The organism is Moorella sp. E306M (genome assembly GCF_006538385.1).
Taxonomy (GTDB): Bacteria; Bacillota; DSM-521; order Neomoorellales; family Neomoorellaceae; genus Neomoorella.
Window position 1 is genome coordinate 1,525,564 of sequence record NZ_BJKO01000001.1, and the last position, 115,343, is coordinate 1,640,906.

Annotated in this window: 115 protein-coding genes, 2 pseudogenes and 2 riboswitches (1 of these 119 running past the window's edge); of the genes and pseudogenes, 91 read left to right on the forward strand and 26 right to left on the reverse strand. The window is 55.9% G+C overall.

What is annotated here, in order from left to right; all coding sequences use genetic code 11:
- Positions 1-232 precede the first annotated feature (232 nt).
- The 15 genes from fbp to cimA all read left to right on the forward strand — a co-directional run bounded on the left by fbp (position 233) and on the right by cimA (position 20,489).
- Positions 233-1,372 carry a fructose-1,6-bisphosphate aldolase/phosphatase gene (fbp, locus tag FLZ89_RS08065; RefSeq protein ID WP_141263077.1) on the forward strand — a complete coding sequence of 380 codons (1,140 nt, stop codon included), beginning with the start codon at positions 233-235 and terminating at the stop codon, positions 1,370-1,372.
- Between the two features lie 257 nt (positions 1,373-1,629).
- Complete coding sequence (locus FLZ89_RS08070; protein ID WP_141263074.1) at positions 1,630-3,129, forward strand: aminotransferase class I/II-fold pyridoxal phosphate-dependent enzyme; 1,500 nt, start codon at positions 1,630-1,632, stop codon at positions 3,127-3,129.
- 446 nt (positions 3,130-3,575) lie between these two features.
- Positions 3,576-4,727: an HD-GYP domain-containing protein gene (locus tag FLZ89_RS08075; RefSeq protein ID WP_172613506.1), complete on the forward strand. Its 1,152-nt coding sequence runs from the start codon at positions 3,576-3,578 to the stop codon at positions 4,725-4,727.
- 23 nt (positions 4,728-4,750) lie between these two features.
- Positions 4,751-4,969: an FmdB family zinc ribbon protein gene (locus FLZ89_RS08080; protein WP_141263071.1), complete on the forward strand. Its 219-nt coding sequence runs from the start codon at positions 4,751-4,753 to the stop codon at positions 4,967-4,969.
- A gap of 497 nt (positions 4,970-5,466) precedes the next feature.
- Positions 5,467-7,140 carry an L-lactate permease gene (locus FLZ89_RS08085; RefSeq protein ID WP_141304752.1) on the forward strand — a complete coding sequence of 558 codons (1,674 nt, stop codon included), beginning with the start codon at positions 5,467-5,469 and terminating at the stop codon, positions 7,138-7,140.
- Positions 7,141-7,408: 268 nt separating this feature from the next.
- A complete protein-coding gene (gene ilvE, locus FLZ89_RS08090; protein ID WP_141263065.1) occupies positions 7,409-8,287 on the forward strand; it encodes a branched-chain-amino-acid transaminase in 879 nt (292 codons plus the stop codon).
- A 20-nt stretch (positions 8,288-8,307) separates the two neighbouring features.
- Positions 8,308-9,966: a dihydroxy-acid dehydratase gene (ilvD, locus tag FLZ89_RS08095; RefSeq protein ID WP_141263062.1), complete on the forward strand. Its 1,659-nt coding sequence runs from the start codon at positions 8,308-8,310 to the stop codon at positions 9,964-9,966.
- Positions 9,967-10,095: 129 nt separating this feature from the next.
- Positions 10,096-11,778, forward strand: a complete 1,683-nt coding sequence (gene ilvB / locus FLZ89_RS08100; RefSeq protein ID WP_172613507.1) for a biosynthetic-type acetolactate synthase large subunit — start codon at positions 10,096-10,098, stop codon at positions 11,776-11,778.
- The gene (gene ilvN / locus FLZ89_RS08105) at positions 11,778-12,296 is read left to right on the forward strand and encodes an acetolactate synthase small subunit (protein ID WP_141263060.1); all 519 of its coding nucleotides are present in this window, start codon (positions 11,778-11,780) and stop codon (positions 12,294-12,296) included. The genes ilvB (FLZ89_RS08100) and ilvN overlap by 1 nt, the downstream gene beginning before the upstream one ends.
- Complete coding sequence (ilvB, locus tag FLZ89_RS08110) at positions 12,280-13,962, forward strand: biosynthetic-type acetolactate synthase large subunit (RefSeq protein WP_141263057.1); 1,683 nt, start codon at positions 12,280-12,282, stop codon at positions 13,960-13,962. The genes ilvN and ilvB (FLZ89_RS08110) overlap by 17 nt, the downstream gene beginning before the upstream one ends.
- Before the next feature lie 25 nt (positions 13,963-13,987).
- Complete coding sequence (locus tag FLZ89_RS08115) at positions 13,988-15,535, forward strand: 2-isopropylmalate synthase (protein ID WP_141263054.1); 1,548 nt, start codon at positions 13,988-13,990, stop codon at positions 15,533-15,535.
- 389 nt (positions 15,536-15,924) lie between these two features.
- On the forward strand, positions 15,925-17,187 hold the full coding sequence (gene leuC / locus FLZ89_RS08120) for a 3-isopropylmalate dehydratase large subunit (RefSeq protein ID WP_141263051.1): 1,263 nt from the start codon (positions 15,925-15,927) through the stop codon (positions 17,185-17,187).
- A 142-nt stretch (positions 17,188-17,329) separates the two neighbouring features.
- Positions 17,330-17,830, forward strand: a complete 501-nt coding sequence (locus FLZ89_RS08125) for a 3-isopropylmalate dehydratase small subunit (RefSeq protein WP_141263049.1) — start codon at positions 17,330-17,332, stop codon at positions 17,828-17,830.
- Positions 17,823-18,896 (forward strand): 3-isopropylmalate dehydrogenase, encoded by a 1,074-nt coding sequence (gene leuB, locus FLZ89_RS08130; protein ID WP_141263047.1) that lies wholly within the window; start codon positions 17,823-17,825, stop codon positions 18,894-18,896. Before FLZ89_RS08125 ends, leuB begins: the two co-directional genes overlap by 8 nt.
- Positions 18,897-18,899: 3 nt before the next feature.
- A complete protein-coding gene (gene cimA, locus FLZ89_RS08135) occupies positions 18,900-20,489 on the forward strand; it encodes a citramalate synthase (protein WP_141263044.1) in 1,590 nt (529 codons plus the stop codon).
- A gap of 13 nt (positions 20,490-20,502) precedes the next feature.
- On the opposite strand, the gene FLZ89_RS08140 is transcribed toward cimA, so the two are convergent.
- Both FLZ89_RS08140 and FLZ89_RS08145 read right to left on the reverse strand, forming a co-directional pair.
- The gene (locus FLZ89_RS08140) at positions 20,503-21,231 is read right to left on the reverse strand and encodes a DUF881 domain-containing protein (protein WP_141263041.1); all 729 of its coding nucleotides are present in this window, start codon (positions 21,229-21,231) and stop codon (positions 20,503-20,505) included.
- The gene (locus tag FLZ89_RS08145) at positions 21,231-21,965 is read right to left on the reverse strand and encodes a DUF881 domain-containing protein (protein WP_141263038.1); all 735 of its coding nucleotides are present in this window, start codon (positions 21,963-21,965) and stop codon (positions 21,231-21,233) included. The genes FLZ89_RS08140 and FLZ89_RS08145 overlap by 1 nt, the downstream gene beginning before the upstream one ends.
- A 156-nt stretch (positions 21,966-22,121) precedes the next feature.
- Between FLZ89_RS08145 and cdaA the strand changes: the two genes are divergently transcribed.
- From cdaA to glmS, 5 genes are all read left to right on the forward strand, one after another.
- Positions 22,122-22,955 carry a diadenylate cyclase CdaA gene (gene cdaA / locus FLZ89_RS08150; RefSeq protein ID WP_141263035.1) on the forward strand — a complete coding sequence of 278 codons (834 nt, stop codon included), beginning with the start codon at positions 22,122-22,124 and terminating at the stop codon, positions 22,953-22,955.
- A gap of 2 nt (positions 22,956-22,957) precedes the next feature.
- Complete coding sequence (locus FLZ89_RS08155) at positions 22,958-23,893, forward strand: CdaR family protein (RefSeq protein ID WP_141304753.1); 936 nt, start codon at positions 22,958-22,960, stop codon at positions 23,891-23,893.
- Between the two features lie 57 nt (positions 23,894-23,950).
- Positions 23,951-25,285, forward strand: coding sequence for a phosphoglucosamine mutase (glmM, locus tag FLZ89_RS08160; RefSeq protein WP_141304754.1), 1,335 nt, complete (start codon positions 23,951-23,953; stop codon positions 25,283-25,285).
- Between the two features lie 93 nt (positions 25,286-25,378).
- Positions 25,379-25,711, forward strand: a complete 333-nt coding sequence (locus tag FLZ89_RS08165) for a hypothetical protein (protein ID WP_141304755.1) — start codon at positions 25,379-25,381, stop codon at positions 25,709-25,711.
- Positions 25,712-25,737: 26 nt separating this feature from the next.
- On the forward strand, positions 25,738-27,558 hold the full coding sequence (glmS, locus tag FLZ89_RS08170; protein ID WP_141304756.1) for a glutamine--fructose-6-phosphate transaminase (isomerizing): 1,821 nt from the start codon (positions 25,738-25,740) through the stop codon (positions 27,556-27,558).
- A 71-nt stretch (positions 27,559-27,629) separates the two neighbouring features.
- Here glmS and hepT read toward each other — a convergent pair whose 3' ends face one another.
- From hepT to FLZ89_RS16565, 6 genes and pseudogenes are all read right to left on the reverse strand, one after another.
- Positions 27,630-28,052 carry a type VII toxin-antitoxin system HepT family RNase toxin gene (gene hepT / locus FLZ89_RS08175; protein WP_141304757.1) on the reverse strand — a complete coding sequence of 141 codons (423 nt, stop codon included), beginning with the start codon at positions 28,050-28,052 and terminating at the stop codon, positions 27,630-27,632.
- Positions 28,049-28,498, reverse strand: coding sequence for a type VII toxin-antitoxin system MntA family adenylyltransferase antitoxin (gene mntA, locus FLZ89_RS08180; RefSeq protein ID WP_141304758.1), 450 nt, complete (start codon positions 28,496-28,498; stop codon positions 28,049-28,051). The genes hepT and mntA overlap by 4 nt, the downstream gene beginning before the upstream one ends.
- A gap of 55 nt (positions 28,499-28,553) precedes the next feature.
- Entirely contained in the window at positions 28,554-29,222 is a 669-nt protein-coding gene (locus FLZ89_RS08185) for a Uma2 family endonuclease (RefSeq protein WP_141304759.1), read from the reverse strand.
- 9 nt (positions 29,223-29,231) lie between these two features.
- Positions 29,232-29,684 carry a type II toxin-antitoxin system VapC family toxin gene (locus FLZ89_RS08190; RefSeq protein WP_141304760.1) on the reverse strand — a complete coding sequence of 151 codons (453 nt, stop codon included), beginning with the start codon at positions 29,682-29,684 and terminating at the stop codon, positions 29,232-29,234.
- Positions 29,681-29,950 (reverse strand): type II toxin-antitoxin system Phd/YefM family antitoxin, encoded by a 270-nt coding sequence (locus tag FLZ89_RS08195; protein WP_141263013.1) that lies wholly within the window; start codon positions 29,948-29,950, stop codon positions 29,681-29,683. The genes FLZ89_RS08190 and FLZ89_RS08195 overlap by 4 nt, the downstream gene beginning before the upstream one ends.
- 118 nt (positions 29,951-30,068) lie before the next feature.
- Positions 30,069-30,182, reverse strand: a pseudogene (locus tag FLZ89_RS16565) (IS3 family transposase); the annotation flags it as partial.
- Positions 30,183-30,424: 242 nt separating this feature from the next.
- On the opposite strand from FLZ89_RS16565, the gene FLZ89_RS08200 reads away from it, so the two are divergent.
- On the forward strand, positions 30,425-30,979 hold the full coding sequence (locus FLZ89_RS08200) for a hypothetical protein (RefSeq protein WP_141304761.1): 555 nt from the start codon (positions 30,425-30,427) through the stop codon (positions 30,977-30,979).
- Between the two features lie 111 nt (positions 30,980-31,090).
- Here the strand turns inward: FLZ89_RS08200 and FLZ89_RS15675 are convergent, their stop codons facing one another.
- The 4 genes from FLZ89_RS15675 to FLZ89_RS08215 all read right to left on the reverse strand — a co-directional run bounded on the left by FLZ89_RS15675 (position 31,091) and on the right by FLZ89_RS08215 (position 34,425).
- Positions 31,091-31,231 (reverse strand): hypothetical protein, encoded by a 141-nt coding sequence (locus FLZ89_RS15675; RefSeq protein ID WP_172613509.1) that lies wholly within the window; start codon positions 31,229-31,231, stop codon positions 31,091-31,093.
- A gap of 232 nt (positions 31,232-31,463) precedes the next feature.
- Positions 31,464-32,264 carry an ExeA family protein gene (locus tag FLZ89_RS08205; RefSeq protein WP_141264859.1) on the reverse strand — a complete coding sequence of 267 codons (801 nt, stop codon included), beginning with the start codon at positions 32,262-32,264 and terminating at the stop codon, positions 31,464-31,466.
- On the reverse strand, positions 32,264-33,652 hold the full coding sequence (locus FLZ89_RS08210; protein ID WP_141264860.1) for a DDE-type integrase/transposase/recombinase: 1,389 nt from the start codon (positions 33,650-33,652) through the stop codon (positions 32,264-32,266). The genes FLZ89_RS08205 and FLZ89_RS08210 overlap by 1 nt, the downstream gene beginning before the upstream one ends.
- A gap of 170 nt (positions 33,653-33,822) precedes the next feature.
- Positions 33,823-34,425, reverse strand: coding sequence for a DUF6431 domain-containing protein (locus FLZ89_RS08215; RefSeq protein ID WP_141264861.1), 603 nt, complete (start codon positions 34,423-34,425; stop codon positions 33,823-33,825).
- 423 nt (positions 34,426-34,848) lie between these two features.
- Between FLZ89_RS08215 and FLZ89_RS08220 the strand changes: the two genes are divergently transcribed.
- From FLZ89_RS08220 to FLZ89_RS08315, 20 genes are all read left to right on the forward strand, one after another.
- Positions 34,849-35,130, forward strand: coding sequence for a DEAD/DEAH box helicase (locus FLZ89_RS08220; protein WP_141304762.1), 282 nt, complete (start codon positions 34,849-34,851; stop codon positions 35,128-35,130).
- Positions 35,084-36,373, forward strand: coding sequence for a hypothetical protein (locus FLZ89_RS08225; protein ID WP_141304763.1), 1,290 nt, complete (start codon positions 35,084-35,086; stop codon positions 36,371-36,373). Before FLZ89_RS08220 ends, FLZ89_RS08225 begins: the two co-directional genes overlap by 47 nt.
- Positions 36,374-36,527: 154 nt before the next feature.
- Positions 36,528-37,688, forward strand: a complete 1,161-nt coding sequence (truD, locus tag FLZ89_RS08230; protein WP_141304764.1) for a tRNA pseudouridine(13) synthase TruD — start codon at positions 36,528-36,530, stop codon at positions 37,686-37,688.
- A gap of 45 nt (positions 37,689-37,733) precedes the next feature.
- Positions 37,734-38,495 (forward strand): pseudouridine synthase, encoded by a 762-nt coding sequence (locus FLZ89_RS08235; protein WP_141304765.1) that lies wholly within the window; start codon positions 37,734-37,736, stop codon positions 38,493-38,495.
- Between the two features lie 142 nt (positions 38,496-38,637).
- On the forward strand, positions 38,638-39,123 hold the full coding sequence (locus tag FLZ89_RS08240) for a flavin reductase family protein (protein ID WP_141304766.1): 486 nt from the start codon (positions 38,638-38,640) through the stop codon (positions 39,121-39,123).
- Positions 39,124-39,134: 11 nt separating this feature from the next.
- On the forward strand, positions 39,135-39,335 hold the full coding sequence (locus tag FLZ89_RS16155) for a DUF6485 family protein (protein ID WP_141304767.1): 201 nt from the start codon (positions 39,135-39,137) through the stop codon (positions 39,333-39,335).
- Between the two features lie 260 nt (positions 39,336-39,595).
- Positions 39,596-40,807: a DUF401 family protein gene (locus FLZ89_RS08250; RefSeq protein ID WP_141304768.1), complete on the forward strand. Its 1,212-nt coding sequence runs from the start codon at positions 39,596-39,598 to the stop codon at positions 40,805-40,807.
- 92 nt (positions 40,808-40,899) lie between these two features.
- Complete coding sequence (locus FLZ89_RS08255; RefSeq protein WP_172613510.1) at positions 40,900-41,157, forward strand: YkoF family thiamine/hydroxymethylpyrimidine-binding protein; 258 nt, start codon at positions 40,900-40,902, stop codon at positions 41,155-41,157.
- A 161-nt stretch (positions 41,158-41,318) separates the two neighbouring features.
- Complete coding sequence (locus FLZ89_RS08260) at positions 41,319-41,663, forward strand: ArsR/SmtB family transcription factor (RefSeq protein WP_172613511.1); 345 nt, start codon at positions 41,319-41,321, stop codon at positions 41,661-41,663.
- A gap of 192 nt (positions 41,664-41,855) precedes the next feature.
- Positions 41,856-42,203 carry an ArsR/SmtB family transcription factor gene (locus FLZ89_RS08265; protein WP_141304769.1) on the forward strand — a complete coding sequence of 116 codons (348 nt, stop codon included), beginning with the start codon at positions 41,856-41,858 and terminating at the stop codon, positions 42,201-42,203.
- Between the two features lie 11 nt (positions 42,204-42,214).
- Complete coding sequence (locus tag FLZ89_RS08270; RefSeq protein ID WP_141304770.1) at positions 42,215-44,308, forward strand: heavy metal translocating P-type ATPase; 2,094 nt, start codon at positions 42,215-42,217, stop codon at positions 44,306-44,308.
- Between the two features lie 136 nt (positions 44,309-44,444).
- Entirely contained in the window at positions 44,445-45,395 is a 951-nt protein-coding gene (phnD, locus tag FLZ89_RS08275; protein WP_141304771.1) for a phosphate/phosphite/phosphonate ABC transporter substrate-binding protein, read from the forward strand.
- Entirely contained in the window at positions 45,392-46,813 is a 1,422-nt protein-coding gene (locus tag FLZ89_RS08280) for a HAMP domain-containing sensor histidine kinase (protein ID WP_141304772.1), read from the forward strand. Before phnD ends, FLZ89_RS08280 begins: the two co-directional genes overlap by 4 nt.
- Before the next feature lie 19 nt (positions 46,814-46,832).
- The gene (locus tag FLZ89_RS08285) at positions 46,833-47,513 is read left to right on the forward strand and encodes a response regulator transcription factor (RefSeq protein WP_141304773.1); all 681 of its coding nucleotides are present in this window, start codon (positions 46,833-46,835) and stop codon (positions 47,511-47,513) included.
- 164 nt (positions 47,514-47,677) lie between these two features.
- Entirely contained in the window at positions 47,678-48,586 is a 909-nt protein-coding gene (locus FLZ89_RS08290) for a 4Fe-4S dicluster domain-containing protein (RefSeq protein ID WP_141304774.1), read from the forward strand.
- A gap of 14 nt (positions 48,587-48,600) precedes the next feature.
- Entirely contained in the window at positions 48,601-49,824 is a 1,224-nt protein-coding gene (gene nrfD, locus FLZ89_RS08295) for an NrfD/PsrC family molybdoenzyme membrane anchor subunit (protein ID WP_172613513.1), read from the forward strand.
- A gap of 14 nt (positions 49,825-49,838) precedes the next feature.
- Positions 49,839-52,994: a molybdopterin-dependent oxidoreductase gene (locus FLZ89_RS08300; RefSeq protein WP_141304776.1), complete on the forward strand. Its 3,156-nt coding sequence runs from the start codon at positions 49,839-49,841 to the stop codon at positions 52,992-52,994.
- A 148-nt stretch (positions 52,995-53,142) separates the two neighbouring features.
- Positions 53,143-54,312 carry a permease gene (locus tag FLZ89_RS08305; RefSeq protein ID WP_141304777.1) on the forward strand — a complete coding sequence of 390 codons (1,170 nt, stop codon included), beginning with the start codon at positions 53,143-53,145 and terminating at the stop codon, positions 54,310-54,312.
- A 31-nt stretch (positions 54,313-54,343) separates the two neighbouring features.
- Complete coding sequence (locus tag FLZ89_RS08310; protein ID WP_141304778.1) at positions 54,344-54,589, forward strand: thioredoxin family protein; 246 nt, start codon at positions 54,344-54,346, stop codon at positions 54,587-54,589.
- Positions 54,590-54,607: 18 nt separating this feature from the next.
- Positions 54,608-54,979, forward strand: coding sequence for a putative zinc-binding protein (locus FLZ89_RS08315; protein ID WP_216363863.1), 372 nt, complete (start codon positions 54,608-54,610; stop codon positions 54,977-54,979).
- A gap of 40 nt (positions 54,980-55,019) precedes the next feature.
- Here the strand turns inward: FLZ89_RS08315 and FLZ89_RS08320 are convergent, their stop codons facing one another.
- The gene (locus FLZ89_RS08320; RefSeq protein WP_141304780.1) at positions 55,020-56,015 is read right to left on the reverse strand and encodes a DUF2703 domain-containing protein; all 996 of its coding nucleotides are present in this window, start codon (positions 56,013-56,015) and stop codon (positions 55,020-55,022) included.
- Positions 56,016-56,171: 156 nt separating this feature from the next.
- Between FLZ89_RS08320 and FLZ89_RS15680 the strand changes: the two genes are divergently transcribed.
- From FLZ89_RS15680 to FLZ89_RS08345, 6 genes are all read left to right on the forward strand, one after another.
- Positions 56,172-56,342 (forward strand): hypothetical protein, encoded by a 171-nt coding sequence (locus FLZ89_RS15680; protein ID WP_172613514.1) that lies wholly within the window; start codon positions 56,172-56,174, stop codon positions 56,340-56,342.
- A 92-nt stretch (positions 56,343-56,434) separates the two neighbouring features.
- A complete protein-coding gene (gene arsC, locus FLZ89_RS08325) occupies positions 56,435-56,854 on the forward strand; it encodes an arsenate reductase (thioredoxin) (protein ID WP_141304781.1) in 420 nt (139 codons plus the stop codon).
- A 229-nt stretch (positions 56,855-57,083) separates the two neighbouring features.
- Positions 57,084-58,031 (forward strand): cation diffusion facilitator family transporter, encoded by a 948-nt coding sequence (locus FLZ89_RS08330; RefSeq protein ID WP_253256435.1) that lies wholly within the window; start codon positions 57,084-57,086, stop codon positions 58,029-58,031.
- A gap of 187 nt (positions 58,032-58,218) precedes the next feature.
- Positions 58,219-58,557: an ArsR/SmtB family transcription factor gene (locus FLZ89_RS08335; RefSeq protein ID WP_141304782.1), complete on the forward strand. Its 339-nt coding sequence runs from the start codon at positions 58,219-58,221 to the stop codon at positions 58,555-58,557.
- A gap of 92 nt (positions 58,558-58,649) precedes the next feature.
- Positions 58,650-59,801, forward strand: a complete 1,152-nt coding sequence (locus FLZ89_RS08340; protein WP_141304783.1) for an aminotransferase class V-fold PLP-dependent enzyme — start codon at positions 58,650-58,652, stop codon at positions 59,799-59,801.
- A gap of 51 nt (positions 59,802-59,852) precedes the next feature.
- Complete coding sequence (locus tag FLZ89_RS08345; protein WP_141304784.1) at positions 59,853-60,368, forward strand: (Fe-S)-binding protein; 516 nt, start codon at positions 59,853-59,855, stop codon at positions 60,366-60,368.
- A 4-nt stretch (positions 60,369-60,372) separates the two neighbouring features.
- Here FLZ89_RS08345 and FLZ89_RS08350 read toward each other — a convergent pair whose 3' ends face one another.
- Together FLZ89_RS08350 and FLZ89_RS08355 are read right to left on the reverse strand one after the other, a co-directional pair.
- A complete protein-coding gene (locus FLZ89_RS08350) occupies positions 60,373-60,915 on the reverse strand; it encodes a permease (protein ID WP_141304785.1) in 543 nt (180 codons plus the stop codon).
- The gene (locus tag FLZ89_RS08355; RefSeq protein WP_141304786.1) at positions 60,912-61,394 is read right to left on the reverse strand and encodes a permease; all 483 of its coding nucleotides are present in this window, start codon (positions 61,392-61,394) and stop codon (positions 60,912-60,914) included. The genes FLZ89_RS08350 and FLZ89_RS08355 overlap by 4 nt, the downstream gene beginning before the upstream one ends.
- A 163-nt stretch (positions 61,395-61,557) precedes the next feature.
- Here FLZ89_RS08355 and FLZ89_RS08360 point away from each other — a divergent pair, with 163 nt between their 5' ends.
- Complete coding sequence (locus tag FLZ89_RS08360; protein ID WP_141304787.1) at positions 61,558-61,965, forward strand: PadR family transcriptional regulator; 408 nt, start codon at positions 61,558-61,560, stop codon at positions 61,963-61,965.
- Here the strand turns inward: FLZ89_RS08360 and FLZ89_RS08365 are convergent.
- Together FLZ89_RS08365 and FLZ89_RS08370 are read right to left on the reverse strand one after the other, a co-directional pair.
- The gene (locus FLZ89_RS08365; protein WP_141304788.1) at positions 61,962-62,174 is read right to left on the reverse strand and encodes a DUF5320 domain-containing protein; all 213 of its coding nucleotides are present in this window, start codon (positions 62,172-62,174) and stop codon (positions 61,962-61,964) included. The genes FLZ89_RS08360 and FLZ89_RS08365 overlap by 4 nt on opposite strands.
- A 110-nt stretch (positions 62,175-62,284) precedes the next feature.
- Positions 62,285-63,478: an MFS transporter gene (locus tag FLZ89_RS08370; RefSeq protein WP_141304789.1), complete on the reverse strand. Its 1,194-nt coding sequence runs from the start codon at positions 63,476-63,478 to the stop codon at positions 62,285-62,287.
- A 197-nt stretch (positions 63,479-63,675) separates the two neighbouring features.
- Between FLZ89_RS08370 and FLZ89_RS08375 the strand changes: the two genes are divergently transcribed.
- The 3 genes from FLZ89_RS08375 to FLZ89_RS08385 all read left to right on the forward strand — a co-directional run bounded on the left by FLZ89_RS08375 (position 63,676) and on the right by FLZ89_RS08385 (position 65,959).
- On the forward strand, positions 63,676-64,065 hold the full coding sequence (locus tag FLZ89_RS08375; protein WP_141304790.1) for an ArsR/SmtB family transcription factor: 390 nt from the start codon (positions 63,676-63,678) through the stop codon (positions 64,063-64,065).
- A gap of 89 nt (positions 64,066-64,154) precedes the next feature.
- Positions 64,155-65,228, forward strand: a complete 1,074-nt coding sequence (gene arsB, locus FLZ89_RS08380) for an ACR3 family arsenite efflux transporter (RefSeq protein ID WP_141304791.1) — start codon at positions 64,155-64,157, stop codon at positions 65,226-65,228.
- 155 nt (positions 65,229-65,383) lie between these two features.
- Positions 65,384-65,959: a hypothetical protein gene (locus FLZ89_RS08385; protein ID WP_141304792.1), complete on the forward strand. Its 576-nt coding sequence runs from the start codon at positions 65,384-65,386 to the stop codon at positions 65,957-65,959.
- A gap of 102 nt (positions 65,960-66,061) precedes the next feature.
- On the opposite strand, the gene FLZ89_RS08390 is transcribed toward FLZ89_RS08385, so the two are convergent.
- The 3 genes from FLZ89_RS08390 to acs all read right to left on the reverse strand — a co-directional run bounded on the left by FLZ89_RS08390 (position 66,062) and on the right by acs (position 70,349).
- A complete protein-coding gene (locus tag FLZ89_RS08390) occupies positions 66,062-66,823 on the reverse strand; it encodes a LytR/AlgR family response regulator transcription factor (protein ID WP_141304793.1) in 762 nt (253 codons plus the stop codon).
- Entirely contained in the window at positions 66,813-68,168 is a 1,356-nt protein-coding gene (locus FLZ89_RS08395) for a histidine kinase (RefSeq protein ID WP_141304794.1), read from the reverse strand. The genes FLZ89_RS08390 and FLZ89_RS08395 overlap by 11 nt, the downstream gene beginning before the upstream one ends.
- Positions 68,169-68,402: 234 nt before the next feature.
- Positions 68,403-70,349, reverse strand: coding sequence for an acetate--CoA ligase (acs, locus tag FLZ89_RS08400; RefSeq protein WP_141262950.1), 1,947 nt, complete (start codon positions 70,347-70,349; stop codon positions 68,403-68,405).
- Between the two features lie 235 nt (positions 70,350-70,584).
- Between acs and acpS the strand changes: the two genes are divergently transcribed.
- The 35 genes from acpS to FLZ89_RS08575 all read left to right on the forward strand — a co-directional run bounded on the left by acpS (position 70,585) and on the right by FLZ89_RS08575 (position 103,317).
- The gene (acpS, locus tag FLZ89_RS08405) at positions 70,585-70,956 is read left to right on the forward strand and encodes a holo-ACP synthase (RefSeq protein WP_141304795.1); all 372 of its coding nucleotides are present in this window, start codon (positions 70,585-70,587) and stop codon (positions 70,954-70,956) included.
- Positions 70,957-71,297: 341 nt separating this feature from the next.
- The gene (locus tag FLZ89_RS08410) at positions 71,298-72,884 is read left to right on the forward strand and encodes an NAD(P)H-hydrate dehydratase (protein WP_141304796.1); all 1,587 of its coding nucleotides are present in this window, start codon (positions 71,298-71,300) and stop codon (positions 72,882-72,884) included.
- Complete coding sequence (alr, locus tag FLZ89_RS08415; RefSeq protein WP_141262944.1) at positions 72,856-73,977, forward strand: alanine racemase; 1,122 nt, start codon at positions 72,856-72,858, stop codon at positions 73,975-73,977. Before FLZ89_RS08410 ends, alr begins: the two co-directional genes overlap by 29 nt.
- A 172-nt stretch (positions 73,978-74,149) precedes the next feature.
- The gene (locus FLZ89_RS08420; protein ID WP_172613702.1) at positions 74,150-74,407 is read left to right on the forward strand and encodes a CopG family ribbon-helix-helix protein; all 258 of its coding nucleotides are present in this window, start codon (positions 74,150-74,152) and stop codon (positions 74,405-74,407) included.
- A gap of 1 nt (position 74,408) precedes the next feature.
- Positions 74,409-74,759 carry a type II toxin-antitoxin system PemK/MazF family toxin gene (locus FLZ89_RS08425; RefSeq protein ID WP_141262942.1) on the forward strand — a complete coding sequence of 117 codons (351 nt, stop codon included), beginning with the start codon at positions 74,409-74,411 and terminating at the stop codon, positions 74,757-74,759.
- 33 nt (positions 74,760-74,792) lie between these two features.
- Complete coding sequence (locus tag FLZ89_RS08430; RefSeq protein WP_141262941.1) at positions 74,793-75,494, forward strand: gamma-glutamyl-gamma-aminobutyrate hydrolase family protein; 702 nt, start codon at positions 74,793-74,795, stop codon at positions 75,492-75,494.
- Positions 75,495-75,602: 108 nt separating this feature from the next.
- A complete protein-coding gene (locus FLZ89_RS15685) occupies positions 75,603-75,992 on the forward strand; it encodes a response regulator (protein WP_172613515.1) in 390 nt (129 codons plus the stop codon).
- Between the two features lie 69 nt (positions 75,993-76,061).
- Positions 76,062-76,691: a thiamine phosphate synthase gene (gene thiE / locus FLZ89_RS08440; protein ID WP_141304797.1), complete on the forward strand. Its 630-nt coding sequence runs from the start codon at positions 76,062-76,064 to the stop codon at positions 76,689-76,691.
- Between the two features lie 101 nt (positions 76,692-76,792).
- On the forward strand, positions 76,793-77,374 hold the full coding sequence (locus tag FLZ89_RS08445; RefSeq protein WP_141264066.1) for a uracil-DNA glycosylase: 582 nt from the start codon (positions 76,793-76,795) through the stop codon (positions 77,372-77,374).
- A 32-nt stretch (positions 77,375-77,406) separates the two neighbouring features.
- Positions 77,407-77,886 carry a tRNA (adenosine(37)-N6)-threonylcarbamoyltransferase complex ATPase subunit type 1 TsaE gene (tsaE, locus tag FLZ89_RS08450; protein ID WP_253256436.1) on the forward strand — a complete coding sequence of 160 codons (480 nt, stop codon included), beginning with the start codon at positions 77,407-77,409 and terminating at the stop codon, positions 77,884-77,886.
- Positions 77,867-78,574, forward strand: a complete 708-nt coding sequence (tsaB, locus tag FLZ89_RS08455) for a tRNA (adenosine(37)-N6)-threonylcarbamoyltransferase complex dimerization subunit type 1 TsaB (protein WP_141262938.1) — start codon at positions 77,867-77,869, stop codon at positions 78,572-78,574. Before tsaE ends, tsaB begins: the two co-directional genes overlap by 20 nt.
- The gene (rimI, locus tag FLZ89_RS08460) at positions 78,556-79,050 is read left to right on the forward strand and encodes a ribosomal protein S18-alanine N-acetyltransferase (protein WP_253256437.1); all 495 of its coding nucleotides are present in this window, start codon (positions 78,556-78,558) and stop codon (positions 79,048-79,050) included. The genes tsaB and rimI overlap by 19 nt, the downstream gene beginning before the upstream one ends.
- Complete coding sequence (gene tsaD / locus FLZ89_RS08465) at positions 79,007-80,023, forward strand: tRNA (adenosine(37)-N6)-threonylcarbamoyltransferase complex transferase subunit TsaD (RefSeq protein ID WP_373995606.1); 1,017 nt, start codon at positions 79,007-79,009, stop codon at positions 80,021-80,023. The genes rimI and tsaD overlap by 44 nt, the downstream gene beginning before the upstream one ends.
- Positions 80,024-80,371: 348 nt before the next feature.
- Entirely contained in the window at positions 80,372-80,938 is a 567-nt protein-coding gene (locus FLZ89_RS08470) for a 5-formyltetrahydrofolate cyclo-ligase (protein ID WP_172613516.1), read from the forward strand.
- A 56-nt stretch (positions 80,939-80,994) separates the two neighbouring features.
- Entirely contained in the window at positions 80,995-82,548 is a 1,554-nt protein-coding gene (locus FLZ89_RS08475) for a glycoside hydrolase family 26 protein (RefSeq protein ID WP_141262936.1), read from the forward strand.
- 116 nt (positions 82,549-82,664) lie between these two features.
- Positions 82,665-84,593, forward strand: a complete 1,929-nt coding sequence (locus FLZ89_RS08480; protein ID WP_141262935.1) for an FAD-dependent oxidoreductase — start codon at positions 82,665-82,667, stop codon at positions 84,591-84,593.
- Positions 84,594-84,643: 50 nt separating this feature from the next.
- Positions 84,644-84,786, forward strand: a riboswitch (molybdenum cofactor riboswitch).
- Positions 84,787-84,889: 103 nt separating this feature from the next.
- Entirely contained in the window at positions 84,890-85,075 is a 186-nt protein-coding gene (locus FLZ89_RS08485; RefSeq protein ID WP_141262934.1) for a hypothetical protein, read from the forward strand.
- Between the two features lie 13 nt (positions 85,076-85,088).
- Positions 85,089-86,315: a molybdopterin molybdotransferase MoeA gene (locus tag FLZ89_RS08490; RefSeq protein WP_141262933.1), complete on the forward strand. Its 1,227-nt coding sequence runs from the start codon at positions 85,089-85,091 to the stop codon at positions 86,313-86,315.
- Between the two features lie 107 nt (positions 86,316-86,422).
- A complete protein-coding gene (locus tag FLZ89_RS08495) occupies positions 86,423-87,679 on the forward strand; it encodes a molybdenum cofactor synthesis domain-containing protein (protein WP_141262932.1) in 1,257 nt (418 codons plus the stop codon).
- Positions 87,680-87,743: 64 nt separating this feature from the next.
- Positions 87,744-88,715: a GTP 3',8-cyclase MoaA gene (moaA, locus tag FLZ89_RS08500; protein WP_141262931.1), complete on the forward strand. Its 972-nt coding sequence runs from the start codon at positions 87,744-87,746 to the stop codon at positions 88,713-88,715.
- Between the two features lie 160 nt (positions 88,716-88,875).
- Positions 88,876-89,379, forward strand: a complete 504-nt coding sequence (gene moaC, locus FLZ89_RS08505) for a cyclic pyranopterin monophosphate synthase MoaC (protein WP_141262930.1) — start codon at positions 88,876-88,878, stop codon at positions 89,377-89,379.
- The gene (locus FLZ89_RS08510) at positions 89,364-89,801 is read left to right on the forward strand and encodes an MOSC domain-containing protein (RefSeq protein ID WP_141262929.1); all 438 of its coding nucleotides are present in this window, start codon (positions 89,364-89,366) and stop codon (positions 89,799-89,801) included. The genes moaC and FLZ89_RS08510 overlap by 16 nt, the downstream gene beginning before the upstream one ends.
- Positions 89,798-90,286, forward strand: a complete 489-nt coding sequence (locus FLZ89_RS08515) for a MogA/MoaB family molybdenum cofactor biosynthesis protein (RefSeq protein WP_141262928.1) — start codon at positions 89,798-89,800, stop codon at positions 90,284-90,286. The genes FLZ89_RS08510 and FLZ89_RS08515 overlap by 4 nt, the downstream gene beginning before the upstream one ends.
- A 287-nt stretch (positions 90,287-90,573) precedes the next feature.
- The gene (locus FLZ89_RS08520; protein WP_172613517.1) at positions 90,574-91,386 is read left to right on the forward strand and encodes a dihydroorotate dehydrogenase electron transfer subunit; all 813 of its coding nucleotides are present in this window, start codon (positions 90,574-90,576) and stop codon (positions 91,384-91,386) included.
- Positions 91,371-92,306, forward strand: a complete 936-nt coding sequence (locus FLZ89_RS08525) for a dihydroorotate dehydrogenase (protein ID WP_172613518.1) — start codon at positions 91,371-91,373, stop codon at positions 92,304-92,306. The genes FLZ89_RS08520 and FLZ89_RS08525 overlap by 16 nt, the downstream gene beginning before the upstream one ends.
- Before the next feature lie 129 nt (positions 92,307-92,435).
- Positions 92,436-93,011 (forward strand): orotate phosphoribosyltransferase, encoded by a 576-nt coding sequence (gene pyrE, locus FLZ89_RS08530; RefSeq protein WP_141262926.1) that lies wholly within the window; start codon positions 92,436-92,438, stop codon positions 93,009-93,011.
- Between the two features lie 55 nt (positions 93,012-93,066).
- Complete coding sequence (locus FLZ89_RS08535) at positions 93,067-93,909, forward strand: fumarate hydratase (protein ID WP_141262925.1); 843 nt, start codon at positions 93,067-93,069, stop codon at positions 93,907-93,909.
- A gap of 11 nt (positions 93,910-93,920) precedes the next feature.
- The gene (locus tag FLZ89_RS08540; RefSeq protein WP_141262924.1) at positions 93,921-94,481 is read left to right on the forward strand and encodes a Fe-S-containing hydro-lyase; all 561 of its coding nucleotides are present in this window, start codon (positions 93,921-93,923) and stop codon (positions 94,479-94,481) included.
- A 168-nt stretch (positions 94,482-94,649) separates the two neighbouring features.
- On the forward strand, positions 94,650-95,279 hold the full coding sequence (locus FLZ89_RS08545; RefSeq protein ID WP_141262923.1) for a corrinoid protein: 630 nt from the start codon (positions 94,650-94,652) through the stop codon (positions 95,277-95,279).
- A gap of 11 nt (positions 95,280-95,290) precedes the next feature.
- Complete coding sequence (locus tag FLZ89_RS08550) at positions 95,291-96,088, forward strand: methyltetrahydrofolate cobalamin methyltransferase (protein ID WP_141262922.1); 798 nt, start codon at positions 95,291-95,293, stop codon at positions 96,086-96,088.
- Between the two features lie 68 nt (positions 96,089-96,156).
- Positions 96,157-97,974: a histidine kinase gene (locus FLZ89_RS08555; protein ID WP_141262921.1), complete on the forward strand. Its 1,818-nt coding sequence runs from the start codon at positions 96,157-96,159 to the stop codon at positions 97,972-97,974.
- Positions 97,975-97,998: 24 nt separating this feature from the next.
- On the forward strand, positions 97,999-99,651 hold the full coding sequence (locus FLZ89_RS08560) for a response regulator transcription factor (RefSeq protein WP_172613519.1): 1,653 nt from the start codon (positions 97,999-98,001) through the stop codon (positions 99,649-99,651).
- Positions 99,641-101,470, forward strand: coding sequence for an ASKHA domain-containing protein (locus FLZ89_RS08565; RefSeq protein WP_253256546.1), 1,830 nt, complete (start codon positions 99,641-99,643; stop codon positions 101,468-101,470). Before FLZ89_RS08560 ends, FLZ89_RS08565 begins: the two co-directional genes overlap by 11 nt.
- A gap of 19 nt (positions 101,471-101,489) precedes the next feature.
- On the forward strand, positions 101,490-102,512 hold the full coding sequence (locus FLZ89_RS08570; RefSeq protein ID WP_141262918.1) for a uroporphyrinogen decarboxylase family protein: 1,023 nt from the start codon (positions 101,490-101,492) through the stop codon (positions 102,510-102,512).
- Between the two features lie 115 nt (positions 102,513-102,627).
- Positions 102,628-103,317, forward strand: coding sequence for a hypothetical protein (locus FLZ89_RS08575; protein ID WP_141262917.1), 690 nt, complete (start codon positions 102,628-102,630; stop codon positions 103,315-103,317).
- A 20-nt stretch (positions 103,318-103,337) separates the two neighbouring features.
- On the opposite strand, the gene FLZ89_RS08580 is transcribed toward FLZ89_RS08575, so the two are convergent.
- The 3 genes and pseudogenes from FLZ89_RS08580 to FLZ89_RS16440 form a co-directional block, all read right to left on the reverse strand.
- A complete protein-coding gene (locus FLZ89_RS08580) occupies positions 103,338-104,177 on the reverse strand; it encodes an aminotransferase class IV (RefSeq protein WP_141262916.1) in 840 nt (279 codons plus the stop codon).
- Between the two features lie 140 nt (positions 104,178-104,317).
- The gene (gene pabB / locus FLZ89_RS08585; protein WP_141262915.1) at positions 104,318-105,727 is read right to left on the reverse strand and encodes an aminodeoxychorismate synthase component I; all 1,410 of its coding nucleotides are present in this window, start codon (positions 105,725-105,727) and stop codon (positions 104,318-104,320) included.
- A 343-nt stretch (positions 105,728-106,070) separates the two neighbouring features.
- Positions 106,071-106,214 (reverse strand): annotated as a pseudogene (locus FLZ89_RS16440) (J domain-containing protein); the annotation flags it as partial.
- A 219-nt stretch (positions 106,215-106,433) separates the two neighbouring features.
- Between FLZ89_RS16440 and hpt the strand changes: the two are divergent.
- The 4 genes from hpt (at position 106,434) to FLZ89_RS16570 (ending at position 109,126) form a co-directional block, all read left to right on the forward strand.
- Positions 106,434-106,979: a hypoxanthine phosphoribosyltransferase gene (gene hpt, locus FLZ89_RS08595; RefSeq protein WP_141262913.1), complete on the forward strand. Its 546-nt coding sequence runs from the start codon at positions 106,434-106,436 to the stop codon at positions 106,977-106,979.
- 116 nt (positions 106,980-107,095) lie between these two features.
- Entirely contained in the window at positions 107,096-108,646 is a 1,551-nt protein-coding gene (gene guaA / locus FLZ89_RS08600) for a glutamine-hydrolyzing GMP synthase (RefSeq protein WP_141262912.1), read from the forward strand.
- Between the two features lie 70 nt (positions 108,647-108,716).
- Positions 108,717-108,935, forward strand: a complete 219-nt coding sequence (locus FLZ89_RS08605) for a type II toxin-antitoxin system HicB family antitoxin (RefSeq protein WP_141262911.1) — start codon at positions 108,717-108,719, stop codon at positions 108,933-108,935.
- Positions 108,936-108,937: 2 nt separating this feature from the next.
- The gene (locus FLZ89_RS16570; RefSeq protein WP_141262910.1) at positions 108,938-109,126 is read left to right on the forward strand and encodes a type II toxin-antitoxin system HicA family toxin; all 189 of its coding nucleotides are present in this window, start codon (positions 108,938-108,940) and stop codon (positions 109,124-109,126) included.
- A gap of 41 nt (positions 109,127-109,167) precedes the next feature.
- Here FLZ89_RS16570 and FLZ89_RS08615 read toward each other — a convergent pair whose 3' ends face one another.
- Positions 109,168-109,827 (reverse strand): C40 family peptidase, encoded by a 660-nt coding sequence (locus tag FLZ89_RS08615; RefSeq protein ID WP_141262909.1) that lies wholly within the window; start codon positions 109,825-109,827, stop codon positions 109,168-109,170.
- Positions 109,828-109,837: 10 nt separating this feature from the next.
- Positions 109,838-109,968, reverse strand: a riboswitch (cyclic di-AMP (ydaO/yuaA leader).
- Between the two features lie 210 nt (positions 109,969-110,178).
- Here FLZ89_RS08615 and gmk point away from each other — a divergent pair.
- Complete coding sequence (gene gmk / locus FLZ89_RS08620; protein ID WP_141262908.1) at positions 110,179-110,814, forward strand: guanylate kinase; 636 nt, start codon at positions 110,179-110,181, stop codon at positions 110,812-110,814.
- A gap of 3 nt (positions 110,815-110,817) precedes the next feature.
- On the opposite strand, the gene cydD is transcribed toward gmk, so the two are convergent.
- Positions 110,818-114,612, reverse strand: coding sequence for a thiol reductant ABC exporter subunit CydD (cydD, locus tag FLZ89_RS16165; RefSeq protein ID WP_172613520.1), 3,795 nt, complete (start codon positions 114,610-114,612; stop codon positions 110,818-110,820).
- Positions 114,613-114,763: 151 nt separating this feature from the next.
- Positions 114,764-115,343, reverse strand: the 3' portion of a protein-coding gene (cydB, locus tag FLZ89_RS08635) for a cytochrome d ubiquinol oxidase subunit II (RefSeq protein ID WP_141262907.1). The gene runs 425 nt beyond the window's last position; 580 of the gene's 1,005 nt are visible here — the last part of the coding sequence; its start codon lies beyond the right edge, outside the window; the stop codon is at positions 114,764-114,766.

The window sequence follows — 115,343 nt, forward strand, 5'->3', positions numbered from 1 at the left end:
CCAGGGCCTCATGAGCTTAACCGAACGCTATCTCAGTCTTCGTCAAGCTTGGTGAACCGCCGGATGCGGACCCGCATGTCCGGTGGTGTGAGGGGACGGGGGCTAGCCGCCCCCTCCTACTCGATTTGCCAAAAATGTTTACTTCAAAAGATAATTATGCTATTCTATTTCTAGTAAAACTACATATAGTATAACATAAATGCTTTATAACATAAAAAGGGGGACGTGTGCTTTGGGCGAGAAGATTACTTTAAGTGTCATTAAAGCTGATATTGGCGGCTATGTAGGCCATTCCAGCGTCCACCCGCGCCTTTTGGAGACAGCGGAACGTTACCTTGCCGCCAGCAAGCTGTTGATAGATTACCGGGTAACCCATGTAGGGGATGATATTAACCTCATTATGACTCATAAATATGGCGTTGACTGCCCGGAAATTCACCACCTGGCCTGGAATGTTTTTCTGCAATGTACCGAGGTGGCCCGGGAGCTGAAACTTTACGGTGCCGGGCAGGACCTCCTTTCCGACGCTTTCTCCGGCAACGTCAAGGGTATGGGCCCCGGGGTTGCCGAAATGGAATTTGAGGAACGTAAGAGTGAGCCGGTGATTGTCTTTGCTGCCGACAAGACAGAACCCGGCGCCTGGAACTTCCCCCTCTACAAGATGTTTGCCGATCCCTTCAATACCATCGGCCTGGTTATCGACCCCAAGATGCACCAGGGCTTCCGTTTTGAGGTTTACGACCTGATTAAAAATGAACGGGTGGAGTTTTCTTTACCCGAAGAACTCTACGATCTCCTGGTCTTCATTGGCGCGCCGGGGCGCTATTGCATCAAGGCCGTTTATTCTAAAACCACAGGCGAAATCGCCGCCGTGTCCAGTACCCAGCGCCTGAACCTCATGGCCGGGCGTTATGTGGGCAAAGACGACCCGGTGTGCATTGTCCGCTGCCAGAGCGGCCTGCCGGCCGTGGGAGAGGCCCTGGAACCTTTTGCTAATCCTCACCTGGTAGCCGGCTGGATGCGCGGTTCCCATATCGGGCCTCTGATGCCTGTGGGCCTTAATCAGGCAGCGCCGACACGCTTTGACGGTCCGCCGCGGGTGGTAGCCATGGGCTTCCAGCTGGCCGGCGGACGCCTGGTGGGTCCCCAGGATCTCTTCGCCGATGTAGCCTTTGATAAGGCACGCCAGACGGCCAACGAAATTGCCAATTACCTGCGCTCCCTGGGGCCCTTCGAGCCTCACCGCCTGCCCCTGGAGGATATGGAATACACCACCATGCCCGAAGTTATGGCAAAACTTAAGAGCCGCTTTGTTAAAGTGGACAGGGACGCGGACAGGAAAAGGATTGCTGCTGAACTGGGTGCGAAGTAGAAAAGGGGTAGGGGCAACCCGCTGTTCCGGATGCTGGGGAGGCCGTGGCGAAGCAGAAGAGCAGGGGGGACAGAGCCGCGTAGCGATGCCAAAACAAAACCTGCAAAAGCGGGAGTCACCTGGTGGCTCCCTTTATTTTTAGGGGTAACCCGGCATGGCTAAAGCCCATAGAAATATAAAGAAAGATTATGCTTGCATTCCAGCACCTTTTGTGGTGTAATAAATTCTGTTGCAGCGCGTGATAGGGGGCGTTTGCCATGCTGGACCAGACCAGGACACCGGTTTTTACGGCTATCAAGCAGTATATTGAAGAAGGGGTTATTCCCTTTCACGTTCCCGGCCACAAGCAGGGCCGGGCCCTGGCGGAATTAAAAGAGTATGTCGGCGAGCGGATCCTGGCCATGGACCTTACCTGTGTACCCGGGTTGGATAATATCTGCAATCCCCGCGATGTTATCCGGGATGCCGAGGCGTTGACGGCGGATGCCTACGGGGCGGATTATGCTTTTTTCCTGGTAAACGGTACAACCTCCGGTATCCAGGCCATGATCATGTCCGTTTGCCAGCCGGGAGAGAAAATTATTATCCCCCGCAATGCCCACCGCTCAGCCCTGGGCGGCCTTATTTTGAGCGGGGCTCACCCTGTTTATATCGAACCGGAGATTAACGAGGATTACGGTATTTCCATGGGGGTTACGCCGGAGAAGGTGGAAAGGGCGTTAAAGGAACATCCCGACGCCAGGGCGGTTTTTGTCATCAACCCCAATTACTACGGGACAGTACCGCCTTTGAAGGAAATAGTAGAAGTAGCGCATAGATATAACGTACCTGTTCTCGTAGATGAAGCCCACGGCGCCCATTTGCCGTTCCACCCGGCGTTGCCTCTGTCGGCCATGGCGGCGGGGGCGGATCTGGCGGCAGTGAGTGCCCATAAATTAGCTGGTTCTATGACTCAGAGTTCTTTTCTCCTTCTCCAGGGCGAAAGATTGGACGCCAAGCATATTAAGGCCGTACTCAATCTTTGCCAGACCACCAGTCCTTCGTATATTTTACTGGCCTCCTTGGATGTAGCCCGGAAACAAATGGCCCTCCGGGGACGGGAGTTTTTGGAGCGCACCTTAGAAATAAGCTGGTGGATACGCCGGGAACTTTCCCAAATCGAAGGCCTGAACATCATGGGCGAGGAAGTAACCTCCCTGCCCGGCTGTACCGCCCTGGACCCGACCAAAATCACCGTCAATGTCCAGGGGCTGGGCCTTACCGGATATGAGATGGAAGCCATCCTGCGCCGGGAATACAAGATCCAGGTCGAGCTTTCCGATCTCTACAATGTCCTGTTGCTCGTTTCCATTGGTGATGACTGGGAAACAGCCGGCCGCTTGGTTGCTGCCTTCCAGGATATTGCCAGGAAACGCTCTCTAAAAAACGTGGTTCGTTTTTGCCCGCCCCTGCCTGCCATCCCGCGGATGGCCGTGTTGCCCCGGGCGGCCTTCTACAGCCAGACGCGCAGCATAGAGCTGGAGTACGCCGAAGGGGAAATCAGCGCCGAAGCCATTACAGCTTACCCGCCGGGTATTCCCCTGGTCTGTCCGGGGGAGGTTATTACCCGGGAAATTATAGATTATGTCAATCTGCTAAAAAAAGAACATGCCGACCTCCAGGGCCCGGAAGACCCGGAAATGAAATACATCCGCATCCTGAAAGATACGGTGAGCCTTATGGAACACGAGAAGGCCAGCCGCGTCGGGCTGGCTTGAGCGTTGACACCAACCGGCAGGTTTTTTATACTAAAACCGGTGGTAGGATGCGGGAGGATATCATCCTTGTAGCGCCGGTGACAGGTAGCTGAAACAAAAGCGGGGGTGATCGGCAGTGATTTACGGGATAATAATCCTCGGCGGAGCGGTACTGGCTCTGGGCTATTACCTCTACCGCCAGCATAAAGACCCGGGTTATAGCATTTTCCCCCATAATCAGCAAGCTCGATAAAAAGCAACCACCCTGGTAAAGGGTGGTTAATTTTTACCGGGGTAAGCTGCCGGCCGCTGCCAGGTGTTGTTTTCCTGCTTAAGCCAGGACGTCTCCGGTCGATATTACATATTACCGGTTTTTTAGGCAGGCAAAGTATAGCCGCCCTGACAGGAAGGATTTTACTTTATTGGTGTCGAAATATCGGTGCGGTGGGAAAAGGGGAGTGCCGGTATTGCGCAAGCTATCGGTAGATAGTTTAAAACCGGGGATGGTGGTAGCCCGGGCTATTTACAGTGCCGACGGGCAGGTATTACTCAATAAAGGTGTAGTTTTAAAGCCCAGCTACATAATTCGCTTAAAAGAACTGGGTGTGCCGGCGGTATATATTCGTGATGAACTCCTGGGGGACCTGGAAGTAGAAGATATAGTCAGCGAGCAGACCCGCCTGGCGGCCGTTAGGGCTGTGAAGGAACTCTTCGGCAATTACCAGAGCCGGGGAATGGGCCATGTGCCCCTGCTGGTAGATTCGGCCCGCATCCAGCGGATAGTCATCAGCTTGCTTGAGGACCTTTTAGACCGCAAAGAGCTTATGGTTAATCTTACCGATATCCGCGCCCTGGATGATTATACCTTTGCCCATTCGGTTAATGTCTGTATTTTAGCCCTGGTTACTGGTTTAACCCTGCGTTACAGCCGTGAGGACCTGCTGCACCTGGGCGTAGGAGCCCTGCTCCATGATATCGGTAAGACCTGCGTGCCCCTGCATATATTGAATAAACCCGGAAAACTGACCATGGAGGAATATGAACTGGTCTGTCGCCATGCCCGGTGCGGTTTTGATATTCTCCGGATGCAAAAAAGTGTCAGCCTGGTTTCGGCCCGGGTGGCCCTTGAGCACCATGAGCGCTATAACGGCAGCGGCTATCCCCAGGGGTTGAAGGGTGAGGAAATCCATGAATTTGCCAGGATTACCGGCGTGGTGGATGTTTATGATGCCCTGACAGCCGACCGGGTCTACCGCCGCGCCTATCCGCCTCATGAGGCCTACGAAATGCTGGCCGGGTCGGGTAATTTTACCCATGATTTCGAGATAGTAAAAGCCTTTTTGGCCAATGTGGCTGCTTACCCGGTGGGCACCCTGGTGCAACTCAACAGCGGTGATGTCGGTGTAGTTACGGGCACGGCCCGGGGACATTCGCATCGGCCCCGGGTACGTCTTCTTTATCGGCCTTCCGGGGAACCTTACGGCGAACAACTGACCCTTGACCTGGCGGTAGAAATGCACTATTACGTAAGCCAGATCCTGCCGGCGGAAGATTTACCACCCATAACCTGTAAGCCTCAGGTTGCTGAGGGTGACAGGGAGGGTTACCGGGTGTTATAATTATTGGGGAAGGAGATGAAAACATGCCGACATATGATTTTAAATGCAAAGAATGCGGGCACCTGTTCAGTCAGTTTGTAGCCATTAAGGATAAAGATAAGGTTCGCTGTCCGGAGTGCGGCGGCCAGGTAAGCCAGCGGTTTACCGGTTTTTTATATGTCCGCAAAGGTGAACCGGGCGCGGCTATTTCCGGCAGCAGTTGCAGCGGCGGCAGCTGCAGTAGCTGTAGCGGTTGTCATTAAAAAAGCCCCGGTTAGGGGCGACCACCACACCCGGGTTTTTCCCGGGTTATTATCCTTGGTTTAACACTTACCCCCAAAATTTACGGGGTTACTTTTTCTTTAAGATTGCCTTAGGAAGAGCTACCTTTTCTGGATTAGATTTGCAGACTGCGGTTCATAGAAGGGTTGTTTGTATGTGGAGGGATAGTGAATGTTAGTACATAAACAATAGCAAGAAAATTTTTAATCAAAGAGGATTTTATGATTTAATGTTGAATATATTATTACTGGATGGTTTAATTGTCAGACCTGTCGATCATTAAACAGAAACAAGTCAATGGGGGTGAAATAGCGACTAAGAGAGGCTTAAAATGTAGCCATAGGCTAAGAGGCAATTCTGTTACGAAGCGCTAGTTGCATGAAATTTTTTAAAGAAAGGAGAGAGGCAAGAGGCGAAATAATATTGCAGGTAAAACACTAAAAAATACTTGCATTACTCATTACAAGGGGGATTGCGGATGAGCACATATGTTCTAGCTTTTTTAGCCTTTTTACCCATATTAGTCGCAATGTTCCTATTGGTAGGACTTGGATGGGGCGCTCGCCAGGCCATGCCTTTTGGTTATGTTACTGTCTTTATCATTGCCATAACTGTTTGGAAAATGAAATTAATTGACGTTTTGGCCGCAACAATCCAGGGGTTATGGATTGCAGCGACCCTGCTATGGATTATTTTTGGCGCTCTCCTGCTGCTTGCCACCCTGAAACACAGTGGCGCTATCGCCACCATACGGTCTGGCTTCATGAAAATCAGCCCGGACCGTCGTATCCAGGCCATTATTGTTGGTTTCTTATTTGGCAGCTTTATTGAAGGTTCTTCTGGGTTCGGTACCCCGGCAGCTATCGTCGGCCCTCTTCTCCTGGCCTTTGGCTTCCCGGCCTTTGCAGCCGTGATGGTGGGTATGATTACTCAGAGTGTGCCGGTTACCTTCGGCGCCGTGGGTACGCCGGTGCTCCTTGGTGTTAATGCAGGTTTGACCGGTGCCGCGGTGGTTGAGGCTCACGCTAAATCTTTGGGGTTGACCTGGCCCCAGTATATTGCCAGCATCGGGGCACGAGCCGGCACCCTCCATGCTATAATCGGTTTTGTTATGCCTCTTATAATCTGTATGATGCTGACGAGGTTCTTCGGCAAGAACAAGTCCTGGAAAGAAGGTCTTGAGGTTTGGCCCTTTGCCCTTTTTGCCGGCCTTGTCTTTGTTATTCCCTATGTCCTCCTGGCCAATTTTGTTGGCCCTGAATTCCCTTCCATGATTAGCGGTCTGCTGGCTGTTGCCATTACAAGTTTTGCTGCCAGCAGGGGTTTTCTCCAGCCGAAGAAGATTTGGGATTTCCCGCCGGAAAAAGAATGGGAACCCGGCTGGATGGGAACTGTTAGCGGCGACCCCGGAGAATTAAGGGCCAATATGCCTTTACTTAAAGCGTGGGTTCCTTATGTATTGGTCGGTATCTTCCTGCTCCTTACCCGGATGAACCCTGCCATTAAAGGTATATTAACTAAGATTACCATTGATCATAAAAATATCCTGGGAACATCTATCAGCCACAGCTGGCAGTGGGTTTATTCTCCGGGAGCAATAATTGGCCTGGTTGGTGTTATTACCTGGATTATATTCCAGATGAAGGGCGATGAAATAAAAGGAGCGGTAAAGGAATCCGCCTCGCAGCTACTTGGTGCTTCTGCTGCCCTCGTTTTTACCGTTCCTATGGTTCGTGTCTTCATTATGTCTAACCTCAACGCGGCAGGATATGACAGCATGCCTATCGTCATGGCCCGCGCCGTAGCTGATTTAGCCGGAGGCGCCTGGCCGGCCTTTGCTGCCGTTATCGGAGCTATTGGCGCCATGATCGCCGGTTCCAACACCATCAGTAACATGACGTTCTCTTTGTTCCAGTGGTCGGTTGCCGATTTTATCGGGGTTTCCCAGCGCCTGGTGGTCGCTATTCAGGCGGTTGGTGGTGCCGCCGGTAACATGATTTGCGTTCACAACGCTGTTGCCGCCGCCGCTGTCGTGGGCATGATCGGTAAGGAAGGTCTCATCCTCCGTCGTACGTTCTTGCCAACAATCTACTACTTGGTAGCAGTCGGCGTATATGGTATGTTAGCTATATATGTACTGGGACTCCAGTAACCATCGTTAAACGTTAATAAAAAAGTTAGGGGGGCGAAAACCGCCCCTCTTTTATGTGTGCCCGGTATGGGCGTTGAGCTGGCACAACACAGCGAAATCCCAGGCGGACTTGTGTTAGGGCCACTTTCGCGCCATGCGGTATAGGTAATTTTGAAAAATCCTTGACACTTAATTTACGGTTATTTATACTGAAACATAAACATATTTTGCGGCTTTTGTCGCCCGGCCTAAAAATGCCACTGACCGGTAGAAATGAGGAGGAAGAAGCGTGGGGCTCATTATCTATCTTGACGGCCAGTATGTGGATGAAGAAGAGGCAAAGTTGTCTGTTTTTGATCATGGTTTGCTCTATGGCGATGGGGTTTTTGAAGGGATACGCGCCTACCACGGGCGGGTCTTCCGCCTGAAGGCGCACATCGACCGCCTTTATGAGTCCGCACGGTCCATTAACCTCGATCCGGGTCTGACCAGGGAGGAAATGACGCAAGTAGTCCTGGAGACCTGCCGGCGCAATAATTTAAGGGATGCCTATATCCGCCTGGTAGTTACCCGGGGCAAAGGGGATCTGGGACTGGATCCCCGCAAGTGTCCCCGGCCCTCAGTATTTTGTATCGCTGCGGCCATAGAACTTTACCCGGCGGAATTATATGAAAAAGGTCTCGAGATGGTTACCCTGGGTACCCGCCGCAATGCTCCCGACGCCCTGGACCCGCGGATTAAATCCCTGAACTACCTGAATAACATCATCGCCAAAATGGAAGCTACGCGGGCGGGAGCCCCGGAAGGACTGTTTCTCAATAAAGAAGGCTATGTAGCCGAAGCTACAGGCGATAATATTTTTATTGTCAAAAACGGCCAGCTGATTACCCCGCCGCCCTTTGTGGGCTTGCTGGAAGGCATTACCCGTAATGCCGTTATGGAGCTGGCCGCCGGGGCCGGGATACCTGTTTATGAAAAGGTCTTTACCCGTCATGATGTTTATACTGCCGACGAATGCTTCCTCACAGGCACGGCGGCAGAGGTCATTCCGGTTGTCAAGGTAGACGGTCGCGCCATTGGAGATGGCCAGCCGGGCCCCATCACCAGGGATCTCATTGCAAGGTTCAGGGAACTGACAAAAACAGATGGCCCGGAAATCTTTGTTTAGTTAAGGTTAGGGGAGATACTATGCGCAGTGATGCTATGAAAACAGGACTGGCCAGGGCCCCTCACCGGTCGCTTTTGAAGGCCATGGGCCTCACCGACGCTGAAATTGAACGCCCGCTTATAGGTATTGTTAACGCCCATAACGAACTTATTCCCGGTCATATTCACTTAAATACCTTAGCCGAAGCAGTTAAAGCCGGGGTTCGCCTGGCCGGCGGGACGCCCCTGGAATTTCCCACTATTGGCGTCTGCGACGGCTTAGCCATGAACCATGTGGGCATGAAGTATTCCCTGGCCAGCCGGGAACTCATTGCCGACATGATTGAAGTAATGGCCATTGCCCACCCCTTTGACGCCCTGGTATTTATCCCTAACTGCGATAAAATCGTCCCGGGGATGCTCATGGCCGCGGCCCGTTTAAATATCCCATCTATTTTCGTCAGCGGCGGCCCCATGCTGGCCGGTCGCTACCGCGGCAGGGATGTCTCTCTAAGCACCATGTTTGAGGCTGTAGGCGCCGCTCAGGCGGGTAGAATGACGGAAACCGAACTGGCCGAGCTGGAGGAGTGCGCCTGCCCGGGTTGCGGTTCGTGTGCGGGGATGTTTACAGCCAATACCATGAACTGCATGACGGAAGCCTTAGGGATGGCCCTGCCGGGCAACGGTACCATCCCGGCCGTCAGCGCGGCCCGCGTACGGCTGGCGAAGCAGGCCGGAATGCGCATTATGGAATTGCTGGAGGAAAATATTCGACCCAGGGATATCATGACAACAACTGCTTTTCTCAATGCCGTAGCTGTAGATATGGCCCTGGGTGGCTCCACCAACACCTGCCTCCACCTGCCGGCCATTGCCAGGGAAGCAGGTGTGGAACTTGATTTGAGCACCTTCGACGCCATCAGCAGGCGGACGCCTCAGATCTGTAAACTGAGCCCGGCCGGCAGCCAGCATATCCAGGACCTGGATGAGGCCGGCGGCATCCCGGCGGTTATGCACGAGCTTTACCGCCATGGCCTGATTGATGGCAGCGCCCTGACGGTAACCGCTAAAACGGTGGCGGAAAACGTTAGCGGCCGGGAGGTAAGGCGGCGGGAAGTCATCCGGCCCGTCGAGGACCCCTACAGCCCTGAAGGAGGACTGGCCGTCCTGTACGGGAATCTCGCCCCGGAAGGAGCGGTGGTTAAAAAAGGTGCCGTCCTGCCGGAAATGATGCAGCATGAAGGGCCGGCCCGGGTCTTTAACAGCGAGGAAGACGCCTTTGCGGCTATTATGGGGCAAAGGATTAAGCCCGGCGATGTTGTCGTTATTCGCTATGAAGGGCCCAGGGGCGGGCCGGGCATGCAGGAAATGCTCAGCCCCACAGCCGCCCTGGCCGGTATGGGCCTGGATAGCTCCGTGGCTTTGATTACCGACGGTCGCTTCTCCGGTGCCAGCCGGGGCGCCTCCATCGGCCATGTCTCGCCCGAGGCGGCGGCAGGAGGCCTCATTGCCCTGGTGGAAGAAGGCGATATCATTGCCATTGATATTGAGGCCGGCAAGTTAGAATTGAAAGTGCCGGAAGAAGAAATTGCCCGCCGCCGGGCCAGGTGGCAGGCGCCGCCGCCGAAGATCACCAGCGGCTACCTGGCCCGCTATGCCCGGATGGTGGGCTCCGGGGCCAGGGGCGCGGTATTGGAGTAAAGTTCTGGTTGACCGCGAACCTGGAAGGTTTTATTTGGAAACGAGCGTAAAACAAACCCTTCCAAATCAGGAAAAAGTGAAAGAATCTATCTTAAAGCGCAAAGGAGTGCTTCAACCATTGGGGATCGCGTGGAAACAAAAAAATTAACCGGTTCCGAAATCATCATTAAAGCCCTGCAGGCGGAAGGTGTGGATACTGTATTTGGTATTCCGGGAGGAGCGGTTTTACCCCTATATCATGAACTGGCAGTATCCAGCATCCGCCATATTTTAACCCGCCATGAGCAGGCAGCCGCCCATGCCGCCGAAGGTTATGCCCGTGCCACCGGGAAACCCGGTGTTTGTATAGCCACTTCCGGACCGGGGGCTACCAACCTGGTAACGGGGATAGCTAACGCTTATATGGATTCTATTCCCATTATTGCCATCACCGGCCAGGTCGGTGTAGCCATGATCGGCCGGGATTCCTTCCAGGAAGCCGATATTACCGGCATTACCCTGCCCATTACCAAAGCCAACTACCTGGTCAAAAACGTCAGGGATCTGGCGGCAACCATCCATGAGGCCTTCTACGTGGCAACTACCGGCCGGCCCGGCCCGGTCCTCATCGATATTCCCAAAGATGTCACCACCCAGCGGGCGGCCTTTCACTACCCCCCCAGGTTACGCCTGCCCGGCTACCGTAGCCGGGTGGAACCCCATGCCCTGCAGGTGGCCCAGGCTGCTGCTGCCATTCTTGCTGCCGAAAAACCCCTGCTCTTTATCGGAGGCGGGGTGATTACATCCGGGGCCCATGAAGAAGTACGGCAGCTGGCTGAAGAACAGGATATTCCCGTAATCATGAGCATGATGGGCAAGGGGGCCTTCCCGGAAACCCATCCCCTCTTTGCCGGCATGGTCGGGATGCATGGTACGGTCGCTGCCAACTACGCCGTCTGTGAGACGGACCTGATTATCGGTGTCGGTGTCCGTTTTGACGATAGAGTAACGGGGAAAATCGAGGCCTTTGCCCCGCAAGCGAAAATCATTCATATCGATATTGATGCCGCCGAGATCGGCAAAGTTGTCCCGGCCCATATCCCCATCGTCGCCGATGCCAGGCAGGCCCTGCAGGCCTTGCTGGGAAGGCTCACTGAAAAAAGGGAGCACCCGGCCTGGCGCCAAAGAATTCGGCGCTGGCAGGAAGAGCATCCCTTACGCTATGATAAGTGCGGCCTGAAACCCCAGTATGTGATTGAAGAAATCTATCGCCTAACCCGGGGCCGGGCCATCATCAGCACCGACGTAGGCCAGCACCAAATGTGGGCGGTGCAGTATTATCCCGTGGACCGGCCGCGGGCCTTCCTCTCCTCCTGCGGCCTGGGGACCATGGGCTTTGGTGTCCCGGCAGCCATGGGGGCGGCTGTAGCCAGGCCTGATGAAACCGTCGTGGCCATCACCGGTGATGGCAGCTTCCAGATGAATATCCAGGAACTGGCCACCTTAAACCATTATCGTATCCCGGTAAAGATTATCCTTCTCAATAACGGTTATCTGGGAATGGTACGCCAGTGGCAGGAGTTCTTCTTTGAACGGCGCTATGCTTATTCCGAGCTGGCCGGTAACCCGGATTTTGTCAAGGTAGCTGAAGCTTACCGGCTGCCGGCCCGGCGGGTGGCTGCCCGGGAGGAGGTCGTCCCGGCCCTGCAGGAGGCCCTGGAGACAGATGGGCCCTTCCTGGTGGATATCTTAATCGACCCGGAAGAAAACGTCTTCCCCATGGTGCCCCCGGGTGGTACCCTGAACAAGATGGTGACGGGAGGTAGGCAGTAGTGAAACGTACCCTTTCGGTTCTGGTGGAAAATCGCCCCGGGGTTTTAACCCGGGTGGCCGGTCTCTTCAGCCGCCGGGGTTATAATATCGACAGCCTGGCTGTAGGCCGTACGGAGAACCCATCCGTTTCCCGCATGACCATTGTGGTGGATGGCGATGAGCAGATTATCGAGCAGGTCTGCAAGCAGCTCAATAAGCTCATCGATGTCATCAAGCTCAGCGATATAACCGATGATCCCCATGTGGGCCGGGAATTGATGCTCATTAAGGTTAATGCCGAGCCGGCGGTCCGGGGCGAGATTATGCAGATAGTTGACATTTTCCGGGCGCGGATCGTCGATATTGCTCGCAACAGCCTGATTATCGAAGCTACCGGCGATGCCGATAAGATTGATGCCCTGGAAAACTCCTTGCGCCCCTTTGGTATCCGGGAAGTAGTACGTACGGGTAAAATCGCCATGCTGCGGGGGGCGAAAACCAAAGGAATGGAGGCTAGCGGTAATGGGACAGGAGATTAGGGAACGCACCGGAGCTCGGGCCTTAATGGAGGTCCTCCAGGCTGAAGGCGTGGAACTGGTCTTTGGCTATCCTGGCGGTGCCGTCCTGCCCCTGTACCATGAGCTGGCGCAGACTCCCATTCGTCATGTCCTGGTGCGCCAGGAGCAGAATGCCGTCCACGCCGCCAGCGGTTACGCCCGCACCAGCGGCAGGACGGGCGTCTGCTTTGCCACCTCCGGTCCCGGGGCCACCAACCTGGTAACGGGAATTGCTACGGCCTATATGGATTCCGTCCCGGTAGTAATCTTTACCGGCCAGGTGCCCACAAGTATGGTCGGCAGCGATGCCTTCCAGGAAACCGATATTACCGGGATCACTATTCCCATTACCAAGCATAATTACTTGGTCAAGGATGTGGAGGAATTACCCCGCATTGTTAAAGAGGCCTTTTATATCGCCGGTACAGGCCGCCCCGGGCCGGTGCTGGTAGATATCCCTAAAGACGTAGCCCTGGCTCCCTGCCAGGCACCGGTTCCGGAGAAGGTTGAGCTGCGGGGCTATAAACCTACCTACCAGGGTCATCCGGGCCAGCTCCGTTCCCTGGCAAAGCTCCTCCAGGAAGCCGAGCGGCCGCTCCTGTTTGCCGGTGGCGGGGTGGTGGCTTCCGGGGCGGAACGATACCTGCAGGAACTGGCGGAAAAAATCCAGGCACCGGTGGCTACCTCCCTTACCGGCCTGGGGGCCTTTCCTGAAGATAACCCCCTTTCCCTGGGGATGGTCGGCCTGCACGGCAAACCCTATGCCAACCACGCCGTTATGGAATGCGACCTGCTGGTGGGCCTGGGGGTTCGCTTTGACGACCGGGTGACAGGGGCCATAGAAAAATTTGCACCCCAGGCTAAAATAGCCCATGTGGATATTGACCCGGCAGAAATCGGTAAAAACGTGCGGGTAGATCTGCCCCTGGTGGGGGATATCAGCTGTGTCCTGAAGGAACTCCTCCCCCTGGTAGAGACCGCCAGGCACCCGGAGTGGCTGGAGCGCATCAAGAGCTTACGCAATAATTATCCCCTCACCTACGGCCGGGGCGGTGAGGTGCGGCCCCAGTGGGTCATCGAGCGCCTGGGAGAAATGACCCGCGGCCGTGCCATTATTACTACCGACGTCGGCCAGCATCAGATGTGGGCGGCCCTCTTTTACGGCTATACCGAGCCCCGGACCTTTATTTCCTCCTGTGGCCTGGGCACTATGGGTTACGGCCTGCCGGCAGCCATTGGCGCCGCCCTGGCCCGGCCCGACAGGCAGGTGTGGGTCATTACCGGCGACGGCAGTTTCCAGATGGGAATGGCCGAGCTGGGTACGGCCGTGGAGCAGGGATTACCCTTAAAGATTTTGCTTTTCAACAACCAGAGCCTGGCCATGGTGCGCCAGCTCCAGCATTTTTACTACGAGCGCCGGTATACGGCGGTGAAATTTACGGCCAACCCCGATTTCGTCCGCCTGGCAGAGTGCTATGGGGCAACCGGCCTGCGTATTACTAAACAGGAAGAAGTGGTACCGGTGCTGGCGCGGGCAATGCAGGATGGTGGTCTCACCCTTATCGAATGCCTGATCAGCGAAGAGGAAATGGTTTACCCCATGGTCCTGAATGGAGCCGCCCTGAACGAAATGCTCCTGCCGGAATAAACTGGCCAAGGAAGGTTGATGTGACTTGACGGATACCAGCAAAAGGATTTATATCTTTGATACCACCCTGCGCGATGGCGAGCAGTCGCCCGGGGTAAGCCTCAACGTCGAGGAAAAGCTGAAAATCGCCCACCAGCTGGCCCGCCTGGGGGTTGACGTCATTGAAGCCGGCTTCCCTATTGCCTCCCCCGGCGACTTTGAAGCCGTACGGGCCATAGCCCGGGAAGTAGAAGGTCCGGTGATCGCCGGCCTGGCGCGGATCAATGACCGGGACATCGACCGCGCCTGGGAGGCGTTGCAGGAAGCCAGGCGGGCGCGGATTCATGTCTTTATTGCTACTTCCGACATTCATTTGCAATACAAGCTGCGCATGACGCGGGAAGAGGTCCTGGCCGCCGTCCGTAAAGGGGTGGCCCGGGCCAAAAGCTACTGCCAGGACGTGGAGTTTTCCCCGGAAGACGCTTCGAGAAGCGATATCGACTTCCTGTGCCAGGTGCTGGCGGCAGCCATCGAGTCCGGGGCCACCGTCCTCAATATTCCGGACACCGTCGGCTATGCCACCCCGGCCGAGTTCGGCCGCCTTATCGCCGAGATTCGCCGGCGGGTACCGGGGATTGACCGGGTGCAAATCAGCGTCCACTGCCATAACGACCTGGGGCTGGCGGTGGCCAATTCCCTGGCGGCCATTGAGAACGGTGCCCTCCAGGTAGAAGGGGCCATCAACGGCATCGGCGAGCGGGCCGGCAATACGGCCCTGGAAGAGCTGGTCATGGCCCTCTATACCCGCCGCGACTATTACGGCTGCCACACCGGCATTGTTACCGAGGAGATCTACCGCACCAGCAGGTTGGTGAGCAGCCTGACGGGCATGCCCGTCCAGTATAACAAGGCTATCGTGGGCAAGAACGCCTTCGCCCATGAAGCCGGCATCCACCAGGACGGGGTCCTGAAGGAGCGCACCACCTATGAGATTATGAACCCGACCATGATCGGCCTGGTGCAGAACAATATTGTTCTGGGCAAGCACTCCGGCCGCCATGCCCTGCGCAGCCGCCTGGAAGAACTGGGCTTTAAACTCAATGAAGCGGAACTCGACAAAGCCTTTGCCCGCTTCAAGGAACTGGCCGATCGCAAGAAGGAGATTACCGACCGCGACCTGGAAGCCATTGTCGAGCACGAAATCAAACAGATACCCGAAAAATTCGTCCTGGAGCATATCCACATTTCTACGGGTAACCGGGTGGTACCCACGGCCACCATCGGGCTCCGGATGGATCAGGAATTAAAGGAAGAGGCGGCCTGCGGCGAAGGACCGGTGGACGCCGCCTTCAAGGCCATCGACAAGATAACGCGCATTCCTGTTTGCCTTAAATCCTACGCCCTAAATGCCGTTACCGGCGGCAAAGACGCTGTGGGCGAGGTAACCGTCAAGGTTGAGTATGCCGGCCGGGTGTTCATCGGTCGGGGCATCAGCACCGACGTCCTGGAAGCCAGCGCCCGCGCCTACGTGAACGCCATTAATAAGGTCGTCTACGAGATTGGGGAAGAGAACCTGCAGGTTTTGGAAGCATGAAACAGGAAGTTTGAATCGGAGCACAGGAAGGAGCGAACCATGATAGTTCAGGACGGCTCTTGTTTGCAGCTGAGTATTGGGCTGATGGGTACAGGCGGAAGGCGACTTGGTTCGAGGCGTTAGCAAACTCAGCGAAGCCGCAGGGAGGCGGCGGTGAACGGGATGGGGAGCGCAACGTGACTTTAGGAACGAGAAGTATCGTGCTCCGTTATTATTGCTCAAATCGATAAAGCCGGGCCACCCCCGCCGCCGAGCAAGGCTGAGCGCATAGTTTGCTAGCCGAGAACCACCGGAGCCTGCCGCCTGTACCCGCCAGCCAGTAGCAAAGTGTGCGCCAGCAATAACCTTTTTTGAGTAGAACCCTATTTTCGGAGGAAGAAGGGAACGCCATGGGCATGACCATCACCGAAAAGATCCTGGCCGCCCACGCCGGCTTAGAGAAGGTGGAGCCGGGCCAGCTCATCAACGCCAGGATAGACCTGGCCCTGGGGAACGACATCACCGCACCGCTAGCCATCCAGGAGTTCAAGAAACTCGGCCTGAAGCGAGTCTTCGACCCGGAGCGGGTGGTCCTGGTGCCGGACCACTTCACCCCGGCCAAGGACATCAAGTCCGCCGAGCAGGCGAAAATCCTGCGCGATTTCGCCCGGGAGCAGGGGCTTGCCCACTACTTCGAAATCGGCCGCATGGGCATCGAGCACTGCCTGCTGCCCGAGGCGGGGCTGGTCGGCCCCGGGGACCTGGTCATAGGGGCCGACTCTCACACCTGCACCTACGGGGCCCTGGGGGCCTTCGCCACCGGCGTCGGCTCCACGGACCTCGCCGCCGCCATGGCCACCGGCGAGCTGTGGTTTAAAGTACCCGAGACCATTCTCTTCCGCTACCACGGCAAGCTTAAGCCCTGGGTCGGCGGCAAAGACCTCATCCTCTACACCATAGGACAAATCGGCGTCGACGGCGCCCGCTACATGGCCATGGAATTCACCGGCGAAGCCATAGCCGAACTTTCCATGGATGGCCGCTTCACCATGGCCAACATGGCCATCGAAGCCGGGGCCAAGAACGGCATCTTCCCGGTGGACGAAAAGACCATAGCATACATCCAGGGCCGGCTGCAAAGGGAATACCGCATCTACCAGAGCGACCCCGACGCCGGGTATGCCCGGGAAATAGACATCGACGTATGCAGAATCGAGCCCCAGGTAGCCCTGCCCCACCTGCCCGAGAACGCCCGGAGCGTAAGGGAAATAGGAGAGATCAAAATCGACCAGGTAGTCATCGGCAGCTGCACCAACGGCCGCCTGGAGGACCTGCGGGTGGCGGCGCAGATTTTAAAAGGGCAAAAGGTCCACCCGGAAGTAAGGCTCATCGTCATACCCGGCACCCAAAAGATCTACGCGGAAGCCCTGGCCGAAGGGCTCATCAACATCTTTATCGAAGCCGGCGCCGCCGTATCCACGCCCACCTGCGGCCCCTGCCTGGGCGGGCACATGGGGATCCTGGCCAAAGGCGAGCGGGCCCTGGCCACCACCAACCGCAACTTCGTGGGCCGCATGGGCCATCCGGAGAGCGAAGTCTATCTTGCCGGCCCGGCAGTAGCCGCCGCCAGCGCCGTTAAAGGGAGAATCGCCGCTCCCGAGGAGGCTATTTGAGAAGTGAGAAGTGTGAGGTGGGAAGTGGGAAGAGCAAGTGTACAGCTGATGCCGGCCCCCTATTGTCTGCCTATTTTGTGAAGAAGCACATCCCACCTCTAACTTTCCACATCTCACATCTCATTTACGGAGGATGATCCAGATGCTCATAGCAGGCAAGTGCCACACCTTCGGCAACGACATCGACACCGACGCCATCATTCCGGCCCGTTACCTGAATACCTCGGACCCCGAAGAACTCGCCCGCCACTGCATGGAGGACGCCGACCCCACCTTTGCCGGGCGGGTGCAAAAAGGGGAGATTATCGTGGCCGGGAAAAACTTCGGCTGCGGCAGTTCCCGGGAGCACGCGCCGGTGGCCATCAAAGCCGCCGGGGTGGCGGCGGTCATCGCCGCCTCCTTTGCCCGCATCTTCTACCGCAACGCCATCAACATCGGCCTGCCCATCTTTGAGTCCCCGGAGGCAGCGGCGGGGATCAAGGCCGGTGACGAGGTAAAGATTGATGCCGGAAAGGGAGAAATAGTCAACCTCACCAGGGGGGAGACCTATCCGGTGGCCTCATTCCCACCCTTTATGCAGGAACTCATAGCCGCGGGGGGGCTGATGCCCTACGTGGCCAGGAAGGTGAAGGTGCATGTATAAAATCGCCGTTTTGCCCGGTGACGGTATTGGTCCCGAGATTGTCCCGGAGGCGGTAAAGGTCCTGGAGGTTGTCGGCCGCCGCGCAGGGATAGAGTTTCAATTTACCGAGGCCCTGGTAGGGGGAGCGGCCATTGATGCCCGCGGCCAGGCTTTACCGCCGGAAACCCTGGACCTCTGCCGCCAGAGCGATGCCGTGCTCCTGGGGGCGGTGGGCGGTCCTAAATGGGATGCCCTGCCGCCGGAAGAGCGCCCGGAAACGGCCGCCCTCCTGCCATTGCGCAAGGAGCTTGGCCTTTATGCCAACTTAAGGCCGGCCTACCTCTTTGAACCCCTGGCGGAGGCTTCGCCTTTAAAACGGGAAATAGTCACCGGTACCGACCTGATTATTGTCCGGGAGCTTACGGGCGGCCTTTATTTCGGACCGAAAAAGCGGGAAAAAACGGATACAGGCGAGGTAGCCTACGACACTATGCTCTATTCCACGGCGGAAATAGAGCGCATTGCCCGCCTGGCTTTTGCGATAGCCCGTAGCCGTCGCTGCCACTTAACCAGCGTTGACAAGGCCAACGTTCTCACCAGCTCGCGGCTGTGGCGGGACACGGTAGAGAGGCTTAAGGGCGAGTTCCCCGAGGTCACCCTGGAGCACATGTATGTGGACAACTGCGCCATGCAGCTGGTCCGCCGGCCTACCCAATTTGATGTGATTGTGACCGAAAACACCTTCGGCGATATTTTAAGCGACCAGGCTTCCGTCCTGACAGGTTCCATCGGCATGCTGCCCTCGGCCAGCATCGGCGGGACGACCGCCCTTTATGAACCGGTCCACGGCTCGGCCCCGGATATTGCCGGGCAACAAAAGGCCAATCCCCTGGCGACCATCCTCTCGGCGGCCATGATGCTCAAGTACTCCTTCAAGATGGACGGGGCGGCGGCAGCCGTGGAGGCCGCCGTCGGCCGGGTGCTGGCCCAGGGTTACCGTACCGCGGATATCTACGTGCCGGGGACCACCCTGGTGGGCACGGCGGAAATGGGTGCCCTGGTGCGGCGGGAACTGCAAGAGGGATAGCCCATGGCGGAGAAGATCTACGTCTACGACACCACCCTCCGGGACGGCAGCCAGGGTGAGGGCATCAGCCTGTCGGTAGAAGACAAGTTAAAGATTGCCGCCCGCCTGGACCGGCTGGGTGTGGATTATATCGAAGGCGGCTGGCCCTGGGCTAACCCGAAAGATATGGAGTTTTTCTTACGGGCCAGGGAGATTGGATGGCAGCGGGCAAAACTCGCAGCCTTTGGCCGCACCCGGAAGCCCGGCGGGAAAGCTGAGGAAGATGCCAACCTGCTGGCCATCAAGCGGGCCGGGGTGAAGGCGGCCACCATCTTCGGCAAGGCCTGGGACCTTCATGTAACGGCGGCCCTGGAGACGACCCTGGAGGAAAACTTGGCCATGATTGCCGACAGTATCGCCTTCCTGGTGGCGGCGGGTCTGGAAGTAATCTTTGATGCCGAGCATTTTTTTGACGGCTTCAAGGCCAACCCCGATTATGCCCTGGCTACCTTAAAGGCCGCGGCGGCTGCTGGGGCGAGCTGGGTGGTCCTGTGCGATACCAACGGCGGCTGCCTGCCTGGTGATGTCGCCGCCGCTGTAGCCCGGGTACGCCAGGAGCTCCAGGTCCCCCTGGGCATCCATACCCATAACGATGGCGACCTGGCCGTGGCCAATACCCTGGCCGCCGTAACCGCCGGCTGCCGCCAGGTGCAGGGGACCATCAACGGTTTCGGCGAGCGCTGCGGCAATGCCAATTTATGTTCGGTACTGCCCAACCTGGAGCTGAAAATGGGCTACCAGTGCCTGCCCCCCGGGCAATTGAGCTTTCTCACGGAAGTCTCCCGCTATGTCAGCGAGATTGCCAATGTGGTGCCGGCCGGCAACCAGCCCTTTGTCGGCTACAGCGCCTTTGCCCACAAGGGCGGTATCCATGTGAGCGCTGTCTTAAAGGCTTCCCAAACCTACGAGCACATCCGTCCCCAGCTGGTGGGCAACGAGCGGCGCATACTAATGTCGGACCAGGCCGGGGCCAGCAACCTGCGCTGCAAGGCAGAAGAGATGGGACTGGAACTTTCTCCGGAAAAGGAGCAAGCCCTAATAAACGGCATCAAGGAAATGGAACGCCAGGGCTACCAGTTTGAAGGGGCCGACGCTTCCCTGGAATTATTTTTACGGAAAACAACGGGGGAATACCGACAGCCCTTTGAAGTAGAGTATGTCAAGACCCTGGTGGAAAAGCGGCCCGGCCAGGAAGCCATCGCCGAAGCCATCGTAAAACTCAAGGTGGGTGACCAGGTAGTCCATACGGCGGCCGAAGGCAACGGCCCCGTCAATGCCATGGACAACGCCCTGCGCAAGGCCCTGGAGGAAGTTTTCCCGGCCATCGGCCGCATGCGCCTGACGGACTACAAGGTGCGCGTCCTGGATGAGAAGGATGCCACCAGCGCCAGGGTGAGGGTCCTTATCGAGTCCCGGGATGGCAACAGCTCCTGGAATACCGTCGGCGTCTCTACCAACATCATCGAGGCCAGCTGGGAAGCCCTGCTGGACAGCATGGAATACGCCCTCTTAAAGCAGTCCCGGGAGTTAAACAAAAAAGCGGCAGCCACGTAAAAAAGCCAGGCCTTTATTTTGCCTGGCTTTCCTTTGGCGCTTGTTTATCAGGGGGCACGGGCTTAGCATACTGCCAGCGGGGCAGGGAAGTTCCCGGCAGCTGCAGGTCCTGCTCTTTTTTAATGTCAGGGTAAATATTGAACATGTTGTTGAGGGTCTCGATTAACCCGCCGGTGAAGGTTAAACCCTTTTCCAGGGTATGGGGGTCGCCGATGGCTTTGATGACAATGGGGTAGAGGAGCTTCTCACCGTCGACGGTGATGTAAACCCGCGACCCCTCTTCTTTATCGGCAATGGCAGTAAAGGCGCTGATGCGGTGGTCGTTGATGGCGATGGCTTCGGCTCCGGAGGCCCAGAGTTCGTTAACGATGTCCACCAAATCCTCGTAGAGGAGAGGGGCGTCGCCGGTAATGGTAACCGTAATCCCCGGGCCTTTGACAGGAATGATGCCGGTAATTACCTGCAGGCGGGTCAGCTCCTTTTCCAGGGCCGTTTCGGCGTCACTATCCTGGCCGGAACCGGCTTTAAGGGTAAAGAGTTGCTGCTGGAGCTGGGCGATCTCGTCCTGGAGCTGGCTGCGCTTGCTGCTCAAATTTTTCCACATGGCCACCAAATCTTCGGTTTTCTGGGCTTCCAGGGAGCTGGCCAGGAGCCGCTGGGTACGAAACTGGAGCGATAAAAGTAAACCCAGGATTAAGAAGACAACGGTCAGGGAAACAGGCCAGCGTTTTCGTGTCATCATTACTGCTGCCCCCCAGCTTTAACCAGCCGGACGTAGTCCTGGGAGAAACCGCCTTTATACGCGGGCAGGGTCAGGTGCAGGGATTTGGTCACCTTGACCGGGAAGTCGCGGCTCTTCAAGAAGGAGAAGTCCACCGACCTTTGGACGGCCGCCTCCAGGACATCGGGATTGCCAATGGCCTGAACCTCGTAAGGCGGGGCCAGGCGGGTGGAATTCACCAGGATGACGGTGCCGACGCAACGGATGTCCGTGCTGGTGACAACCCGCTGGCCGTTGACGGCAATAGCCTCGGCGCCGGCTGCTTTTATTTCATTGACCAGGTAGAGGACATTTTTATCATGAATTATATAGTCTTCCGGCTTGTAAGTTGTCGGTGAGCTGTTTTTGGCCGCCTGGGCGCCGGCAATATTATCATCCAGGGTAACGATGATCCCCGGCCCAGTTACGGGAGTTAGGCCGGCAGCCAGTTTTAGGGCTTCAATTTCCTGCTGCAGCTGGGCCAGGCGCCCCTTTCCTTGGGAGCGTTCCTTCTGGATGGCTTCAATCTGGCTGCGCAGGGTAGCGATGGTATTTTCCAGGGAGGCGTCTTCTTTTTCCAGGGAATGAATAATATCAATAAGTGCGGGGTCTTGCTGTTCCAGAGCTGCGGTGGCCAGATGGGAACGCCACTGCCAGGCTACCAGGAGCCCGGATAAAAGGCTGATGAGGAGCAAGGAGAGATAAATTTTGCGCACCACGGACTCCTCCTTTAGCGCTATTTTATATGAAGTACCGTCCAGTGGCAACTAGTAAAAACGGGTAACTTGAAAAAAGAAGGGATTCACCTCTTGGTTGTCGAATGAAGTGACCGGACCTCCATATACTAACTAAAGCCGGCGGGAAAATTTGGGGTGAATGATTTGGCGGCCCTGTGGCGCTACTTGTTATCGTTAAACATAATCGAGCTTTTGCGGATAACCCTTGATATCAGTATCGTCGCCTTTGTCATTTATAAATTTATCATGCTCATCAGGGGTACACGGGCCGTTCAGCTTATCAAGGGCCTGGTGGTGCTGGTGGTAGCCTCGGTCATTGCCGAGCGCCTGCATCTGACCACCATTAACTGGCTTTTAAGCCAGTTGCGCCTGGTGATTGTCGTGGCCCTGCCGGTAGTCTTCCAGCCGGAACTACGGCGGGCCCTGGAGCAGCTGGGCCGGGGCAAGTTTTTTGCCCGTCCCTTGACGGCCCTGGGTGCCGAAGATATGGAAAAGCTCATTAATGAACTGGTCAGGGCCGCCCAGGTACTCTCTAAAAACCGTACCGGTGCCTTGGTTGTTATCGAGCGGGAAACAGGTCTCAACGATTATATTGAAACGGGCATCAGGGTAGACGGCGTCGTTTCCGCCGAGCTGTTAATCAATATCTTCGTACCCCTGACGCCCTTCCACGACGGGGCAGCCATTATCCGGGGGGACCGGGTGGTAGCCGCCGGCTGTTTCCTGCCCCTTTCCGAAAGCCCCTATTTAAGCAAGCAGCTGGGGACCAGGCACCGGGCGGCTTTGGGTATCAGCGAAATATCTGATGCCGTGGTACTGGTTGTGTCGGAGGAAACGGGCACCATTTCCGTTGCCGAAGGGGGTAAGCTGACCCGCTTCCTGGACGAAAAAAACCTGAAGGAACTCTTACAGAGTCTATTATTACCGCAGGTTAACCATAATACATCCTTCTGGCCCTGGAGGTCGTAAAAATGCGGGAGCATTTTCGCCAGGATTGGATTTATCGCCTGCTGGCAGTCGCAATGGCCATTATTCTCTGGATATATGTAACCGGTGAGCAGAACCCTACCGGGGAAAAGGTGGTCCGGGTCCCCCTGGAGACAGAAAACTTGCGGGAGGGCCTGGTGGTTGCCGACCGCCCGGCGGAAGTCCAGGTGCGTGTGGAGGGGCGCAAGGCCGCAGTAAGTACCTTGCTGCCCAGGGATGTCCATGCCTATGTTAACCTGCGGGAGGCTAAAGTCGGTGATAATCTGTTACCCGTCCGGGTCGAGGTGCCGGAAGGGATAAATGTAATTCATGTCAACCCTGCCCAGGTGACGATAAAATTAGATAAGATTGAGCAGATGCAGCTGCCGGTGCAGGTGAACCTCCTGGGGACGCCGGCCAGCGGCTACCGGGCGCTAGAACCGGTCATCAAACCTTCCCAGGTGATTGTTTCCGGTTCTGCTGCAACCCTGAAAAGCATTGGCCGGGTCTATGTGGAGGCCAAAATCGACCAGGCCAGCGGCAATTTCCTGGCCCAGCTGCCGGTAAAGCTGGCCGACCGGGAGGGCCACCCCTTGCAGGAATGGTTAACCGTCACCCCGGAAGTGGTAGAAACCTTTATACCCGTAGTTCAGGACATGCCCAGCAAAATCCTGGCGGTGCGTCCCCAGCTGGCAGGGGAGCCGGCCAGTGGCTATGCCATTGACCGGATAATTCTCCAGCCGGAAGTGGTGGAGGTCTTTGCTCCCTATAACCATTTAGCGTCCCTGGATTATATCAATACGGCCCCAATTAATATAGCCGGAGCTACGAAAAATGTTACGGTAGAGACGAACCTGGAAATACCCGCCGGTGTGCAGGTCAGCAGTTTCCCGCGGGTACGAGTGGTAGTCGAAATAAAAAAGGTAAGCGGCACGCCTTGAAAGTAACAATCTAACAACAGGAACATATAATGCAGTACACAGTTTGAAGGTGATATGATGGGTAAGCTATTCGGTACTGACGGAGTCCGCGGGGTGGCCAACACCGGCCTTACCCCGGAGTTAGCCTTTCGCCTGGGACGGGCCGGTGCTGCCGTGCTGGCGGGACAGGAAGGTCGGGCCAGGGTGGTGGTGGGCCGGGACACGCGCATTTCCGGGGATATGCTGGAAGCCGCCCTGGTGGCCGGCATCTGTTCCGTCGGGGGGGATGTGCTGAAGGTAGGCGTAGTTCCAACCCCGGCGGTGGCGTGGCTGACCCGGCACCTGGAAGCCGATGCCGGCGTCGTCATCTCGGCGTCCCACAATCCCGTGGCCGATAATGGTATTAAATTCTTCAGCTCCAGCGGTTACAAGCTGCCCGACCCGGTGGAAGAAGAAATTGAACGGCTGGTACTGGAACCGGAAGATACCCTGCCCCGGCCGGTAGGCGTAGAGCTGGGGCGGGTGCAGGAGCTGGAAGAGGCTGCCGAGCGCTACATCGCCCATGTCTGCAGTACCGCCGGGCGGGGCGTGGGCGGCATGCGGGTGGTGCTGGACTGCGCCTATGGTGCCGCCTGCCGGGTCGCGCCGGCAGTTTTCCAGCGCCTGGGAGCGGAAATTTACCCCTTGCATAATACCCCCGATGGGACTAATATAAACGTCGGGTGCGGTTCTACCCACCCGGAGGTGCTTCAGGCCGAGGTCGTCGCCCGGGGGGCCGATGTGGGCCTGGCCTTTGACGGCGATGCCGACCGGGTGATTGCCGTGGATGAAAAGGGGCAGCTGGTCGATGGCGATGCCATCATGACCATCCTGGCCCTGTACCGCCAGGAGCAGGGAGGCCTGCCCGGCGGCCAGGTAGTGGTGACGGTGATGAGCAACTTCGGCCTCCACCAGGCCCTCACGGCAGCGGGCCTGCGGGTGCACCAGACCCGGGTCGGCGACCGCTATGTCCTGGAAGAGATGCTGCGGACGGGTGCCGTCCTGGGCGGCGAGCAGTCGGGCCACATTATCCTGCTGGAGCACAATACCACCGGCGACGGCCTGCTTACCGGGGTGCAGCTGCTCCAGGTCATGGCCGCCACCGGCCGGCCCCTGTCGCGGCTGGCGGCAGCCATGCCCCACCTGCCCCAGCTGCTGGTCAATGTAACGGTGGCGGATAAAGAGGCCGCCATGGCCAACCCTGCCCTCCTGGCAGCCGTAGCGGCGGCCCGGGAGCAGCTGGCGGGACGGGGCCGGGTCCTGGTCAGACCGTCGGGAACGGAACCCATTATCCGTCTTATGGTAGAAGGCCCGGACAGGGAAGAGCTGGAGGCCATTATGGCCGGCCTGCAGCGAGCTGCCGCCGAGCTGTGAGCCCTGCCAGCTTGCCGCCGCTATTACCCGGCAGCCCCAGGGCACGAACGGACCAGGCTGTTTTAAGCCGGCTTATAACCCCGTTACTACCTGGTGGCGCCGGAGCATAAGGAAATCCGTTATGGGAAAAGGGGGGTGATTCTTACCCGGGCCGCGGGAGGTCCGGGTTATCCAGCAGGTTCAAGGGGAGAGATAAAGGATCAGGACAAAGGCAAGCGCCGGGACCAGCCGGCCCGCCGTTTATGCCTGGGTGAGCCGGGAGGGCCATCCAGGCAGGCGGGTGCCGGAGGGTTGACGAGGTGGGGGTTGATCGAGGCATCGGCGGGTGCCCCCCGGTCCGGTTACGACCGTCAAAGGCGCTACAAAACCCGGGAGCAATCCCGGGGACAAAGGGCGCCGGGTAACCCCTTATCTCTCCCTGGTTAAAAAATAAAGGGAGAGTGAGCATGATAATGTGCGGTATCGTTGGTTATCTGGGCCCGCGCCCGGCAGTCCCCATATTAGTTGAGGGACTGGAAAGGCTGGAATACCGGGGTTATGATTCTGCCGGTATAGCGGTATTGAACGGCGGGGGGGTGGTAGTAGAAAAGAGCGCGGGCAAGCTCCATGTCCTGAAGAGCCGCCTTAATGGCAATCTTGATGGGGCCCGGGTGGGGATCGGCCATACCCGCTGGGCCACCCACGGCCGGCCTTCCGATGTCAACGCCCATCCCCATCTGGACTGCACGGGCAACTTTGCCGTCGTCCACAACGGCATCATCGAGAACTACCAGGAACTGCGGGAAGAGCTTACGGCCGCCGGCCACCGCTTTGTTTCCGAGACGGATACGGAAGTCCTGGCCCACCTGGTGGAACAACTTTATGAAGGCGACCTGCTGCAGGCGGTTCTCAAGATGCTGCCGAGCCTACGCGGCTCCTATGCCCTGGCCGTGGCCAGTGCCTACCACCCCCAGGAGCTGGTCGGGGTACGCCAGGACAGCCCTTTAATTGTGGGCCTGGCTGATGGGGAAACTTATCTGGCTTCAGATATACCGGCCTTGCTGGCTTATACGCGTGATACTTATATTTTAGAAAACGGAGAAATTGTGCATATCAAACCCGAAGGCGCAAAGGTTTTTGATGCTCAAGGCATACCCAAAGCCAAAGAGATATATCACGTAGGTTGGGATTTCCAGGCGGCCGAAAAAGGCGGCTATGCCCATTTCATGCTCAAAGAAATTCACGAGCAGCCCCGGGCATTACGCGATACCCTGAGCGGCCGCCTGCAGCCTGACGGCAGGGTAAAGCTGGAAGGCGTGAATTTAACAGCCGCCATGGCGGCCTCTATCGAAAAGATAGCCGTTATTGCCTGTGGTACCGCCCATTATGCCGGTATGGTCGGCAAGTATCTCATGGAAAAGCTGCTGCGTCTGCCTGTGGAAGATGACATTGCTTCCGAATTTCGTTACCGCGACCCCATTCTTAATGAAAAAACCCTGGGCCTGGTAATCAGCCAGTCCGGCGAAACGGCGGATACCCTGGCCAGCCTGCGGGAGGCTAAAAAAGCAGGGGCGCAGATCCTGGCTATTACCAACGTCGTCGGCAGCTCGGTGGCCAGGGAAGCCGACCACGTCATTTACACCTGGGCGGGACCGGAGATAGCCGTAGCTTCGACCAAGGCTTACCTTACCCAGGTGCTCGCAGAGTATTTATTCACCCTGTACCTGGCAGAAAAGCGGGGTAAAGCACCCTGGGCGGCTGAGCTAGCCAGCCATCTCAAGGTTATGCCGGATTATGTAGCAGAAGTATTAAAGGCCGAAGCGCGGGTGCAAGAACTGGCTGCCCGGGTGGCCTCCCAGGAGCACGTATTTTTCATCGGCCGCGGTATGGACTATGCTGTTTCCCTGGAGGGCGCCTTAAAGCTAAAGGAGATTTCCTATATCCATGCCGAGGCTTATGCTGCGGGAGAGCTGAAACACGGCACCATAGCCCTCATTGAAGAGGGAACGCCGGTCATCGCCCTAGCCACGCAGGCAGAGCTTTTAGAGAAAATGATCAGCAACATCAAGGAAGTCAAGGCCCGGGGTGCCTGGGTCCTGGCCCTGACCCAGGAAGGCAACACAGCTATCGAAAAAGAAGTTGATCAGGTTCTTTACCTGCCAGCCGTACCGTCGCTGCTGGCCCCAATCGTCGCGGTAGTGCCCCTGCAGCTGCTGGCCTACTACGCCGCCGTCGCCCGCGGCTGCGACGTCGATAAACCGCGGAATCTCGCTAAGAGCGTGACGGTGGAATAGAAAAAATTGCGGGCGGGTCCCTGAAGAGGAACCGCCCGCTTTATTATTAGTGTTTCGGGAGAATTAACTGTTTAACTCAGATATCTACGTATAACTACTTCCATAAATGGCCTGAAATCTTCGAGATGGTTTTGAATGATATTCCAGATTTCAGCAGCATTAACTTCGTCATAGAGATGGACTACTCGGTTGCGGAAGCGGGCCATGGCTTTATAGGTATCTTCCATTTCCGGCGGTATCAAGCCGTTGTGCACCGCCAGCTCAACCGTTTCGACGTAGGATTTAGGTAATCCCCACCCTTCCCTGGAGATTAAATGGGCGCAAATGTCCAGCATAGCTTCAATGGTTACCTGCAGCATTCTTGTGGCGGCGGCTTCGTACAGGCTATTTGCTTGGAACTGGCTTATATCCATACCTTGGAACTTTTTTAGCTCCCTCAATTCTTGCCGCATAAACTGCAACTTCTGGCGGATTTTTTCCCTATCAACCGTCACAGGAATTCCTCCCGCAGACCGGCATCAAAGTCCCGGTACAGGCTCTTTAAGTCGGGTTCAAAATCACAATAGCGGCGAATGACCCTTTCCTTGAAATCGGCCAGGAGTATTTTATCTTTAACATACAGGAGGCGCCCTGTTTCTAATACCCGCATTTGCAGGGTCACCGGAACGCGATGCAGGTTCACCAGGTTGATATCGTCGGTCCGTCCAATATGGCAAAATTCGGCCAGCAGCTCCAATTCGCGCTTATAATCCCACGAGGTTTCCGGCATTGGCAGTACCGCCAGATCAACATCCGATAGTGCCGTTTGCCACTTTGTACCGTAGGAGCCATATAAAAACAAGGCCAGGACATCCCCCTGTTGGCCCGCGAAATCCGCCATGCTTTTTAATTGCTTGGGAGAAAGGGTTATTTTTTCTAATTTGCGGCTCAATCTGACCACAATATCACATCCATTTTGCTTTAAGTGAGTTAGCGTCAACGCAAGGCAACGCCACTTATATTAAATCCATTTCCCTAAGGCAGGCTATAACCGCCGGGGGAGGATCCAGGAATAACCATTCAATTTTAAGCCAAAAGCCGGGGATTACCTCTGACCGGTAAATTCCGCTGGCGTCAGGTGCTACGGTGTAGTAACGGCCATTTTTTCCCAGACGGTAAAATTCCGCCTGCTGCCGGTCGGGGTCAATGAGCCAGTACTCCCTGACACCGGCAGCTTCGTATTCCACATACCTTTCGCCCCTGTCCCGGGCTAGACTTTCGGGAGAAGTAATCTCAACGATCAAATCGGGAGCACCGTCCATGTAGGTTTCTTTTAAAAGGTGGATCCTTTCGTTACTGACGTAAAGGAGGTCGGGTTCGCGTCCCCGGCGTAAGGTTTCCGGCAGGCGCACCAGGAAGGGGGCATCCAGAATTCGTCCAGTTTTTTTGTAATATAAGAACTCACGGATAACACTATATAAGAAACCCTTAACGTCCTGGTGCTTTCTCGCTGCTGGCGTCAAAACAACGACCTCCCCGTCCACCCACTCTGCCCAGGTGTCCTCGTCGCACCAGGCCAGGAACTCCTCGAAAGTCATTTTACCTGGCGGTAAGGGATTACCATTATCGCAGGTTAAAGCTGCTTCACGCACCACGGCATCCACCTGTTTCGTGCCCCCTTTCATTTAACTCCCTCAGTTCATACCGCCGCCAGGAAGTTTCTCCGGCAGCAAAGCAAAATTATTGGAGTTCAATGCTTGCCATAACCTTTTATCCCAGCAGGCTACAGTGATATTTTCTTTGACCTGTTGTTTGAGTATTAATGCTGCTGCCAGATGAACAGCATCAAAGCCACGCAATTGATGCTGTTCTGCTAATTCTCCGGCCAGCTCTATCAAGGTGTCTGATACTTCTATGGTGAAGTAATTACGCCAATCATCTTTGAGAGCTTCGACGGCCTGGGCGTATATTTCATCTTCGAGAGCTTTTTCCCGGTGACCCCTAGCCAGAGCGGCCCTTGCTTCGGCATAGGCAATTTTACTGGTAGCTACAAGGAGAGAATTGGTGACAAGTTCTTTTACTTCCGGAGAGCCTTCCTCATAAATATACAGCTTTACCAGAGCACTGGTATCGAGGTAACATATCACCCGCGATCTTCCTCCACGATGCTGGCAATGGAGCGGCCGTTTTTAACCGGTAAATATTTATTCACTCCAAGAGGTTTGCCGCCGGACCATGACGCCAAGCCTTTATCTAACATAGCAGTAATAGCAGCTGGAATTTTGTTTTCAAACGGTACCAGCCTGGCCACCGGACGGCCGCGATCGGTAATAATAAGAGATTCCCCCTGCTTAACTCGTTTTATATAGTGACTTAAGGAGGCTTTCATCTTTCTGATACCGACCTGTTCCATTATTTCCACCTCCATGTAGTTATATTATAACGCCAAAGAGACCACCTTTTCAATATATTGACAGATTACCTGTCATCGGCTGTGATATTGTCACCCTGTAAGCAGACTGAGAAAATGTCACGGAGACGCGTTCATAGCGATTAAGCTCAGAGGCCACTCTTTTTTTAAGCCAGGTAAGCTCGGTAGTCAAACGGCAAACCTCGGCATAAAGGTCCTGGATTTGTTGTTCGTATTGAACCAGACAGGATTGCAGCCCAGACATCCCGTGAGGGTGTGACGTAAATTGGTGCGTATTCGAAAGCCTTTGCCCCTTTAAAACTTGAAGAAAAATTGCGAGAGAGTTTAATGTCGGGTGCATATGTCAATCTGCGGGGGTTAATCCGCGTGGTGCATGAATTTTCCTGTAGTGGTTAAGGTTAAAGAAGAGCCCCAAATGTAATCCAATAATGTCTGGTGGAGTGAGGAGGCAGCAGGATGAGTCAGGGCAGTATCCCGATATTTGAGTTCATATCGACGGCGGCAATAACCATTTTAGCCCTTCTTAACTATTTCTCGGTAAGGGCATCCCGGCAGATGGCCAAGGAGATGAGAGAAGTACGGTTGGCCCAGTTCAAACCCCTTTTACACCCCAGGTTGGAAACAGGAGGTGGAGTCATTGAAGGGGAGGAGGCTTCCGATATGAAGGGAGTTCTCAACCTGGTCGTTGAGAACATTGGTGAAGGCCCTGCCCTGGATGTAGACCTCAAAGTAAGCGGAGCAGTGATGGATTCGTGGCATACTGGCTTTCTGGCAGAGGGAAAGAACCTGTCAAAGAGAATACCCAGGCCCTCTCAACCCCATCATGGAGCAAAGGCGCCCGGGCAACCCGGCATGAACAAAGAGGGGCAAGCACCTGTCTCGGTTACAGTGGAGGCCAGCTACAAGGATCTTTTTGGCAATCCAATAAAAGTAGAGGTAACCTACTCTCTCGTTTATAACACAAAGGACCAGCCCGAAGTCCGATTAGTCCGCACAATTCTCAAGGGGTAGTATCTCCGTGAATAGTAGGATAGCCGTTTGACACCTTTTTGCTATAAACAATTTGTGCAGCTATTTTCCAGGCCGGCGGGAGTTAAAAAGAGCCCCGGCGGGGCTGGGAGGCTATTCTTCCTCTGGGCAGCATCTATCTAAAAGGGCGTCCATAAACTCGATGGAAAGGGCTTCCTCGGGCTCAACGGCTTGCCCGGCTTCAGGGGCACGTTTAAGTTCATTTTCACGGTTAGCTTTTTTGCGATCAGGCATGAGAACACCTCCAGCAGGTAGGATACCATAGTGTAGATTCTCACTTTAATTCGGAAAAGCTTCTCACAATAAATTAGACGAAGATAGCAGCAAAAGAATAAAGTTTCTCAGATTAAACCGGATATAGACAAACATCATTCTAAGATTGCGCCAGCAAAAAGGTTAAATAAAGCCAAAACCGGGCACCACAAATTGGTACCCGGCTTTAGCAAATTCTTACCTTCTTCCGGCTCTAAATCTCCAGTTCCCTTTGTGCCTGGTAGACGATCTCATCATCAATCAGCCTCTGTTTCTTGCCACAGGCACAGATGAGGCAGGTGGTGACCAGGTTGTTAACCAGGCGGGGCAGGCCGCCTGTTATGCCGTAGATAGCCTCCAGGGCGGAGGGGGTAAAAATATCCTCATGAAGGCCGGCAAGTTTTAGCCGGCTCAAAACATAATCCCGCAGTTCCTCCGGCCTAAGGCCCTGGAGGAAATACTTGACCGCCAGGCGCTGCCTTAAAGGAGCGTTAATATTTAAGCTCAGGCGGGAACGGATAAGGTTTTGGCCGGCGAGGATAAGGACAAAGGGGTTCTGGGAGTCCATCTGGAAGTTAAAGAGGAGGCGCAGGTCCTCCAGGATTTTGTTGGCAGCGAGATGGATTTCGTCCAGGACAATAAGGGGAATAATATTGCGGTCGGCATAAAGGCTATTGACAGCCGCCTGGATCTGGTGGAAGATATGGACTTTTTTATGCTTGGGTTCCTCGCCCAGGGCGAGGGCCAGGCCCTGGTAAAACTCCAGCACCGTGACGGTGGAGAGGGCAAAATAACAAGCTTTGTAGTGGGCCGGGTTAAGTTCACTGACAAATTTCCTGAGGGCGGTAGTTTTACCACAGCCGGCCTCGCCGGTAATTAGTCCAATACCCCGGACGTTAAGGAGATACTTCAGGCGGGAGTTAAGTTCCAGGAGGTCCTGGCTTAAGAACAACTGGTCGAAGGGTATTTCTTTGGTGAAGGGATTAAATTTAAGGCCAAAGAACTGGGTAAACATCACCCTTCACCTCCAACGTTCTCTGGGGTGAGGATAGCGGCAAAAGAGACGGAAGGCGCCGGTGCCGGGAGGGGGTTGTCCGCATGAGGGAGATTTACCTTCCCCGGCAACTGAAGGGGTGGGCGGTCCTTGCCGGCCGGGCGGCCGCGCCCTCTTCTTTTCAGGCCGGCATTGGTGGCAAAGTCCACCTGCCTGGCCTCGCCCACCTTTAACCCTTCGCGGTACAAAAGGACGGGCCGGGCGGGGTTTAAAAGCCACTCCGGGTCGTACCGCACCTCAAGGCGCAATCCGGCCAGCTGCGGCTCCGTTTCAAAGAGGACATTCTCCAAAGAGAAGGTAGCATCATGGTTAACCTTGCGCATGACCCGCAGGAGAAAATACTCATCCAAAAGCGCCGGGTCGGGAAAGAGGCGTATCCGCTGAACTTGGGAGAGGAAATAATCCAGGGGGCTAAGGCCCAGGGAGCTATGAATTTTGCGTTGGTAGTCCTCCTCCAGCCACTGCCAGAAGAGGAGGTTTAACTCCTCCAGGGATTTAATTTTCTCCAGGTCCAGCCGGGGCAAGAAACGCGTCCTGACCGTCCGGAAGAAACGCTCAATCTTACCCCGGGCATAAGGGGTGAAGGGTTCGGCATGGAGCAAAGCACAGCCTAAACTGGCACAGACTACGGCCAACTGCCCAGAACGGTAGACCCTGCCGTTATCGGTGTAAATCATCTTCGGCACGCCGCGCTTTAAGATGGCCTCTTTTAAAGTAGAGCGCACCGCCAAATAATTCTGCTCCCAGAAGAACTGGGCATGAAGGATAAGGCGCGAAGCGTCGTCGATAAAAGCAATGAGGTAAGTCTGCCTTTTACCCCGGGCCGTTTTAAGGTAAGGGCCGTACATGATATCCCCCTGCCAGAGCTCATTCACCCACTGGTGGGCAAAGCGCTTGATTTCCTTTCCTTTAGCATTTGTTGCCGGAGAAGACGAAGGAAGCGGGTGCCGGGAGAGGTAGCGGTAAAAGGTGGATAGAGAAACTTTGTCAGGAGTAAACACCCCGTCTTTCACCAGCTCCTCATAGAGCATGATACCACTTAGCCCCGGTTTCTCTGTCCTTTTGGCCTCGATTTTTAGGGCCATCTCTTCCGTTATCCGCCGGCTTTTCCCCCGGTCGGAACGATAACCGGGTTTTAAACCCTCCAGGCCATGGCGGCGGTAGAGATACAACCACCAGGCAAAACTCTTGGGAGAATACCGCTTTATGCCATAATGGGGCATGACAATAGGTTGAGAGGCCAGGTCCTTAAAGTACTCCTGGTGACTTTCCACCTGGCCGTTAAGCACCGGCGCAATCAAAGCAAACTTCTTCAGGGCGATCTCTTCCCGTTCTTGAGAAGAAAGCATAAAGAACCGTAAGCCTCCTTAAAACTAAATGTTAAATTTTAGGAGGCCGTAAGCGCTTACAGCCCGCAGGCGCCCTTGAGTATCATGATACCATTCTCTGATAGCCGGTCCCCAGACAAAAGTTTTGTTGCTGCCATTTTTCACCTCCAGGGGTACCAGAAGAGCTCCGGTTATGCTAAAATATTACGCAAAGGAGCCATAAAAGCGTACCCCCAAGCCTCGTAAAACCTGGTACTGAAGGACTGGATGTGGGCAAATCCAGTGGTAATGAGGCGGAGTACCTTTTGGGCTCCTTCCTTTTTGGCGGGTATTTCCTCCGGCAGCCGAACCCGGGGCATGAATTGGCGTAAGGCTAATTTGATAAATTTCAAATTGGCCAGAAAACGGCGCAGGTAAAACTGTAAGTGTGAGATGTCCCAGTAGAGCTTTGGGTAGCGCCCTTTTAGAAACTTAAGGCAACCTCGCAGGGAGAAATTGAACTCCAGCATAAGCCTGAGGCCGGTAAAAATCAAATCAACACAATACTGAAAATAGGGCAGGCAAAAGGAAGGCAAGTAAGAAATGGTAGAGTGGCAGTATTGGCAGTAGTAACGCCGGATTAAGATGCGGCCGCTGAAATCAGCGGTAATAACGTTGCGGTGAAAGAACCCGTGTTTTCGGGGCGGTATCTTTATCCGGCAATGGGGGCAGCAATCGGGTTCCGGAAAGGGGAAATCTTTACCCTGGCGGCTGTACTCTTCGGGCGACACGGTGGTGTAGAATATCAGCTGCATGGTAAACCCTCCCAGCCAATATTCTACTCTATTCGCCCCCAAGCAGCACGCCTTCCAGAAGATGGACTAAACCCATCTATAGTTTGAATACTGGCGTAAAGTGAAATAGGATTCTCATACTCTCCTGGTATTAACTTTAGATGCAGATTGTTCAATTTGCGACCATGGAATTATTTTGGGATGAATTAATGTGAGGATCTACACCATAGTTTTAATTTTTTATGCTTAAATTGTGCTATCCTTGTTATCCTTAAAATCATCTACAAAAATATATCACTAGAGTTGCATAAAGAAAAATATCAGCTTGTCAAGGGCCATCACCGACACAGGGCCTGCGCCTGACCCTGGGGGAAGTTTTGCAAATCGAGGTGTCCAGATACAAGAAGCACGCCAGCGTATCGAAAACCCTTCGATATTGCCCTGGTGGATGAAGCTCATGCCCTGCGGCGGCATAATCCTGCAGCTGGCTGCGGGGTGCACCCGGACTATGGTAATCTCTATAAAGCTGCCAGGGATTACCTGCGCCCCAGGGCACGCGCCCTGTGGCTGGCCACGGCCACCCCGATGCAGATCCATCCGGTGGAAGTATGCGACCTCCTGGCCCTGACCAATCGGGTGGGCGCCTTTCAGTACGACCCGTCCCTGACACTGCAGTATTATGATATTATGGGCCGTCTGCTGGACGGCCAGGATCGGGCGGATTGACCGCATCGGTCAGAAGCACCGGGATGTTTATGTCCTTAATCTCTGTTATACCGGCAGCGCCGAGGAGATTGTATACGGGCGGCTGCTCTCGCGCCTGGCGCAGGCCAACCTTATCGTCGGCACCCAGCAGGTTTCCCTGCTGCCGGTGGAACCGGAGGATTTTCGCCAGCTGGCCGAGGGCACGCTGACCGAAAAGGAGCTGGAGGCGCGCGCATTCGAGAAGCTTAAGGAACAGCGCCGGCGTACGGAGAGCATGGAGATAAACCCGCAGGAACTTTATGAGATTTACATGCGGCTGGACCGGTTAGCTGAACGGCGGCCGTCGCCGGTAAACCTGGCGGCCATCTGGGAGGCCCTGCAGGGTTCGCCGTACCTGCGCCGCCTGGGGTGTGCCGTCGGGGATGAGGACGGTAAGCCTGTGCTGACCGTAGCCGGGATCGAAGGCGTACCGGAGGGTGCAGTCTTAACCGTTTCCAGGGAGCTTTACGAGCAGGGACTGGCCGGGGACGGCAGGCGCGTTCATTTTGCCTCGTATGGCGATCCGTTTTTTGAGCGCGTTTTAGAACACATGAACAGTTTCGGGCTTCCCCGGTGTGTCCGGCGGCTGGCCGTGCCCGTTCCCGGGATGGATGGCGTTGAAGTGGTGGGCTATGCTGCGGCCTGCCGGGAAGCAGGAGACAGCCGCGTGGTCCGTCTTATCCTATCATGGAGGGATTTAGAAAACCTGCAGCTCGCGGAAGGGGAGACCCTGGGGACGGAGGAGGTTGAACCGCTGCGGGAAAAGCTCGCTCAGTTGGCCCGGAAAGAATTTGAGCACTATCTGGCGGCTGAGAGGATTGAACAGGAAAACATCCGCGCCGCCCGGGCCCAGGAGATCCTCGACTATCTGGTTATCCGGGACCTCCTTGAAGTTAAGGCCCGTCCGTGCGGAGCGGATGCATCTTTTTTTACCGTCCTGCGCGAAGTCGAAGCTCAGAGCGAGACGCGCGAAAAGTTGCTTATTGCCGGTTTGTCGGCGGAAACTTTAAAGCCCATTGCCGAATATCTGCTTTTCGACTGCCGGGTGCCCGTCGTGAGCGGCACGGTTAGCTTTCTGGCGCCGCGCATCCTAATCCGGGCGGCTATAGACGCCGCCAGCCGCCTGGCGGACGGCATGAAGGAGCGCAAGAGCGAGCTCCGACTCGCTACCGTGCTAGCGCGCCTGCGGCGCGAAGCCGAAGCCAGGCGGCGGCAAATACATTAACCAGCTTTATAAATGATATTCACCTGGTGCTTCCAGATACCGGGCCGGGCATGATGGTGCCCCGGCTTTTGTTTTCGAGCCGGCACATTTGCAAAGCGGCAGGGATTGTGGTACATATTTAGGGAGGCGATAAACAGGCATAAGGAGCAAGGCAATGAAATTAAAGGTGATCCCCGAGGATTTCGTGGTCCGGGAGCTGGCCCGCCTGCCTGTCCGGCAAAAGGGTCCTTACCGGCTGTACCTTGTGGAAAAGAAGGGATGGAATACCATTGATCTTTTAATGCGGCTGGCAAAGGCCCATAACCTTCCCTACCGCCTTTTTGCTTACGGGGGATTGAAGGACAGGCACGCCCATACCTTTCAGTACGTCACGGTGAAGCATGCTGCTGATTTAACCACTGCGGAAAAAAATTTTTCCCTGCGGAGCATTGGCTATATGGACCGGCCCATGGGGCCCGACCTCCTGGAGGGAAACGAGTTTGCCATCACCCTCCGCGCCCTCGGCGCGGCAGAGGTATCCCGCATTACCCGCCGGGTTGATGAGGTGCGGGGTTTCGGCTACCCCAATTACTATGACGACCAGCGTTTTGGTAGCATGGACCGCCAGATGGGTTTCATGGCTGAAAGGCTGCTGAAAAGGCACTATAACGGCAGCCTGCAGATTTACCTTACCGGTATTTACCCGGAAGAAAAAAAAGAAGCCAGGGAGCGCAAGCTCTTTTTCCGCGAGCACTGGGGAGACTGGGCGACGTGCCTGACGCGTGCCAAAACCACCATGGAAAATAAAATATTTTCCTTGCTCGCCGGGAAACCGAAGGCCTACATAGAGGCTTTGCAGATGATACCCCGCGAAGAGCTCTCCCTGCTTTTTTCGGCCTACCAGAGTTTTCTTTTTAACGAGTTGGTGAGAAGGATTTTGCAGGATATGGGCCTTGAGCTTACGGCCGTACCTGGCACCGCCGGGGCTTATCTTTTTTACCGGCGCCTGGAAAGGAAAGAATTGGCCTATTTGCGTTCCCTTTCTTTACCCCTGGCTGCCGGCCGCATGGAGTTTCCCGATGCCCGTACGGAACGGCTTTTTGCGGCTATTATGGAGGAAAGGGGCATCAAGGGCAGCAGTTTCAACCTGCGTAAAGTCCGGCAGGCCTTTTTTAAGTCTACGCCCAGGAACGCCGTAGTTTTTCCCGGCGATTTTAGTTTGCAGCCCGCGGAGCCCGATGACCTTTACCCCGGCAGGCAGAAAATGCGCCTCTTTTTCAAGCTGCCGCGGGGGAGCTACGGGACAATGCTTATCAAGAGGCTGACCATGCCATGACGACTGGCATAGCTGGCGTAAGGAAACAGTGGTGAGGCAAGAAAAATGGCGGTAAAAGAGCGGCAGCGCCTGGATAAACTGCTGGCCCACATGGGGTTGGGCACGCGTAAAGAGATAAAGAAGCTGATAAAAGAAAAAAGTGTACAGGTCAACGGCAAACCGGCCGGTGATCCGGGTTTACATGTTATCCCCGGCCGGGATCATATCCTAGTCAACGGTAAACCCCTTGAGTACAGGCGGTACATTTATTTAATGCTGAATAAACCGCAGGGTGTCCTGTCCGCGACGGGAGATAGATTCGCGAAAGTAGTAGTTGACCTGCTCCCTCCCCGGTACCGTGCCTTTCATCCATTTCCTGTCGGGCGGTTGGATAAAGATACCGAAGGACTGCTATTACTTACCAATGACGGCCGGCTGGCCCACCGGCTTCTGTCCCCCAGGAAACATGTACCTAAAACGTATTATGTTGTGGTACACGGGATGGTTACAGGAACAGATGTAGAAGCGTTTCGCCGGGGGGTAATCTTAGATGACGGTTACTGTACCATGCCGGCTGAGTTAAAGATTCTTCGCCAGGAATTGGACTCGGAAGTTGAACTTACCATTTATGAAGGAAAATATCACCAGGTAAAGCGAATGTTTGCTGCGGTAGGCAAGAAAGTGACCTATCTCAAGCGAATTGCCATGGGACCGCTGGTGCTGGACGAACAGTTAAAACCCGGGGAATACCGGGAATTGACGGCAGGAGAGATCGCCGCGCTGCAGGGAATTAACCCGCCGGAGAGCGGTGGGCACCGGCCATGGTAATGTGTTCTTTCGACCCGGGAAAAGTGTCGCCGATGCGGGGGTCAATGTGGCAGTGGGTACAGCAAAGTTGCTTTACAGTATGTTTTCAACTAAAATATAAACGTCAGGAAACTTTTCCTTTGCAGGAAGGAGTTGAAACGTTGTGAGCAGCGATATTACCCGCGCCTTGAGCAAAATTGCCTGCCCTTGCGGCCTGGTGGGTGTAAAACACGGGGAAAAACACGACCTGACCACCGTGGCCTGGTTTACCCAGGAATCCTCCGACCCGCCCCAGGTGATGGTGGCCCTGCATCCCCATCGTTACGTGCTGGAACTGATGGATGCCGCCGGGGAGTTTGTCCTTTCCATCCTGGCCGAAGATCAGGAGAATATCGCTGTCTTCTGCGGCACCCATTCGGGGCGGAACGTGGATAAAATTAAGGAACTTGGTATTGCTACCGAACCGGCGGCGGTGGTTGCCACCCCCGGGGTCAAAGATGCCCTGGCCAACCTGGAGTGTAAGGTTTCCGGCCGCTACCAGAGCGGCGATCATGTCATTGTTGTCGGCCAGGTGGTGGCGGCCAATGTGAAGAGCAACAAAAAACCCCTTCTTTACTTTGAACATAATTTCATACGCTGGGGCCAGTAAGGGGTGAGAAAATGGCACAGTGCAATCTGCAAGCCAATAAGGAAAGGTGCACCTGTACCTATGAACCCTGCAGCCGCAAAGGTAAATGCTGCGAATGTATAACCTATCACCGGAAATATGGAGAGCTGCCTGGCTGTCTCTTTCCACCGGAAATAGAAAGAACTTATGATCGCAGCATTGCACGCTTTATAGCCTGTAATAGTCGTGTCTAGTCTCACAAACGAAAGGTAAACCTGGCGAGAAGGTAGAAGGAAAAGATGGGGCCTCAGCCCCGTCTTTTTTCTTAAAATTTCCGGCACCCTGATAAACTCCGCCATCCCGGCTGCCAGGCAGGGGTGACGCCATCCATGAGGGTTTCTTCCCTTGACAGGTGCCCGGAATTTCCTGCTCTCTAGAAGTAATACCCCTTGATTTATTGTTGCGGCGTGATTATTATAAGTGGTAACTTAACAGTACAGAGAAGGGAACGTCGTTGGAAGGACTCAAGCTGTTGCTGGTGTTCGGGATAATGATGGTGCTCCTGGGGCGGCGGGCGCCCCTGGGACCGGTGATGCTTGGCAGCTCGCTCCTCCTGGCCGCCCTTTACCATACCGGTCCCGTTGCTTTCCTGGGCATGGCCTGGCAGGCCACCAGAAGCCCCGCTACCCTGGAGCTGGAGGTTATCCTGGCTCTCATCATGCTTTTTGAACACCTCCTGGGAGAACAGGGTTACCTGGAGAGGATGCTGCAAGGGCTGCGCGGCCTCATACGCAACCGGCGGCTAGTGATGGCTCTGTTGCCGGCCTTTATCGGCCTTATGCCTTCGGCAGGGGGCGCGCTGTTTTCCGCTCCCCTGGTGGGGCAGGCGGCGGCGCGTACTGCTATAGCCGCCGAAGAAAAGAGCTTTATTAACTACTACTACCGTCATATCTGGGAGTACTTCCTTCCCCTTTACCCCGGGGTCCTGCTGGCCTCCCGCCTCAGCGGGATCCCTTTACCCCACCTGATTGCTGCCCTGGCTCCCTATGGTTTGCTGGTCATCTTACTGGGTATACCAGCCCTGCGACGAGTAAAAATCGAGCCGGAGGGAGAAGGAAGGGAAGGCTTGCCGGCCGGTCGCCGCACCCTGGCCAGGGAACTCTTCCTCAGCATCCTGCCGGTACTGGTAGTGGTGGCCCTGGTGCTGGTTTTTCACGTGGAGGTCGGCCTGGCGGTGGGAGTAGTACTCCTTTTCCTGCTGGTGCGGCACCGTTATACACCGTTAAAATTCTGGCACCTGTGCCGGGAGGCCATAGCCGTAAAGACCCTCCTGCTGGTGTGGGGGGTAATGCTCTTCAAGGAGGTACTTGTAGATACCCGGGCGGTCGATGGCCTGCCTTCTTTACTGGCCATGCTGCCTGTACCCGAATTTTTGATTTTCGGCCTTATAAGTTTCCTGGTGGGAATGCTTACCGGCTTGACGGTAGCTTATGTCGGGATCGCCTTTCCCATTGTCATGACTGCCGTGGGCGGGCAGATAAGCCTGCCCCTGGCGGTATTCATTTTTGTAGCCGGCTTTACCGGGAACATGTTAACTCCCATGCACCTCTGCCTGGCCCTCACTGTGGACTTCTTCAAGGCCGACCTGCGCAAGGTGCTCAGGATGATGGTTGGCCCGGAAGCGGCCCTCCTGGCGGTAGCTGTGGCGGCATATTTGGCTTTCTGAACTTCCGCCGGGACAGGCCAGTGGGTATTTTAGATGTGAATAGCTAACTTTATTTATTTGGTACCAAATTTAAAAAGGGAGGTTCATGCATAATGATGCTTGCCTGCCAGTTGTCCCTCTACCCCTTGGGGACGGCCGCCTATACGCCGGTAATCAAGGAAGCGGTAGCGGCTCTGGAGCAGAGCGGGGTGGAAGTAGAGGTCAATGCCATGAGCACCATTATCCGCGGTGAGGAGGAGGCCATCTGGCGGGCAGCCCGGCAGCTTTTCCGGGTGGCGGCGGACCGGGGCGAGGCTGTCCTAATTATGACTGTGTCTAACCGCTGCGGCTGTAAGGTGGCGACGGGTTAGGGAGACATAATACCGTTTTATAAGGTCAGGCCATAAGGCCTTTATTTTCGGGAAATTGCCGGAAGCCCGTTTACCGCCCGGCTGGAGCCTGGTCCTTGACAATCCAGATTTTAAAGCATAAACTAATATATGCAGAAATTCGCATATAAGGAGGACATTCTTTGGCTGAGAGACTCTACAGCCTGAAGGCGGAATTTTTCAAAGCCCTGGCCCACCCGACCCGGGTGAGGATCCTGGAACAACTGCGCCAGGGGGAGAAGTGTGTCTGCGAGTTTATAGAAAACCTGGAACTGGAGCAGCCGAATATCTCCCAGCACCTGGCCGTGCTGCGCAAGGAGGATATCGTCGTCTCCCGCAAAGAAGGGTTAAAGGTTCTTTACCGGGTCAAGCACCCGGAAATCTTCCAGATTCTGGACCTGGTGGGCAGCATTTTAACCCAGGAGATAGTCACCACCATGGCGGAACTGCAGGGGCGACATGGTAAAGATGAAAGGAAGGGAAGTTAGACCGGGCTGCAACCCCTGGTGCGGAACCTACCGCAAAAGATATGTATCGTGGGAAGCTATAAGCTTCCTTTTCTATTTTCTCCAAGAATTATAAAACGTAGTGCGATAATTGAACTTCCTGAGCTTGACATTGAAGGAGTAGACAAATATATTACAATTAAACAATTGATTAATCGTTTGGAGTGATTATCCTTGCCTAATAATGACCTCTGCGACACCTTCTGTCCTTCCGGCCACCTTGAGCACCTGAAGGACAGGGTGCTGGATGTAGCCGGTTTATCGGAAATTTTCAAGGTCCTCGGGGACGAAACCCGGACCAAAATCCTCTATCTCCTGGCCCACCAGGAACTTTGCGTGTGTGATCTGGCCGCGCTCCTGGACACGAGTTTGCCTGCCGTCTCCCACCACTTGCGCCTGCTGAAAGCTTTACGCCTGGTCAAGTATCGCCGGGACGGCAAGATGGTCTATTATTCGCTGGATGATGAGCACATCTTAAACCTGATCCGTGAGGCTCAGGCCCACTTTGCTGAGGGGAGATAGGAGGCCAAGGTATGCGTTACACCCTGGAGGGACTGGATTGCGCCAGTTGCGCTGCCAGGATTGAGCGGGAACTTCGTAAAGTAAAAGGTTTAGAACAAGTTACCGTTAACTTCGCCAACCAGAGCTTAGACCTGCCCCCGGAACTGCTACCGGCGGCCCGGGAGGTCATCGCCCGGGTCGAACCCGGCGTGAATATTGTAGATACTACCAGCCAGAGGCCGGAGTCTCAATTATATATCATCTTAGTTGCAGGCCTTCTCCTGGCAATAGGGTTTATTTTTAACCAGCAGCTTCATCGCACTCCTTACGCGTGGGCCGAGTATACGATTCTTTTGTCCTCCTACTTCCTGGTAGGCTGGCGGGTGCTCACGACAGCGGTGCGCAATCTGACCCGGGGCCAGTTTTTTGACGAAAACTTCCTGATGACCATTGCCACTATTGGCGCCATTGCCATTCACCAGCTACCCGAGGCGGCAGCGGTGATGCTCTTTTATGCTGTAGGTGAGTATTTCCAGGAGCGGGCTGTCAATCGCTCCCGCCGTTCCATTGCCGCCCTGCTGGATATCAGGCCGGAGTTCGCCAACTTGAAGCTAAAAGGGGAAACAAAACAGGTACGGCCGGAGGAGGTAGAGGTGGGTCAAACTATTGTTGTCAAGCCGGGCGAGAGAGTGCCCCTGGACGGCGAGGTGGTGGAGGGCGTTTCCTTTGTCGACACCTCGGCCCTGACGGGGGAAGCCGTGCCCCGCAAAGTGGAAAAGGGTGAAAAAATCCTGGCCGGGATGATTAACGGCCAGGGCCTCCTGACCATCAAAGTGACGAGGCCCTTCGGCGAATCCTCTGTGGCTCGTATCCTGGAGCTGGTAGAAAACGCCGCGGCCCGTAAAGCCCCGACGGAGCAGTTTATCACTGCCTTTTCCCGTTACTACACCCCGGCAGTGGTCTTGGGAGCCCTGGCTCTGGCTATCATCCCGCCCTTGGTCCTGCCCGGGGCTACCTTCTCGACATGGGTCTACCGGGCTCTGGTTTTACTCGTCATCTCCTGCCCCTGCGCCCTGGTAGTTTCTATCCCCCTGGGATACTTCGGTGGCATCGGCGCGGCTTCGCGCCAGGGCATCCTGGTCAAGGGCGCCAACTTCCTGGACGCCCTGACCGGGCTGCATACCGTGGTTTTTGATAAAACCGGTACCCTGACGAAAGGAGTTTTCCGGGTGACGCAGGTGGTTCCATACAACGGTTTTCAGGAAGACGAACTCCTGGCAGCTGCCGCCGCCGCCGAGGTCTACTCCAGCCATCCCATCGCCCAGTCCATCCGGACGGCCTACGGCCAGGAGATTGACCCCGAGAGGATCGGTGAATACCGGGAAATTCCCGGCCACGGCATCAGCGCCGTGGTCGACGGGAAAAGGGTCCTGGCCGGTAACGATCGTTTAATGCACCGGGAAGGAATCGCACATGAGGTTTGCAATGTGGCAGGCACCGGCGTCCACGTGGCCATTGACGGCACCTTTGCCGGCTACATCGTCATTTCCGACGAGGTGAAGTCTGATGCCAGGGGGGCAATTAATAGGCTTAAGGAGCTGGGTATAAAGAAAATAGTGATGCTTACCGGCGATGAGGAGGCGGTGGCCCGCCGGGTGGCTGAAGAAGTGGGCGTCGACGCTTACTTTGCCGAGCTCCTGCCGGAAGGCAAGGTGGCGAAGGTGGAGGAATTGCAGGCCGCTCTGCCTGACCGGCGCCGGAAACTCGCCTTCGTGGGTGACGGCATCAACGACGCCCCGGTCATCACCAGGGCCGATGTGGGGGTGGCCATGGGCGGCCTGGGGAGCGATGCCGCCATCGAGGCCGCCGATGTGGTTCTCATGGAGGACGCCCCCTTAAAACTCCCCATGGCGATAGAAATAGCCAGGCATACCAGCTGCATCGTCAGGCAAAACGTGGCCCTGGCCCTGGGCGTCAAGGGATTCTTTCTTGTCCTGGGAGCCTTTGGCGTGGCCACCATCTGGGAAGCCGTTTTTGCCGATGTAGGCGTCACGCTGGCAGCTATCTTCAACGCCACCAGGATACTGGGGTATGGCGGCAAGACTGTCCCGCCGGAACAGGCTTAACATTTGCCACCCCTGGCCGTCCGGCGTTAAAACCGCCGGTCCAGGGAAAATGATTATTTATCGACGGGAGAGGGGTACAGATTTATTAATTATGCTATAATTGTTTTAAAGTTGCATCGGGGGGCGGCTGTACCTGATGTCCACCGGGCGGTCAAAGTTAATTTTATTCCTGGCGTTTATTTTGCTCATATTACTGTTATCAGGATGCGCTAAAACAAACCGTGAAGGGATAATCAAACTCAACGATTTGCGCAGCGATTATCCGGGGGCCAGTTATAACGGCTCTGTTCTGGAGGGGGAATTAAAGCGCCCCTTACGCCTTGCTGCGGCACCGGTGATTTCACCGGAAGAGGGTTATCAGGCTTATACCGATCTCACTAGATACTTAGAGGATTTTCTTGGATACCCGGTTGAATTTATTACCCGCCAAACTTATGCTGAAGTAAATCTCCTCATGAATTCCGGCGACATCGATATAGCCTTTGTTTGCACCTATGCCTATGTCAAAGGCCAGCGCGATTTCGGCATGGAACTGGTGGCTGCTTCCGAAGTGGGCGGGCAGGCCAAGTATGCCTCCTATATTATAGTCCCTAAATCCAGCCCGGTGCAGGATTTCGCGGGCCTGAAGGGCCGACGTTTCGCTTTTTCCGATCCCATGTCCATGAGCGGTCGCCTGGTTCCCCTTTATTATATCCAGCAGAAGGGTGAGAGACCGGAAACCTTCTTTCAGAGTTATATTTTTACCTACAGCCATGACAAGTCCATCAGGGCGGTGGCCGACGGCATTGTAGATGGAGCTGCCGTTGACAGCCTGGTATATGAGGCCTTTGCCAAAAAGCACCCGGAAATAGCGGCCAAAGTTAAAATCATCCAGAGCTCCGACGATTTTGCTTCCCCGCCCGTGGTGGTGCGCCCGGGCCTGGAACCGGCCCTGAAGGCGAAAGTCCGGGAAGCTTTTTTGCAAATGGATAAGAAGGAAAACGGGCGTAAAATTTTGAACGAACTGGGAATAGAGCGCTTTATACCTATCAACGACGAGGCCTATAACCCGGTAAGGGAAATAGCCCGTAAGGTGGGGTATCCGTGAACTCCGGCCATGATTTAAGAGAAAAGCTTCGCGTTATAGGAGCTAAACTTAGTTTTCGCCATAAAATTTTGGCTTTAGTCCTGGCGATAATTATTTTTATGGGCCTGGCTATGGCCCTTCAGACCAGGGCCGTCCTGGTAACTTCCCTGGGACAGCAATTGGACCAGCGTTCCCTGGCAACAGCAAGGGCCGTGGCCGCCCAGGGTAGCGAGCTGGTGCTCACCGGCAACCTTTATGGCCTGCACCAGATGCTCCTTGATATGCAGGCCAGCGGGAGGGATATTCGTTATATTTATATCCAGGACTCCTGGGGCCGCGTCCTCTCCCATACCTTTAACGGCGGTTTCCCCGTAGATCTGCTGGCTTATAATCAGCTACCGCCGGGCAAAAAGGAAAGCCAGCAGTTATTGTTGACGGATGAGGGGGTAATTCACGACGCTGCTGTACCGGTCTTCGGCGGCCAGTTAGGGGTGGTCCATGTCGGCCTTTCCGAAGTGGGCTTGCGCCAGGCTGTGTTTGCCGCTACAACACGTTTTGTGATAATGATTACTATTTTTTCTATTCTTTTTATAGTATTAGCCTATATGTTAACAACCATTTTAACCAGGCCGATCCGGGAACTGGTGGGGGCCACCAGGGCGGTGGCCCAGGGAAACCTGGACACCACTGTAACTGTTAGCGGGCATGATGAATTCGGCTTCCTGGCCGCCTCCTTTAACCGCATGCTCGACAGCTTGCGCCGCTCGCGAGCCGAGATTGAAGAGCTGAGCAATTTACGCTCCGAACTTCTCGATAGGGTAGTTACCGCCCAGGAAGCCGAGCGGCGGCGTATCGCCCGGGAATTACACGATGATACCGGAGGGACCATGACGGCTATTCTCTTACGTTTAAAAGCCCTGGAGGATAAAGTACAAGGGGAGAAGGAAGTAGCCCGGTCCCTGGCCGAAATCAGGGGCGCTTTAGGGGAGGCCATGGCCGGATTGCGATGCCTGGCCCTGGAACTCCGGCCTGTTGTTTTTGACGAGCTCGGTCTTACCGGCGCCCTGCAACAAATAGCGCGCAATTACAGCGATAAATTTAACCTTAAAATTCATCTGGCTGCCAGGGAGGTGGAGAAACGCCTCCCGCCCAAAGCAGAGCTGGCCATTTACCGCATTGTCCAGGAAGCCCTGAATAACGTTATTAAACACGCTGAAGCCTCGGAAGTCAGCATCCTCCTGGAACCGCGCGGCGAGGCCTTGCGTTTGATTGTCGAGGATAACGGCCGGGGTTTTGATCCTGAAGCAAGCGCCTATAGAAAGGGGCTGGGGCTTTTTAGCATGCGCGAGCGGGCCGCCCTCCTGGGAGGAAAGGTGATTATCGAATCCACGCCTGCCCGGGGAACAACTATTTATGTTGATATCCCTATAACCGCCTGAAGGGTGGGGAGGTGTAAGCATGGAGTATAACGGGAAAATCAGGATTGTCATCGCCGATGATCACAGCGTCGTTAGGGCCGGGCTGCGTTATTTAATCAATGCTGAAACCGATATGCAGGTGGTAGGTGAGGCCGGTGATGGGGATGAGGCCCTCAAATTAACCCGGGAATTGCGGCCCGATATCCTGCTCCTGGATATCAGTATGCCCTTCTGCAACGGGTTTACGGTGGTAGAACGGATTGCGGCCGAGATGCCGCTGGTAAAGGTTTTGGTCCTCTCCATGCACGAAGATTGCGAGTATGTTGAGAAGGCCCTGGCCGCGGGAGCGGCGGGTTATATAATTAAAAGGGCTGCTGATAATGACCTGATCACCGGCATCAGGGTGGTTTCCCAGGGGGGTGTGTTTATCCATCCTCTAGTAGCCAGGTTTTTAGTTGATGCCCTGCAGAAGGGGGCTAAGGGTAAGGGGCATCCGGATAAGAATAGTGAAAAAAGGAATACCCATTTAACTTCGCGGGAGACGGAGGTATTGCGCCTGGTAGCACTGGGTTATACCAATCAAGAGATCGCCGAAGCCCTGGGCCTCAGTGTCAAAACAGTGGAAAGCCACAAGGGGAATATTAGCCGGAAGTTGAATTTAACCAGCCGGGCGGAGCTTGTCCGCTATGCCCTCCAGCAGGGATTGATACCCCGGGATTAAGGATAAAGGGTTATACGTTATACGGAAGAATGCCTAAGGGAAAAACCTTAGGCGTTTTTAATTCCAGGGATAACCCTGATTGGCCGTTGGGTGAAAAGAAGAAATAATTGTGATAGAGGGCGCAGTAACGTCTTTGCCAACTAAAAAAGAGGAAAGGAGGCACAATGGTGGACAAGGAAGGAAGGGAGATCCGGGAGCCGGTAAGCCGTAGGGAATTTCTCGTTAAAACGGCTACGAGTATGGTTTTGGGAGCTGTCACCCTGGGGGCCCTTTCCAGGACTCCCGCTTATGCTGGCGATACAGCAGCCGTACCTGCGGCCGGTTCCGATTCCCGGGCTACGGCTGTCAAAGAGTGGCCGGTTAACGGCGACTGGGAAAACAGGATCCGCCGCCTGGAGCAGGACCTGGAAAGGGCTCTGGGCAAGCCCGTGGAGCAGCGGAAATGGGGTATGGTAATTGATTTGCGCCGCTGTGTCGGCTGCATGGCCTGTACGGTAGCCTGTAAGGCCGAAAACCACTTGCCACCGGGGGTCGTCTACCGGCCAGTTATGGAGGAAGAAAGGGGTACCTACCCTGAAGTACAGCGCCGGTTTCTTCCCCGGCCCTGCATGCATTGTGAAAAACCGCCCTGTGTCACCGTCTGTCCAGTGAAAGCCACCTATAAAAGGCCCGACGGTATTGTAGCTATCGATTATAACCGTTGCATAGGTTGCCGTTACTGCCTGGCGGCCTGCCCTTATGGCGCCCGTTCCTTTGACTCCGGCCGGTTCTATACCCAGGATACGCCGTTGTTAGAACCTTACGAAAGCGAACCGGCGCTGGAATATGGCAAGCAGTGGCCGCGCCAGAAAGGTCGTTCACCCATAGGTAACGCCCGTAAGTGCACCTTTTGTCTGCACCGGTTACAAGCCGGCCAGCTACCGGCCTGTGTCACTACTTGCCTGGGCGGCGCGACCTGCTTTGGCGACTTCAACGACCCCCGGAGCATGGTGCGGGAATGGCTGGCCAGGGAAGGCTTAATGCGTTTGAAAGAGGAACTTGGTACGGAACCCCAGGTTTATTACCTGACCTGACGAGAGGTGAAGTTATGAAAAAAATAAGTTGGATAATTACCATAGCAGCTTTGCTGGTCGGCGCCATCGGGGTTTACCAGTATCTGGTTTTTGGTGAACAAGCGGTAGGTTATTCTAGCGCCGTCCCCTGGGGACTGGGAGTGGCCACCTATATGCTTGCCAGTGGTTTATCCGCCGGGGTTTACCTCCTCACCAGCGTGGTTTACATTTGCGGCGTAAAAGAGCTGGAGCCGTTCAGGCAGGTGGGTCTCGTGGCGGCCCTGTCGGCTTTACTTGCTGCCCTAGTCGCCATTGGCCTGGACCTGGGACACCTGGGACGGGCCTGGCGGATCTTTATTAGCCCCAATCCCCACTCACCCATGGCCTGGATGGTCTGGTTGTATACTATTTATTTACTACTCCTCATACTCCAGCTTTATTTCGACAGTCGCGGCGATTCAGCACCAGCACCAGACGCAGGGACGGCAGAGATACCTGGAGATAAGCGGCCGGGGCGTTACCTGGCTATCACCGGCGTGCTGGTAGCGCTGGCCTTTAGCGGCGGCCTGGGCGCTTTGCTAGGTGTGGTCCAAGCCAGGCCCTACTGGAGCAATCCTCTTTTGCCGGTTATGTTTTTAGTTGCCGCCCTGGCTTCCGGTTCCGCCCTGCTTATCTTTGTAGTGGTGGTGGTAAATCCCGACCAGCAGGATAAGGAAACCGGCCGGGCCATCAACCTCCTGGCCCGGATTGTTGTCGGGCTCCTGGTTTTTTACCTCCTCTTTGAACTGGCGGAAATGCTACTGGGCAGCTACTACCTCTCCCCATCCCATGCCCTACCGTACCAGCTCATCTTGACCGGTCCGAACTGGTGGATCTTCTGGGTCGTACATCTGGTGGTGGGAGCCTTGATTCCGGTGTTCTTACTGGTACGAGGCAATATCACAGCTAAAACCGCTGGTTGGGCCGGCTTTTTGATCACCCTGGGTTTCCTGGGGGTACGCTACAACATCGTTGTACCAGGTCTGCTGGCGCCGCCTTTCACAGCCCTGCCGTCCGCCTATAGCGAGCCCGGGCTGGCTTATACCTATGTACCCACTTTGAACGAATGGCTGGTAGTACTTTTTGTCCTGGCCCTGGGTGTATTTATCTTTAAGCTGGGAATAGAGTACCTGCCGTTTAGCCGTCGCCCGGACAACGCGGTAACCCCGCCGGCCCATCACGTGGAAACAGGCGCTGATCTGTCTCGTCGATACTCGTAGAGGAGGTGCAATCCATGACCCTTAAAATCGGACGCAGGGAATTTTTAAAAACCTCAGCCTTGCTGGGCGGAGCAACCTTGCTGGCGGCTGAGGCCCCTTCTATGGCCGGCCAGAAAGGGAGTGCAGCGGCCGGCCCGAAGGGAACCCGGGATAGCCAGTACGACCTAGCCCAGGCCGAGAACATGGTTTACGGTGTCTGCCTGCAGTGCAATACCCAGTGTACTATTAAGGGAAAAATTAGCAACGGCATTGTTGTCAAAATAGACGGTAACCCCTATAGCCCTATTAATTGTTTTCCCCAGCTTCCCTATAACACGCCACCAGAAACAGCGGCTAAAGTCGACGGCAAATTGTGTCCCAAGGGGCAGGCGGGCATCCAAACCCTATATGATCCTTATCGCCTGGTCAAAGTGCTTAAACGTAACGGCCCCCGCGGTTCAAATAAATGGAAGACGATTTCCTTTGAGCAGGCCGTTAAAGAGATTGTAAACGGTGGTAAACTATTCGCCGATATCGGCGAAGATCGCGTCGTTCCCGGCTTTAAGGACGTCTTTATGGCTAAAGACGCTGCCGTCTTTAAAACCCTGGCCGAAGATGCGGCCAAGGTGGCCGGGAAGGAAATGTCCCTGGCTGATTTTAAAACCAAACACGCCGCCAATCTCGACCTCCTCCTTGACCCCAATCACCCGGACCTGGGACCGAAAAACAATCAATTTGTTTTCATGGCCGGCCGTATTGAGCCTGGCCGCAGCAATTGGACCAAGCGTTTTGTCCTCAACAGCTTCGGTTCGGTTAACTGGTTCGAGCATACCACCATCTGCGAGCAGAGCCATCACGTCGCTTACAAGTGGGCTACGGCCCAGTACAGCGACGGTAAGTGGTCGCCGGGTCCGAACCACATGAAACCCGATTTTCGTTGGTCGCGGTTTGTCATCTTCTGGGGTACCGGCGCCTTTGAGGCCAACTTCGGCCCTACGCCCATGGCCGAGCAAATAACCCGGGCCTTGGCGGAAAAGGGCCTGAAGATAGCCGTGGTCGATCCGCGTTTTTCCAAAACGGCCGCCCACGCCAATTGGTGGATACCCGTCAAGCCGGGCGGAGACCTGGCCCTGGCCCTGGGGATGATCCAGTGGATTCTGGCCAACGAGCGTTACGACGGCAAAGCCTTGGCCAATGCCAACCGGGCCGCTGCGGAACAGGACGGGGAAAAATCGTGGACCAACGCCACCTGGCTGGTAAAAATCGACCAAGACGGCCAACCGGGAGCCTTCCTGCGGGCCAATGAGGCCGGTTTAGTTAACGGCGATAAGGGTAAGAATCTCTTCGTTGTATCGCGTAACGGTCAACTGGTAGCCGTTGATCCCGAGGACAAAGACAATCCCGTGGAAGGCGATCTCTTTGTTACCGCCGAGGTTAACGGCATGAAAGTCAAATCGGCCTTGACGATCCTTAAAGAACAAGCCGCCTCCAAATCCCTAGAAGAACTGGCTGCCGAGGCCGGGGTTCCGGTCCAGGCTATTATCGACCTGGCCCGGGAATTTACCAGTTACGGCAAGCAGGCCGCTATTGATTTCTATCGCGGCGCCGTCCAGCATACCAATGGCTATTACACGGCCCAAGCCATCATAATCCTCAATTTGCTTATCGGCAATGTAGACTGGCGCGGGGGCCTCACTACCGGCGGCGGTTCCTGGGCCGCCGGTGGGGGCAAGCCGGGGCAACCCTTTGACCTCAGCAAAATGCATACCGGTAAAATAACTCCTTGGGGTGTCAAGCTCACCCGTGAAGGCGCTTATTACGACCGCAGCACTTTGTTTAACGGTTTTCCGGCGGAAAGGCTCTGGTATCCCCTCACTTCCGACGTATACCAGGAAATAATCCCGGCGGCCGGGGCGGGGTATCCTTATCCCATAAAAATCCTCTGGCTGCATATGGGCACGCCGGTTCTGGCGGCACCGGCTGGGGCGGAACAGATTAAAATATTATGCGATACCGAGCGCATACCGCTATTTATTGCCGACGATATTGTCATCGGCGAGACTTCCATGTATGCCGATTATATCTTCCCCGATATTACCTATCTTGAGCGGTGGGCCTTCCTGGGGGCTCCGCCCTCCACGACTACCAAAACCACCAAACTACGCCAGCCCATCGCCGCCCCTATACCGGAAACGGTAAAGGTTTTCGGGGAGGAGATGCCGATCTCCGTTGAGGCGGTGATGCTGGCCATAGCGGAAGCTTTAGGGTTGCCGGGTTACGGGAAAGACGGTTTCGCACCTGGCTGGGACTTTAAAAGACCGGAAGATTATTATCTCAAGGCGGCGGCCAACGTGGCCTACGGCGACAAGCCCGGCGATGAAGTCCCCGACGCCGACGACCGTGAACTGGCAGTTTTTAAAGCGGCACGCCGCCATTTGCCGCCGGCCGTATTTAATGAAGCCGCCTGGCGGCGGGCGGTGGGCGAAGACCGCTGGCGCAAAACCGTTTATGTCCTCAACCGCGGCGGCCGCTTTGAAGAGAGCACTGGCTCTGCCGGCAAATACGTCGAGCATCCCTTCGGCAAACTAATAAACCTTTATGTCGAGCCCGTGGCAACGACGCGGGATAGCATTACGGGCCGCCTATTCGGCGGCGTGCCCCGGTTGGAGCCGGTTAGCAACAGCGACGGAACGCCGGTAAAGGATGCGGATTATCCCCTGCAGCTCATTACCTTTAAAGAAATTTTCGGAGGGCAGTCCCGGACTATTGGCAACTACTGGGGACAGGTGGCCCTTTTACCGGAAAACTTTATCTTGATGCACCGCTCCGACGGTGCCCGCCTGGGCCTGCGCGACGGCGACCTGGTAAAGCTTATCTCCCGAACCAACCCGGACGGTAAGCTGGACCTAGGCCCCGCCGGTGTGGAGGCGGTGCAGGGCAAAGTTAAACTTATCGAGGGTATAAGGCCAGGTGTCATTGCCGCTTCCTGGCATTACGGCCACTGGGCCTACGGCGCCCGGGACGTCGTTATCGACGGCCGGGTTGTCAAGGGCGACGCGCGGCGAAGAGGAGGCCTGTGCCCCAATCCTGTGATGCTCCTCGATATGCGGATGAAAACCACCTGCCTGACCGATCCTATCGGTGGCAGCGCCTCCTTCTACGATACGCGGGTTAAAGTGGAGAAAGTATAAGAAAGTTCCTCATTAAGAAGCGGAGATGGGCGATGAGCCCTTCCCCGCTTTTTTTGTTCCTTCTTGACAAAACCATTAGTTGCTTCTAAACTAATATATAGTTAAATTATAATAAACTAATAGAATAACATAAGAGGGGATGTATTATATGAGCAAGCAGACCAAATTATTATTGATTATCGCCGTATTTTTGGCCGCCTATTTCCTGCCCTTCCAACATCCCCGGATGCAGAGCGCTATCCTGGAAGCCTTCTACATGCTGCAGGAGTATGCGCGGGAACACGTGCTGTTCTGCCTGGTGCCCGCCCTTTTTATCGCCGGGGCCATGAGCAATTTTCTTTCTTCACAGGCGGTTATGAAGTACCTGGGACCGGAAAGCCCCAAAGTTACGGCCTATGGTGTGGGCGCCGTATCGGGGGCAATCCTCGCCGTCTGCTCCTGTACCGTCTTACCCTTGTTCATGGGCATATATAAACGCGGCGCCGGGCTGGGACCGGCCATAGCTTTCCTGTATTCCGGGCCGGCTATTAACGTCCTGGCCATTATCCTCTCGGCCCGGGTGCTGGGCTGGCAGATCGGCCTGGCCAGGGCTCTGGGTGCGGTCCTGTTTTCGGTAATAATCGGCCTGATCATGGCGCTACTCTTCAGGGGCGAAGAGCAGGAGAGGGCCAAGGGGCTGCTCATGCCGGAAGGAGGAGAACCTCCACGGACGCTTGGGCAGACTGTTGTGTATTTCCTGGTCCTGGTCTTAATCCTTGTCTTTGCCGCCTGGGGCAAGCCGGCAGAACAAGCGGGCTTCTGGTATGCGGTATATAGCATCAAATGGTATCTAGTTATCGCTCTTCTGGTAGCTCTGGCCGTGATTTTAAAGGCCTGGTTTAAGCGGGAAGAACTGTCAGCCTGGGTGGATTCTACGTGGGATTTCAGCATTAAAATCCTGCCCCTCCTTTTCGGCGGCGTGCTGGTAGCCGGCTTCCTTATGGGGCGGCCTGGCGTCGATACCGGTATTATTCCGGCCAAATATGTGGCCATGGTGGTGGGGGGCAACAGTTTATTAGCCAACTTTACCGCTTCTATCGTCGGCGCCTTTATGTATTTTGCCACTTTGACGGAAGTGCCGATAATCCAGGGACTTATCGGTTCCGGGATGGGGCAGGGGCCGGCCCTGGCCCTTCTCCTGGCGGGACCGGCCTTGAGTTTGCCCAATATGCTGGTGATTAACAGCGTGCTGGGGTTCAAGAAAACCTTTGCCTACGTATCCCTGGTTGTAATTATGGCAACCTTGACGGGGATGGTGTTTGGTACCATAGTAGGGTAAAATTATATAAAAAAGAAGGAGATGAGGATAAGTGGTAATCAAAGTCTTAGGTACAGGATGCGCCCGGTGCAAGGCGCTGGAGCAAAACGTGATGAACGCCCTGGCGGAAATGGGCGTGGCCGCCGATGTGGAAAAGGTGACGGATTTAAACAAGATCACCGATTACGGCGTCATGATGACCCCGGGACTGGTAGTTAATGAAAAGGTTAAGGTGTTCGGCCGCGTGCCTGACAAAGAAGAGATAAAGAGGTGGATACAGGAAGAAATAAAAGAGTAAAAGGGAGAGAAACTGATAATGGCGAAATGCACCTGCGAACCGGCGGAAATTATGCTCTTTCCCTGCGCGGGAGGTTCGAACGTAGGCCAGCTGGCCAACCAGGCGGCTGTAAAGCTGGATCAGGAGGGCACAGGCAAGTTGTTTTGCCTGGCCGGGCTTGGTGGTCATGTGCAGAGTATAGTTGAGTCGACCAAGGGGGCCAAAAGGATTGTCGTGATCGATGGCTGTCCTATAGGCTGCGCCAAAGCAACAGTGGAGCATGCCGGTTTTCCGGTGACAGATTATGTTATGGTAACCAAACTGGATATCCGCAAAAAACATGAATTTACCTGGACGGATGAGGAACTGGACCGGGTGGTCCAGGCGGTAAAAGAATCACTGGAATCGTAGAAAGAGGGCCGCGGTTTAATTTCCCGCGGCCCTGCATTTGTTAATTGCAACATTTTGAAGCTGATGAGAAACCACAGCAACTTTCCATTGCCACCTGTTTCCCCGTATCCCCTGATGCTTCTTCATCTTTTTTGCGCTTAGCCGCAAAGAAACGTTTTAAATTCTCCGGCAACTCTTTCAGCGGTTCCTTTGTTGCCGGGGCCTCCATACCGCCGCCGTAAACATGCTTAAGGATGGCCTCAATGATCATCCCTTTGGGAGCTTCGGTATATTCCTTACCCTGGTATACCCAGACGCGGCAGTCCACATCCTCGCCGCAAAGGTCGCCGCAGGATTCGCATAAGTCTTCCCTTATGTCTAGCTGGATATCTTGCCCGTTGATGCGAATGGTGGGTGAACTGACAAATCCCAGGGCCAGGGCCTGTTCTTCCGTTTGGACGTGGATCTTTTTCAAGTTGACCTTAACTCCGGTAGCCTCTAAAACTTCGGCCACTTCGTTGAGGGCTTCCTCTAGATTACGACCTGTACCCTGGCAGCGGGTGCAGGCGTCCAGGTCCAGGTAGAGAAACTCGATGTCAATGGTGCGCTGGTTATCTTGGGCCTGGGACGCCGTATTTGAACCCTGCTCCACAGCTTTTTCTGGACTTTCTGTAGCAGAAATGCCGCAGCAGTTTGAGGTCTTTACAGAGCAGCAAGACATCTCTATCGCCTCCAAAATATAATTAGTAACCTCCCGCCAGGCCTCGACGGCGACGCGGAAGGCTTCCTTTCCTTTTGGAGTAAGGGTATAAACCTTGCGCTCCCGGCCCCCGGCTATCTCAATGGCAGAAGTTACGTAGCCACCCTCTTCGAACTCCCTGAGTACAGGGTAAATCGTTCCCTCGGTGGGCGTACAGCAGCCCCTGGTAACTTCAGCTACGGTACGGGCTATTTCGTAGCCGTGCATGGGCTGGGTGTAAAGGACGCGCAGGATAAAAAACTTCGACAGGCACATCTTGATTATACCGTTCCAGTACTCGCGATCAGTATAATCCATAATCACCCCTACCTTTAACCCCTATACATAGAAGGGCAATGCTTGCATCTTGTATTATATGGTACACGTTTGTTGATGTCAAGGTATTTTCCAGAAGGGGATGTTGTTATTAAAGCGTATTTATTAAAAAAATTAAAGGTGGGGAGTTGGTATCACATGGGTAAAGTTCTTATTGTCCTTGATGAGGAAGAGCAATTAATGCTGCAACGCATCTGCCTGGATAAAGACGCCGGAGAAGCCCTGGAATTTGTATTGCAGATAATTGCCCCCAAAATACCCAAAAAGATTCCTTGCTTGGCGGGAATGCTGATGCAACCGGAAAGGTAGAAGAACAAGCCATAAAATTATGGACCTTGATAAGGAAGTGGGAATAATATGGTAGAGAGAAACAGGGTGTAGGTAAGGATGGGAGGATACTTGTGCAAAAGAAACCTGTAATTCTTTTTCTCTGTACCGGCAATTCATGCCGCAGCCAGATGGCTGAAGGTTTTGCCCGGGCCCTGGGTGGAGAAAAAGTTGAAGTGTACAGTGCGGGGCTTGAACCGGCTGGTTTGAATCCCCGCGCCGTAGCAGTGATGGCTGAAGCCGGCATCGATATTTCCGGGCAAACCTCCGACCCTATCGATCCTGAAATCTTAAACAAGGCTGATCTGATTGTCACCCTCTGCGGCGACGCCCGTGATAAATGTCCTGTGACGCCACAAACTATCCGCCGCGAACATTGGCCCCTCCCTGACCCGGCAAAGGCTGAGGGGGAAGAAGAAGAAATCATGGCGGTTTTCCTATCTGTACGCGACGAGATCCGGGAAAGGGTGGCTAAGCTCCTGGAAGATTATTAGCATTTCACGCGGGTTTAGCTCTTGGGGCCTTATTATACCGGATTGTTGCCAAGGATACGACCTTATGGGTCGAAACCGTTCATAGAGTCAGCCAATGCAGGAAGCATGGGGGCAATTAGGGTAGCTGACTTTTTTTCTGGTTGACAGGGAGTCTTGTTAACGCTACTATATAAGTATTCAAGAATAAAAGAATGTAATACAAGAATAAAGTTGCAAGGAGTGTAAAAAAGTGAAAAATGATCCGCATAACGACAATATTCATCATCACCATCATCACCACAGCCATCTGAAAACTGGAACGGTAAACGATAAGAATCTGATACTAACAATGCTGTTAAACCTGCTTATTACCGCAGCGGAAATAGCCGGGGGCTTACTGGCGGGAAGCCTTTCCCTTGTTTCCGATGCCTTGCACAATTTGAGTGATGCGGCGGCCGTAGCCATCAGTCTGATGGCGTTACGCTTTTCCCGACGGGGGGCAACCCTGGAAAAAACCTTCGGTTTTCAGCGGCTGGAGATTCTGGCTGCCCTGTTTAATTCTGCCGTATTAATAGCCATTTCTTTTTTGCTTTTTAAAGAAGCGGTAATTCGTTTAATCCATCCCCAGGATATCAATAGTTTAATAATGATGAGTGTAGGAATTATAGGGCTTTTAGCCAACACGGCAGGTGCTTTACTCCTACGGCGCGATGCCGACAAGAGTTTGAATGTGCGTTCATCTTACCTACATTTATTCTCCGACGCCTTATCCTCAGTGGCGGTAGTTGCCGGCGGTATCGCCATCTATTTTTGGCGGATAACCTGGGTTGACCCCCTTTTGACCATCTTAATCGGCCTGTATGTCATTAAGGAAAGCTATGAAATTGTTGTCGATACAGTGCAAATCCTTATGGAAGGCACACCCAAAGGGATAAAATTAGAGGAAATATATACTTCGATCAAAAGCTTACCGGGCATCCGCGATCTGCATCATGTTCATGTCTGGCAGCTCGGGGAACGGCAGATTAATTTTGAAGGCCACATCGACCTGGAACAGGATATATCTATCAGTGAATCGGAAAAGCTACGCCGGCAGGTAGAAGCCTTACTGCGGGATAAATTCGGCATCGAGCACATTATGCTGCAAATGGAATACGAAGGCTGTCCGGGTAGGGAGTTGCTTTGCTGCATAATTTAAGGTGCATTAAACTCCTTTTGCTGTTAGTAAAAATAGCATGGATATGAGCCTATTTTTCTCTGGCAATTATTTCCAGGGCGTTTATTGTTACTAAGTAAGTCCTGTTGGTAAAGGGTTTTACTTGACAAAAGGCAATAAAAATTATAGACTGAATATAGTGATATTCTAATATACGAGGTAAATAGCGATGGAACGCATCCATAATTTAAAAGCGGAATTTTTCAAAGCCCTGGCTCACCCCACTAGGGTGCGGATTATAGAACTTTTACGCCATGGTGAGCGCTGTGTTTGTGAGCTGATGGAAGAGCTGGAATTAGAACAGCCAAACATCTCCCAGCACCTGGCCGTTTTGCGCAAGCAGGATATTGTCGAGGCCACCAAAGACGGTTTACGGGTGATTTACCGCATCAAGGATCCCCGGATCATTACTTTACTAGACCTGGCCGGGGAGATTATCGCCAGGGAGATTGCCGAGACTATGGCGCTCATGCAGGGAGTAAAACAAAGTATAGGGAATTTAGAGTGACTTGGTTAACGGGAGCGGGCAGGGAGGATAAGGCATATCCTCCCTTTTTCCACTTCCGGAAGTGTTTAAAGGACGGGCAGGGGGTGCAAACAGTGGCCATTTACTTGGATAACGCCGCTACCACCTTTCCCAAGCCGCCGGCGGTTTGGCAGGCCATGGAGTATTTTATGAAGAATATCGGGGCCAGTGCCGGTCGGGGCGGCTACCGTCGCGCCCTGGTGGCAGAAGAGATAGTCTACCAGTGCCGGCGGCTGCTGGGGAAGTTGTTTAATATTGACGACGCTACGCGTATCGTCTTTACGGCCAACGCCACCGAAGCCATTAATTTAGTCCTCAAGGGCTGGTTGAACCCCGGCGATCACGTCATTACAACGGCTATGGAGCATAACGCCGTCTGGCGGTGTTTGAAAACCTTGGAGAAGGAGCGCGGGATAAGCATTACGGTAGTACCATGCCGGGAGGACGGTGAATTGCTGTTGTCGGAAATGGAGGCGGCCTTCCGGGAGAAAACGCGCCTCCTGGCCTGCACCCATGCCTCCAACGTTACGGGAACAGTGATGCCGGTGCAGGCAATTGCGGCCGTTGCCCATCGGCACGGGGTGCCGGTTCTGCTGGACGCCGCCCAGACGGCCGGGGTATATCCAGTCGATGTCCGGGAATTGGATATTGACTTTCTGGCCTTCACCGGTCATAAAGGCTTACTAGGCCCTACGGGTACCGGCGGCCTCTATATACGTCCCGGTTTGGATCTGCGTCCCTTGAAGGAAGGGGGGACCGGATCGGTGTCCCGCCTGGAGTATATGCCGGAAAATTTGCCGGACCGCTTTGAAGCCGGGACATTTAATATGGTAGGTATCGCCGGCCTTAAAGCGGCGGTGGAATATATACTTAACCAGGAAATCGACCGTATCCGTGCCCACGAGGAAGAGCTGACGGCCAGGATGCTGACGGGGTTGGCAGGCTTGCCCGGAGTGACCGTTTATGGCCCTCGGGAAACGGCGCGCAAGGTGGGCGTGGTTTCCTTTAACCTTAAAGATCTGGCGCCGGAAGAGGTGGCCTATGCCCTGGACGAAGGCTACGATATTATGGTCCGGGTGGGCCTGCACTGCGCACCCTTGGCCCATAAAACCATCGGTACACTGGATAGGGGAACGGTGCGGGCCAGCGTGGGTTATTTTAATACCGCGGAAGAGATAGACACATTTTTAACAGCGATAAAGGAGATTATTGAAATATCAGGCTAAAGCTTGTGCTTGTTATCCATGAGAGTAGCGGACAGAGGGGAGGTACTGCCTGTGTTTCTGGAAAAAATAGATGTCACCAAAGTAGAAACCTGCCTGGCTGATGCGGAAAAGATCCGCCTGCAGGCGGTTTTAAGCCGGGACATTGAGGAGTTATTACCCTACCTCAATACGGTGATTAAGAATGCCGTATATAACCATTACGCTAAAAATTTGACTTTTATGAAAGATTTCAGGTTGATCACCCTCTACCCCTACAAGCTCACTATGGCCAAAGCGGTCAATATGACGGACGCCCTCCAGGTGCTGGACTGGCTCAAGGATTTAATCAACGATACTCACCGGCGGCAAAAGGAAATTCAGCCTTCCTTCGCTAAAAAGGAAAGGCCTACAGCCTTGCAAATATACAAATGGCTGCCCGGGACCAATTGCCGCCGGTGTGGCCAGTTGACCTGCCTGGCCTTTGCCGCCAGGTTGCTAAGCGGTGAAAATACCCTGGAAGATTGCCCGCCCCTGGCAGAGGAGGAAAATAGTGAACGGTTTAACGCTTTGCAGGGGTTGCTGGGGTAAGCCGCTATGGATTTGCCATCTGCCGCCGGTAGAATTCTGCTTTGTTTTCCGCTCCTATGACGCGGTCGATAATATAAGCAATCGCCAGTATCCCGGGGACGTTGACCAGCCAGCGGGTGAGGGCGAATTTAATTCCTAAGGCCGACATTTCAAACAGGAACATGGGGATTTTTAAAGTCGACCAGGAACAGAGAAAAATAATAATGTTGCTGTATTTGGTGCCTTTCTTCGCCATGACGGCGGCCACCGGGAAGGCGCCGTAAAGGGGCCCGGCGGCGGCCGCCCCCAGCACTATGCTTAAGACAATGCCCTTTAAGCCGGAACCTTCACCCAGGTAGCGGATAATAGTTTCCCGCGGCACCCAGACATCTAGGAGGCCCAGGAGGAGAAAAATCGGCGGGATGATGGCGAGCATCTCGGCAAAGTTGCCGGCGGTGTATTTGAAAATTGTTAAGCCGGTGGCTGGATGAAAGATGGTTATTATCAAATCAGCGAGGATAATTAATAAAAAATAGCGGTAAGTTTTAATTAAGTTAAGTATGCTCACGATCCCACCGCCATCCCGATGATAATAGCCACGATAAAGGAAAAGACATAGCTCAACGAATTACGGAGGATAGTTTCTCTTTTACCGAAATACCTGCTTTCCAGGGGAGCGGTGACGACGCCCACCATCATCAGGGTAGAAACGAAAACGGCCATCTGCATGATGCCAGCGCCCCGGTCGAGCAAAGATTTGGCCAGGGGAAAGGCGACGAACCCCGGAATAAGGGTGATGGAGCCGACTATGGAGCTGGCCAGCATGCCGGCGAAGCCGCTGTTTTTGCCCACCAGGGCGGCAATGGTGTGAGGTGACAGGTAAGTCAGCATGATCCCTATCAGGGCCAGCACGACGGCAAAATCGGGTAAGATGTTGGTAAAGGCCTTCCATCCTTTCATCACGGCCATTTTTGTTTTTTGCCGGTCTTTGATGAAGGAAAACACCAGCCCCCCCAAGGCCAAGAGATAGAGAAAGAGGGTAAACACAGCTCTGCTCCTTTCTGCTTTCCTTAGTTTTTACTGAGTTTTTACTGGGGATTAAGATTTTTTACAGCTTGCTGTCCCTTATGTTGACAGCAGAGAATTAATGTTTTATCTTTAAATTGTGTTAAAAACATACATATGTAAATAACAGATAGGAAGTGGTCCCATGTGCGGTCACGGTCCCGGCGGCCACCATGGCCGCTGCGATTGTCGCGGCGCCCGCATGGAGGGTTTTCTGCAGCCCTGCTTGTTATTATTACTGTATGAGAAACCCACCCATGGTTACGAACTGATGGAAAGCATGAACCGCCTGGGATTATGGGAAGGCGTTCCCGATGCCGGGGCGGTCTACCGCCATTTACGCCGCCTGGAGGAAGAAGGTTTGGTGCGGTCCCACTGGTCGACAGTTGGCCCTGGACCGGCCCGGCGGAGGTATGAGATAACCCCGGAAGGGATAGATTACCTTCACGACTGGGCGGTGACCATCCGGCGCAATAAAGCCGCCCTGGACACTTTCCTTCGCCGTTACGAAGCTATTTTTGGTCAGGACAAAGACATGGAGAAGGGGAATTAAGCCCCTTCTCCCAGTTCCTTCAGCTTTTTCTCCACGGCCTTCACTTCGGCCTGTAGCTCTTTAAGATACTCTTCCAGGCGGGCCTTTTTCTCCGCGGTGGTTAAAAAGCGGCGGTGGAAGCTCCCGTGGTGATGACCGCGGCAGCAACTTCCCCAACGCGGTCCGCAGCCATGACCACCAATAGGACCGTGCCCGACATAGTTACACAATGTTTCTTCCCCCTTTTATTTTTTTGAGCGGCTTATATATGACATTAACATATATAAGTTACTAACATCATAATACTAATTTTTATCTAAGTCAAGGGGACTTCTACCAATTAGCGTGTATCGCTGGCCGGTTCCATACCTGTCGAGGCGGCAGTATCGCCGCGCACCACCAGGGACGCCAGGATGATTAAAAGGAACAAGCAGAGGGCATAAAGGGCAAAGAAACGGCTGAAATTAAAAGCATAGATAAGGCGGCCGCCTATGGCCGTCCCAACGCCGCCGCCACCCATAAAGGCGAAGGCTACCAGGGACATGGCCGTACCCCGCGCCCGGGCGGCGAATTCCGTAGCTATGGTCAGCAGGGTAGAGTGGGCGAGCATGAAACCCAAGCCCAGCAGGGCCACTCCTGCTATTAACGTCGGAAGCTGGTGACCGTAAACCCAAAAGAGGAGGTCTGCTGCGGCGGCCGCCAGCAGGCCCGCCATTAGTACCGGGCGCCGGCCGTTCCGGGCCGCCAGCGGACCGCTGAGACGCCCGGCCATAACGGCGGCGATACCAAAGGCGGTCATAATTAGGCCGATGACAAAGTTATTATAATGATAGGTTTGGGCGATATAGGCTCCGAGATAAGAGAAAGAACCGACGATAAGGATACCTTCGAGGAGCACTACTAGGTAGACGGATGCACTCTTGGTATTCCCCAAAAGGCGTAGGTAGGGGGCGAAGAACTGGCTCCGGGGATTGCGGACCGAAGGTATCTGGCGGCCGATGGTGTAAAGCAACAGGGTGGATACCAGAGCAAGGACGGCGTAGGCGGCAAAAACCCCGCGCCAGCTCAGGAAATAGGCTATAGTACCGCCGATAGCCATACTTAGGCCCTGGCCAAGGAAGGATATGCCCATAAAAGTGCCGATGGCGGACTGGCGTTCCTGGATAGGGAATACATCGCCTATAAGGGCCAGGGATATGGGCATTATCGAGGCGGCAAAGATGCCGGTCAAGGCACGGTAAACGGCCAGGCCGGTGAGGCTGAAGCCCAATGCGCTGAGGCCTGTACCCAAGGTAAATAAGGCCATAGAGAAATTGATTACCTGACGCTTACCGTAACGGTCGGCCAAAGGGCCAAAAATTAGTTGGAATAGGCCGAAGGGGATCATGTAGGCCGTAATCAGCAGTCCGGCTTGGACGGTTTCAACATTTAAAGAGCGGGCTATGGCCGGCAGGATGGGTGAAACCACCCAGTTGTCGGCCATAACGGTAAAACCGGCTAGACCTAAAATGAGAATAAGGGTGTTACGTTGCATTTACATATATCCTCCTGAAAAATAATATAGAAATAAACGCATATATAACATAGCAATACCAATCCAATTTGTCAAGGAAAAATTTCGCTAACAATTAATTAAAGCGTAAGGAAACGGAAATATATTTTAATGTTGACAAAGACAACGAACTTTAATATTATATAATTAATAACTTATATATAGGGGAGGTGAAGGGGGTGAATTTGAAGGATTGGGAAAAGGCCTTTAAAGCTTTGGGACAGCATTTGCGCCTCAGGATTATCGCCTTGCTGGCCGAAGGGGAGCTGTGCGTCTGTGAGCTGGAAGAGATTCTGGGCATCACCCAGCCGGCCATTTCCCAGCACCTGCGGGTCCTGAAGGAAGCGGACCTGGTCTGGGAGGAAAAAGTGAGCCAGTGGGTGTTCTACCACCTCAATAAAGAAAAACTAGCCGCGGTTCTCCAGGGATGGCTGGCCTATCTGGAGGTACCCCTGGGAGACAAAGAGGAGTTTGCTGCCGACTACGAAAAGCTGCAACAGCTCCTGGAAAATCCCAAGGTTGCCTGTCGTCCCCTCCGAAAGATGGGTAATAAAGAGAGGGGAGGTTAGGATCTTTGCCTAGAAAGAACAGTAAATGCAATAAATAAGGATGTTTGCGTAACGTAACAGAGAAAGACCGACGAGGAGGTTTATAGTTAATGGCAGCGGTAAACAACAATCAACCCGTGGCCAGATTGTCTCTGTTGGACCGTTTTCTAACCCTCTGGATCTTCCTCGCTATGGCCTTTGGCGTGGCTTTGGGTTATATCGTACCCGGGGTGGCGGATGCTCTGAATAAAATGTCTGTGGGGACAACTTCCATCCCCATCGCCATCGGCCTGATCGTCATGATGTACCCGCCTCTGGCCAAGGTCAAGTACGAGGAACTGGGCAAGGTGTTCCGCAACGGCAAAGTTATGGCCCTGTCCCTCTTCCAGAACTGGATTATCGGTCCCGTCTTGATGTTTTTCCTGGCCATCATCTTTTTACACAACTACCCTGAATATATGGCCGGCCTCATCCTAATCGGCCTGGCGCGATGCATTGCTATGGTCATTGTCTGGAACAGCCTGGCCCGGGGTGATGCCGAGTATGCCGCCGCCCTGGTGGCCCTGAACTCCATCTTCCAGGTTATTTTTTATTCAATTTATGCCTATATTTTCATTACCTTGCTGCCGGCGTGGCTGGGCTTCCAGGGGATGAAAGTCCATGTCTCCATCGGCGAGGTGGCCACCAGCGTGGCCATTTACCTGGGTATCCCCTTCCTGGCCGGCGTAATCACCCGCTTCACCCTGATGCCTGCTCGGGGCAAAGAATGGTACGAGAAGACCTTTGTCCCTAAGATCAGTCCCCTGGCCCTGATTGCCCTATTGTTTACTATTGTGGTTATGTTTTCCCTTAAGGGCCAGTATATCGTTTCCCTACCCATGGATGTGGTAAGGGTCGCCATTCCCTTGATTTGTTACTTTGTCCTCATGTTCTTAATTTCCTTTTTCCTCAGCATGCGCCTGGGAGTCAATTATGAACAGACGACAACCCTTTCCTTTACCGCCGCCAGCAACAACTTTGAGCTGGCCATCGCCGTGGCCGTGGCCGTCTTCGGCATCAATTCCGGCCAGGCCTTCGCCGCGGTTATCGGGCCCTTGATTGAAGTGCCGGTGATGATCGGCCTGGTGAACGTGGCCTTGAGCTTCCAGCGGCGGTACTATGGAGCTGTACCGAGGAGGAAATAAACAGAAAATAAGACGGGAAATGAAGAGGAAAAGGGAGGCGGTAAGCATTTGCCTCCTTTTTGACATATTACCTTGCGAGGAACCAGGCAGGTAAATTTTGCTTGTTGGTCCCTCCGGAAAGTATTAAAATAATAGCAGAAAGGAGAGGGGAAGTGATGGCCATGTCGGAAAAAGAAGTAGTAGAAGGCGCCAGGCAAGAGATTGCCGCGGCCTCGGAAGGCATAGAACCTAAGATGGTGGAATTCGGTTATTACCATCTGGCCCAGCGGACGGACAACCTCTCCTTGAGGATAGACAATTTATCCCAGCGCATCGATGGGATAAAAGATAGTTTGGAGGTAAAAATCGCATCCCTGGACCAAAGAATAAATCAATTACGCCAGGAGATGAAAGAAGATCTTAACAGATTGAGCCGGGAGACGAAGGAAGAGTTTAACAAACTGCGGCAGGAGACGAAGGCGGAGGTTGACAAGTCGAGCCGCGAGATGAATGAAAAGCTCGACAAACTGAGCCGGGAGACGAAGGAAGATCTCAACGGCTTGGACGGCAAATCAAACCAATTACGCGATGAAATGAGAGAGGCATATAACAGGTTAGAGGAAAAATTCAACTTACTACATCAAGAATTACATGAGTACAGCAGGAGTCAAAGGAATACTTTAGCCGGTGTGATTATCAGCGCCCTGGCTATAATAATAACTGTTTTATTATCAATTAAGTACGGTTTCTAAGCTGAGAGGATACGCCTGTATTTGCAGGGAGAAAGACCAGGGTGAAAGAACGCTTTCCCCTTGAGAAGCAGGAATGCCGGACGGTGGGCGGCTTGAAATATTTTAATTGATGCCCAGAAGGCTTTTCAGCTTGCGGGCCTGGTTGCGGCTCACCGGTACCTCGCTCTGCTGCTTGTCGGCCATTATCAAGGTGTAGGTGCCGTTGAAGAAGGGAACGATTTCCCGCACCCTGGTCAGGTTGACGATATAGCAGCGGTGGCAGCGGAAGAAAACCCGGGGATCCAGGCGGTTTTCCAGTTCTTTGAGGGTAAAACGGGTGAGGTATTGTTCATTTAATGTTTTTAAATAAACATTATCCCCCTGGGTGCAGGCATAAATCAGGTCGTTTTGATCCAGAAGGATGGTCTTGCCGTCTTTTTCTACCGGCAGGCGGTTGAGGCGGCCCTTGCCGTCGATGCCGGTACCTGCTTCAGGAGTTGCCGGCTGCTGCTGGCGCTGTTCCACCAGGCGGCGGACTTTATCAATGGCCTGGCTCAGACGTTTTTCATCGAAGGGCTTTAAAAGATAATCGACGGCGTTGACTTCAAATGCCTGCAGGGCGTACTCCTCATAGGCTGTGACAAAGATAATGAAGGGCGGGTTGGGTCGCTTTTGAATAGCCCGGGAGAGTTCCAGGCCGTTCATCCCGGGCATATTGATATCCAGGAAAAGCACCGTGTAATCAAGGGCGCTGACGAGATTCAAAGCCTCCCGGGCATTGGTGGCTTCGCCCACCACTTCTACGTCTTTAAACTCCTGGAGCATAAAGCGCAGTTCCTGCCGTGCAGGGTATTCGTCATCGACAATCAGGGCTTTAAGCTTCATTGACCAGCAACTCCTTTGCTGAGGCATCTTTTACCACTGCCGGCCGGATAAAGGGCACCCGCAGGAAAACAGTCGTACCGTTCACGCTGCTCTCCAGGCGCAAACCATAATCCGGGCCGTAAAGGTTCTGGAAGCGCAGGTTGACATTACTTAAACCGACACCGTTACCCGACCCGTACCCCGGCTGGAGTACCAGGGGAATCTTTTCCGGTGGGATACCGACACCGTCATCCTTTACGGTTAAATGGAGTTCATTGCCTGCCAGGCGCCCGGATATTTTGATCATCCCGGGTCCCTCTTTAGGCAGCAGGCCATGGTTGATGGCGTTTTCTACCAGGGGCTGCAGGCTGAGGACGGGAATGTGATAATCCAGCAGTTCTAATGGTACATCCTGAAAGTAACGGAATTTGCTGCCGAACCTGGCCTTTTCCAGGACCAGGTAGGTACGGACACATTCCAGCTCTTCCCGCAAAGTAGTCAGGCTGCCGCGGCGGTTTAAGGTCCGGCGGAAGAGGCTGGCCAGGCGGATCAGCAGGCGGCGGGCCCGCTCCGGGTCGGTACGGCTGAAGCTGATAATGGTATTCAAGGTATTAAAGAAGAAGTGAGGATTGATCTGGGCGTTCAATGCTTCCAGCCGGGCTTCAGTCAGGAGCTGGCGCTGACGGTCCAGCTCGGCCAGCTCGATTTGCAGGCTTAAAAGATCGGCCAGGCCGATGGCCAGGCGGATGATCTGGGGCGGGAAGACCCCTTCCCGGGTCTGGTAGAGCTTTAAAGCGCCGACTATTTCTTCCCGGCATTTTAAAGGAACGATCACGGCTGCTTTTAAAGGGCAGTTACAGCCCATGTTATACCGCGGGCAGCAGAGCCCCTGGGGGGTATGCACGACTTTCAACTTGCCCGTGGCGATGACTTCTTTGGTGGCTTCCGTTAAAATCCGGTCGCCGGCCCGGTGCTGGTCGCAGCCTACCCCCAGGAAGGTCAGCACGTGTTCGCGGTCGGTTATGGCTATGGCCGGGACTTCGGTGATATTCTGGATAATTTCAGCTGTCTTTGCAGCCGTTACTTCATTTAAACCCCTGCGTAATACCGGCAGGGTTTCATGGGCAATTTGCAGGGTGGAAGCGAAAATACCTTCCGTCCCGCCGATTTCCTCCTCTTTTTCCACCGGGGACTGGGTTAATGAGCACGGGGGCCCCTGCAAAGCCTTTAAAGCTCCTAACCCCAGGGCGTTGATCCCCCCAAAAATAAGGGGGGTGATTAAGGGTGAGGCGTGAAAAAAGATGATTGCAGTTATAGTTTCCCCCAGGGTCAATGTTATAAAGAGGAGGTATAATTTATAAGCCATGATTATTTCCTCCAATCAGGTGACGAAAAATTAAGAAAGCGGACACCAACCTTTGTTGATTCCATGCTACAACGAACTGGCTTCTTTGTCAATCAGGGAGATTTACAGAGGCACTGCCCAAATATAAAAAGGGAGAACCCCTCTGTTTACGGGCACTCCCTTCTCGCGGAGGAAGCGGCTAAAGCCGGTTCCTCCGCGCTTCCATCCATAGCCTTCCTGCCTCTGACCTCCGGACTACGCTTCCTCGGCATAAGCGGCTTTCAGCTTGGCTACCGTCGCCGGGTCGGCTAGGGTGGAGGTGTCCCCCGGGGCGCGGCCCTCGGCAATATCCCTGAGGAGGCGGCGCATGATTTTACCGCTCCTGGTCTTGGGCAATTCGGCGGTGAAGAAAATAACTTCCGGCCTGGCCATGGCGCCGATCTTTTGTACCACATGTTCCTTCAGCTCCCGGGCCAGGGCGGGAGTGGCCACGACGCCGTCCTTGACCGTGACGAAGGCCACTATGGCCTGCCCCTTGATTTCATGCTCCCGGCTGATGACGGCCGCTTCGGCGACATCAGGGTGATCCACCAGGGCGCTTTCCACTTCCATGGTGCCGATGCGGTGGCCGGAGACGTTAATGACGTCATCCACCCGGCCCAGGAGCCAGAAGTAGCCGTCTTCGTCCACGCGGGCGCCGTCGCCGGTAAAGTAACAGCCGGGGATGCGGTTCCAGTACTGGTTGACATAGCGCTCGGGGTCGTTGAAGATGGTGCGCATCATAGCCGGCCAGGGTTTTTTAATAACCAGGTAGCCGCCTTTACCCGGTGGTACCGGTTCGCCCCGGTCGTCGACTACCGCTGCTTCCACCCCCGGGAAGGGCCGGCAGGCTGATCCGGGTTTTAAAGGAGTCAACCCCGGCAGGGGGGCAATGAGGATCATGCCCGTTTCCGTCTGCCACCAGGTATCGACAATGGGGCAGCGGCGGTGGCCGATATAGTTGTAGTACCACATCCAAGCTTCGGGGTTAATGGGCTCACCGACTGTTCCCAGTAGCCTCAGGGAGGAGAGGTCGTGCCGGGCCGGGAAAACCGGGCCGGCGCGCATAAAGGAGCGGATGGCCGTAGGTGCGGTATAAAAAATAGTAACACCGTATTTCTCAATAATCTGCCAGCAACGGTCCGGCTGGGGATAGTCGGGGCTGCCCTCATACATAAGAACGGTGGCCCCGTTGGCCAGGGGACCGTAGACGACATAGCTGTGGCCGGTAATCCAGCCGATGTCGGCAGTACACCAGTAGACGTCTTCATCTTTAAGGTCGAAGACGTAACGGGAGGTAGTGGCAACGCCGACCAGGTAGCCGGCCGTGGTATGGACTACTCCCTTGGGTTTACCGGTGGTGCCGCTGGTATGGAGGATAAAGAGGGGATCTTCCGCCTCCATGTGTTCCGGCGGGGTATAGAGAGGAGCGGCGGCCATGAGTTCATGCCACCAGAGGTCCCGGCCCGGCTGCATATTTACTCTTTCCCCGGTGCGTTTGGTAACAATTACTTTCTCGATAGTCGGGGTAGAGGCCAAAGCGGTATCGGCGTGTTCCTTTAAAGCAACTACTCTGCCTTTACGGAAGCCGCCGTCGGCGGTGATCAGCACTTTGGCGCCGATGTCGTTAATCCGGTCCCGCAGGGCGGCGGCGCTGAAACCGCCAAAGACCACGTTGTGGACGGCGCCAATGCGGGTGCAGGCAAGCATGGCAATGGGCAGTTCCGGGATCATGGGTAGATATATGGTGACCCGGTCATTGCGCTTAACTCCCAGCGAACGAAGGACGGCGGCGAACTTGTTGACTTCCCGGTACAGGTCACGGTAGGTAAGGACGACAGAGTCGCCCGGTTCCCCTTCCCAGATAAGGGCCGCCTTATTGCGGCGCCAGGTTTCCAGGTGCCGGTCCAGGCAGTTGTATGATACGTTGAGGGTACCGCCGTTAAACCACCAGGCCAGTGGATATTCCCACTCCAGCACCCGGTCCCAGGGCCGGAACCAGTGGAGCTTAGCAGCTTCCCTGGCCCAGAATTGTTCTATATCTTCGCCTTCCTTATATAAGCCGGCATCCCTGGCATTGGCTGCAGCAGCAAAGGCCGGCGGGGGAGGAAAAGTGCGGTTTTCCTTCAGCAGCGCTTCGATGGTCCTGGTGTCTTTACTCATGGTTCTCACTCCCTTCCTGTGCTTCTATCTTAAACAGGAAAGCAAGAAAAATAAAGGCTTTGGGCGCCAAAGGTCGTTTTGCCGGATTTAACGGTAGGCAGGGAGGTTCAAGTTGCGTTGAGAATATAACTTTACACCTGGCAAGGGACTTTTTGCCGCCAAGGAGGTTTTTCACCATTATTGCCGAATAAAGCAAAGGGGAATTAAGCAGCAGTAAAATGGTTAGGATGGGATTATGGCAAGCCTTGGCATTGACATTATTGAAATTGAGCGCCTGGAAAGGGCTTTAAAGCGCCACCCGCGTTTAATGAACAGGTTATTCACGCCGGCGGAACAGGAATACTGTTTGAGCCGGCACCGTCCCGGGGCTTCCCTGGCCGCCCGTTTTGCCGCCAAGGAGGCGGTAATGAAGGCTCTGGGGGTGGGATTGGGGAGCTGTTCCTTCCGGGACATTGAGATTCGCCGGGAAGAGAGCGGGCGGCCCCGGGTAGTGCTCTATGGCCGGGCCGGGGAACTGGCCCGCGAGGTGGGAGCCGACACCGTAACCGTTAGTCTGTCCCACTGCCGGGCCTATGCTGCGGCAGTAGCCCAGGCTTTGGCGGAATAGCCCTGCACGCGAAGCCGAAAGCTTCGACGACGATATGGGTGGGGATATGTCCCGGAGCCGCGAATAGTGGAGCGAAGGTCAAAAGGACAGGCGAGGTGAGGGAACCGCTGCCGACGCCGAGGACGCCTGAGCGTGCCTTGGCGAGGAATATAGCGTGACCTCATAGAAGGATTTAGGCCAGCGGAGCAGGAAGCCTTTTCATTGGCAATCCGCAGGCGACGAGCAGCGGTCCGAACCGAGCCGTAGTCCTGTCGGCGCGTAACTCCTGAGCGGCGGAGGGACATATCCCCACCAGAAGGTACCATTTTTAGCAGAACCCTATTTTCGGAAGAGGGATGGTTATGTATCTGGTAACGGCCGCGGAAATGGGGCAGCTGGACCGCCTGGCTTCCAGCGAGTACCTGGTACCCAGCATTGTGCTCATGGAAAATGCTGGCTTGAGGGTCGTGGAATCCATCCGGCGCCATTTTCAAGACCGGGTGAAGAACCGCCGGGTATTAATCTTCTGCGGCAAAGGCAATAACGGTGGCGACGGCCTGGTGGTGGCCCGCCATCTGTTAAACCAGGGGGCGGAGGTTAAGGTCTTCCTTCTTGCCCGGCCGGAGGACTTGCGGGGTGATGCCCGGACAAATTTAGAAATTTACCAGAAGATGGGCGGCAGGCTCTACCCAATCCTGGGGGAAAGCCACCTCCAGCGGGCTGACATCGCCCTCCTTTATGCCGACCTGGTGGTAGACGCCATTTTTGGTACCGGTTTTAAAGGAGCGGCCATGGGCTTGCCGGCAGCCGTCATCACCATGATCAATAAAGCCCACCGGGTGACAGTGGCCGTTGACCTGCCCTCCGGCCTGGAAGCAGATACCGGCCGGGCTTTTGGCCCCTGCATTCAGGCTACCTGGACCGTAACCTTTGCCCTGCCCAAACTGGGGCTGGCCGTCGAGCCGGGGGCGAGCTACGCCGGCCGCCTGGAAGTGGCCGACATAGGCATCCCCCAGAAACTCATTGACAGCCAGCGTTTTAACCTGCACCTGCTGACAACGGCCTGGTGCCGTTCCCGCTTGCCCAAACGGGATGCCAGCAGTCACAAGGGCCTTTACGGCCATGTCCTGGCCGTGGGCGGTTCACCGGGCCTGACCGGGGCTATTACCCTGGCGGCCGCGGCAGCTTTAAGGGCCGGGGCCGGCCTGGTAACGGCGGCCGTACCGCAGGGTGTCCATACCATTCTGGAAATGAAAACGACGGAAGTCATGACCTGTTCCCTGCCGGAAACACCGGGCGGATATTTAAGCCGTGAGGCCCTGGACCCCATCCTGGAGCGCCTGGCGCAATGTGACGTCCTGGCCCTTGGTCCCGGCCTTTCCCGGGACCCGGCAACAATGGAACTGGTAAAGGAGCTCCTACCCCGCCTTAAGGTTCCGGCGGTGGTCGATGCCGATGCCCTCAATGCCCTGGCAACAGATACCAGCATCCTTACCGGTGATCACGGTCCCCTGGTTCTAACACCCCATCCGGGGGAGATGGCGCGCCTGGTGGGGACAACGGCGGCCAGAGTCCAGGAAGATCGCCTGGAGATAGCCAGGAAGTACGCCCGGGAATGGCAGGTGGTCCTCGTCCTTAAAGGTGCCCGCACCATCATCGCCTGGCCCGACGGGCAGGCCTACATTAATCCTACGGGAAATCCCGGCATGGCTACTGCCGGCAGCGGCGATGTCCTGACGGGGATTATCGCTGGCCTTATGGCCCAGGGGCTGGAGCCAGGGGTGGCCGCGGCCCTGGGGGCCTTCTTGCATGGAGCGGCCGGGGACGAGGCGCGGGCCAGCCTGGGCCAGTATGCTCTCCTGGCGGGAGATTTGTTAAACTTTTTACCAGCGGTTTGCCGCAATTTGGAGGTGGAGGCCGGTGTCACGGCCGGTTTGGGCCGAGATTGATTTGGATGCCATCGCCCACAATGTCCGCGCCATTAAAAAAATATTAGCCCCACAAACAGAGATCATGGCTATTGTTAAAGCCAACGCTTACGGCCACGGGGCCGTGCCGGTAGCCAGGACGGCCCTGGCGAGCGGGGTCACATGGTTGGGGGTAGCCACGCTGGATGAAGCCCTGGCGTTACGGGAGGAGGGGATTACAGCCCCTCTGCTTATTTTAGGCTATACCCCGGCCGAAGATGCCGGCCGGGTGGTGGCCGCGGACCTGTCCCAGACGGTCTTCAGCCTGGAACAGGCCCGGGTCTTGAATGCAGCCGCCGCTGCTGCCGGTACCCGGGCGCGGCTGCATTTAAAAATTGATACCGGCATGGGACGGCTGGGTTTTTTGCCTGACCGGGCCGTAGCTGAGGCTCTGGCCATAGCCAGGTTGCCCCACGTCCGGCTGGAAGGTATATTCACCCATTTTGCCGCTGCCGATGCAGCCGATAAAACCTATACCAGGCGGCAACTGGCCCTGTTTCAAAGGGTAATTACCGACCTGGAGCAACAGGGCATAACCTTCCCCTGGCGCCATGCGGCCAACAGCGGGGCCATAATCGACCTGCCGGAAACCCATTTCAACCTGGTGCGGGCGGGTATTATTCTTTATGGCCATTATCCTTCCCCGGAGGTTCGGAGGGAGCGCCTGGATTTACGTCCGGCCATGACTTTAAAGACCAGGGTCGTTCTGGTAAAGGAGGTGCCGGCCGGGACGTATATTAGCTATGGTTGCACCTACTGTACGCCTGCCCCCGCCAGGATAGCAACTTTGCCGGTGGGCTACGCCGACGGCTACTCGCGTCTCCTTTCCAACCGGGCGGAAGTATTAATCCGGGGCCGTCGGGCGCCGGTTATCGGCCGGGTCTGCATGGATCAGTGTATGATAGATGTTACGGCTGTCCCGGAAGCCAGCACCGGCGATGAAGTAGTCCTGTTCGGCCACCAGGGGGAACAGTATCTGCCGGTGGAGGAAGTGGCTGCCTGGATGGGAACGATAAACTATGAAATTCTTTGCCTGATTTCCGGGAGGGTACCGCGGGTATATAACCAAAGTTAAAAAATGGCCGTTGAAATGATTTCTCCCGGCCTTGCGCTGGTAATCCTTTACCGCTATAATTGGTTATATCATGACAGCAATATAAAGTGTTTATAGGCCGTAACCCCTGTCTGACCTTAAGTTGCTACTTCCCAGTAGGAGGTGCCTTTTCTTGCCGGGTGTCAAACGGATCATGATCAGTCTACCGGAAAGCCTCCTGGCCGAGGTCGACGGCCTGGCGACCCTGGAAAGGCGTAATAGGAGTGAATTTATTCGCGAAGCCATGAAATTATATATTACAGAGCGTAAACGCCGCGATATCCGGGAGCAAATGAAACGGGGATACCAGGAAATGGCGTCAATCAATCTGGCCCTTGCGGTGGAACACTATGATGTAGAAAATGAAGCCCAGAAATACTACGATGATGATAGACTGGCGGAGTGTAAATAAAATGCTGGTTCGGCGTGGAGACGTTTTTTATGCCCATCTAAATCCGGTGGTCGGTTCCGAACAAGGAGGAACCCGGCCGGTACTTATCATCCAGAATGACATCGGCAATCAGTACAGTCCTACCACCATCGTTGCCGCTATCACGTCTCAGATCGCCAAGGCAAAATTACCCACCCACGTGGAAATCAGCGCTGCCAGGAGCGGCCTGGAGCGGGATTCGGTTATCCTTCTGGAACAAATCCGTACTATTGATAAAAGCCGCCTCAAGCAAAAGGTAGCCGTCCTTGATGAAGAAACCCTGGAAAAGGTCAACCGGGCCATAGAGATCAGCCTGGGCTTGATAGAGATATAGTTTTTGGAGAGGGCGAGTTACGGGGGGAGAACTATGGCTGCGCCAAGAATAGGGGTTACCTGTGACCTGGAGCGCGGCCGGGAACGCGCTTTCTTGCGGGCGACCTATCTCCAGGCTATTACAGTCGCCGGGGGCTTGCCGGTACTCTTACCGCCGGTAAACCCGGAACTGGCAGCAGGTTACCTGGCAATCATCGATGGCTTGCTTTTAACAGGTGGCGGTGATATTGAGCCGTCTTTTTTTAACGCCCGGCCGCAAGCCAGGCTGTATAAAGTCATCCCGGAACGGGATGCCTTTGAGCTGGCCCTGACCCGGGCCGCCCTGGCGGCCGGTAAGCCGGTACTTGCTATTTGTCGGGGCATCCAGGTGCTCAATGTGGCTGCCGGAGGTGACCTGTACCAGGATATCAAAACAGAAGTTCCAGATGCCCTGGAGCACACCCAGGCCGGGCCCAGGGAGGAACCAAGCCACGATATTAAGGTTCTACCCGGCACCCGGCTGGTAAGAATTTTGGGGGTAGCGACACGAGTCAACAGCCTGCACCACCAGGCAGTCCGCCGGGTGGGTAAGGGTTTAAGGGTAAGTGCCGTGGCTCCTGATGGCCTAATTGAAGCCCTGGAAGGGGAAGGGAAGGCAATGGTAATTGGTGTCCAGTGGCACCCTGAGGATTTGTATTGTCATGACCAGCGGCAGAAACAGTTGTTTGAATATTTTATTGAGCAACTTTTAGGATAACGTTTTCTTACATATTTTTTACATAAGTTGCAAGGAATTGGTCATTGCATGTCGAATAAAAAACATAGGAGAATGATTTTCCAGGTAATTCCGGAGGATGCATAGGTCGTGCCAAGGATACTCATCGTTGATGACCAGCGGGGTGTCCGTGCCTTATTGCAGCTTGCTTTCCAGGAAGAAGGCTATCAAGTGGCAACAGCAGTTAACGGGAAAGATGCCCTGCGCCAGGTGGAACGCTGGCGACCAGATGTAGTAGTGATGGATGTCAGGATGCCCATCATGAGCGGGCTGGAAGCCTTGCCGCGGATCAAGGCCCTGGCGCCGCAGACGGCAGTCATCATCATGTCGGCTTACGTTGATGGGATGGCGCTGTCGGAAGTCTGGCGCCTGGGAGCCAGCGACTTTATCTACAAACCCTTTGACTTGGACGAATTAAAGGCTAAGGTAAAGGTTGCTTTACCCGACGCGGAACCTACAGGCAGGAAAGTGGCCCGGTAATAACGAAGTATAAAGCCGCCTGCATACCTAGGTAGGTGGCTTTTATACTTTTTGGAGGAGGACAATGTCATGGCTCCATGGGACCTGTACGTCATCATTACTACTGAACTGGGAGGGGGTCGGCCGACCCTGGAACTGGTACGCCAGTCCCTGGCCGGCGGGGCGACGGCCATCCAGCTGCGGGAGAAAGACCTGCCGGCCCGGGAGCTGGTAGAGCTGGGCCGGGAGATCCGGGAGCTTACCCGCGCTGCCGGGGCTACCTTTATCATAAACGATCGCCTGGATATAGCCCTGGCGGTAGAGGCTGATGGCGTCCATCTCGGCCAGGAGGATTTACCGGCCAGGGTAGCCAGGGAGCTTCTGGGCCCGGGAAAAATCCTGGGGGTATCAACGGGTACGGTGGCTGAGGCCCGGCAGGCGGTTGCGGACGGTGCGGATTACCTGGGTGTTGGCAGCATCTACGCTACTAAAAGTAAAGGGGATGCCGGCGAACCCATCGGCCTGGCGGGGTTAAAGGCCATCCGGGCTGCAGTCACCATCCCTGTTGTCGCCATAGGCGGCATCAACACCAGCAACGCCGCCGATGTCATTGCAGCTGGAGCTGACGGCGTGGCCGTCGTCTCAGCGGTGATCGGTGCCCCGGACGTTGCTGCGGCCGCTAAGGAATTGCTGGCCGCCGTCAGGCGGGCCCGGAACTAGCGTATCAAGATGTTATGCGGCCGTGCCAGGCCGGCCAGGGAAAGTAATTACCAGGCAGGATTATCGCCGTAAAGGTAGAAGTAAGGTTTTGGGTGTTGCTTATGGACCTGGAAACCCTGCGCCAGAAGGCCCTGGCCTGCCGGGGATGCAGCTTAAGGCAGGGGGCCAGAAAGGTGGTTTTTGGTGAGGGTAACCCCCGGGCCGGCTTAATGCTGGTGGGGGAGGGCCCTGGCGCCCGGGAAGACGAACTGGGCCGACCCTTTGTCGGGCCTGCCGGAGAGCTTCTCGACCGCATCCTGGTTGCTGCCGGCTTTAAACGGGAAGAATTATATATAACCAATGTCGTTAAATGCCGGCCGCCGGGCAACCGCCAGCCGGTTCCCGCTGAAGTACAGGCTTGCCGGCCCATTCTGGAGGCCCAGATTAAACTTATTAAACCTAAAATTGTCGTCTGCCTGGGGGCTGTGGCCACCCAAACTTTAATTGCCCCCGGGGCCAGCATCACCCGGTTGCGGGGCCGGTGGATTGCCCGGGATGGTATTCGTTACCTGCCCACCTTTCACCCTGCAGCCCTGCTCAGGGATGCTGCTAAAAAACGGCCGGTCTGGGAGGATTTTAAAAGCTTGCGGGACGTTTACCGCGCCTTGCAGGCGGAACAACTGTCCCTGGAGTTTGAAGAATGAACGGGCGGTATTAAAACAGGAATGAATGAACGGTGACGACTGTGCAAATATGGTTAAAGAATGCCGAGGCCACCGGGGAACTGGGCCGGATCCTGGGCCGGCTTTTAAACCCGGGCGATGTTATAATCCTCACCGGCGAGCTGGGAGCCGGCAAGACCACCCTGGCCCAGGGCCTGGCCCAGGGCCTGGGAGTGACCGGTAAGGTTACCAGTCCCACCTTTACCCTGATTCAGGAACACCAGGGCCGCCTTCCCTTTTACCATATTGATGTTTATCGCCTGGAGGACCCGGGGGCTGCCCTGGAGCTGGGACTGGAGGAGTATTTGTACGGCCAGGGAGTGACGGTGATTGAGTGGGGGGAGCGTCTGGGGGAACTTTTACCCCCGGAGTACCTGGAGGTTTGCCTGGAGTATGACCTCACGGCAGGCCGGCGCGCTACCCTGACGGCCCGGGGGCAACGTTATCTCCGTATCCTGGAGGAGCTGAAGCAAATTGCTGGTCCTGGGGCTTGACAGTGCCACCCAGGTTGCCGGGGTGGCTTTAATCGATGGCGACCGGCTGGTAGCCGAATTGTTTTTCAATACCCGCAAAAACCACTCCCAGCGCCTGTTACCCATGATCGCTGCCCTGCTCCGTGAAGCGGGGGTGAAACTGGCCGATCTTGACGGCCTGGCCGTGGCCCTGGGGCCGGGGTCCTTTACAGGTTTACGGATTGGCCTGGCCACAGTCAAAGGCCTGGCCCACGCGGCGCGAAAGCCGGTGGCCGGTATTCCCACCCTGGATGGCCTGGCCTGGAACGCCTGGGAGGTACCGGGGCTGGTCTGCCCGGTACTCTATGCGCGCCGCCAGGAGGTATATACGGCCCTTTACCGCTGGCAGGAGGGAGAATTATGCCGTTTAACACCATATCAGGCCGTGGATCCTTGCTTGCTAGTCGAATCATTAAAATCGTACACTATGCCGGTCTATTTTTTAGGCGATGGAGTAGCACCATACCGGGAAGTATGGCAGCAGCTGGGACCCAGGGCCCGCTTTCTTCCCTCCACCAGCGCCCTGCCGCGGGCGGCGCAAATAGCCAGGTTGGGCCGGGAACGCCTCCTGGCCGGGCAGGCAGACAACCTTTTCCAGTTAAAGCCACTCTATCTCCGCCCCTCACCGGCGGAGAGGCAGGTCCGGTCGAAGTGCAAATCCTGCCCATGACCAGCGAATACCTGGATGGGGTGCTGGCCATTGAAAGGGTATCCTTTTCTACCCCCTGGACGCGCCATTCCTTCTTAAATGAAATATATAACAATAATTTTGCCTATTATTATGTAGCCCTGGCCGGACGGCAGGTTATTGGCTATGCTGGGATGTGGATTATCCTTGATGAAGCTCACATTACCAATGTGGCTGTCCACCCCCGGTACCGCGGCCGGCGCCTGGGGGAGCTGCTCCTCAAGGTCCTGATGCAGGAGGCCGTGCGCCTGGGCGCCGACAGGATGACTCTCGAGGTACGGGTTTCCAACCGGCCGGCCCAGCGCCTTTATGAACGTCTGGGCTTTGCCCGCGCCGGGATCCGTAAAGGTTATTATAACGACAACCGCGAAGACGCCATTATAATGTGGAAACATTTCTTTGAGGAGAATGGCAGTGGAACCAGCAACCACTATTCTGGCCATCGAAACTTCCTGTGACGAGACGGCAGCAGCTGTCGTTATCAATGGTACTGAGGTACGGGCCAACATCGTTGCTTCCCAGATCGCTACCCACCGCCGCTTTGGCGGGGTAGTGCCGGAGATAGCTTCCCGGCATCACGTGGAAAATATCGTCCCGGTGGTGGCCGAAGCCCTGGCTACTTCCGGCCTGTCCTTCACCGACCTGGATGCCGTGGCAGTTACGTACGGGCCCGGCCTGGTGGGGGCTTTGCTGGTAGGCCTGGCCTACGCCAAAAGCCTGGCCTATGCCCTTGATAAACCCCTCATCGGCGTCCACCACCTGCTGGGCCACATCTATGCCGGCTTTTTGCAGTATCCCCATTTGCCCCTGCCGGCCGCCTGCCTGGTAGTATCCGGCGGCCATACCAGCCTGGTGTACCTGGAAAGCCATACCTGCCGGCGCATCCTGGGGACTACCCGGGACGACGCCGCCGGGGAAGCCTTTGACAAAGTGGCCCGGGTACTGGGCCTGCCTTACCCGGGTGGTCCTGAGCTAGAAAAGCTGGCCCGGGAGGGCAATCCCCGGGCCATCAATTTCCCCCGGGCCTGGCTGGAAGAAGGCAGCCTGGACTTCAGCTTCAGCGGCCTGAAGTCAGCGGTAATCAATTACCTCCACCATGCCCGGCAGGTCGGGATGGAGGTTAAGCGCGCCGATGTAGCGGCCAGCTTCCAGGCGGCGGTGGTAGAAGTGCTGGTGGCCAAAACCGTCCAGGCAGCCAGGCGTTTTGCCGCCCGCTCCATCCTCCTGGCCGGGGGTGTGGCAGCCAACGGTTTCTTACGCCGGGAGCTGGCGGCAGCAGCCCGGGAAGCAGGTTTACCCGTTTTTTGCCCGTCGCCTGATTTGTGCACCGATAATGCCGCCATGATCGCCTGCGCCGCCTACTACCAGTACCTGCGGCGGGATTTTGCCCCCCTGGATTTAAACGCTATCCCCGATTTACCACTGTATTAACAGACTCCCGGACCGTGCCGGGACCATTTTGGGACCTGAACGGCTGTTTTTGTGGACGATTTGACCTGTGGATAATGTGTATAAACCTGTGATTAACCTGGAATTAAGGCTTCCTTTGCTGTGGATAAATTTAAAATCCTCCCCGTCGCAAGTTATTCACTAAATGTGGATAACTGGCTGGAAGGCTTGATTTTCAAGGGGTTAACATGTGGAAAGATTGTGGATACAGGCTGGGGCAATATTTTTATAAAGATGTCCTGGGACTGTTTTCTTAGAGACATGGAAGGAATCTGCCATCTTTATGTCTAATCATCTAAGCCGGAACGGCCGAGCCGGGGGGATGTGAACTTGAAAAAGCAGTTAAGGAAGCAAATTATAGCCAGGCGTAATGCCCTGGCAACAGCAGTCAGGGAAGCTAAAAGCGAGATTATCGTTAAAAAAATCTTGGAACTACCTGCCTGGCAGCAGGCCGGCATAATTATGAGTTATGTTTCCTTTGGCAGTGAAGTGGCTACCCCTGCCCTGATTAAAGCGGCCCTGGCCGGGGGAAAACGGGTGGCCGTTCCCCTATGCGTCCGGGATGGGCGGCGCCTTATTGCTTCGGAAGTCCTGGCTTTCCCGGACGATTTGCAGCCCGGTACCTGGGGTATCCTGGAACCCAGGCCGGAAAGCTTACGCCCCCTGGAACCTGAACTCATCGACCTGGTCATCGTACCCGGGGTGGCCTTCGACAGGGGCGGCAACCGTCTGGGCTACGGCGCCGGCTATTATGACCGTTTCCTGGCAACCTTAAGGCCCGGCGCCATGACTATCGCCCTGGCCTTTACCGAGCAAATTGTACCCGACGTGTATCCCGAGCCCCATGACCGGCCGGTGGATATGGTTATCACCGAGGCGGGAATTATTGAGCCCTGAGGATATGATGGGCTGGCGGCCGGTGCGGGTAACACTCCCCGAAAGGAAGAAAACCGGTGCGCAAGTGGACCTGGCTTGTTTTCCTGGTTCTTTTTCTCCTGGCCCTGGGTAGCGGGCGCCTGCAGCAACAGCCGCAGGTTGCCGGCAATTTCCCCGGTAACTTGAGCATGACCCCGGTAGATAATGATACTCAGGAATGGCAGGAACTAGTAAATACATATGATGGTTTCAGTTTAAACTATCCTGTCGACTGGCAGCAGGAGATTATCCCGGGGGTAGCAACCATCCTGACCAAACCCGGTTACGCCAAATTATCTATCTTCGCCCAGCCTTTAGGGAAAATCAGCGCCGAGGAATACGTCCTTTACAGCAACCGCAGCCTCCAGGAGGGATGGGGCAGCATTAAGCTCCAGGGCCAGCAGCAGTTAAATATCCGGGGCTACCATACCTGGCAGTTTGAATGGACGCGGCAGCAACTGGGCGCCGGCGATCTCAACTGCTACCGCGAGTATGACCTGGTCGCCGGCAAAACCGTCTATACCTTTATGCTCAAAAGCAACCAGGCCAATTTTACGGCCGCAGTGCGGGATTTAAACCGGATTATTCAGAGCTTTAACCCCCTGCCGCCGCAAGGTGTACCTGCCCTGCCGGCAGCCCCGCCGGTCCAGCGGGATATCGCAATCGAAGGCCGGCGTCACCGCCTGGTGATCCCGGCGGATAAAACCCTGTGGGGCATCCTTAACCCTCACAAGCCGGGGCGCCTGGAGTATTTTGAAAAGCTCCTGCCCCTGGAAAAAGAGCTGGACTTTAAATTTCAATTTCTCATTACTTATGCCGCCTTTGATACCCGCTTCAACTTTAAAGAATTACAGAAAATCTACGACGATAACCGTGTGATGATGGTTGCCCTGCAGCCCTGGTGGTACGGCAAAAAAAATGATACCTCCCTCATTGACCTCATTCAGGGCAGGTATGACCATATTTTACGGGAATGGGCGCGGCAGTTTAAAGCCCTGGAAGACCCCGTTTTCGTCCGTTTCGGCAACGAGATGAACGGCGACTGGTCCACCTGGTCGGCCTGGTACTACGGCAAGGATCCGGACATTTTTAAAATGGCCTGGAAGCATGTCTATCGCCTCTTCCAGGCGGAGGGGGCGAATAATGTCCTTTTTGTCTTTAACCCCCACGACCGCTCCTTTCCCAACTTTAAATGGAATAATTACCTGCTTTATTACCCGGGGGATCAAACCGTGGACTGGATCGGCCTGACGGGCTACAACAACGGCACCAGCCATGCCGCCGACACCTGGCGCGGGTTTAATGAAATCTATGCGCCCCTGTACCGCGAGTATATGTATTATTTCGGGAAGAAGCCCTTCATGATTACTGAGTTCTCCAGTAACGAAGTGGGCGGCGACAAGGCGGCCTGGATACGGGAATGTTTCCGGAGCCTGGCGCTATACTACCCCAATATTAAGATTGCCGTGTGGTTTAACCAGGTGGACGGCAAGTGGCTTTATAACCTGGATTCTTCCCCGGGGAGCAAGGCGGCCTTCAAGGAGGGCCTGCAGGATCCCCACTACCGGTTCCAGGCGGTGATCCCCGAGTAAGCTGGCCTGTTTTCCCTCGGACTAAAACCCATGCATAGGGCAGCGGCAGGCAAGTCCCTGGAGCAATGGAGGAGATTCTGCAAAGAACGTCAAGAATATGGTGAGGAAATGAGTAAATGTCGGGCAAAAAGAAACTGTATCTTTTTTTAAGCTTTATTATACTTTTAGCAACCCTGGCGGGGTGGCGCCTCTGGCCAGGTCGGGTAGCTGCTTTTGAGCGGGCCAGGTATTATTTAACCATATGGCGGGCCTGGGCCGGGCAGGTAGTTGCCCAACAGGCACCCGACCCGGCTGCTTTTCCGCCGGCGCCGCCGCCGGTTGCCGGGGCGAGTTACGACGTACTAGTGGTAGGTGGGCAACCGGAAGGTGTCGCTGCGGCTATCTCTGCCGCTCGCCAGGGGGCCAAGGTCCTGCTGATGGAAAGGCGCGACGGCCTGGGCGGCCTTTTTACCTATGGCTGGCTCAACTTTATTGACATGAATTACGGGCCGAAACACGAACTGCTGACCCGCGGTACTTTTCTTGATTTCTACCGCCAGGTAGGGGGCAGCGTTTTTGATGTCACCGTGGCCAAAAAGGTCTTCCTGGACATGGTGGAGCGTTACCCCAACCTGGCTTTAAGCCTGAATACTGCTTTTAAAGCGCCCATCCTGGAGGGCAATAAACTGATCGGCATCAGAGCCGTCAAGGACGGCCAGGAAATAACCTTCTACGCCGGCCGGATCATCGACGCTACCCAGGATGCCGATGTTGCCGCTGCGGCCGGCGTTCCTTATACGGTAGGCGCCGAGGATATGGGCGAGAAAGAGCGGCGCCAGGCAGTGACCCTCGTCTTTCACCTGGGGGGGATAGACTGGGCGGCCCTGGAGCAGGCCGTCAAGGGAGGCCGGATCAAAGACGCTAAGATTTCCGACCGGGCCGCCTGGGGCTTTGCCGACATTGGCGCTGCCTACCAGCCCTCCACCTCGCGCTTGCGGCTGCGGGGCTTAAATATCGGCCGCCAGAATGACGGCACCATCCTCATTAACGCCCTGCAGATCTTTGGTGTCGATGGACTGAGCGAGGCTGCCAAAACTGAAGCCATGGAACTGGCCCGGAAAGAACTGCCGGCTATTACTGACTTCTTGCGCTCCCGGCTGCCCGGTTTTGCCGGGGCCAGGCTCCTGGGGGCAGCGCCGGAACTCTACGTCCGGGAAACCCGCCACATCAAGGCCCTTTACCAGCTGGACCTGAATGACGTCCTCTTTAACCGCTATTTCCCCGACGCCATCGCCCTGGGGTCCTATCCGGTGGATGTCCAGGCGACTTCACCCCAGGATACGGGTTACGTCTACGGCCGGCCGGAAGTCTACAGCATACCCTTTCGCTCCCTGGTGCCCCAGGGGGTTGACAACCTCCTGGTGGTAGGGCGCTCGGCCGGCTATACTCACCTAGCTGCTGGTAGTGCCCGGGTAGTGCCCATAGGTATGGCTACCGGCGATGCTGCCGGGGTGGCGGCCGTTTATTCCCTGCAGGTTAATAAAAATTTCCGGGAACTGGCGGCCAGCCCCGGGGACATCAAGGCCATCCAGGATAAACTGGTGAAAATGGGGGCCTATCTCAAGGATTATCATATAAAGAACCCACTGGAAAATCACTGGGCCTTTGAAGGTTTAAAATTTGTTAACCGGTGGGGCCTTATTGTTGCTGGTTATAATAATGACTGGAAGCTGGATGACCCGGTGAACCAGGCAAGCTTTTACTATATGACGGCCAATGCCTTAAAAAGGGCAGCCGGCCGGGGCGATCTGGTTGCCGCTAAGTCTGCAGCCTTACAGCCCTATCTCGAGCGGAAACCTTTAACGCGGGGCAATGCCGCCCGTCTTCTTCTAACCTACCTGGGCGAGGATACGGCGGCTTTAGACCCGGCGGCAGCCGTGGCCCGGGCCGGGGGGAGGGGCCTCCTGCCCCTGAATAAGACGGGAGGCGATCCGCAGGAAATAGTAACCGGAGCGGAAGCTTACTACGCCACCGAGAGGCTTTGCGCCCTGGTGGGTAAAAGGTAAAGCCATAATTCCTACTTGCTTCCTGCTTCTGGTTATGCTACAATCAATATAACCGCATATATCTCCGAGCCAGTGGGCCTAAGGTTTTAAGGCTATGGCCGCTGGCCTCCTGCCTGCTTGCCAGGCAGCGACGGGGTAGGCGGGGAAACCTGCCTGCCTCCCGGAATGGGAAAGGAGTTTTCAGTAACTTCAGGCACCCTTCCGGGTGCCTGTAAATTTTTAGGGCTAAAAGGGAATAAAGGCCGGCCCCAGTAAGTCAATAAATATAAAGACGAACTTCCTAGGAGGGATATTTTATGGTTGACCGGGAAGCCGTCCGGGCAGCAGTAAAAGAAGCGGCTGCTGACCATGGTGGCAAGCTGCCCTGCGCGGTGGCCCAGGAAGTAGCTCGCCGCTTGCAGGTACCCATGCGTGAGGTGGGACAGGCTGCCGACGACTTAAAGATTAAGATTATCCAGTGCCAGCTGGGATGTTTTGAGTAGCAGGGGGATATGGATGGAACTCTTCCGGGTGGTAACTCTAGCAGAAGCGCGCCGGATGCTTTCCCGCTACTGGCCCCTGCCGGGACGGCAGGAAGTGATTTTACCCCTGCTTGCTGCCCTGGGGCGGGAACTGGCCCGGCCGGTGACGGCGAAGGACGACGTTCCCGGTTTTACCCGCGCCACCATGGACGGATATGCCGTCCGGGCAGTTGATACCTTCGGGGCCAGGGAAAGCGAACCGGTAATTTTACACCTGGTAGGAGAGGTAGCTATGGGGCAACCGGCGGCAGTCACTGTTGGCCCCGGCGAGGCGGTGGCCGTATCTACTGGCAGTATGATACCCCCAGGGGCTGATGCCGTGGTTATGGTGGAAAATACGGAAGTCCAGGAGGGGGACTGCGTCGCCGTTTTTAAACCCGTGGCCCCGGGGCAGGACCTGGTGCGCCAGGGTGCCGACGTGCGCGCCGGTACCACCGTCCTGCCTGCCGGCCATACTTTGCGGCCCCAGGACCTGGGAGTGCTGGCCAGTCTGGGGGTAACCCGGGTGACTGTATATGAACCCTGGCGGGTGGGCATCCTGGCTACCGGCAATGAAATCGTCCCTCCCGAGGCTGATCCCGGACCCGGCCAGGTAAGGGATATTAATTCCTACACCCTGGCCGGACTGGTCAGGAAGTGTGGCGCTGAGGCCGCCCTGTACGGTATTGCCCCCGATGATATGGAAGAGCTCACAACCGGGGTACGAAAGGCCATGACGGAAAACCACCTGGTGCTCCTTTCCGGCGGCAGCTCTGTCGGCACCCGCGATTTAACCGTCCAGGTCCTGGCTGGCCTGGGACAGCCGGGTATCCTCTTTCACGGTGTGGCCCTCCGCCCGGGTAAGCCCACCGTTGCGGCAGTGGCCGGCGATAAGATGATTTTGGGCCTGCCGGGCCATCCCGTTTCAGCCATGGTTGTTTTCAGGCTCTTAATCGAACCCCTGCTGCGCTACGGGAGCTACGATCATCTGGCCGGGAGGACGGTGGAGGCGATCTTAAGCCGGACAGTTACTTCTATTCCCGGCCGCGAGGATTATATCCGCGTCCGCCTGGAAGCAGGCCCGGATGGGTACCTGGCCGTACCGGTACCCGGGGGCTCGAGTATGATCTCATCCATGGTCCAGGCCGACGGCCTGGTAGCCATACCCATGGAGGAAGAGGGTCTGGAAGCCGGTACGAGGGTAGAGGTTAAATTATTTTAGGTGCCCCGGTATTTAGTAGCTTGTTTAATCCCGTCTTCTATAGTGCGTTAAGAGGAACCGGAGAGGGGAATTATGTTCTATTAAACCCGGGAAGGAAGGGTTGGTAATTGGCACGCAAGGTCTTTGTCACCAACAGGCCATGGCAGGAGGCCCTGGAGGAATTTCTAGGATCTTTAAGGTCCAATGGCTACCTGGCGGGGCTGCCGGCTGAAGAAGTAGACGTTACCCGGGCCCTGGGCCGGGTGACGGCAGCACCGGTCTATGCCGCCATCTCCTCACCCCACTACCCGGCGGCAGCCATGGACGGGATAGCGGTGCGGGCGGAAAAGACCTTTGGTGCCAGCGAGGGGGAACCTCTGGAGCTGGCCCCGGACCGCGAGGCAGTGCTTGTCGATACGGGCGATCCCTTACCGGAGGGCTTTGACGCCGTTATTATGATTGAAGAGGTGGTCTTTAAAGATAAGGCAACGGCTGTCATCAGGCGCCCGGCTGTACCAGGGCAGAACGTCCGGCCGGTGGGCGAGGACATCATGGCCGGCGAGCTGCTGGTGTCGGCCGGCCATGCCCTCACCCCCTATGACCTTGGAGGCCTCCTATCTGCCGGAGTAACGAGGGTGGCCGTCCGGCCGCGACCGCGGGTAGCCATCCTGCCCACGGGGACGGAGGTGGTGCCGCCAAACCCCAACCCGGCTCCCGGCCAGATTCTGGAGTCTAACGGTACCATGCTGGCTGGCCTGGTCGTACAGTGGGGGGGTGAGCCCCGGGTTTACCCCATTACCCCGGATGATTACCAGCTCTTAAAGGAACGCCTGGTGCAGGCCGTAGCGGAAAGCGACCTGGTCCTCATCAATGCCGGCTCATCGGCCGGGCGGGAGGACTATACCGCCCGCCTGGTGGCTGAGCTGGGGCAGGTGTTGACCCATGGGGTCGCCACCCGGCCCGGAAAGCCGGTAATCCTGGGTATAGTCGATGGAAAGCCGGTGATTGGCGTACCCGGCTACCCGGTATCCGCCGCCCTGTGCGCGGAACTCTTTGCCAGGCCCGTTATCTATTACCGCCAGGGCCTGGAACCGCCCCGGCGGGAGCGGGTGCAAGCCGTCCTGGCCCGTAAAATCTACTCCCCCCTGGGCCGGGAGGAGTTTGTCCGTGTCCGCCTGGAAAGAGAAGGGGGCAGGCTGGTGGCCATTCCGACCTCCCGCGGTGCCGGCACCATCATGGCCCTGGCCCGGGCCGACGGTATTGTGGTGGTACCCCGCCTGGCCGAGGGTTTTGCCGCCGGCCAGGAAGTGACGGTATATCTCCTGCGGCCGCGGGAAACCCTTCTGGAAGAAACTCCACACCGGAGCCAGGACCATCAAGGGTAGCTATAATTTAGAATAAAAAAGCGGCATAACGAAGAAGCCTTTGCCGGAGAAAAGAGGGAGACCGGTGGAAGATGCCTTTCGCCGTCAGATAAACTACCTGCGTATTGCCATAACCGACCGCTGCAACCTGCGCTGCCGCTACTGTATGCCGGCTACCGGGGTGCCCTTAAAGAGTCACCAGGATATCCTCCGCCTGGAGGAGATCGTCACCATTGCGCGGGTGGCCGGCAGCACCGGGATAAACCGCATCCGCCTCACCGGGGGCGAGCCCCTGGTGCGCAAAAACGTCGTGACCCTGGTGCGGGAGCTGGCTAAACTTCCGGCCATCAAAGAGGTTTCCCTGACCACCAATGGCATCTTCCTGAGCGGCCTGGCCAGGCCCCTCAAAGAAGCGGGCTTGAGCCGGGTGAATATCAGCCTGGACACATTAAAGAAAGAACGTTACCGTTATATCACCCGCCGCGGCAATATCAGCAGCGTCTGGCAGGGCATCCATGCCGCCCTGGCCGTGGGCCTGACACCGGTAAAACTCAATGTTGTCGTTACCCGCGGCTTTAATGACGACGAGATCCTGGATTTTGCCCGACTGGCTCAAGAAAAGCCTTTGCATATCCGCTTTATTGAACTGATGCCCATTGGCGCGGCTGCTGCTTCTGCTGGCGGTTATGTATCCATGGACGAGATTAAAAGCCGGATCAGCCGGGTCTATCTCCTGGAACCTTTAGCGGACCTGGTAACCAACGGGCCGGCAGTTAACTTTAAGGTGGCCGGCGGTAAAGGCAGTATCGGCTTTATCAGCGCCATGTCCAGTCACTTTTGTCATCGCTGCAACCGCCTGCGCCTGACGGCCGACGGGAAACTCAGGCCCTGCCTCTACTGGGACGGGGAAATAGACATCAAAGGGCCTTTACGCGCCGGGGCTTCGGAGGCGGAACTGGCGGCTATTTTTGCCCGGGCTGTGACCTTAAAGCCGGCCGAACACCATATGGAAACCGGCTGGCGCCAGCCGCGGGTCATGTCCCAGATCGGCGGCTGATGTTTAAGAAGTGAGAGGTGGGAAGTGGGAAGTAGGAGTTGGTTTAAGTTAAGCTCCGGTGAGGTTAATGTCCGTGGGGGGAAGCGGGTCGTTCCTTCACTAAAGGTTTGTATCTGTAAAGGCACAAAGTAAATAAGCAGTGTATTATGGAGGCATTGTTATGAGCAATCCCCTGACCCACCTTGATGCCAAAGGTGCTGCACGAATGGTAGATGTGGGCGCCAAGGCCGTTACCGAGCGGGTGGCCGTAGCCCGGGGACGGGTACTGATGAGCAAAAACACCCTTGATCTCATCCTGGAGGGGCAGGTGCCCAAGGGTGACGTCCTGGCCGTGGCCCGGGTGGCCGGCATTATGGCCGCCAAGCAAACGGGGTCGTTAATCCCCCTCTGCCACCCCTTGTCCATCAGCGCGGTGAGCGTCGACTTCCGCCCTGACCGGGACACGGGGACCCTGGAAATTGAAGCCCGGGTGAAGACCACCGGCCAGACCGGGGTGGAAATGGAAGCCCTGACGGCGGTCAGCGTGGCCGCCTTGACCATTTACGACATGTGCAAAGCCGTTGAGCGGGGCATGGTTATCGATAACATCAGGTTAATCGAAAAAACGGGTGGCCGCAGCGGCCACTTCCAGCGGGAAGGTGAGGAACCATGGGACGTATCGTAGCCGTCTGCACCTCGGCCAGTAAGGGTGAGCGTAAAAAGAATATTGGCCGGGGGATGCTCATTGCCAACCACGGCCTGGAGGGCGACGCCCATGCTGGCCCCTGGCACCGCCAGGTGAGCCTCCTGGCCATGGAAAGCATTACCAAAATGCAGGCTAAAGGCCTGCAAGTGGGCCCCGGCGACTTCGCCGAGAACCTGACGACGGAGGGTATTGATCTGGTATCCCTGCCGGTGGGTACGAAATTAAGAATCGGCGACCGGGTCCTGGCCGAGGTCACCCAGATCGGCAAGCAGTGCCACAGCCGCTGTGCCATTTACCAGCAGGCCGGCGACTGCGTCATGCCCCGCGAGGGCATCTTTGTGGCCATCCTGGAGAGCGGGCCGGTCCAGGTGGGTGATCCTATCGAGGTGGTGGCCTCGTGATCCGGGTAGCAATACTTACGGCCAGCGATAAGGGAGCCCGGGGCGAGCGGGAGGATAAGAGCGCGGCCGTCATCCGGGAAATGGTAGCGGATCTTGGCGAAGTGGTGGCCTATGAGGTTGTTCCTGATGAGCGCCGGCTCCTGGCCGCCAAACTGCAGGAGTTTTGCGATGTGGTGGGGGCCGATCTCGTTCTCACCACCGGGGGCACCGGCTTCAGCCCCCGGGATGTTACCCCCGAAGCCACCCGGGATGTGATCGAAAAGGAAGTACCGGGGCTGCCGGAGGCCATGCGGGCGGCAAGCCTGAAGTTAACCCCCCAGGCCATGCTCTCCCGGGCTGTAGCCGGCATCCGGGGGAAGACTCTCATCGTCAACCTGCCCGGCAGCCCCAAAGGGGTGCGGGAAAACCTGGCGGCCATATTGCCGGCCCTGCCCCATGGTCTGGCCATCTTAAAGGGCGAGGCCGGCGAGTGCGGCCGGGAGTAAAAGATATCCCCGGCTTTAGATTTTAAGCCTCGGCTAGTAGTGACGCCGGGGTTTTTTGTAGCAGTTACCATAATAATTTCAGAGGAAAAAACTAACTTAAGTATTGGGGCTTCAAGCAGGGTAGCGATTGGCCAATAATCCAATAATAACTTAAGGAAGAAAACCTATCTGAAACTTGGGTGGTAGTTAACGAAGTGTCTGCTATTTTTTTAACCGCCAGGCTTTTTCATGCAGGAAAAACGAAAACCATGACGAATATATTAGAGATTTTTGCGTAAAGGGTGACCATGTTGATTCAGAACCTGGAAGCGGAAATCCTGGCTTCGCACCAGATTGGGCGGGAGGTTTTTCTCTTAAAACTGCAGGCCCCGGCAATTGCTGCCGCAGCGCAACCGGGGCAATTTGTCCATATTCGCTGTTCAGAGACCCTGGACCCCCTGCTGAGGCGTCCGTTAAGCATCCACGACGTCGGCGCCGGGGGAGAATTATTCCTGTTGTACCAGGTAAAGGGCCGCGGGACGGCCTGGCTGGCCCGGCAGGGAGCAGGAAAAAAAATCAATATTTTGGGCCCTATCGGCCGCGGTTTTACTTTACCGGCCAATAAAAGGGTGGCTTTAGTAGCAGGGGGGCTGGGTATTGTTCCCTTGCTTTTTCTTGCCCGGCGGGCGCTGGAGGCGGGGAATGAAGTTGACTTTTTTTATGGCGCCCAGGACAGGGAACGATTATATCAATTAGAAACTTTAAAGGCTATGAAGATTAACCTGTTTGTGGCTACGGATGATGGCAGCGAAGGTTTTTATGGACCGGTGACCAAACTATGGGAGCATTATCTCGAGGAAAGGACTTATGACCGTTGTTATGCCTGTGGCCCAAGGGCCGGAATGGCGGAATTCGCCCGCCTGGCGAGTAAATTTTCTATTACGGCAGAGGTTTCTTTGGAAGAAAGAATGGCCTGCGGACTCGGGGCTTGTCGTGGTTGTGTGACAGCCCTTCTTGATGCCCAGGGTAAAATATACTATGAAAACGTATGCACGGGTGGACCTGTTTTCGATGCAGCTACCGTGTATTGGGGAGACCAGGTAAAATGGAACAAACTGTGAAGGCGCCTAAAGTCAACCTGGCAGTTCAACTGGCGGGTTTAACTTTACAGAATCCGATAATGCCGGCCTCCGGGACCTTTGGTTTTGGCGAGGAATATGCCCCTTTTATTGATCTCAACCGCCTGGGAGCCCTTGTGGTCAAGACCATTACCCTGCATCCTACCCCGGGCAACCCGCCGCCGCGCTTAATGGAAAGCTATTGCGGCCTGCTTAACTCCGTGGGCTTGCAAAACCCCGGCCTGGAGGTTTTCCTACGGGAGAAACTGCCCTATTTACGCCAGTATAGACCGCCCCTCATTGTCAGTATTGCCGGCAGGACCATGGAGGAGTACGCGGAGCTGGCCACGCGCTTGAGCGAGGCAAAAGGCATTGCCGCCCTTGAGGTCAATATCTCCTGCCCCAATGTCAAGGAGGGAGGGATTGTTTTTGGTACGGTGCCGGCCATGGCGGCCCGGGTGACGGCTATAGTCAAGGAACATACCCACCTGCCGGTGATAGTTAAATTAACCCCGAACGTCACTGACATTACTGCTATAGCTAGGGCGGTGGAAGATGCCGGCGCCGGTGCCATAGCCCTGATTAATACCCTCCAAGGCATGGCTATTGATATTGAAAAGCGCCGCCCGGCCCTGGCCAATATAGTGGGAGGCCTGAGCGGGCCGGCTATTAAACCAGTAGCCCTTTATGCTGTCTGGCGGGTAGCGCGGGCCGTAAAGGTGCCGGTAATCGGCATGGGCGGCATTATGACGGCTCGCGATGCCATTGAGTTTTTGCTGGCAGGGGCTAGTGCTGTGGCTGTGGGTACGGCTACCTTGGTTAACCCAGGAGCGATAATGGAGATAATCGCAGGATTAGAAAATTACCTGACAGAACAGGGCCTTGAAGACGTGCGGGAATTGATTGGTGCGCTGCAAACTTGATTAGCGGACCGACCTGGGAGTGTATATGTAGCTGCCCCGGGCAGCAGGCCCGTGCTTATGCAACTGCGATTACCGCTGCCTCTAGGGCAGAGATAGCAGACAAGTAAAATATCTAGAGGAGTGAAACAAGTGCTCGATCGGGAAGAAATCATGGCCATTTTTCGCCGTACAGGCGTATTATGGGAGGGACATTTTGTGTTAACCTCAGGCCTCCACAGCGGCCGTTACTTACAGTGTGCCCGGGTGCAGCAGTTCCCGGAGGAAAACGCCCTCCTCTGCCGGGACCTGGCGGCAAGATTTAAGGACCAGAGTATTACCGCCGTAGTGGGTCCTGCCATCGGTGCCATTATTATGTCTTATGAAATGGCCCGCAATCTCGGCGCCAGGGCCCTCTTTACCGAACGGGAAAATGGCGTCATGACCCTGCGCCGGAGTTTTACCCTGGAGCCGGGGGAACGGGTGCTGGTGGTGGAAGATGTCATCACCACCGGTGGTTCCGTGCGAGAGGTAATCAAGGTGGTAAAGGAGCACGGCGCGGTGCCGGTGGGGGTCGGCGTCCTGGTGGACCGCAGCGGCGGCAGGGCGGATATAGGTGTACCGGTACAATCATTGATCACCTTTGATATTGAGACGTATAAGCCGGCAGACTGCCCCTTATGCCGGCAGGGCTTACCGGTTGTCAAACCGGGCAGCAGGCAACAATAACGAAGCTTTTCGGTCCCATAAATATACCGGACTCATGCAAAGGGGCGGGAAGGTAATGCGTGAAATTAAAGCCCGGGAAATCACGGCGGCAGTGGCCAGGCTGTGCATCGAGGCCTGCTCGGTGCTGGGGCCGGACTGGTGGCAGGCCATGGCGGCAGCCCAGGCCAGGGAAGAAGCGCCTTTAGGGCGGGATATATTACAACAACTCCTGGAAAACGCCAGGCTGGCGGCCGGTACCGGGGAGCCCATTTGCCAGGATACCGGGGTGGCGGTAGTCTTTGTGGAAGTGGGACAGGAGGTACATATTACGGGCGGCAATCTTTATGAAGCCATCAACGCCGGCGTGAGGCAGGGCTATACGCAAGGCTACCTCCGCAAATCGGTAGTGGGCGATCCTTTACTGCGTAAAAATACCGGCGACAATACGCCGGCCATTATCCACACGGAGATAGTCGACGGGGATCGCTTGAAGATTACGGTGGCCCCCAAGGGCGCCGGCAGCGAGAATATGTCGGGGGTAAAGATGCTCAAACCGGCCGACGGTGTGGCGGGCATAAAGAAATATGTACTCCAAGTGGTGGAGGAGGCCGGCGGCAACCCGTGCCCGCCCATTGTCGCCGGCGTGGGCATAGGCGGCAACCTGGAAAAGGCCCCTTACCTGGCGAAAAAGGCTCTCCTGCGCCCCCTGGGGCAGCGCCATCCTTTAAGCCATGTTGCCGCACTGGAAGAAGAACTGCTGGCGGCTATCAACGCCACCGGCATCGGACCCCAGGGCCTGGGGGGAAGGGTAACGGCTTTGGATGTCCATATAGAAATTTACCCGACCCACATTGCTTCTTTACCGGTCGCCGTCAACCTGCAGTGCCATGCCGTCCGGCATGCCACCGCAATTCTGTAGGGGGTGGGCCTGTGCTTAGCATAACGACGCCTCTGGATGAGGCAACGGCCCGGAAGTTAAGGGCCGGGGATCAGGTTTTAATTAGCGGTACTATTTTAACCGGCCGGGATGCGGCCCACAAGCGGATGGTGGAAACCCTCCGGGCCGGCGGCGAGCTGCCCGTCGATCTCCGCGACCAGATTATCTATTACGTCGGCCCCTGCCCGGCCCGGCCCGGTAAAGTGATCGGCTCTGCCGGACCCACTACCAGCGGGCGGATGGATGCCTACGCGCCGTTGCTCATCAGGGAAAAGGGCTTGAGGGGGATGATCGGTAAAGGCGGCCGCAGCCCGGAAGTAATTCAGGCCATGCAGCAAGTCGGGGCCGTCTATTTCCTGGCCACCGGTGGTGCGGGTGCCCTCCTGGCCCGGCACATTAAAAAGGCCACCGTCATTGCCTACGAAGACCTGGGGCCGGAGGCCATCTACCGCCTGGAAGTAGAAGAATTTCCGGTGATTGTGGGTATTGACTCCGAGGGGAATGACTTATATACGATCGGCCGGGCGAAGTATCGCCGGGAGCTTTCGCCTTGAAGTCCGGGAAGGGGCCTGCCAGAATCCAACGGGGAAAAGATATCCAGATAATATCCTCCTAGGGCAAGAAAACAAACCTTTGGCAAGAATTTAGCCTTGCAGCGTAAGTAATCTTAAAATAAACTTAAAAATGAACCAACATGAATATTCTCAAGGAGGCAAGGCAAAGTGGCAGTCCTGGAGGAAATTAAAGAAGCCTTGATGGCCGGCAACGCCAACAAGGTCAAGGAGCTGACCCAGAAGGCCCTGGATGAGGGCATTGCTCCCACCACCATTATTAACGACGGCCTGATTGCAGCCATGAATATCATTGGCGTCAAGTTTAAGAACAATGAAGTTTACGTGCCTGAGGTCTTGGTGGCGGCCCGGGCCATGCATGCCGGTATGGATGTGGTCAAACCCCTGCTTGCAGGTGACGCCCTGGAGGATAAAGGAACCTTCGTCATCGGTACGGTTAAGGGCGACCTCCACGATATCGGCAAGAACCTGGTCATCATGATGATGGAAGGTGCCGGCTTCAAGGTAGTTGACCTGGGTATCGACGTGCCGGTAGAGAAATTTGTCCAGGCGGTAGAAGAGCACAAACCGCAGCTGGTCGGCATTTCGGCCCTGCTGACATCCACCATGATGCAGATGAAGAAAACTGTCGAGGGCCTGGCGGCTTACCGCGATAAAATCAAGATTATGGTCGGCGGCGCTCCAGTAACCCAAAAATTTGCCGATGAAATCGGAGCCGACGGCTATGCTCCCGATGCTGCCTCGGCTGTAGATCTTGCCCGCCAGCTGCTGGCGTCATAGGAGGCCAGGAGATGCTGGTTGTCGGTGAGCTAATAAATTCCAGTCGTAAAGCTGTAGCCCAGGCCATTGCCAACCGTGATAAGGAATACATCCAGGACCTGGCCAGGAAGCAGGTTGAGGCCGGAGCCCACATTGTTGACGTCAACTGTGGGACAAGCATCGGTGAAGAAGACAAAGTGATGACCTGGCTGGTCAATATAGTCCAGGAAGTCGTCGACGTACCCTTATGTATCGACAGTCCCAGCGCCGAAGCTCTGGCCGCTGGCCTGGCGGCCCATAAAGGCCGGGCCATGATCAATTCCATCACTGCAGAGAAGCAGCGCTGGGAGGAAGTTTTGCCCCTGGTGCAGAAATATAAAGCCAGGGTCATTGCCCTCTGCATGGACGACGGCGGCATGCCGGAATCAGTGGCCGACCGCTTGCGGGTAGCCGGCAAGCTGGTACCAGGGCTTTTAGAGGCCGGGATACCGGAAGACGATATATACCTGGATCCCCTGATCAAACCCCTGGGGGTTAACAGTCAGTACGGCGTTGAAGCTCTTGACGCGGTGGCGGCATTAAAGGAAAAGTATCCCAAAGTTCATATCATCTGCGGCCTTTCCAATGTTTCTTTTGGTTTACCGGAGCGCCGGCTTTTAAACCGGGCTTTTATGGTTATGTGCTTAACTAGGGGGATGGATGCCTTTATTCTTGATCCCCTGGATACGCCCCTGATGGGTCTTTTGAAAGCGGCTACAGCCCTGGCCGGCCAGGATGAATACTGCCTGGAATATATTGCCGCCGCTCGCGCGGGGAAAATTAAAGCTTAAGCTGCGAGTAAATCCGACCGCAGGCAGGGAGGCTCCCTGCTGCGGTCGTTTTTATTAGGAGGAAAAATATGTCTTTTTCCCTGGAAAATTTGATCCAGGCTGTAATCGACGGCAACGCCGTCCAGGCACGGGAAGAAGTTAAAAAGGCCCTGACCGCCGGGGTAGAACCGGCCCAGATTATTTCCGACGGCTTTGTGGCCGCCATGGATGTGGTGGGAGAAAGGTTTGAACGCAATGAGATTTACGTCACCGACCTGATTATTACCGCCCGGGCCATTCACGCCGGTTTAAAGGAACTCAAGCCTTTTATGCTGGCCGGCCAGGTGCAGCCGGTGGGGCGGGCCATTATCGGTACCGTTCAGGGAGACATCCATGATATCGGCAAAAATTTATTGGGGATAATGCTCGAAGCCTCGGGTTTTGAAGTAATTGACCTGGGCGTCAATGTCGCCCCCAGTACCTTTGTCGAAGCGGTAATTAAATACCGTCCTGACGTCCTGTGCCTGTCAGCCCTCCTTTCTTCTACCCGTAAAGCCATGGGTGAAACCATTGAAGCCCTGCAAGAGGCCGGCTGGCGGGGTAAGGTTAAAGTGGTGGTGGGCGGTACGCCCCTCAATGAGACTATTGCTGCCAAAATGGGGGCCGATGGCTACGCGCCCGATGCTGCCACCGCCGTCCAGCTGATCAAGGACCTGATCGACGCCGGCCAGAAACGCCAGGCGGTCCTGGCGCCGGCTACCCTGGATTTATTCTTTGGGGAAGGTTCCCTGGAAGACCTGCAGCGCGCCTTTACCCGTATGACCGGGCTGCACCTGGTCATGGTGGATGCCGCCGGCAATCCTTTGACCCCCCTGGGAGGCTTCCTGGAATGCTCCCGCCATTGCCATTTACTTCAGGGCAGCCCGGCCAAAGACGTGGATGTTACCACCCTGGCGGGTAATTTTAAAGAAGCTTTTATTTACCGCTGTCATGCCGGCCTGGTGGAAATATCTTATCCCCTGGCCAATGAAGACGGGACTGTGGGAGCCGTCCTCTGCGGCCACTGCCTTTTAGAGGGCGATCCCGCCCCGGCTCAATTGCAGACGGCCGTACCGGTGCTGTCCATAAAGGATCTAGAAGCCGTCTGCGGCCTCCTCTCCTTTGTCTCCGGGCAGATCATGCAGCTCAACGCCGTTTTACTGGTCAATAAAGAACTGGAGGAGCAGCGCGCGAGCTTTATCCACTTCCTGAAAAGGCAGCACCAGCTGGAGCAGGCCCTGAAGGATGCCGAACTCAAAGTCCTCCAGTCCCAGGTCAGTCCCCATTTCTTGTTTAATTCTTTAAATACCATCGCCCGCCTGGCCCTCTTTGAGGGGGCGGCAACTACGGAAAAAATGGTGCGCGCTCTGGCCCGCCTCATGCGCTACAGCCTCTACCAGGTCAAAGAAACGGTGACTCTGGCCGAGGAGGTAGCTGCCGTGCGCGACTACCTCTTTATCCAGGAGACGCGTTTTCCGGACCGGGTCCGGAGTCAGGTACTGATAGAGGAGGCTGTCCTGGATGCTCGGGTGCCCTGCATGGTCCTGCAGCCCCTGGTGGAAAACGCTGTCATCCACGGCCTGGAGCCCAAGGAGGAGGGCGGGAAAATTACCGTTTCCGGCCGCCGGGTGGGGGACCAGGTGCATATAGAAATAAAGGATGACGGCATTGGCATTCTTCCTGACGTCCAGAAGGCCATTTTTGACCTCCAGGTACGGGGCAGCGGCAAGGGCCAGGTCAGCGGGCTGGGGATTGTCAATGTCTACCGGCGCCTGCAGCATCAATTCGGCAGCAACTGCGCCCTGGATGTTACCAGCACGCCGGGAAAAGGGACTTGCATTCAGCTTACTTTTCCATATACAATTTGAGAAATGGGAAGTGAGAAGTGAGAGGTGAGTTTGTCCACGGAAATCAAGATCCTGCTTGTTGATGACGAACCCCTGGAACGGCAGGCCATGCGTTTTTTACTGGCCAGGGAACGGCCCCATTACCAGGTGGCCGCGGAAGCAGGTAATGGTATGGAGGCCGTAAACCTGGCAGCAGTTTTAAGGCCGGATATTGTCTTCCTGGACATTAAGATGCCCGTCATGGACGGCCTTACTGCCGGGCGGGAGATACGGTCACTTCTTCCCGAAACCAGGCTTATCTTTGTCTCCGCCTATGGCGAATTTGATTACGCCCGCGAAGCTGTTTCCCTGGGTGCCTCAAAATATCTATTAAAGCCGGTAGACGGGGAAGAAATGATCAAGCTCCTGGATGAACTGGTTGCCGATATTTCTGCAAGCCGCCGGCGCCAGCAGGAAACGGCCCGCCTCAAAGAGGCCCTGGAAAAAATGAAACCCCTGATCCGCCTGGGTTTTATTATGGATCTGATTAATGGGAATATAACGGCAGCCGAGGCCGAAAGCCGCGCCCTTTTCCTGGGGATTACCTCCCTCCCGCGGCTGGCCCTGCTGGTGGATATTGATAATTTTGCCAGCCTGGCCCGGGAAGGCTCGGAAATCGAACGGCAGCTTTTAAAGCAACGGGTAAGGGAAAGTATTGAAAAGGCAACGGCCGCTTGGCCGGGGGCCCTGGTAGCTCCCGCCACCAGGGACGAATTTGCCGTTCTCCTGCCCCTCGATCACCTGGAAAAGGAACGTGACGTCCGTCAGGCCGCTATCCACCTGGGCGAGGCTATCTGCCGCCAGGTGCGCCGGGATACGCAAGTGACCGTCACCGTAGGCATCGGCCGCCCGGCTGAAAAGGTCACCGGCCTGGCCCGCTCCTATGCCGAGGCGACGGTGGCAGCTGAATTCCGCCTGCTTTATGGCGGCGACCAGGTTATTCACGCTGACGACGTTACCACCAGGTCAATGACCACCCATTCCCTGCCGGCTTCAGAGGGACAAGAGCTGAGCCAGGCCATCCGCATGGGTGATCGCGAGCTGGCTTACCGCCAGGCCAGCAATATTTTAATGAAACTGGCCCTGGAACAGGAAAGGCGCCCCGCCCTGCTGAAAATGAAACTCCTGGAGCTGGTGGCCCTGGCAGCCAATGCCGCCCTGGAGGGCGGGGCCGATCCGGAGGCCGTTTCTAATCTCACCCTGGCCGCCAGCAGCGAATTTTTAAACCTTGATAACCTGGCGGATATGCGGCAGCTCATCCTGGAGCGCCTGATGGTCCTGGTAGATCAGGTAGCAGCCAGCCGGGAACAACGTAATTCTTCCCTTATTGACCGGGCCAGCAAGTTTATTGAAGCCAACTTCAGCAAGGATCTCACCCTGGAAGAAGTCGCCCAGCAGGTGTATTTAAGTCCTTGCTATTTCAGCCGCCTCTTCAAACAGGTTAAGGGCCAGAACTTTATTGACTACCTGACCAGAGTACGCCTTAGAGTAGCCAAAGAATTGTTGTTAAATACCGATTTGCCAGTGGCGGCAATAGCAGAACGGGTAGGTTATCATGACGCCCGTTATTTCGGACAGGTATTTAAAAAGCAAGAAGGGTACACGCCCAGCGTGTTCCGCAAAATAGGGGGTGCTAAGTTTGAAGGAAGTGTTGGTTGATTTCCAGCCGGTGGGCCGACGGGTGCAGGTAGCAGCCGGCCAGACTATTTTAGCCGCAGCCCAGCAGCTGGGGCTGGCCCTGGGAGCGGGGGGCCTGACGGCACCCTGCGGCGGCAGGGGGTTGTGCGGCCGCTGCCGGGTGCGGGTAGCCGCTGGCGACGCCGGGGAGCCGGCCGCGGCGGAAAAACGCTTCTTGAAGCCGGAGCAGCTGGAACAGGGTTATCGCCTGGCCTGCCAGGCAGTCATCCAGGGACCGCTGAAAGTGGAAATCCCGCCGGAATCCATGCTCGGAATTCAGAAACTTCAGGTGGAAGGGCTGGACGTTGCAGTAGTCCCGGAAGCGCCAGTTAAAAGGTATAACCTCTCTTTAACCAGGACGACCATTGAGAACCCCCGGCCCCTCTGGCAGCAGGTGGCCGGCGAACTGGAGGCCACTTATGGCCTGGACCGCCCGGAAATAGATTTTAACCTGGCTTTGGTAACAGAACCCATGGCGGCCGGCGGCACCAGCGTGGTTACGGTACGCGGTAAAGAAGTGATCAACATTTATGCCGGCCGGCCGGCGCCGCCGCCCTTAGGCCTGGCTGTCGACCTGGGGACCACAAAGGTGGCCGGTTTTCTTATCAATCTGGAAACAGGGGCTACCCTGGCTGCCGACGGGATCATGAACCCCCAGATCGCCTACGGTGAAGATGTCATGGCCCGCCTGGGCTACGCCCTGGAGGGAGAACAGGGATACCGGCGCATTCAAGAAGTAGCCATCGAGGGGCTGAACCGGCTGGCAGCCACCCTGGCCGGGAAGGCCGGCGTAACAACGACCGACATTGAGGAAGCCGTCATCGTGGGCAATACGGCCATGCACCACCTGCTGTTGCACCTGCCCGTAGAACAGCTCGCCCGGGCCCCCTACGTCCCGGCCCTGACCACACCGGTAGAGGTAAAGGCCCGGAGCCTGGGTTTAAACTTCAGCCCGGGTGCCTATGTTTATTTCCAGCCCGTAATTGCCGGCTTTGTCGGCGGCGACCATGTGGCCATGATCCTGGGTAGCCGTATTGACGTAGCCCGCAAGGTAACCCTGGGCCTGGACATCGGTACCAATACGGAGATTGTTTTAAGTTACGGTGGCAAAATGCTTTCCTGTTCCTGTGCCTCGGGGCCGGCCTTTGAAGGCGCCCACATCGCCCAGGGAATGCGCGCCATTACCGGGGCCATTGCTGCCGTCCGGTTAAGTGACGACGGCCGGGAGGTCTACTGGGAAAGCATCGGCGGAGTACCACCCCTGGGCATCTGCGGCTCCGGTATTCTCGATGCCGTGGCCGAGCTTTACCGCACCGGCGTCATTAATGCCAACGGCCGGTTGGATTTAAATCATCCCCGAGTCAGGCGACCTGCCGGGGGCGGCCCGCTGGAATTCCTCCTGGTACCGGCGGAGGAAACCGGCATTGACAGCGACCTGGTGGTAACCCAGAAGGACATCGGCGAGATCCAGCTGGCCAAGGCGGCCATCGCCAGCGGCACCCTGCTCCTCCTGGAGGCAGCGGGCCTCACGGTGGACGACCTGGAAGAAGTCGTGGTCGCCGGGGCCTTTGGCACCCACCTGAAGCTGGAGAGCGCCATTGCCATCGGCATGTTCCCCAAACTTCCTTTGAACGCCTTCCGCCAGGTGGGCAATGCCGCCGGCACCGGGGCGCGGCTGGCCCTCCTTTCCATGGACGAAAGGCGGCGGGGAGAAACAATAGCCCGCCAGGTGGGCTATATCGAACTCATGACCCGGCCGTCCTTCCGGGATGTGTTTATGAAGTCGCTTTTATTACCATAACTTCTGGAGGTGAAGGCCCGTGAACCATGTTGAGCGGGTGCAGGTGGCTCTATCCCGAGGACGACCCGACCGGGTGCCGGCAGGAGAATTTGAGCTTGAACCCGGGCTGGTGACAGTACTTTTGGGCCGGGAAGGACCGGCAGGTTTTGCCGCGGAGGTGGCTGCCCGGGAGTTTCTGGGGATGGACCTCCTGGCCGTTACCCCCCGGGCGCCGTTAAAGGAAGAGGGGAATGACTGCTTTCGGGATGTCTGGGGTCGGCGGCTGCGGCGGCAGGGGGGCTTCACTACCGTCCAGGCCCCAGCTATCCCCGCCATCAAGGAAGCAGCCAGTTACCGCCTGCCGGACGCGAACGCTTTTGACCTGCTTCTTTTAAGGCGCTGGCGGGAGGAGACGGATTTCTTCGTTTTTGCCTTTGTAGACGGCCCTTTCCAGGGAACCGGTAAGCTTTTTGATTTTACGGATTTTCTCCTGGCGGTGGCTGGACGGGAGGGAGCCATCGGCGACCTGGCCGCGGCTGTTGTCGACTTTAACGTGGAGCTGGCCCGCCTTTGTGTCCAGGCCGGGGCTCACGCCTTGATTATCGGTGACGACATCGCCTATGAACGGGGGACATATATCCGGCCGGCCCTGTGGCGGGAAATCTTTTTGCCCTTCCTGCGCCGCCAGGTGGAAGCTATTAAGGCTATGGGTGTACCGGTCCTTTACCACTCCGACGGTAACCTACAGGCCATTTTACCCGACCTGGCAGCTTTACCCCTGGACGGCATCCAGTGCCTGGAACCGGCCGCCGGCATGGATATTGGCACCATTAAAAAGGAATACGGCGGGCGCCTGTGCTTGATGGGCAACTTCGACTTGAATCTCCTGGCTTCAGGTACGCCGGAAACCATTACGGCGGCAGTGGAGCAGCTCCTGCTGGCGGCGGCTCCCGGCGGCGGGTATATCTTTTCTACCTCCAGCGGTATTTTGAGTGCCGACCTGCCGCCCCAGAACGTCCTGGCCCTTTACCGGGCGGTAGCTGAATATGGTGTTTATATGTAACCTGTTTTAGAAGGTGCTGGCTCCTGGACGTATTTTACTCCCAGCAATATCCAGGTATAACCCTTTCCGCCTGCCATATCAATTAAATAGGGATTCTGGCGGGAAGGTGGTTTTGTTGGCTGGTAAATTTTTACGCTGGCAGGTTATTTTACCCGTGGTGCTCGTCCTGACCCTGGCCGGTGGTTGGTCTTATGTCTATTACCTGCGGGAAATAAAGGTGGAACCCCAGGAACTTATCGTCCAGGCCCTGGATATTACCAACCAGGCAACCAGCTACCGTTTCCACGTCGAGGCAAGCCTGATTACCGGGGGAAATAAAATAGGCTTAAGCAGCCTGGACGGGGAGCGGGCCGGTGACGGCAGCCTGTATTTAAAGGGCCAGATGACCGGCCAGCCGGTGGAGATTTACCAGGTCAAAGATACCACTTATTTTCGCGACCCGACCTCCAAACGCTGGATGGTCACCCCTGGCAACAACCCCCTGGAGCAAGAAAAGTATATGGCTGAAATCAATCCCCTATCCATTTTAAAAATTACCCGGGTGGATGATTTGCAGTTTTTGGGCCGCCAGAAAAAGGTGCCGGGGAGGCCCTACCTCCTCACCTGCCGGCCGCAGGTCAACAACCAGTTCCTCAACAGCTACTGGCAGGATCTTTACTACCAGTTCTGGGTGGAACGGGGAAGCAACTACATCCGCAAAGTTTCCCTGGAAGCCGCCCACCGCCAGCGCCCCCAGGACAAACTGATCATGACCGTCGACTTCTACGATTTTAACAAGCGCATCAACATTAAACCGCCCCAGTAGGGGCGGTTTTACTTTTAGCATTAATTCAAGGTCCTGTCTATAAATTTTTCTTCCCTGTACCTGGCTTGGAGCAATGCTGTCACCGGGCCGGGCCGGCCGTTGCCGACGGGCCGGCCGTCCACCCATGTCAGGGGAAGGATCTCCATCAAGCTGTTGGTGAGAAAGGCCTCCCCGGCAGCCAGGAGAGCCTCGGGCTTTAAGGGTTCTTCCTTCACCGCCAGGCCCAGGCCGGCGGCGAGTTTTAGCACCCGGGCCCGGGCCAGGCCGGGCAGGGGGCCGCTGGCCAGGTCGGGAGTATAAAGGGTATCTTGCTGGATAAGAAAGAGGTTGCTGCGGCTGCCTTCGGCCAGATTACCGTCAAGGTTCAAAAGCAGGGCCTCCCGGGCACCCTTCTTCCGGGCTTCGGCCAGGGCCAGGAGGTTTTCCAGGTAGTTCATGGTCTTGAGGCCGGCCAGGGGAGAGTGCTGGTTGCGGCGAATGGTGACTATGGCAGCCCGGCAGCCTTTGCGGTAATCTTCCGGTGTATAGGGCAGGCCGTTTTCGGCCGTAAACATCAGGTTGTAGCCCTGGCCGCCCTGGAAAAAGTTCAGGCGGCCGCGGCCGGTGGTCACCTGGTTGGCGGCGATGGTAGCCTGGATAGCTGCTGGGAGGCCGGAGGTTTCGGGTACAGGCCAGCCCAGGCGCCGGGCACTGCTGGTAAGACGTTGAAGGTGTTCGGCGAGAAAAAGGGCCCTGCCCTTTTCGATGCGGATTGTTTCAAATAACCCCGCCCCGTACAGAAAACCAGGATCGGCGGGGCTGATTGCCGTTTCTGCCAGGGGCTGGAGAGAGCCGTTAAGGTAGACGATTGCTGCAGGCATAGGTGTTTTCCTCCGAAAATAGCTCACCTGCCGGTGAGCTTTTTTCTACTTTCCATGGTCCTTGCCGGAGCGGCTAAATGCTCGGGCCGTAGGACGGAAAGAACGGGGGCAGTTTCCTTCCGGGCGCCGTTTCCCCTCTTTCATAATCCCAGGGCCAGGATCAGTCCCCGGGCTTTGTCCAGGGTTTCCTGGTACTCCCTCTCTGGCTCTGAGTCGGCCGTGACGGCGCCGCCGACCTGGAAATAGGCCCGGCCGCCGGCCAGGAGAAAGGTGCGGATGACGATATTCCAGTCGGCTTCGCCGTCAAAACCCAGGTAGCCGATGGCGCCGGTATAGACGCTGCGCCTTACCGGCTCCAGTTCTTCGATGATTTCCATGGAACGTACTTTTGGTGCCCCGGTAATGGAACCTCCGGGAAAGGTGGCCCGCCACAAGTCCACCATATCCCTGCCGGGCTGCAGGGTGCCGGTGATGGTGCTTACCAGGTGGAAAACGGTGGCGTATTCTTCCAGGACAAAAAGCTCCGGCACCCGCACCGACCCTACCTGGCAGACCCGGCCCAGGTCGTTCCTTTCCAGGTCGATGATCATCACCAGTTCGGCCCGGTCCTTGGCACTGTTCCATAACTCCTGGCGTAAGGCAGCATCTTCGGCCGGGGTCCGGCCCCGGGGCCGGGTGCCTTTAATGGGCCGCGTTTCTACCTGGCCTTGACTGACCCGCAAAAACCTTTCCGGCGAGGCGCTGGCGATGGTGCCTTCTTTTAAGGACAGGTAGGCGGCAAAGGGAGCCGGGTTAACCCGCCGCAGGCACCGGTAAAGCTCCCAGGGTTCTACAGCAAGCTCTGTCTGCAGGCGCTGGGATAAGTTTACTTCAAAAATATCTCCGGCGGCAATATATTCCTTTGCCCTGGTGACGGCCCGGCAATAAGATTCGGGAGTAAAAAGGGAGTTAACGGGTGTTCTGATGCCGTCTGCTCCTGCCGGGGGCGGCAGGGGTCTTACCTTTTGCAGGCGCGCAGTTATTTCCTTTATCCGGGCCAGGGCTTCTTTTACGGCAGCGGGACCGGTAGCCGGAAAACCGCTGGCAGCCACGTAGACCCTTTCCTCGTGATGATCGATGGCTACGATGGTACTATAGAAAGCCAGGTAACTTTCCGGGAAGGGCAGGTCGTCGGCAGCCTGTGAGGGCAGCTTCTCGATGTAACGGCCCAGGTCATAGGCCAGGTAGCCGACAATGCCACCGGTGAAAGGAATGGGTTGTTCTCGCCGGGGGAGGATGTAGGGGGCTATAAGGGAGCGGATGATTTCCCAGGGATTGCCGGTAAGGGTTTGCACCGGTTGACCGGGAGAGGAGAGCCGGGCCTGGTAGCCCTTGGTTTTGACTACCAGGAAGGGGTCGCTGCCTAAAAAGGAATAGCGGCCCCAGCGGGGGTGAAAAAGGGCGCTTTCCAGCAGAAAGCTGTTTTCCCGGCCGCCGGCGAGGGCGGCATAAAGGGCCTCCGGGTCGGCGGGCGCCTTAACTTCGGTTACAATGGGTAATGCGGTAGTCATATCTATCCAGGCCTCCTCTATAAATAAAAAAACCAGCTCTAACCAAGCTGGTCCTCACCCCAAAAGCTCCGAGTCGTCTCATCTGAACTCTAACTCAGCGTTTCTCAACTATGCTCAACATATTTTAAGTTTTCCTCTAGACATATTAATAGCATATACAAGGTTCCTGGACAAGTACCTGTGCTACAAAAGACTTACCTTTCTTTTGTTGGTACTTTAAGTTTTAGAAAAACTCCCCGAAATGCTCCATCCACCAGCGGGCGTACCGTTTGTCCGCATCCTCATTTTCCAGGGTAACGCCGGCTGCCAAGAGAGAGTGGTGGCCGGGGAGTTTATGGTGTAAAAGGTACTGATAAGCTTCTGTTATCAGGAGGAATTTTTCTATGGCAGCCTTATCACCTGGATTACTATCGGGGTGGTACTGCCGGGCCAGACGGCGGTACGCCTTTTTTATTGCTTGGGCGCCGGCCTCGGGACTGACTCCCAGGACCTGGCGCGCCCTTTTTTCTAATGTACTGGTGCCAGGAGACACCGGTAGCTCACTCCTTTGGCGCCAAATTCGGACGGCCAGAAGGATTTTGCCGTTATACAGCGAAGATAACAAGGTTATGGTAAACTGTCAAGAGGTATATTAATAGAGGCCGGTGGAGGAAGTTTGCCGGGGTGAAGGTAACATCGTACTTTTATTTCGGGGGAGGAATTATTTTTGCAGGATGACATTGCTAAAGTCTTGGTTAGCGCCGCTGAGATAAAAAAACGGGTTAAAGAAATGGGCGCGGCCATTAGCCGCGATTATGCCGGCAAGGACCTGCTGGTGGTGGGTATCCTCAAAGGGGCGATTATTTTCCTCGCCGACCTGGTGCGGGAGATTACCATTCCCCTCCAGCTCGATTTTATGGCTGTTTCCAGTTACGGCGCCGGGACCACTACGTCGGGAGCAGTGCGCATCTTGAAGGATCTGGAAGTGCCGGTGGAAGATAAGCACCTCCTGATTGTGGAGGATATTGTTGATACCGGTCTGACTTTAAAATACCTGCTGGAAAATTTAAAGGCCCGCAAACCTTTAAGTGTGCGCTCCTGCACCATTCTGGACAAGCCCGAGCGGCGGCTGGTGGATGTCCATGTCGATTACAGCGGTTTTTCCATCCCGGATTATTTTGTTGTTGGTTACGGCCTTGATTATGCCCAGAAATACCGCCATTTGCCGGACATCTGCATTTTAAAACCGGAGGTTTACAACGGGCAGAGATGAAAAGAGGGTCGCCAGGCCTGCTCCTTGCACGGCAAGAGCTCTATAGTTGGGCGATCTGCGTCAAAAGGAGCTTCACCGTAAAATAAAATAAAGGTTAATTCAGTGAGGTTGGGTAGATGATGCGAGAAAACAAGCAACCTGCGGAAATAGTCCTGGTCCTGGACTTCGGCGGCCAGTACAACCAGTTGATTGCCCGGCGCATCCGCGAAGCCGGGGTTTACTCGGAAATGATCCCCTTTAATACGCCCCTGGAGGAGATCCTGGCCCGGCGGCCCAAAGGTATTGTCTTTTCCGGCGGGCCGGCCAGCGTTTACAGCCCGGGGGCGCCCCGCATTGACCGGGCTCTATATGAGAGCGGCATCCCCATTTTAGGCATATGCTATGGCATGCAGCTCATGGCCCACGACCTGGGGGGCCGGGTGGAGGCAGCCGCAGGGCGGGAATACGGTAAGACCGAGCTTGAAGTAACGACTGACGACATCCTCTTTGCCGGGTTACCCCGGACCATGCAGTGCTGGATGAGCCACGGCGACTATATCAGTGCCCCGCCGCCGGGCTTTAGGGTAACGGCCCGCTCGGCCTACACGCCGGTGGCGGCCATGAGCGACCCGGGGCGCCGGCTTTACGGCGTCCAGTTTCACCCGGAGGTCAAGCACACGCCCCTGGGCCAGGAAATGCTCCGCCGCTTCCTCTTCCAGGTGTGCGGCTGCCGCGGTGACTGGTCGGTCAGCTCCTTTATCGAAGAGCAGGTAGCGGCTATCCGGGAGCGGGTGGGTGACGGCCGGGTGCTGTGCGCCCTGAGCGGCGGCGTTGATTCTTCCGTGGCCGCGGCCCTGGTGCACCGGGCCGTGGGCGACCGTTTAACCTGCGTCTTTGTCAATCATGGCCTCCTGCGCCAGGGCGAGGCGGAACAGGTGCAAAAGACCTTCGGCCAGGCCCTGAAGGTGAACCTGATCTATGTCGACGCCGGTGAGCGTTTCCTGGCCAAACTGGCAGGAGTAACCGACCCGGAAGAGAAGCGCAAGATTATCGGCCACGAGTTTATCCGCGTCTTTGAAGAGGAGGCCAGGAAACTGGGGAAAGTGGATTTCCTGGTCCAGGGAACCTTATATCCTGACGTCATCGAAAGCGGCACCGAAACGGCGGCCGTTATCAAAAGCCACCATAACGTCGGCGGCCTGCCGGAAGACATGGAGCTGGAGCTAATCGAGCCGCTGCGGCTTTTGTTCAAAGACGAGGTGCGCCGGGTGGGGGAGGAACTGGGCCTGCCCGAGGAAATAGTCTGGCGCCAGCCCTTCCCCGGGCCGGGACTGGCCATCCGCATCCTGGGGGAGGTTACACCGGAAAAGCTGGCGATTTTACGCCAGGCGGATGCCATTGTAACCGAAGAGATCCGGCGGGCCGGGCTCTACCGGGAAATCTGGCAGTCATTTGCTGTTTTGCCCTCCATGAAAAGCGTGGGTGTTATGGGCGACGAGCGTACCTATGCCTACCCCATCGTCGTCCGGGCCGTGACCAGCGACGATGCCATGACAGCCGACTGGGCGCGGCTTCCTTATGAATTGCTAGAGCGCATCTCGTCCCGCATCGTCAACGAGGTGCGCCATGTCAACCGGGTGGTTTACGACATCACCTCCAAGCCGCCGGCAACCATAGAGTGGGAGTAGGTAAAAAATTGCTAAGGCCAGGAGCGGTGAGTTATACTTTATAATGAGGGTTTGGTAAGGGGGGTTATTTATGCTCAGCAACTATACGGCACGTTATACAAAGATCAGTTCAGGTTACCTGGGGCAACTGGTCGAGTGGCCTGAGGTAATAACTGAAGGGAAAACCCTGGAAGAATGTAGAGAAATGCTTAAGGATGCCCTTCGGGAGATGATTCTGGCCTATCGCCAGCAAAAGAAAGAAATTCCCCTTGGAGGCGCTTTATTAGAACAGGTGCCGGTGGAGTTTTAGCAGTGTCTATAAAACGTCGGGACTTGATTCGTTACTTTGAGGTAAATGGTTTTTATTTACTACGGGAAGGTGCTAACCATTCAATCTATACCAATGGTATAAAAACGGTACCTGTTAAAAGGCACCGCACGCTGGACCGGATTACAGCCAATGAACTTTGCAAGCAGGCAGGTTTAAAGCCAATATTTTAAAGCACGCCCCGTTCAAAGGTGGCGTGCTTTTATATTGCTTCTTATATCACCCGCCGGGCGCCGCGGTAGCGCCGTCCCCAGTAGTAGGGGTCATCAATGTTATCAATAGCTACCCCCCGGGAACTGGAGGCGCTGATGAACTTGCCATCACCCAGGTAAATGCCAACGTGGCTAATACCCTTACCATTGGTATCGAAAAATACCAGGTCGCCCACCTGGAGACTATCCTTATCGACCTGTCTGCCACTGGTGGCCTGGTCGGAAGCGGTACGGGGCAAATCAATACCCACCTGCCGGAAAACATACCAGGTAAAACCCGAACAGTCAAACCCGCTGGGGCTTGTCCCCGCCCAGCGGTAGGGGACACCAATATATTTACGGGCGATGGTGGCCACTCGTTTGCCGGTGGTGGCAGGGCTGGTTTCTTGCCCGCGGGAGGCAGAGGAGGTATCCCGGCGTTCTGCCGCGGGGGAAGGATGGGCCGCGGGAATTTCCAGGACCTGTCCAACTAAAATTAACGAAGAATGAAGGTTGTTGGCCGCCTGGATCTGTTCTACGGTAACACCGTAACGGCGGGCCAGGGCCCACAAGGTATCGCCCCTTTTTACTTCATAGGGCTGGGCCAGGGCCACCCCGGCGGCTGCAAAAATAAAAGAACCGGTCAGGGCGGTGGTCAGGCAGTATTTACCCCACTTCTTCAATTTTCTTGGACCTCACTCTCTCCACACCTACGAGGTTAGTTGCCGGGTTCGGACCGAGAGTTAGCCCGGAGCCAGGAGGCTCTTCACCCCAAAAATTATCCCCCGTTTCCCGTTATTGCGGGAATTCGGTGCTGAAATATGCCACTATTATTCTATCGTCGAAACAAGGAATAGTAAAAGGCTCCGCAGGTGGCTATAGGGTCATGAACTGCCAGGATGGACAATATTTTGCTCGATTTTATCTTTTTCTTAAAATCCATGGTTATAAGAGATTCTCCGGAGCAAAGCTGACATTGCTTCCTCCGGGGCAGTATGTTAAAATGTAGCCAAATATCTTTAACTGGTGACATTATGGTACAAGAACTTATTAAAGACCTGGTAGTCAATTTCCAGATTAAAGATAAGAGAAACAGGAATGGTTACTTTTTCGTCGTTTCCGGGCCTTCCGGGGTGGGAAAAAATACCCTGTTGAACTATGCCCTGGAGCGGGTCCGGGGTATATACTACCTGCCCTCAATAACCACCCGCCCCATGCGACCGGGGGAAGCCCAGGGCTTCCCGTATTTTTTTGTCAGTAAAGCTGATTTTGAAGCAATGATCGCTCAGGGAGCCTTCCTGGAATGGAAGCAGATTCATTCCGGGGACTACTACGGTACCCATTTACCGACAATTGTTTATGCCCTGGAGAACGGCTATGACATTATTACCGACATGGATGTCCTGGGATGCGTTGAGGTCATGGAGCGCTTCCCTGAAAATGTCGTCCCGATTTTTATTGCCCCGCCAAATATGGAAGAATTGCGCCAGCGGCTGGCCGGGAGGGAAAAGGACGCCGGGGTGATAGCCAGAAGGCTGGAACGGGTGGATATGGAAATGGGCTATGTCGATAGGTACCGGCACGTGATTATTAATGATGACCTGGAGCGGGCCGGGAAAGAGCTGGTCCGGATTTTAGAGCAATATTCCCAAAGTGGTACTAAAAAGTAAGGGCTAACTGTCCAGCTCCAATACTTCGTGCTGCAGCTCCCACATCCGGCGGTAAAGCCCCTCTTGCCGGAGAAGTTCCTCATGCCGTCCCCGCTGGACGACCCGCCCTTTATCCAGGACCAGGATCTCATCCATGGCCTCCAGGCCCGCCAGGCGGTGGGTTATGACCAGGGTGGTCCGGCCGGCCATTAAACGGTAGATAGCCTGCATTACTTCCTCCTCAGTCACCGGGTCCAGGCCCGATGTGGCCTCATCCAGCACCAGGATGGGGGCGTTTTTCAAAAGGGCGCGGGCGATGGCCAGACGCTGGCGCTGGCCCCCGGAGAGTTTCAATCCCTCTTCACCGATACAGGTTTCATATCCCCCGGGCAGGCTCTGGATAAATTCGTCCAGTCTGGCCTCCCGTGCGGCCTGCCGGATCTCCTCCCGGCTGGCACCAGGCCTGGCCAGTAGGAGGTTTTCGGCAATGGTGGCATGGAAGAGATGGGTTTGCTGGGAAACTACAGCTATCAAGCGGCGCAACTCTTCCGGGGGATAGACCTTGAGTTCATACCCACCCAGGCGGATAGATCCTTCCTCGTAATCCCAGAAGCGCAGGAGCAGGTTTACTAATGTGCTTTTCCCGGCCCCGCTGGGACCGACGATAGCCACCCGGCCCCCTTCGGGCACGGTAAAGTCGAGGCCGTCCAGGACCCAGGGTTCTCCCGGGGCGTAGCGAAAGCGCAGTCCTTTTACCTCCAGGTGGTAGTTTGCCGCCTGCGGCGGCGGGCCGGGCGGGTCCTGGACGGCAGGCCGGGTATCGGTAAGGGCAAAGAGCCGCCGGGCTGCAGCCAGGCTTGCTTCCAGGCGCTGGGGTATCATGGCCAGGGGCAGGACGGCCTCAAAGCTGCCAGCCGCTCCAAGGGCCAGCATGGCCAGGTAAACGCCGTCCAGTTGTCCGCTGGCCACCAGGGGGATGGCCAGCACCAGGACGAACCACAGGGCCAGGTTCATGGCCAGGCCTGACACGGCGGCCGCCAGGCCGGCCACCCCCGCCTCGCGGCCCTGGAGAACCAGCAGTTCCCGGCTCAAGGCGGCGATGCGTTCCTGCTGCTGCCTGGCGTATCCGCAGGCCAGGATTTCAGGCATGCCTTGAACGGTATCCACCAGGGCGGCGTTAAGGGCCGCCCGTACTTCTCCCTGCTGCCGGGTCGCCAGCCGGCCGGCAGCCTTGAGGCCCAGGGGCGCGATGATGCCGGCCCCGAGAAAAAATAACAGCCAGGCCAGGGCCGGTTTGATGGCAAAATGGGCCAGGAAAACGAAAACGGCCACCATGACCAGCAGGGCTACCAGGGGCGGGGCCAGGACGCGGAGATAAAAGTTTTCCAGGGTCGCCACATCGGCCACGACCCGGCTCAACAGGTCGCCACTGTGGTGGTCCGGCAGCCGGGCCGGGACCAGGGGCTCAAGGGCCCGGTAAAAGGAAACCTGCAGTTGGCTAAGGATGTGCAGGGTGACGCTATGGTTTACATAACGTTCCAGGTAACGGCTGGCGGCCCGGGAGATACCAAAAAAGCGCACCCCGACGATGGGGAGCATGAGGTCTGAAACCGGCGGGTGGAGGGCGGCGCTGGCAATGAGAAAGGCCGCGGTGGCCATGAGGCCGACGTTGCTGGCTATGGTAAAAAATTCAAGCAGGGTGGCTCCCAGTATAGCGGCCCAAAAGGGAGCAAGCAAACCCAGGAGACGGATGCAAGTGCTGGTGGTAGTTCTCCGCTTAAAATAGGCAGGGGGTAACTGTCGGTACAGGGCGGTGCAGTTCTGGAGGCCAGGGGCAGGCGTGCCTTCAGGCTGGTGATGTTTTTGGCGGCATGAAAAGTACGGCATATCGAGAGAGCGTGCGGAGCGGGCGGCCATGCTAACGGATTCACGCCGGTCATGCCTGAAGGTATAGTCCACCGCTCCGGTGAGGCTTCCGGAATGGAGCGAGTTAGCGGGCGCTGAGCTAACCTTCACCCTTCCGGCTGCGCAATGAAAGGCTGTGACCAGGCGGTAATAGGCACCCTGCCGCGCCATTAATGCCTCGTGCCGTCCTGCCTCCACCACCCGGCCGGAGGCCAGGACCACGATGCGGTCCGCCCGGTAGACGGTGCTGAGGCGGTGGGCGATAATCAGCACCGTGCGGTTTTCCATCAGGCGATCCAGGGCCGCCTGGATTAGCTGGTCAGTGGCTGGATCCAGGTTGGCCGTAGCTTCGTCCAGGATCAGTAAGGGGGCGTCCTTCAAAATGGCCCGAGCAATGGCCAGGCGCCGCGCCTGGCCGCCGCTCAAGCGCAGCCCCCGCTCACCGATGGGCGTATCATAACCCCGGGGCAGGGCGGCAATGAACTCATGGGCCCCGGCGAGGCGGGCCGCGGCCACCACTTCCTCCCGCGAGGCTTCCGGACGTCCCAGGAGGATATTGTCGGCTATAGTACCGCTGAAAAGGTAGGGATGCTGGGGAACCAGAGCCACTTGCCGGCGCCATTCCACCAGGGGGATCTGGTTTAAAGGAAAGCCGTTGACGGTAATCAGCCCGCGGTCGGGCTCCAGGAAACGCAGGAGCAGGTGGGCGATGGTGCTTTTCCCCCCGCCGCTGGGACCAACCAGGGCCACCTTTTCCCCCGGCCGGAGTTCCAGGGAGACCTCTTCCAGGGCCGGCCGCTCCCTATCCGGGTAAGTATAATGAACCCCTGCCAGGACAATATGCAGCCCCGGCTGCCGTACGCGGCTTTCCCTGCCCGGCGGGAGATTTCCTGTTTCCGCGCCTCGAGGCAGGGATTTGACCCTCACGTCCGCTACTGCCGGGGCCGGGGTAGTGCAAGGGCCTGCCATATCCAGAACGGCGAAGATCCGTCGGGCGGCGCTGACGCCGGCCAGGCCGGCATGAAACTGGCTGCCCAGGAGGCGCAGGGGCAGGTAGAATTCCGGGGCCAGCAGCAAGAGGAAAAGGGCCTCTTTAAAGGGTATTTGGGCATAAACCAGGCGCAGTCCCACGGTGACAGCCACCAGGGCGGTGCTGATGGTAGCTACGAGTTCCAGCACCAGGGCCGATAGAAAGGCCACTCGCAGCACTCCCAGGGTGGTGGACCGGAAACGGTCACTGAGGCGGGCCAGGACTTCAGCTTGCTCCTTGCTGCGGCCGAAGATTTTCAGGGTGGTAAGGCCCTGCAGCACATCCAGGAAATGGCCGCTCAGGCTGCTCAGAGTTTGCCACTGCTGTTGAGTGAGGGCTTCTGCCCGGTTGCCGATAAGGAACATGAACAGGGGAAGCAGGGGGGCGGTAAAAAGGAGGAGCAGGCCGGAAAACAGGTCCAGGGGGAAGACGAAACCAAGGACCATCAGGGGCACCAGGGCCGCCAGGGCCAGTTGGGGCAAATAGCGGGCAAAATAAGCCTCCAGGTCCTCAATTCCTTCAACCAGGACATTGACCAGCTCCCCGGTATGCTCATCCTTCAAAGGTAACGGACCTACGGCCAGGATGTGGCCCACCAGGCGCCGGCGCAGGTCATATTTGATCCGGGCCGCGGCCCGGTGGGCCGCCACTTCTACACCCCAGGCCAGGCCCGCCCGGAGGAAAATGATGCCCAGGAGGGCCATGAGCCAGTGCCAGACACCCCGCAGATCCTGCCCTTCCAGGAAGACCCCGTTCACCACCCGGGCCAGGTAACCGGCCTGCAGGATGGCCAGCAAGCCGGCCGCCAGGCCCAGGCCGATGGTCACGGCCAGGTGCCAGCGCACCCGGCGTGCTTCGCCCAGGAGGTTCCTTTCCAGCAGCAAATTACCTTCCCCTCTCTCCGCAGGACCTTCCTTGCTCTAACCCTTTCTGGTGCGTATTCGAAAACTCTTGGCTAGCCCCGTTCACCTTTTGCCGTACTTTCGAAACAAGAAGGGAAGTAGCCAGTTCCGGCAAGCCACCGGCCTCTAACTCCTAATATTCCATGTCCCTGGCCTTAACCCGCTGGCGGAATACCCAGTAGGTCCAGCACTGGTAAAGGAGGACCACCGGTACCAGGGTGAGGGCGACGATGGTCATAACTTTAAGGGTATAGGGGCTGGAGGAGGCCTGGTAAATGGTCAGGCTCCATCGGGGATTCAGGCTGGAAACCATTACCCGAGGAAAGAGGCCGCCAAAGAGAGCCGCAGTGCCCAGGAGGATGGCCAGACCGTTCAAGATAAAAGCCCCGCCGTAGCTCCGGGAGCTGAGCGACCACCAGGCCAGGAGAAGGGCCACCAGGGCGCCCCAGGCGGCGATTCCGGGTACCATCCGGGTAAAGATGTCGGTTTCCCGGTAACTCATAATTAGCAGCAGGAGGAGGGCCGCCACAGCGCCGGTACCTATCTTTAGCCCCGCCTGCCGGGCGCGCTGCGGCAGTTCATCCCCGGTTTTGAGGGCCAGGAAAAGTGCCCCCTGCAGGGTGAAAAGGAGAAGAGAGGTCAAGCCCCCCAGCAGGGTGTAGGGAGAAAGGAGATCGAAAAAGGTACCGGCATACTGCATGCGGGCGTCAATG

Bases quoted from the DNA above. Each gene is read 5' to 3' on its own strand.
- FLZ89_RS08070 (WP_141263074.1), top strand. From the start codon at position 1,630: ATGCTGGACCAGACCAGGACACCGGTTTTTACGGCTATCAAGCAGTAT.
- FLZ89_RS08080 (WP_141263071.1), top strand. From the start codon at position 4,751: ATGCCGACATATGATTTTAAATGCAAAGAATGCGGGCACCTGTTCAGT.
- FLZ89_RS08085 (WP_141304752.1), top strand. From the start codon at position 5,467: ATGAGCACATATGTTCTAGCTTTTTTAGCCTTTTTACCCATATTAGTC.
- ilvD (WP_141263062.1), top strand. From the start codon at position 8,308: ATGCGCAGTGATGCTATGAAAACAGGACTGGCCAGGGCCCCTCACCGG.
- ilvB (WP_141263057.1), top strand. From the start codon at position 12,280: ATGGGACAGGAGATTAGGGAACGCACCGGAGCTCGGGCCTTAATGGAG.
- leuC (WP_141263051.1), top strand. From the start codon at position 15,925: ATGGGCATGACCATCACCGAAAAGATCCTGGCCGCCCACGCCGGCTTA.
- FLZ89_RS08125 (WP_141263049.1), top strand. From the start codon at position 17,330: ATGCTCATAGCAGGCAAGTGCCACACCTTCGGCAACGACATCGACACC.
- leuB (WP_141263047.1), top strand. From the start codon at position 17,823: ATGTATAAAATCGCCGTTTTGCCCGGTGACGGTATTGGTCCCGAGATT.
- cimA (WP_141263044.1), top strand. From the start codon at position 18,900: ATGGCGGAGAAGATCTACGTCTACGACACCACCCTCCGGGACGGCAGC.
- FLZ89_RS08140 (WP_141263041.1), bottom strand. From the start codon at position 21,231: ATGATGACACGAAAACGCTGGCCTGTTTCCCTGACCGTTGTCTTCTTA.
- FLZ89_RS08155 (WP_141304753.1), top strand. From the start codon at position 22,958: ATGCGGGAGCATTTTCGCCAGGATTGGATTTATCGCCTGCTGGCAGTC.
- glmM (WP_141304754.1), top strand. From the start codon at position 23,951: ATGGGTAAGCTATTCGGTACTGACGGAGTCCGCGGGGTGGCCAACACC.
- glmS (WP_141304756.1), top strand. From the start codon at position 25,738: ATGTGCGGTATCGTTGGTTATCTGGGCCCGCGCCCGGCAGTCCCCATA.
- FLZ89_RS08185 (WP_141304759.1), bottom strand. From the start codon at position 29,222: ATGAAAGGGGGCACGAAACAGGTGGATGCCGTGGTGCGTGAAGCAGCT.
- FLZ89_RS08195 (WP_141263013.1), bottom strand. From the start codon at position 29,950: ATGGAACAGGTCGGTATCAGAAAGATGAAAGCCTCCTTAAGTCACTAT.
- FLZ89_RS08200 (WP_141304761.1), top strand. From the start codon at position 30,425: ATGAGTCAGGGCAGTATCCCGATATTTGAGTTCATATCGACGGCGGCA.
- FLZ89_RS15675 (WP_172613509.1), bottom strand. From the start codon at position 31,231: ATGCCTGATCGCAAAAAAGCTAACCGTGAAAATGAACTTAAACGTGCC.
- FLZ89_RS08205 (WP_141264859.1), bottom strand. From the start codon at position 32,264: ATGTTTACCCAGTTCTTTGGCCTTAAATTTAATCCCTTCACCAAAGAA.
- FLZ89_RS08210 (WP_141264860.1), bottom strand. From the start codon at position 33,652: ATGCTTTCTTCTCAAGAACGGGAAGAGATCGCCCTGAAGAAGTTTGCT.
- FLZ89_RS08215 (WP_141264861.1), bottom strand. From the start codon at position 34,425: ATGCAGCTGATATTCTACACCACCGTGTCGCCCGAAGAGTACAGCCGC.
- FLZ89_RS08225 (WP_141304763.1), top strand. From the start codon at position 35,084: ATGATATTATGGGCCGTCTGCTGGACGGCCAGGATCGGGCGGATTGAC.
- truD (WP_141304764.1), top strand. From the start codon at position 36,528: ATGAAATTAAAGGTGATCCCCGAGGATTTCGTGGTCCGGGAGCTGGCC.
- FLZ89_RS08235 (WP_141304765.1), top strand. From the start codon at position 37,734: ATGGCGGTAAAAGAGCGGCAGCGCCTGGATAAACTGCTGGCCCACATG.
- FLZ89_RS16155 (WP_141304767.1), top strand. From the start codon at position 39,135: ATGGCACAGTGCAATCTGCAAGCCAATAAGGAAAGGTGCACCTGTACC.
- FLZ89_RS08255 (WP_172613510.1), top strand. From the start codon at position 40,900: ATGATGCTTGCCTGCCAGTTGTCCCTCTACCCCTTGGGGACGGCCGCC.
- FLZ89_RS08270 (WP_141304770.1), top strand. From the start codon at position 42,215: ATGCGTTACACCCTGGAGGGACTGGATTGCGCCAGTTGCGCTGCCAGG.
- phnD (WP_141304771.1), top strand. From the start codon at position 44,445: ATGTCCACCGGGCGGTCAAAGTTAATTTTATTCCTGGCGTTTATTTTG.
- FLZ89_RS08285 (WP_141304773.1), top strand. From the start codon at position 46,833: ATGGAGTATAACGGGAAAATCAGGATTGTCATCGCCGATGATCACAGC.
- FLZ89_RS08290 (WP_141304774.1), top strand. From the start codon at position 47,678: ATGGTGGACAAGGAAGGAAGGGAGATCCGGGAGCCGGTAAGCCGTAGG.
- nrfD (WP_172613513.1), top strand. From the start codon at position 48,601: ATGAAAAAAATAAGTTGGATAATTACCATAGCAGCTTTGCTGGTCGGC.
- FLZ89_RS08300 (WP_141304776.1), top strand. From the start codon at position 49,839: ATGACCCTTAAAATCGGACGCAGGGAATTTTTAAAAACCTCAGCCTTG.
- FLZ89_RS08305 (WP_141304777.1), top strand. From the start codon at position 53,143: ATGAGCAAGCAGACCAAATTATTATTGATTATCGCCGTATTTTTGGCC.
- FLZ89_RS08315 (WP_216363863.1), top strand. From the start codon at position 54,608: ATGGCGAAATGCACCTGCGAACCGGCGGAAATTATGCTCTTTCCCTGC.
- FLZ89_RS08320 (WP_141304780.1), bottom strand. From the start codon at position 56,015: ATGGATTATACTGATCGCGAGTACTGGAACGGTATAATCAAGATGTGC.
- FLZ89_RS15680 (WP_172613514.1), top strand. From the start codon at position 56,172: ATGGGTAAAGTTCTTATTGTCCTTGATGAGGAAGAGCAATTAATGCTG.
- FLZ89_RS08335 (WP_141304782.1), top strand. From the start codon at position 58,219: ATGGAACGCATCCATAATTTAAAAGCGGAATTTTTCAAAGCCCTGGCT.
- FLZ89_RS08360 (WP_141304787.1), top strand. From the start codon at position 61,558: ATGTGCGGTCACGGTCCCGGCGGCCACCATGGCCGCTGCGATTGTCGC.
- FLZ89_RS08370 (WP_141304789.1), bottom strand. From the start codon at position 63,478: ATGCAACGTAACACCCTTATTCTCATTTTAGGTCTAGCCGGTTTTACC.
- arsB (WP_141304791.1), top strand. From the start codon at position 64,155: ATGGCAGCGGTAAACAACAATCAACCCGTGGCCAGATTGTCTCTGTTG.
- FLZ89_RS08385 (WP_141304792.1), top strand. From the start codon at position 65,384: ATGGCCATGTCGGAAAAAGAAGTAGTAGAAGGCGCCAGGCAAGAGATT.
- FLZ89_RS08390 (WP_141304793.1), bottom strand. From the start codon at position 66,823: ATGAAGCTTAAAGCCCTGATTGTCGATGACGAATACCCTGCACGGCAG.
- FLZ89_RS08395 (WP_141304794.1), bottom strand. From the start codon at position 68,168: ATGGCTTATAAATTATACCTCCTCTTTATAACATTGACCCTGGGGGAA.
- acs (WP_141262950.1), bottom strand. From the start codon at position 70,349: ATGAGTAAAGACACCAGGACCATCGAAGCGCTGCTGAAGGAAAACCGC.
- acpS (WP_141304795.1), top strand. From the start codon at position 70,585: ATGGCAAGCCTTGGCATTGACATTATTGAAATTGAGCGCCTGGAAAGG.
- FLZ89_RS08410 (WP_141304796.1), top strand. From the start codon at position 71,298: ATGTATCTGGTAACGGCCGCGGAAATGGGGCAGCTGGACCGCCTGGCT.
- FLZ89_RS08420 (WP_172613702.1), top strand. From the start codon at position 74,150: ATGATCAGTCTACCGGAAAGCCTCCTGGCCGAGGTCGACGGCCTGGCG.
- FLZ89_RS08425 (WP_141262942.1), top strand. From the start codon at position 74,409: ATGCTGGTTCGGCGTGGAGACGTTTTTTATGCCCATCTAAATCCGGTG.
- FLZ89_RS08430 (WP_141262941.1), top strand. From the start codon at position 74,793: ATGGCTGCGCCAAGAATAGGGGTTACCTGTGACCTGGAGCGCGGCCGG.
- thiE (WP_141304797.1), top strand. From the start codon at position 76,062: ATGGCTCCATGGGACCTGTACGTCATCATTACTACTGAACTGGGAGGG.
- FLZ89_RS08445 (WP_141264066.1), top strand. From the start codon at position 76,793: ATGGACCTGGAAACCCTGCGCCAGAAGGCCCTGGCCTGCCGGGGATGC.
- FLZ89_RS08480 (WP_141262935.1), top strand. From the start codon at position 82,665: ATGTCGGGCAAAAAGAAACTGTATCTTTTTTTAAGCTTTATTATACTT.
- FLZ89_RS08485 (WP_141262934.1), top strand. From the start codon at position 84,890: ATGGTTGACCGGGAAGCCGTCCGGGCAGCAGTAAAAGAAGCGGCTGCT.
- FLZ89_RS08490 (WP_141262933.1), top strand. From the start codon at position 85,089: ATGGAACTCTTCCGGGTGGTAACTCTAGCAGAAGCGCGCCGGATGCTT.
- moaC (WP_141262930.1), top strand. From the start codon at position 88,876: ATGAGCAATCCCCTGACCCACCTTGATGCCAAAGGTGCTGCACGAATG.
- FLZ89_RS08510 (WP_141262929.1), top strand. From the start codon at position 89,364: ATGGGACGTATCGTAGCCGTCTGCACCTCGGCCAGTAAGGGTGAGCGT.
- FLZ89_RS08520 (WP_172613517.1), top strand. From the start codon at position 90,574: ATGTTGATTCAGAACCTGGAAGCGGAAATCCTGGCTTCGCACCAGATT.
- FLZ89_RS08525 (WP_172613518.1), top strand. From the start codon at position 91,371: ATGGAACAAACTGTGAAGGCGCCTAAAGTCAACCTGGCAGTTCAACTG.
- FLZ89_RS08535 (WP_141262925.1), top strand. From the start codon at position 93,067: ATGCGTGAAATTAAAGCCCGGGAAATCACGGCGGCAGTGGCCAGGCTG.
- FLZ89_RS08550 (WP_141262922.1), top strand. From the start codon at position 95,291: ATGCTGGTTGTCGGTGAGCTAATAAATTCCAGTCGTAAAGCTGTAGCC.
- FLZ89_RS08555 (WP_141262921.1), top strand. From the start codon at position 96,157: ATGTCTTTTTCCCTGGAAAATTTGATCCAGGCTGTAATCGACGGCAAC.
- FLZ89_RS08580 (WP_141262916.1), bottom strand. From the start codon at position 104,177: ATGCCTGCAGCAATCGTCTACCTTAACGGCTCTCTCCAGCCCCTGGCA.
- pabB (WP_141262915.1), bottom strand. From the start codon at position 105,727: ATGACTACCGCATTACCCATTGTAACCGAAGTTAAGGCGCCCGCCGAC.
- guaA (WP_141262912.1), top strand. From the start codon at position 107,096: ATGATGCGAGAAAACAAGCAACCTGCGGAAATAGTCCTGGTCCTGGAC.
- FLZ89_RS08605 (WP_141262911.1), top strand. From the start codon at position 108,717: ATGCTCAGCAACTATACGGCACGTTATACAAAGATCAGTTCAGGTTAC.
- gmk (WP_141262908.1), top strand. From the start codon at position 110,179: ATGGTACAAGAACTTATTAAAGACCTGGTAGTCAATTTCCAGATTAAA.